Raw genomic sequence first — 115,343 nt, 5'->3', positions numbered from 1 at the left:
CCCAGCGCTCAATAGAATCGATCACTTCATCAATTGTTTTCTGCCCTGTCAATAACTCTCGGGACATGCCAAAGAACTCAGTATCCCCCGTATTCGATCTCCGCTGACTAAGGTTGAATATGGCGAAGTTATATCTTTCAGCCTGTTCAAGTAATTGGGAAATCTTTCGAGGATCTTGCCGCGAGACAAATGCAGACAGGATCAGTGGCCTAAAAGACCTAAAACTGAGCCGCCCCAGTCTGTCGAGCCAACGTTTCTGGGAGTCAATCAACTGATCTGTTTGAGCATAGAAAGGGTTGTGCATGTAGAACCAATATACAATAGACTGCTGAAGGCTCTTCACATAATCAGATATTTCTTCGATCTTAAGTTCATATTCCTCACCCTTGGGATTTGTGATGTTACGAGCGGTAAACTTCTCATCTAGAAGAAATCTTATGTAGTCATCACCTTTTTTTCTGGAGTACTTAAAGTACATCACCCAATGATTCCGAAGGAACAGGCTATCACTAAGCAACACTTCGGGATTCTTGCCTAGATATTCATACATGGATTTCCAAGCATCGTTGATATTTGACCTGAGCTTATCTTTGCCTGTGTTATTCCTAAAAAGCGTAGAGAGATAAATTAAACGGTTTTTCAACAACTCTAGACTAGTAAGTACTTTCCCTCGATTATTCATGGTTTCGAAAGTAACAAATACATCAATCTCATCGCTTATTTCATAAAGATTGAACTTGAATTTCTGGGTCGCCTTTTTATAAAGAGTTGAAATTTCAAGCAATGGAAGCTGAGAAAGTTTTTCAGTGAAGAATTTTTTTGCCTCTATAAGATTTCGTGTGTAAAGGGTCTCCATTTTCTGATTGGATGATGAATGCATACCAAAGATACGAGTTCGCAAAAACTCATCGCTGGGATTATCTTTTTCGTATCCAAAAATGTAACTCTCACGAATACCATCATCAGCTTTAAAGAGTATGAACTTTTTGCGAATATTTTCGATGGACTGCGAAGCCAGCAACTCACTTTCTGGCACTGTTTCGAGAATGGTCTGAATTAGAATCATTGAGGTCGTAATCCGCTGTTGGCCATCTACCACGTAGAAAGCTTATACGCCAAGTCCTCAATTAACCATTGATCATTTTCCCACTTCGACCAAATCTGCTCTGACACAGGCTCTAGGTAATTACGCCAGTATAGTGAACACGATCCGCCTCCAGTTGCACCAGATCCTCCCAAAAGTCTTCTAGGTGATGTGTTGTCCAAGCGTACCCCCGCTGATAATCCGGAATGCGTAAAATTCTTTCTTTGAAAATATTATTAAGACTTTGAAGCTCCATTACTGCCCTCCCGGCTTCTCACCCGTCACTGCCTTAACCTCAGCCAGCAAATCCCCAAACTTCCCATAGTTCACCTTCACGCCATCATCCAGATCCAGGCTGATGCGTTGATCGGCGTAGTGGCGGAGTTTTTCGTCGAATTCGGCGAGTTCGATTTGTTGTTTGTGCAGGGTGGCGACTTCTTTTTCCAGGCGCTTGGTTTCTGCGGTGGAGGTGCTGGCGTCTTTGTCTTGCTCTAGCTTCTCCGCGTAGGCGTTGAGCTTGGCGCTGAGGGGGATGACGTATTCGGTACGCATACGGGCAAGCGTGCTCTCGTTATAGCGGTGCAGGTACACCAGGCACTCGAAAGCCTTTTGTTTGCCGGAGCTGAACAGCCAGTAGATGGGGCGTTTTTTGTAGGTGCGCAGGTGGTCTTTATAGAACTGGGTGCTCAAGTAGCGGCGGATGGTGTCGAGGGCCGACTCGCCACGCTTGGGTTTTATGGCGTGCACGCAGAGGCTTTCGGCGACGAAATCGAGGTTTTCCTGTAGGTGTTCGTCGCCCCACACTACCCGGACAAATTCACGGAAACGGTTAGTGGCATCGTCGGGGAACCACTCCTGATCGGTGAGTGGCACAATGGCATTTTCGTCTGACGCGAAGCTTGGGGATGGAATCTGCTCTAGATAATCTTGGAGTGTTTCGCCTTGGCTGGCGAGGATTAGGCCTGGCTTGTCCAGCGAGTAGCGACCCATCATGCAACCGATGGCATAGCTTACCAGTTCCTTGAAAGTATCACACCGGAGCAAGGTCTCAAGCTCTTCTTCGCTGCGCTTGCCGCCATAGCGATAATGGGGGTTGCAAGTTAGAGTTATTTCATCCATTGGAGTGTTTTGATTCACTACATCCTGAAGGTTATATGCTTCTATAAACAGCCCATCATTTACCTCTTCGATATGATGAAGAGAATTTATAAGATATTTACACCTCCGCTGACTTTCGGCGTAGCTCAACTCAATGGTCTTGCTATGTTCTTTGGAGCTCAGCAATGGATTTTTCGTGAAATGCCATGAGGTCTCAAATGAATCCCAGTCTTCTTTAGCGTTTTCTATAGCCTTTTTTGCATTTTCTTCAATCTCAACTCTTTCTTTAAACTGAATTAATGGAAGGCTAGATATATTTCCTGCTTGAAAGTTAAGAGTAGGATTTAGCGTTTGAAGAAGAACCCCAGTTACCTTTGAGTTTAAGAACGCTAGAACTAGAAAATAGTCCTTATCATCTGGAAAGCAAGCAGACCCTCCCGCATCAAAAAGCTCGCCCCCGGAGCTTGCGCGAGCTGAAAAGCGACTGGACGTTACAGCTCCCCAATTAATGTTTGGCTGGAATATGTATTCCAAATTAAAGTTAGTTGCCCAAACTCTATCTTCAGAGGGATGCCTTGTTGTCTGAAGAAGATACCCATCGTCCTCCCAGTTAATGACATCGTATTTATTACCATACCAACGGCGGAAACCACCTCCTTTCAGGTATGAAAACCATTTTTTCCCACTTTTTTTTGCTTTTTCCCTTGAGCAATAATAATTAAGTCCTGATTTTGAAAGAGAAACCTCATGCCAGTCACGCACATAAAGTGAATTCCGAGCGGTCACCATTCCCTTGCGTGTAGGAGCTAGATCTTCTAACTGCGTGCCGCTTTCAAAAGCTGTTAATTCTCCAGTTAAAGCCCAATACGCCACCGGACTCCCCGGAATCTTCATAAAATCCGCCGCAGAGGCCCGGTAAAAATGCTTCGCCATGTCCTTTGTTTCTTGCTGGCTCATTGTTCTGCTCCTCTGGGCAATGCGGTGCTGTCGATGACATTGTGGTTTGCCAGTCGGTTCAATGTGGGGCTGGCGGCCTTGCCTTTCAGTTTGTGGCTGATCTGGTGTTGGTTCAGGGCGTGGACATTTGTTTGGCCGCTGTGCATCGGTACATTCTTGCTTGGCTCTTGAATAATCATTTGCCTACCTCATTCGCTGCCTGAATGATTTCCAGTGCTCGCGGCCCTTGTTGTGCCGCACCCCGGAAATCGGATAACCGCACGTATCCACCTTTGAAATGAGGGTTATAAGCGTTCTCCAGCGTAAAAGTACAAATGGGAACTGTCGCACCATCGAACCCTGAATATTCCAGCTGTATCAACGATGTGATTGTCTTTTCGGTAATCAGGTGCTTGCGTAACTGCTCATAGCTAGAGATGAACATCCACACGAAAGGCGTCATAAAACCAAGCTGAGCGCCCTCTTTTGACAAGCCCAGGTTCCGGATAATGAATGCTGAAAACAAATCCTTTTCATAACCTTTATAGGCCTCTTTCAGGTATTTTTTTACGGCCGGTGCTTGGTACTTACTGCCCATATACGGTGGGTTGGCAATCACCGCATCGTAGCGCTGAGACAGCACCCAAGCCTGACGAACATAAGGTAACAGTATTCCGGCAGCCGACTTTTGCATAACGTCGCCATTGAGTAACAAACGCTCCAGCTCATCTCGCAATCCTTTGAGGAGCTCAGCTTCTTCTTTCGGAACCTCAATCAAAGAACCAAATGTTTTGGCTTCGTTGAAGCGCTCTAAGGTGCGCTCCAGTAACTGATAGCGTTCATCCGCACTAGCCGCACTCAGATCAGCTTGGTCATTTTCAAACAAACTCTGCGAACTTCCCTGCTGCCAATCCCCACTCAGGTTCAGATCGCGCCAAAGTTGTGGCAGGTCGAGATGGCCAGTTTCTTTCAGCGACAGCACGTTAAGCGTTACATCGCCATCCGCCACACGGCTGAACAGCCGGCGGTCGTCTTCTCGGGCCAGCATCATCAAGGCGAAGCCGGCTAGCTGCCCTGCCCGGTCGTCGATATCCAGGCCAAACAGGTTGTGCTTCAGGATTAGCTGCGGAATATCCCGGCTGCGGTAGCCACGCTCTTCGTAGATGGCTTTGAGCACTTTGTAGACTTCGGTGAGGATGTGTCCGGAGCCACAGGCGGGGTCGAGTACTTTGATGCTTTCTGGGTCAATGCTCGCGGGAATGGTCTCAGTCATTTGCGCCTGCACCTCCGGTGGCTGTTCGCCCGGTTCGATGTAGTACGGCATCTGGTTTCTGAGCGGGCTGTCCGGATAGGTTTGCAGCCACTGGCGACCTACGGAGTTTTGCACCAGGTACTGAACAATCCAGTTGGGGGTGAACAGTTGAGTCGCGGCGGGGATGTCTTCGCTTTTGACCACCTTGCCGATCACCTGGTCTTTCTTCTCACTGATGTAGAACTGGTAAAGCCAGCCGATGATTTCCACATCCTGCCAGTCCTCTTCGGGGATGGCGCTGACCAGCTCACGGATCAGAGAGTCGGTTTTGGTGAGGTTATCGGGCAGCAGCAATTCGGTGGCGTCGTCTACTGCCTCAAACAGGAAGGGCATGGCTTCATGCAGTGCATGGCACTGGGCCAGCAGGAGTTCGCGGTAGAGCTCTTCGTCTTTGGTGCCGTCTAGCTTCAGGTCGGTGACTTTTTGCTTGTCCAAACCTGGCAGGTCTATGTCCAGGCAGTCGTGGAGGATTTGCGGTGTGCCTGCCTCGCCATCGGCAGAGTCGTGTTTTTCACCGCTCAACACCCGTCGGCCATGGTCCAGGTAGCCGTGTACTTCCATATAGCGAATGGCGCACAGGCGGTTAAACCAACTGTAGGCGGCCTGCTCCATCGCTTGAGCAAAACCCAGCTGCTCTACCCGGCGCTCCAGTGCTTTGCGCGGCTGAAAAGCCGACTTGGGAAACGCCTGCTCGCCAATCAGTGCTATATCGCCCCGCTGTTCGATGGGCGTTATGCCTTGGGCAGTTACGCCGTAACGGGCCGCTTGTTTGGTAACGGCGGCGATAAAGGCATTACGCGCTTTTGGGGCGTAGCGTTTGATGTTGGCGGTGTTCATTGGTACAGCTCCATGTTTTCTTGCCTACCTTGGGTGGCCTTTTTTTACACTGCGCTCACTTTTTTTACACTAATGCCGCAATTTGCTATTTTTTCTACACTAAAACTCATCTAGCAGCTGCCCATCATCATTCTGTTGGCAGTATTAGCAGATTTGCTGTATCTGTTTTCTGATTAATTGCCAGATCTTGCGTGCGCCAGGTTAGCGTTAAACAGCTTGCGTCATCAGTGGTGTTGGTGAATTCGGTATTGGTATCACTTTCGCGCTCTCGCCAGTATCCATCACTGGCTAAAATGAGTTTGCTGCCCGTACTAATCCAAAACATATTGGTTTCTGGTTCAGTAAATCGCTTGGCATTGATACTGCGAGTTAGCAAGTGCTGAAAATCCGAAGTAGCAGCCGTTGGTTCACCCAACGCTTTTAACGGGACATCTGCGGTATGGGGGCTATTTATCCATTTCACATCATAATCTTGATGTGCGCTTGCGCCCGCCAGCCCAACGAGGCAGTCACCGGCTGAAAGCACTATTCCTTCACCACTGCATCGGTCAACAACCACCAAACAGTAACTTGCGATTTCATTGAGATAGGAGTGACGCTGGATCTTTTGAGCCTTGCTAAGAATATCCACTATGCCCGTGCTATCTGGATTGAACCCGGTGTTATATGCAGCAGCAACGATAGTTTTTGCCCAGTGGTTTGCAAATGCCTGTGCCTTTTGGCTCTCAGCGGCATCTACCAGGCCCATCACAATTAGGTTTTCAGCCACACAGCAGCAGGCCAAATCGCAATTGTGCGCTCGCTCACGGCCCGTTTGGCTCACCCAATTGATCTGCATTACTCTGGCACCTGCGCTAGGTTTTCCAGCCTTTCAAACAAAATAGCCTCTCGCTCCTGGTCGCCACCTGCCTGACTGTTCACTGCATACTCGAAATTCTGGTCGTTGAGTAACTTGCCAAACTCATCCGCAAGGTAAGACCGGAGTTCACTGGAGATTTCACTAACTTCCCCAATCAAGGACTCTCGCCCATCAATTAGTGTAAGCACATCTTCAATATCATGACTGGAGAGCGCGTCTCCCCTTCCCCGTCCCTTATAGGCTTCCAGCTTTGTCGCCAAAAAGTACGGTGGGGTGACTAATCTTATCGAGAGGTCATCAGAAAGTTGAAAAGGCGTCGCAGTATTAAGCGCTTTGGCGTACCACTGGTTTGCAAACCCTAATACCGCGGCATCGTCTGGCATAAAATCCACACGCAGGTCACCCAGTTTCATTGCACATACAGGGCATCGTCGGCGGGATCAGGTGACACATCTTTGAAGCCTTTTTTACGCAAGGCCTTCTGAAGAGTATAAAAGCCAGTATGTCCTATTACATGAACGATAAGATCGACATCGTCTGTGTGGCGCACCTGCTCAATGACAAACTCATCGGTTAAAAAGAACCCTGTTGTGCACCCACCCACAAATGCGACTTGCTTCAACAGCTCGGGGCCCAGCGCCTCGGCCACTTTGGTTACCATTGTTTTGTGTAATGCAGACATGCTCATACTTTCACTTCCAGGTGTTTCTTCAAAAGCTCTGCCGCCAGATTTGCTTCTCGCGGGTTTCCAATTCGTATAGCGTCAACCAGGGCCAGCAGTGCATAAAGCTCTGGATCTCGCCGAACTGCATGGCCCACGGTTTTGAATAGAGGCTCCACTTCAAGCCCCTTCTTGTTCCCTCGTGCATCTGGCCATACTGGCGATAGCTCACCAGCACTGAAAAGTTGATCCTCTAACACTGGCGCTGCAAATGCAGTCCCTATCCCGCGCGCCAATTTCCCCGATCTGGCAGGAAACACATACTTCACCCCGTAGACAATAAATTCCAGCAGCGCTTTGGTGTTCGCTCTTGGCACGTTTGTTTTTCGATCTTTTTTGGCCAGGCCAACATCAAAACAACGGTGCAGCGCATTACTTATCTGCGACTTACCAATACCGGTTTCAGCTTCCAGATTTCGAACGGTATAAACTGTTGAGCGAAATAATTCAGGAGTGGCTAACCCGCCGTTAAATAATTCCGTCGGGTAGGCCTCTTCCTTCTCCCAGTCTTGCCAATCATGGGGCCAGGCAGCTGTTGCTTTACTGGCAGGGCTAAACGATTCTTGCTTTTGAAGTGAAACAAGCTTTAGCAACAACCCCAGATCTTGACTTCTCAATCCTTTCATATACCGCGCGTCCCGCGTTTTTGGACAAAGGACAAGCCTGTGTTGATAATGTTCAAAATGCAAGCCTTTTACTTCAAGCGGGCCCTTTTTCCAATCGCAATAGCGGCATCCAATTCATTTTTCAGGGCTTCGATAAAGCTATCAACGTCTTTCTGGCTTTCTAAATAGATGCCACTGCCTAGCTTACTGAATATCTTTGCCGCATTCACATCCACAACAGGTTTTGGCATGGCTACCGGTGCGGTTATTGCGGGCGCGTCTGGCGAGGGCTTGTTAGTGTAAGTTTCCGCATCTTCTTGAGCATCTCTTTGGGCCTTGGCTTGTTTTTCAGCCTCAGCACGCATGGCCCGTTCCAGTTCAAGCAGGCTGTCTTCGAGTTTTTCCTGGGCGGTCTGGGATTGCAGCATGAAAATTTGGGCAATGCTGGTTTCGGTTTCCAGATCTTCTTTTATAAGCTGCAACGGCCGTAATAGGCGGTTACTGAGATCTGGGCTGGCAATGCCGCTTTTCAGCATTTCCGCTTGTAACTGCTGAATACGCTCTTCTACTCTTTCAAGCGCGTGGTCCCGTTTTTCTGTGACAACTCGGGTGTTTACGGCCTCTACGGTTTCTATCAGCCCTGCCACTTTGTGCAGCAGGTTGTAAGGCGTGTCGGCTTGATTGATTTTTTTCAGTTCAGTGAGGGCTTTGTGCGCTGTCTCATCTTTATTCAATGCCTGGTGGTTCTTCTCGAACTGATAGAGCGCGGTTTGCAGTTGTTGCCAGCTGTGGAGCTGGTTGCTGAAGAATTCGTGAATATCGCGATAGTCTTCTTCTAAATCCAGGTAGTCGTTTTTGTTGTTGATAACGACTTTGAAAAAGTCAAAGCTCTCGCGGTTAACCAGCAAGCGCTCTAAGGTGAGGATGCCGTCTTCGATGATTTGCTTACCGGGGAATCGCCCCACATCTATCTTGCTTTTATAACTGCGCAGGTTGGTCAGCCACTGGTTCAAGTGGCTCTGGTAGAACTCGAACAGGTCTTTTTCAGTATCCGGGCCCAGAGCGTTAAACAAGTCTCGGGACAGGTTACGAGCCTGCTTAAGAATGGCATCGTCTACCTGGCGCTTCTTCTGTACCGAGATTTCTCTGCGCCTGCGGCTATTGTTGAGGTAATCAAATACCTCATTCAGCGGCATAGACGGGCCAGACGTGTGGAAGGAGATGCGCCCGGAGGCAGCCAGTCTGCCAAGTATCAACAGTATTTCACCATCCGGCCAGCCATAAGGGCGTGCGGCGAATCGGTCGATGATATCACTCACCAACAAGCGGTCGTCACCGCCTGTGCGCAGTGAAACGTATTGCTCTACATCTCTGACGGCCTGCGGGTTGCCCTCTTCGCCATCCAGGGCCATGCCCATCTGGGCGATATCGTCCACGGTAAGCACTGCGCTCAGTTCACGCAATGGCTCTTGCTGCAGTACCTTCAGGAAGCCAAGCTTGGTGTAGGTGTTCTCTAACACGTACTCGCATATCTCATCGAAGCGCACGGTTAGGCTGCTGGTGGAGAGCTGCAAGTGCTGGCCTAACGCATAGCACTCGGCGCGCAGAAGCATGTCTTCCAGAGTGTGGCGTAGGCGCTTGCGACGCTCTTGGTTTTCACGGCCCCGGTCGGCAAGAATGCGGGTGAGATCAGTGTTGCTGCCGTCGTCGTTCATGCGAATGAACTTGTTGGTCTTGAGCCAGGTACGCAACTCCTGAAAGAAAACTTTGTCATCGGGCAGTTTGATCACACCCTGGCCGGTGGCACCTTCGCTGGACTTGTTGATGCAGCCCGCTTCGCTGTATTGCACGTAATCCAGATCGAGTGGCGAAACGATTTCGACTCGTAAATCCGATTCGTAGCGACCATCCAGAGTGTGGCCATCCAAATAACGGCCAATGCTGTAGTCGGTCTTGTTTACGTGGTAACGGTATTTGTTTTTGTCTTTCAGAAGGTCTTTATAGATCAGGCTGGCCAGTTCCTTGTTTTCATCGGTGCTTGCTATGTCTGTGGCTTTGATCTTGCGGGTAATGTCCCGCTCTTCGTTGGTAAGAAAGACAAACTCGTCGCCATTGCGGGTGATCAGGCTTTCTTTCTCAAGCCGTTGCAGAGCTTCCTCGATGCGTCGGCGCAGGCCAAGCTTATCTTCGTCGATTTTCGCTATAGACAGGGTTACCAGGTTGTCCAAAGTGCCCTTGATCAACTCTACGTAGCGGATCATAAATAGGGTACGCAAAATTTGAACATCGAAGGCATCCAGGCTGGGGTTTTCACTGGCCTGGTCAATGGTGCGCTTTACGGCTGTGTCCAAAAAACCTTCTACGGAACGGTAAAAGGCGTGCATGGGAACCAGTGCGCCGATTTGCTCACTGGCCACACTCATGGCTGCCATCTGGAAGGCGTCCAGCATGGAACGTTCACCGTAGGCCAGGTGGGCACCGGTAGCGCCGACTTTGCGAATTTCCTCAAAAACCTTTTGCACCAATTGGAAGTGGTATGGCGCGAATGGGTAGTTGGCCACAAAGCTTTCCGGGCCATCGAAGTTGTTGAGTGTTGGCCCGGAGCGGTCAAAGGTAATCTGGTTGCGGAGTATGTCGCCGCTCTGCTCCCAGGCCGCCCTTAGTTCGGTTTCCGCTTCTGGAGTTTTCCGCAGCAAACGCTTCTGGATGACTTCGTCTGTGTTGGAGCTAGACAGGGACAAGCGAGTTTTGAACCGGCCGGCGATCTTGGAGAAGTCGTTGGCTTTGGATGAAGTGAGGTCACCCAGTACAGCTTCCATGTCTGCCTGCGACGTGACAACAATCCAGGCTCGACCGTTACAAATGGTACCCAGGTTTTCGGTGATGGTTTGCAGGGTGAGCATGAGCTTAGTGTCGGAACCAATAAACTGCCCTACTTCGTCCACCATGAATACCATGCGATGTTCGGGGCCTTGGGCATCCAGATACTCTTTGACCCAATGGCAGAAGTTTTCCACAGAGACCGAGAAGGTTTCTTCAGATTCTTCAAACCATTTGTGTGCAGCGTCGGCAGAGAGGTTCAGCGCCTTGGCGATGGCTCCTTCGATATCGTCCTGATAGAACTGGTAGCCATCCCGCTCGTCTTCCCATTGGGAGTTGGTCGATTCTGCGAACGCGTCTTTGAAAGCCTGATAGACGCCCTTCTGCTCCAGGTGGCGCTCCATGTGTGCAATATGGGGGTGGTCGCCACTGAACCCTTGGTGTTCGTTAAACACCCGCAGAAACACACTGAGAATCGGGTTACCGGCATCGTTGGAGCTGGCCTTGGAATCGATGTTAAAGAGGATGACATCCGCTAGGGTGTTCGCCGCTTTCTGCACATCGGCGCGGATCATGGCATCGCGTAGCTTTTGCTCGTCGAAAAACTCTACCGCGTGCTTGGTATTGCCCTGCTCATCATAGGCCTCTTTGTTTTCGAGCAAGTAAGAAAGGGCTTTGAGGAAGTGCGACTTACCCGAACCGAAGAAGCCGGAGATCCAAATACCAACCCGATTGGAGATAGAGGGGTCTTGCAGGTTGGTTCCGTAGCTCTCAAAAAAGGCTCGAAAGTGCTTTTCCAGCTCGTTGGTAACCACATACTCTTCCAGCTCCTGCCAAACGGTTGCATCGTCGGCCTGGTCGGCTTTAACCACACCGTTGATTGAACGATCCAGGGGCTTGAAGAAGAGGTTTTTAATGGTCATTACGGATCATCCTTGGTTGCGGCTTCTGGTGCTACGAATCAGTTGTGGGGCACTAGCGAGAAGGCCCTATAATAGTTATTGCTGGGTATACGGTTGAACAGGGTCAGGCTTTGGCCGTCGTATTCACCCGGATAAAACAGCACAACGGGTTTGTGGCCTAGCAGCCCGTGCAGCTTGTTCAGCAGACTGTGGGCGCGAAGTACCGGCCACACAGAACCTAGCCCATGTATCAGAATGATGTCCTGTTCCGACGCGTTTGTCTGTTCCATCATGTAAGGGGCAAACTTGTCCATGTGCATGGGGCCAGCGAGTGCCTTCAGCAGGGCTTGGTCGCCCTTTCCTTCCTGCATCTGCACGGCCTTGTCGAGGAATTTTCGCTCCTCTAGGTAATCCCGCATCATTTCCAAAAGATTGATGCTGATCACCTTAAGGTGGCTCTGTTTCTTGGACAGAAAGCCGGTTAGAAATGCTAGATATTCGCGAACCTTCAGCTCTTCTTCGGGCGCGTAGTCGAACACCCAAAAACCAATCTCATTGCCCAGACCCTGGCTTTGCAGAAACGCTTGGGAAAGAATTTTGCCTGGGATCTGGTTTAGCCGGTCTTGTAACGACTGACTCATGCTCGTGCTCCAACATGTAAGCAGGCTTCAATTCGGTCACGGCGGCTGGCTTGCAGTAAAATGTTCACTTCTGGTCTAACCAATATCTGCTGTAATTTTAGGGTGCGGCCTTTCTGTACGAGACCTACTTCGCGCAGCTTCGGAACACAACCAGCCCCATCTCCTTTTTTGTAGACTCCGCCCAGCCCGTTATCGACGAATCCCTATCGGTGCGTTCCTCCAGGAAATCTAACCAGCTATAACGAGCTATCGATTCGGCCTGCAGCAAAAAGGCGTCTCTCACCACGGTTTCCACAAACTCCACCAGCAAGAGGTTGCGCTCCAGAGTGGCAACGAATGCCACTTGCGTTGCGAGCTCGTCGTCGCCATCACGCAATGCTCGCCAGAAAGGCTGATCCAACAGTTCCAAGCGCTGGCGCAATGCTCTGGCCTGGCGCAGTGCGGTTGCAGGGCTTCGCTTTTGCAGGCGGTTATCCAAAATCACAGCCTGTTTCCACTCAGCCTCGCTAGCGTTATCAAGCAGCAATTCGGCGATTATTCGAGACTCTCTAACCAATAGAGATCCCCCGATTAAGTCACTGTTGTAACGGAATTCTTGCATTTGGCAACTGGTTTTCCGTAGCTATTCACGATGGTTTGTATGCTACACGAGTTTTGGGGGCTAGGGGCGTTCAGAGCACCTAACCATCTTTTCTGGTGAGGCTAACCGGAAGGCGGCGACGCCGTGATCATGACATGCCGACTTATGTGCACTGGAAGAACGGCAAATGGAGACTCAAAACACCCGCGAACCTTTTGCGCGATGACAAGCGCACAACGAATGGCTATTTGAGGGCAAAGAAAGCCGTGACTATTAAGGCATGGAATCGAAAAAAATGGGAAAGATCATATACAACTGTATATTATAGGGGGTATACGAGAATTTCACAGACTTGTTCGCAGCTTAGGGGGGGGCTTTTAACTGCCTGTACTCAAAGGAAAAATGGCGGTGGGCCAGGGATTCGAACCCCGGGAAGGCTACAAACCTTCGGCGGTTTTCAAGACCGCTGCATTCGGCCACTCTGCCAGCCCACCGTTTTTCCATTGCTGCCTTGCGACAGCGGTGTGAATCATACCGGAATTGTCTGTGCTGTCAACGCCCTGCGCAAAACTCGATGGCTTTTTGGACATTAACTGCATTTAATGGAATCTAGAGAGCACTTTAATGTCGTAATTGATTGAAAGTTCAGAATTCGACCTTATGATGGAGTGTAATTCTAGGTCATTGGTGTTTCTCAGGCTTTGTGCCTGACACCCGTAACCAAATAAGCTGGATCAAATCGGAGATCAGAATGCAAAACAGACAGTACAATGTTCAGCAGAACCGCAAAGGCATGATTGCCCGTGGATCCGCTACCGCACCTATCAGTGCTTCTGCGACCAAGGTTTTGCGCAACACTTACACTCTGCTTGCAATGACGCTGGTATTCAGTGCGGTCATGGCAAGCGTGTCCATGTCCATTGGCCTTAGCCAAGGCGCAAGCCTTGTATGCAGCTTGGGCGCCCTTGCCCTGATCTGGTTTGTACTGCCGCGCACTGCAAATAGTTCTGCCGGCATTGCCGTAGTGTTTGCCTTCACAGGTCTGCTCGGCCTTTCTCTTGGCCCGATACTTTACCATTACCTGCAGTTCCCCAATGGCGGACAGATCATCATGCAGGCCTTGGGCGGCACAGGCTTGGTATTTTTCGCCCTGTCTGGCTATGTTCTAACCACCAAGAAAGACTTCAGCTTCATGCGTGGCATGCTGGTTGCCGGTCTGGTTGTTGTATTGGTAGCAGCCTTGGGCTCCATGGTTGCGGCAATGTTCGGCGCTGAAATATCGGCATTCAGCCTGGCCATAAGCGCTGCGATCGTGTTCCTGATGTCTGGCTTCATCCTGTATGACACAAGCCGTATTGTGAACGGTGGTGAAACCAACTACATCATGGCTACTACAGGCTTGTACCTGAACATCTACAACCTGTTCGTCAGCCTGCTACACCTGATTGGAGCCTTCTCCAGCGATTAATATGCGGAACGGCCCAAGCGATTCGTAGTTAACAGAAACCCCGGCCTTTGCCGGGGTTTTTGCTATTGGTACACTGGCTTCACTTTTGGCGAGAACTGCAACCATGGCTGCCACCTCTTTGCAAAACTACACGCTGGTAATCACCGGCGCTCCCTACTCTTCCCAGGCTCCGCAAACTGCGTTGCTGTTCGCTCGGGCTGCGATTGCAGCAGGCCATACTCTGGACCGGGTTTTTCTCTATGGTGATGGGGTTCATCTCGCTTCATCGCTCTCAGCACCGCCCTCAGACGAAACCCATTGGGCAAAGGAATGGGCCAGGTTTCTGAAAGATAACGCGGTCCCCGGCGTTGCCTGCATTGCGTCTGCGCTAAGGCGTGGGCTGGTAAACGAGTCGGAAAAAAAGCGCTATGAACTGCCTGCCAGCAATCTTTTGGAGCCTTTTATCATTGCCGGGCTTGGGGAGTGGGTTGAAGGCACTATGGCATCAAGCCGCGTTATCTATTTCCACGCAGGGGGCTGAGCATGAGCACGCTAATTGTGATTGACCAATCTCCTTACGGAACCTGGGAGGGGCGTGAAGCCCTCGATATGACCTTTTCGCTAGCCGCGTTTGATCAGTCCGTATCCCTTCTATTTACGGGTGCCGGGGTTAATTGGCTACGGAAAGCCCAAACAACCAGCAAAATTGAACAAAAATCGGTGGAAAAAAATATTTCTGCAGCGCCCATTTTCGGGGTGAAGGCTATCTACGCAGATGCCAAGGCTTGCGTCCAATACGGTCTTGGGCTGGACAACATGCTGGCAGGTGTTGCTATGGCTGAAAACAGCGCCGAATTGCTGCACGAGCACACACACACCGCCTTTGCCGGTTGATTCCATAGCCACCAAAACAGAGCCAGAGCCCGTTATGATGCCAATCAATACCCTTCACATCCTAAACAAAGCACCTGATCACCCCCGCACAGCACAGTGCAAGCATGCACTCAGGCCTGGAGACGCGCTACTGCTTACTGAGAACGCGGTGCTGGCACTTTCGGTAGCAGGTGGTCATGATGACCCCGCCATTCCTGTTTATGCCCTAGAGCCAGATGCAGTCGCTCGCGGCCTAGGTCGGAGTGGCACCGAGACGACTCTAGTGGATTTCTCTGCCATGGTTAATCTGACGGCCCAGGCTCAAAACGTAATCAGCTGGTGACCCATGACAGACTCCATAATGCCGGCAAGAAACAATGAGGGTTTTCTCGAAAACCCAAACGACTGGTCACCCGAAGTGGCCACGGTCATTGCTAAAGATGACAGCATCAGCCTCAACAAAAAACACTGGGAAATCATTGAGTTTCTGCGCTCTTTTTATAAAGAACATGAAATTTCCCCACCTTCCAATCGGCTGTTTGTAAAATCAGTAAGAGAGGCCCTGGGCGAAGAACGAGGGAACAGTATCTATCTCATGCAGCTGTTTCCGGGCACACCTGCAAAAACAGCGTGCCGGATCGCCGGCCTGCCTCGACCAACAAACTGCCTTTAGGGTTTTCTTCGGCGCTCCAGGTCAGCAGCACTGCCTAGCAAGCTGCTGAGGCCATTCTCAAACAACCCCGAACCGAACTTCAGGAACTGGCGAGTAGATTCTTTTACGGGGCCATCCAAAGCACTTTCAGGTAACTCTCGAAGGTTTCTGCAACACCCTTCTTTACCCCAAGCGCCACTCGCGGTTCAATCTCCTCTGTTGCAGCAACAAGCTCGGCCACTTTTCGATCCAGATAAGGCCGTACCACCACCCCCCAGAAACCCCAGAGAACAAAGAAAACAGCAGCGGCTGTCACGACAAACTGCATAACAAGTAGTGCCCAGGCAGGCATGGCGCGCTCCTCTTGGTCGGTATGATTGGGGTTAAAGCTGAAAATGCATCAGCGCAAAAAATTGAGCTGCTCCAGCCAGGGCGCCGAATATGCCACCCACAAACATAAGCTGAACCTCTTCCTCGCGAAATGCGGGGCGAAGTATGTCCTGAAACTCAGCAGGCTGCAGGGCCCTCATTTGCCCGGCCAAAACTCTCGCGACAACGGGCGCTCGCTCCTTATTAAAGCTCCGATCGCTGAACACATCGTGGGTCGCGAGTATCGCCTGCTCGTTCATTGCCTTTTTCAACTCTGTGTAACCGCTCATTCCAACGGTCACTTGGGCACCGAGCTTCATCAGCGGAGAGTTATCCAGCAATGGCCTCAAGTGCTTTTGTATAATGGCCCGGGTGCGATCGCCCCGGCTACCGTTAATCATGGCATCAGCCACTTTCTCCACGGTAATTAACTCTTCTGCCACCAACTTTGCCCAAATATCGCTAATTTCTGGCTGGCGGCGTAAAAATAGCCCTTGAATCTTCCAGAACAGAAACCGTCGGGGCTTCAGCGGCGAGAAAATAAGGGTAATCGCAAGCCAGTTGGTAACAAAGCCAATTACAAACCCGCCAATCGGCAGAAGCCATGGCGCCGGGTAGACCGACCAGGCAGGGGCGAGAACGCAGCCCAAAATACCGCCAATAATAGCCCCACGATTGATCACAGATCTGAGCTCAACCGAACCCGCCTGTTTGAATATTCGGTTCATCAGATCCGGGTGCTGCCTCAGCTCCCGGCTCAACAGTGCTTTGAGATCAACCAGTTCATCAAGATCGTCTCCAAAATCATCGACCAACCCTTCAATTCGAGCAGGCAATTGCTCCCGAGCCCATTGATAAATCCGTCGACGCAAAAACAGGGGCAGGTTATCCCAGAGCACTGGCTGGATTTCGTACATGGCTTCGTCAATGTACTCGTCAAGCCTGGGCGTTACTTGTGAAATGACCTGCTCAACAATACGTTGGGGCTCCAGTTTTTGATAAACAGCGTTCAGGTCGCCAAACTGCCGAAGGGTCCGATCGATACAGATATGGGCCATTTTCTCCGCTTTGCGCGGAATGACGCCTTGCCAGCCAATAGCGCCAACACCCACGAACTGCACGGGATAGAAAGACATCTGTATGGCAAGCCAGTTGGTGAACCAACCTACCACGGCGGCCATAATGGGTACGGACAGAAGCGCAACGTCAAACAAGTGGAACCCCGGTTGTACAGGTGCAGGTACAGAACCTGCAGGTTATGTCAATTATAGTTGGACGGGCCATGCGCTACCGCCTCTGCTTGTGGACCAAATCATGCGACAGCCAGAATTTTGTAACATTGGCCGAACAGCCATTTTTCCAGAGCATTTAGGGGGAGCAGAAAAGTTCAGGCGGGTTTTGCAGAGTGCTGGCAATGGAGGCGATGAAGAGGATTGGTGTTCCGGAAGCACCTGAAAAATCCTCTGCAAGTGCTTCCAGAATCAAGTAAAACGTTATTTTCTAGTAGTAAGCGTTCTCAGTCTGTGTGTGATCCGTCACATCACGAACCGCGGTTATTTCCGGCACTCTGTCTTTAAGCGTGGTTTCAACACCCTGCTTCAAAGTAATGCTTACCGCTGAACAGCCCTGACAGCCACCACCAAAACGTAAAACCGCAACCGATCCATCAACAATCTCAACCAGCGATACTTCGCCGCCGTGGGAGGCCAGGTTAGGATTGATCTCGGAAGCCAGCACGTAATTTACCCGGTCTGGCAGTGGCGCATTTTCATCAACGCTTGGAACTTTGGCGTTCGGTGCCTTGATTGTTAGCTGGCCACCCATCTGATCTTGGGAATAATCCACGTACGCTTCTTCAAGGAAAGGTACGGAGTTATGATCCAGATACAGCGTGAACCTTTGAAGATCCACCTGCTCATCGGTGGGCACAATTTCGTTAGGCGGGCAATAGGCTAGGCAAGTTTCAGCATTCTTGGTACCCGGCTGAGTTACGAAAATACGCACGCCCATGCCTTCCACATCCTGCTTTTCGATAAGTTGTGCAAGATAATCCCGTGCGGGATCTGTCACAGTAACCAATGCCATATTAGCAACCCGTTAGTAAGTTTAACCTCAGTTTAAGCCAGTTCGCGGCAACTTGAAAGACCAAGTAAATTAGTTGGTCTTTAATCGCATTATGACTTTCCCGTACCACTTGCGCCGCACACCAAACTTGACGCAAGTGAAGAATAACTGCGGAGGGATCTACGACTCGCACCCGCATTTTGCTATGATTCCGCGCCATAGATGCAAATACGCCGTAAATACCGACATCCGGAATACTGATTATGACCGATCGTAGCACTCGCCTGGAACAACTTCACAAAGCCCTGCAGGAGCGCATTGTGATTCTCGACGGCGGCATGGGAACCATGATCCAGAACCTGAAGCTAGATGAGCAAGCGTTCCGGGGCGATCGGTTCGCCGACTACGATCGTGAGGTACAAGGCAATAATGACCTGCTTAACCTCACCCAGCCTGCCCTTCTGCGAAACATACACGCCGACTATCTGGATGCTGGCGCGGATATTATTGAAACCAACACTTTCAATTCAACCCGTGTGTCACAGTCTGACTACGGTTTGGAAGAGTTTTCCAAAGAACTGAACGTGGCTGCCGCAAAGCTGGCACGACAGGTGGCGGACGAGTTTACTGCAAAAACCCCAGACAAACCGAGATTCGTTGCGGGCGCAGTGGGGCCCACTTCCCGAACGGCGTCTTTGTCCCCGGATGTAAACAACCCCGGTTTTCGTAACACCGACTTCCAAAGCCTGGTAGACAACTACTACGAGTCGGTAGGGGGGCTTGTTGAAGGCGGTTGCGACATCATTCTTATCGAGACCATTTTCGATACACTTAACGCAAAAGCGGCGATTTACGCCACTCAGCAATATTTTGAAGACAGTGGCGTCGAGTTGCCGATCATGATTTCCGGCACCATTACCGATGCATCTGGCCGCACACTTTCAGGCCAAACCACCGAGGCCTTCTGGAACTCCATTGCCCATTGCCGCCCTATTTCAGTGGGCCTTAACTGTGCCTTGGGTGCTGATGCGTTACGGCCCTATGTTGAAGAACTGTCAGCCAAAGCAAAAACCTACGTTAGCGCACACCCCAATGCGGGCCTGCCTAACGAATTCGGCGAATACGAGCAAACCCCTGAAGAAATGGCCGAGATCATTGAAGGCTTTGCCCGCGATGGTTTTGTGAACGTTATCGGCGGTTGCTGCGGTTCCCGCCCAGATCATATAGAAGCCATCGCAAAGGCCGTAGCCAAATACCCGCCCAGAAAAATACCGGAGCGCCCGGAAGTACTGCGCCTCTCTGGCCTTGAGCCGTTCACCGGCGATGAGAACACGCTGTTTATTAACGTGGGTGAGCGCACCAACGTAACTGGCTCCAAACGGTTCCTGCGCCTTATCAAGGAAGAGCAGTACGAGGAAGCCCTGAGTGTTGCCCGGGATCAGGTAGAAAACGGCGCTCAGATTATCGACATCAACATGGATGAAGGCATGTTGGATTCCAGGGAGGTGATGGTCACCTTCCTGAACCTGGTTGCCTCGGAGCCGGATATTTCCCGCGTGCCTATCATGCTCGACTCATCCAAATGGGAAGTGATTGAGGCCGGGTTACGCTGCATCCAGGGCAAGGCAGTAGTGAACTCAATCAGCCTGAAAGAAGGCGAAGAAGAGTTCATCAAGCGCGCACGTGATTGCATGCGATACGGCGCTGCAGTTGTGGTTATGGCCTTTGACGAACAGGGCCAGGCAGATACTTATGAGCGCAAAACCGAGATCTGCAAACGGTCCTATGACGTTCTGGTCGGCATTGGTTTCAATCCGGGCGACATTATTTTCGACCCAAACGTGTTCGCCATCGCCACAGGTATCGAAGAGCACAACAACTACGCAGTGGACTATATAAACGCCTGCCGCTGGATTCGGAAGAACCTGCCCTACGCATCTATTTCAGGTGGTGTAAGCAACGTTTCGTTCTCCTTTCGTGGCAACGACATAGTGCGCGAAGCCATCCACTCAGTCTTTCTCTATCATGCAATCAAGGCCGGCATGAACATGGGTATCGTCAACCCCGGCCAGCTGATTATTTACGATGAGATTGAGCCAGAACTGAAAGAGCTGGTTGAGGATGTTGTACTCAACCGCCGCGAAGATTCCACCGACCGCCTTCTGGAAATTGCAGAGCGTTTCAAAGGTAAAGGTGGCAAAACCCAGGAAGAAGATCTCGCGTGGCGTGAGTGGCCGGTGATCAAGCGCCTGGAGCACTCCCTGGTAAAAGGTATTACCAACTTCATCATTGAAGACACGGAAGAGTGTCGCCAGCAAGCAGAGCGCCCGATTCACGTAATTGAAGGTCCGCTCATGGACGGCATGAACGTGGTGGGCGACCTGTTCAGCGACGGCAAGATGTTTTTGCCACAAGTGGTGAAAAGTGCCCGCGTTATGAAACAGGCGGTGGCGCACCTGATCCCCTTTATTGAAGCGGAGAAATCTGAAGACCAGCAGGCTAAAGGTAAAATCCTGATGGCAACCGTAAAGGGCGACGTGCACGACATAGGCAAAAACATCGTAGGCGTGGTGCTGCAGTGCAACAACTACGAAGTAATCGACCTTGGCGTTATGGTGCCCAGCGATAAAATTCTGGCTGCGGCCATAGAGCATAACGTCGATATTATTGGCTTGAGCGGCTCATTACGCCCTCGCTCGATGAAATGGTGCATGTGGCCCGCGAGATGCAGCGACTCGACTTCCACCTTCCGCTAATGATTGGTGGCGCAACCACATCGAAGGCCCATACCGCCGTAAAAATTGAACCCCATTATAAGAACGACATTGCCCTGTATGTGTCTGACGCCTCACGGTGCGTAAACGTTGCATCGCAGTTGCTCAGCAAAACCGCGAAGCCCAAACTGGTAAGTGACGCTCGCGAGGAATACGACAAGATCCGGGAGCGCCGTAAACAACGAGGCGATCGCACCAAGCTGGTTAGCCTGAAAGAAGCGCGTGCGCGGGCCCCAAAAATCAATTTTGAAAACTATGTACCCCCCAAGCCGACCTTTACCGGTATCCGATCATTTGAAGAGTATGATTTAAAAGAGCTGGAGCCATACATAGACTGGACACCCTTCTTCATCTCTTGGGACATTGCCGGAAAATACCCTCAAGTATTTGATGACCCAAAACGTGGCGAAGCGGCCCGCAGCCTGTTTGACGACGCTCAGATTATTCTTCGCAAAATGGTTGATGAAAAGCGCGTAAGCGCTTCTGGCGTCATAGGATTCTGGCCCGCACACCGTCGCGGTGACGACATTGTTGTGTACAAAGACGAAAGCCGTAGCGAAGAGCTGACTATCCTGCACCATTTGCGCCAGCAGGATGACAAAGCTCCTAACAAATCAATGATGACACTGTCCGACTTTGTGGCTGAAGAAGGCACAGAACACTGTGACTATGTTGGCGGCTTTGCGGTAACCACGGGGATTGGCGCGGAAGAAATGTCACTGGAATACAAAAACGCCAACGATGACTACAACGCGATCATGGTAAAGGCCCTGGCAGACCGCTTAGCCGAGGCGTTTGCAGAGCGAATGCATGAGCGAGTTCGCAAGGAATTCTGGGCTTATAACAGAGATGAACAGCTAGGCAGTGAAGACCTGATTAAAGAGCGCTATCACGGTATTCGCCCCGCCCCCGGCTACCCGGCCTGCCCCGACCACACCGAGAAAGCGACCCTGTTCGAACTGCTCGATGCCACCGCACAAACGGGCATCGAGATTACAGAGAGCTTTGCGATGTTCCCAACGGCAGCGGTTTCGGGCTGGTACTTCTCGCACCCTGAGTCGAAATTTTTCGCGGTGGGTAAAATTGGCGTAGATCAGGTTGAAGACTATGCTGAGCGTAAAGGTCTTTCCAAAGCGGAAGCAGAGCGGTGGCTGGCTCCCAGCCTTGCCTACGATCCTGCTGAGTAAAGGCCAAGTCCACATGCATCTAGGATAGATTTTATGACACAAGTGCCTGATTCGGAGAAAAACAAGGACAAAAAACCTCAGGGCCCTGGCGTTCTTAAAGTCATGCAGAGTGTGGCAGCCGGCGCCTTGGGGGTACAGTCCAGCAAGCGCCGCGAGGAAGATTTCTCCGGCCACAGCCCTCTGCCTTATATTATTGGCGGCTTGCTGTTTACCGCCATTTTCATTGGCACCCTCGTTTTGATAGTGCAGGCGGTTCTTTCTGGCCAGTAACTCTACTGGCCAGAAACCCAAAACACAGCGAATCCGACCACAAGAGCGATAATCAGTACCGAAGCTATGGCATCGACCTGGCTGTCTGATTGCATTAGGTTTTTCATTAGTTTTTCCTTTTAGAGTTTAAATCACCAAATTTCGGGAAACGGTCCCACTGGTATCCACCCCTCCCAGTAAAGCAGCAAATTGACATTCGTCCAACCTGCGATGCACTGCCTTATCGCCTGAGTCGATAAACTTATCTTAAAAAAGTCGTTTCTAGAATAAGAGCTGGGTGCTATCCTTCGTTTCAGATATAAGGCCCCGGTTTTCGGGCGCGCCCGTAAGTTCAAAACCAGAATCTTTCGGGTGCATGCCGTTACGACGTTATTATCCAGGACTTTCCTTTATGTACGTATACGACGAGCACGACCGGAAAATGGCCGCCGAACGGGTTGCACAATTCCGGGACCAGACCCAGCGAGCCCTTGCGGGCGAACTGGAGGAAGATGAGTTTTTGCCTCTGCGTCTTCAGAACGGGCTCTATATTCAGCGTCTCGCACCCATGCTGCGTATCTGCGTACCTTACGGCATGCTCCGCTCTGTTCAGCTGCGCCGCCTGGCACGTATTACACGTGATTACGATAAAAACTACGCACACTTCACCACCCGCCAGAACGTGCAACTGAACTGGCCCGCGGTGGAAAATGTTCCCGATATCCTGGCTGAGCTTGCAGAAGTCGAGATGCACGCTAACCAGACCAGCGGCAACTGCATAAGAAACACCACCACAGATCAATTTGCGGGTGTACAAGCCGACGAAATTGCGGATCCCCGCCCTTACTGCGAAATTATTCGCCAGTGGTCGACTTTTCATCCGGAATTCGCATACCTGCCTCGCAAATTTAAAGTAGCTGTAAATGCCTCTGAGAAAACAGACAGGGCAGCCATTCAGGTGCACGACATAGGCCTTCAGATCGTCCGCAATGACGCTGGCGAGCTGGGTTTTCGTGTGCACGTAGGCGGCGGGCTTGGGCGCACACCTATGGTTGCACCCGTAATCCGTGAATTCCTACCGGAACTGGATCTACTCACATACCTCGAAGCTGTTCTCAGGGTGTATAACCGTTACGGGCGCCGTGATAACAAGTTCAAGGCCCGTATTAAGATCCTGGTAAAGGCTCTTACCCCGGAAGGCTTTGCAGAAAAAGTAGAATCCGAGTGGGCGCACATTAAAGATTCCCCTACCCGGCTCACTCCAGAGGCTATCGAGCGCATCCGGAGTTACTTTACAGAACCGGATTATGCAGAGCTGGACAATGCCACTCAGTTGCTTGCTCAACAAAGATTCGAAAACCGTGCATTTGATAAGTGGCTGCAGCACAACATAGACACCCACAAAAAGCCTGGCTACGCCATTGTGTCGCTAACCATGAAAGAGACCGGTACGCCTCCGGGAGATGTCACCGATCAGCAGTTTGAACAAATTGCCGACTTGGCAGACGAATACAGCTTTGGCGAAGCGCGGGTAACACACCATCAAAATGTGGTGTTGGCAGATGTGCGCCAGGATCGTTTGCTGGAGCTTTGGCAGCAGCTTGGCCCCATGGGCTTTGGCACGGCTAACCTACACACGCTAACAGACATTATCTGCTGCCCGGGCGGGGATTTCTGCGCCTTGGCCAACGCCAAGTCCATTCCCGTTGCTGAAGCTATTCAACGCAGGTTTGACGATCTCGATTTTCTGTACGACCTGGGCAACATCGATCTCAATATATCTGGGTGCATGAACGCCTGCGGCCACCACCATGTGGGTAATATTGGTGTTTTAGGCGTCGACAAAAAGGGCCAGGAGTTCTATCAGGTAAGCCTTGGCGGCGCATCACAACACGATGCATCAATCGGGAAAATACTGGGGCCCTCTTTTGCCCAGGATGATATGCCTGATGTGATCGCAAAGATTATTGATGTTTACGTGGATACGCGCACGGAAGAAGAGTCCTTTCTGGATACCTATCGCCGTGTTGGAATTACCCCTTTCAAGGAGCGGGTTTATGCCTGATATTATTTTTCAGGATGGCAGCATCCGGCAGAACCAGTGGGTTGTTGTTTTCCGCCCCGAGAGTGGCGAACCACTGGATATACCTGAGCAGCGGCAGGTGCTGATTCCAGCTGATCTGTGGGTCGCGAATCGTGAGCGGTATGCTGGCAATGAGAATGTCGGCGTGTGGCTCGATAGCCATGATGAGCCTGAGACGTTGGCCAATCATGTAAATGAATTGCCATTAATTGCGGTGAATTTTCCGAAATTTAGTGACGGCCGCGGTTACAGCATTGCCCGGTTGCTGCGGGAGCGTTTCGGCTATAAAAACGAGCTGCGAGCAATTGGCGATGTGCTGCTGGATCAGCTTCAGTTTATGAAGCGCTGTGGCTTTGATACATATGAGCTGCGTCCTGATAAGGATATCCGCAAAGCAGTAAAGTCATTGAACTTCTTCAGCCAAGGGTATCAGGCGGCTACGGATACTGACTTGCCTTTGTTTCGGCGTCGGGCGTCTTAAGAGAACTACTTGGGAGTACGTAGCAAGAAGCAGGCAGGCAATCAAAACACGCTGTGAATACGTCCGTGTACGCTCGGCTACGCCATCCATGGCTCCGCACGGTTTTGATTGCCTGCCTGCTTCTTGCTACTCAGATTTTGGTATTTCAGATCGCGTGATCTAAAACGATTTTTCCAGCCGACTCACCTTCCAGAAATGCTTTGAGTGCACTATCAAGATCAGCGCGACCAATTCGTTTGGCAGATGCTTCAGCCTTCGGGCACTTCCAGTCACCTGCAAATTTATCCCACACGGTTTCTTTCTCCGCCAGCGGGATTTCCACCGAATCCACACCCAGAAGATTCACCCCACGCAGGATAAACGGCAAAACCGTGGTTTGGAGTTGTGGGCCGGCGACCAGGCCGCAGCAGGAAACCGAACCGCCGGGCAGAATCTGCTTTAGCAGTTCGGCCAGAGGTGTGCCACCAACTGTATCTACAGCGTTAGCGAAGGCCGGCTTCAGCATCGGCTTTTTGTCTTCTGCCAGCGCATCACGGCCAACCACTTCAGCTGCGCCCAGGGATTTCAGGCTGTCAGCCGCCTTACCGCTAATAGCGACCACTTCAAAGCCCAGCTTTGCGAGAAGTTCTACGGAAACGCTGCCAACGGCTCCTGATGCCCCTGATACAGCTACCTTGCCCTGCTCTGGCCTTGCCCCATGGTGAGGAGCTTTTGGACGCACAAACCTGCTGTGAGGCCGGCTGTGCCGTAGACCATGGCAGTGCTGGCATTCCAACCTTCGGGCATGGGTACGCACCAGGTGGCAGGTACCCGGATGTATTCGCCAAAACCGCCGTCTGTGTTCATGCCCAAGTCGTAGCCGGTTACGATAACCTGGCTGCCAACGGCTGGGGTACCGGTGGCAGACTCGACCACTTCGCCGGCTGCATCAATGCCGGGGGTGTGAGGGAAAGAGCGGCTTACGCCTTTGTTGCCGGAGGCAGAAAGCGCATCTTTGTAATTCAATGACGAGTGGCTGACTTTAATCAGCACCTCGCCCGCTGGAAGATCAGCCGTGCTAAGGGTCTGTTCAGCACCTTTAAAGTTGCCGTCCTGTTCTTCAACACGCCAGGCTTTGAATTCGATAGTGCTGGTCATGATCTTCTCCGCTTGCGGTTAGCTACTGAATTTTTTGGTTACGGAACGCGCTCAGAACCTTCCACACGGTGTGCTCTAGTGCGGAGCTGGTTGCCAACCCGAGTTTTTCCGGGAGAGTGCGTTTGCGTTGGAACGACACAGAGACTACGTCTGCCCTGTCGCATGCTTCAATAAGATATTCGTCGGAGGTTTTGATCTCGTCGATGAGCTTTACCTCAAGTGCCCGCTTGCCGAACCAAATGTCGCCGGTAGCCACCGCTGCAATATCAAGTTCCGGACGGCGCTCACTTACGTAGTCTTTGAACAGGCCGTGGGTATCTTCCAGATCGTCAAGGAACTTCTGTCGACCTTTGTCGGTGTTCTCACCAAATACTGTCATGGTGCGCTTGTGCTCACCGGCGGTCAGTATTTCAAAATCCACGTTATTCTTTTTGAGCAAGCGGTGAAAATTCGGAAGTTGGGCGACAACACCAATAGAGCCTAGAACCGCAAAAGGCGAGGCAATGATCTTGTCCGCTACGCAGGCCATCATGTACCCGCCACTGGCAGCAACCTTATCGACACAGGCCGTAAGATGTATGCCTTTACTGCGGATACGGTCTAATTGTGCAGCTGCAAGGCCGTAGGAATGCACAAGGCCACCGCCACTTTCGAGGCGAATGACCACTTCATCTTTGCCTGGCTCTGCAACGCTGAGTACTGCCGAGATTGCGCGACGAAGCGGGTCTGTATCACTGGCTTTAATGTCACCATCAAAATCCAGTACGTAGATTCGGCCTGGCGCCTCTTTAACAGCACCGGTATCCGCTTTTTTTGCTTTTCCGGCTTTCTTTTCTGCTTTGTCTTCTTTCTTTTTCGCTTTGCTCCAGGCTTTACGTTCATGTTCAGTCATGAGTCGTGCCTGAATGGTCTCACGAAGTTTGCGGTATTTTTCATTGAGCTTAAAGATTTGCAGCTCACCATCATCTTCATGATCGCCCCGGTCTTTGCGGGCAACAGAGACAATAATGGACACAACAACCACTGCTGCAACGACAAAGGTGATTACTTTGGCTAAAAACAAGCCGTATTCAGTCAAAAACTCCAAAACGCTTCTCCAGGCAGTTAAGCAAGCACGAGAGTGTAGCTTACCGAAACTCTGGTGATAAGCAGATCAAAAATATTAAAACAAGCGTTCGATCGGGCTTGACAGGGGTAACATCTCACCATAAAGTCGATTTGCGAAGTCGGCTCTCCCCGGTTTCAAAGCCAGGCACACAAAGCCGTTATCATCACAAGACAACCATTTAAAAGGGTAAAAAAGATGTCTGTAGATCAAATCTTTGAAAAGCTCGAGAAGAATTTCAACGCAGACGCAGCTCAAGGCCTGGATCTGGTATTCCAGTTCGATATCGAAGATGACAAGACCTACAACCTGGTTATCAAAGACGGCACTTGTAAGCTGAACGAAGGTGCTCACGCTGACCCTTCTGTAACGCTAATCATGAATGCCGAAACTCTGGAAGGCATCGTGTCTGGCGAGACTGACGGCATGCAAGCCTTTATGGCAGGCCAGCTCCGCGCCGAAGGCGACATGATGCTGGCTACCAAGCTGGGTGAGCTATTCAACATGGGCTAACATTGCCCTGAGTTGAGCTCACAAAAAACCCGCGCCTAGCGCGGGTTTTTATTGGCTATAAGTTAACTTGGAAGGTCGTTATTACAGCCCAACATCATCCAGAGACGATTCCGCCAGCCTGAGCAGATCAGCATTGCTCTCCTCCCGCTTACCGATGCTTTCAATATAATATTCAAGAGAGGTGAGAGCATCTGCCAATGCTTCCAGCACCTGGGCTTCAGGCGCTTCGCGGGCATCCAGAAAACGGTCCTGGATAGATGCAGCAACGCGCTCAAGCACATGAGCCGCGCCAGGGTCGTTTACCATCTGCAGCCCACCCCAAATGCTGTGCAAAGTAGCAGGCAAGTTGGCAAGGTGAAGTTTGTCGTAATCCGACTCCACAAAGGCCGTAATGGCACGCTTGGCTAACGTCAGTGCACCACGGGCCTCGTCGGCTACTACGTAAACCGCTTCCTTGAAATAGATAGATTCTTCACGGCTTCGCTCACTGCCTGCCAGTGCGTCTGTTTCTGCTGTGATACCACGGCTGACAATCTGCATAACTGCATCTTCAATACCCAGTACCGAGTCCGCAAGGCGGTAAAGCTCATCCTCACCGGGAAGTCGGGATTCCGCCTCCCATGTACGGAGCCTGGCTGCCTCTTCGCGGGCTATGGTTGCCAGGCGATTGAGGTCCAACATAACCAATGTATTACCCAGTCGCTCCAACGTGTCCGCAATGGAGGAAAGTTCTGCCAAATCTGGCTCAATCCCTCGCTCTATAATATCGAGCTTATCTTTTAGTTGATTGAGCTCATCCTGCAAAGCTTCAGAAAGCGATTCCAACACGTCCGTGCCGGGGCCATACAAACGCCTAGCATGAGCCTCAAGGATGGAATCCGGGAACTCAGCGGGGGTCAACTTGAAAGCAGACAGAACACGGGTCGCTTCAGGGTTGCCCGAACCACTGCGATAAACCAGGTACACCAAGTCTCGAATGAGTGAATCCGGCGCATCCTTGGTCGTAGCCACCTTACCGACGTAAACCACTTCACGGGCATACTTTTCTATGCGTATGAACATGCGCTTACGGGCCTTTGTGAAAGGCATGGTGCGATCTACCATGGTGTCCGCGACAGTGGCGACCAGACACCACATTTGCCCCATGGGTGCTCCCTGGCACAAGCGAACAAAACCTCGCGCGGCACGGCCTATAAGCTTCTGGCTAACGATGGGGTTACGATCTCTGAGCACACCCAGCAGAGCTACCTGAAAGGTAAGCCGCATGCGCCGGGCAACAATCTCGTATTCAGTGTCGGTGCCTTCGAAAGCTTGAATCGACATGCCAGCGCTAAAATCGGGCTGGTCTTTCACGTCAACTTCGAAGAAACAGGATTCCGGGTAGGGTTTTTCGCGGCGAGCTTCTCGCAGTTCGTTGATAACCGGCAGCAGCAGTTCAGGGTGATCCGCACGCTGGTGATGGTAGTACTCTACGTACCGGCGCAGAATAAATAGCGCACTGTTCAGGGTCGTGAGCAGAATGTTCTTGTCGTCGTTTGCGCCAACCGGAACATCATTTGCCATGGCGACAGCTTCTTGGCAGAGCAGCGTACCGCCACGGAGTTCCACCAGGATAAAGATGCCGCGAAGCTGATTCAGGAAATCCAGACAGTTCTGCAGATCCTCCCCACTCTCCCGGTTTTCCTGAAAGCGCTCAAGGTGGATTCTGCCTGCTTGATGGTCTGTTCTATTTCACTTTTGACCAGATCAAACGACTGCGATTTCGTCGCCAGAGACGATTGAACCATAAACGCTTCCTATTAATTTGCGGAGACTACCGCACCGTCTTAGTGAGCTCTGATCTGACAACAATATCTGTCAAACCTTTTTTATTATGGGTCGGGTCACTCCTTCCGACCAAAGTGCGCAAACGAAAAACTGGCGAACTTATCACTACTTATAACATAAAACTCAAGGGCCTCAACAAAGCTGGAATGTAACAATTGGTACAGGCAGACGCAGTTCTCATTCTGCACCTTCAAGCTTGCTCCAAATGGTTTCTCCAGCTTTCTTTTCAAGGGCTGTCATGAACGCCTGATGGCTTCATGTTCGGCCTCGCTTGCCTTCACAATCGCCAGCTCAGGCCGAGCGGAGCTTAATCGGCGAATGCCGCCCGAACTGCCCCCGTTTTCAGACCCGGCATCAAGTGACAGCGCGGTTTGTCCACCCGTGAGCAGTAAGTACACCTCGGCCAGGATTTCCGCATCCAAAAGTGCTCCGTGAAGCTCTCGGTTGCTGTTGTCCACGCCATAGCGTTTGCACAGTGCGTTCAGGTTATTCTTCTGGCCTGGGTGCTTTGCCCGTGCAAGGGCCAGAGAATCCACCACTGCGCAATGGTCGGCGGTTTTGCGTACCGGTTTAACCCGCGCAAACTCTGTGTCCATGAAACCAATATCAAACGCTGCGTTGTGAATAACCAACTCAGCGCCTTTTATAAATTCAAAAAACTCATCGGCGACGGCTGCGAATTTTGGCTTATCCACGAGAAATTCATTGGTAATCCCGTGGATAGTGATGGCTTCTGCTTCAACTTCACGCTCGGGATTGATGTAAACATGATAGTTACGCCCTGTTAGCTGGCGCTCCACCATTTCAACGCAACCAATCTCGATAATCCGGTGACCTTCTGCCGGATCTATACCCGTTGTTTCTGTATCCAGTACAATTTGTCTCATAGTTCCCACACAGGTTTAGTTCAGGGTGCCCTTTAACTACCGATCAGTTCGGCAACACCCTTATTTGCAAGTTCGTCTGCGAGTTCGTTGTCCGGAACGCCTGCGTGCCCTTTAACCCAGTGCCAGTTAACCGCGTGTTTTGCGGTTTCCAAATCAAGCTCGCGCCAAAGGTCATCATTTTTCACAGGTTTTTTCGATGCCGTTTTCCAGCCGTTTCGCTTCCATCCTGAAAGCCACTCGGTAATACCTTTCCGCACATACTGAGAATCCGTATACAACTCGACCTGACAGCCACGATTAAGAGCCTTCAATCCCTGAATCGCTGCCAGCAGCTCCATGCGATTATTCGTGGTCTGGCGCTCTCCGCCATGCAGGGTTTTACAGGCGCCGCCATAGCGGAGCACTACTCCCCAGCCACCAGGCCCAGGGTTGCCTTTGCAGGCTCCATCGGTATACACAATCACCTTTTCGGACATTACGACTCCTGCAACTCTATCGGTACGGTGGCCTAACCGTGGCCAGTTAATCTTCAGGGTGGCTCAGGTTCTGTGGCGGGCAGCCCCTGGATGCGCCTACTGTGCCATTTCCAGTCAAACCCATGACTTTGTTCTGGCGCCATACGTGGCGCTGTGGAATCCGGGCGCAGACCCGTTTTTTCGCAAGGATACAGTAATACGCCCCAACCGGCAGGAATCCGTACCTGGACATTCGCTCGCTGAACCGGCCCGAAACCTTGCCGCTGCCGTGCCGACCACTACGTTGAACAGGCAGGCGAAAGAAGCGTGTCACAGACACCTCAACCTGAAAGTCCAATAAATGCAGCCAGTCTTCCATGCGCCGCCGTAAAAGAAAGCGCCCGCCCCAAGGGCCGGCATGCTGTCGAGAGATAAACCGGCGAAAACCCCAAACGCTGATGGGGTTAAAGCAATAAGAGCAATGGTGCCCTCGCCCCTCAATACCCTCGCGGCCTCTCGCAAAACCTGATGAGGATAATCAGAAAAATCGGCAGTATGATGAAGTACAACCAAATCCATAGAATCCCCAGGGAAAGGCAATTCGTCTGCATCGCACACCACCACACCGTCTGGTATGCCCGTAAAGCATCGGGGCGTAGTCATTATTTTTTGTGAAAAGTCAGTGCCGCTGGTAAGGGGTAGCCGGTGACTCACACTCACCTGAAGTTGCCGTGCCCCCGTAAGGCGCGCTAGCTTGCGATCGAGAAAGCCTCGCTGATCTGCCAGCAAGGCCCGCCCAAGGGACGTCTGGAACCAGTTCTCAAAGCTTTCATTTCGGGACGGATAATCAACGACCTGGCCTTTCTTCACACTGCCTGTACTCCCGCGTTAAAAAGAACCTGCAAGAACGTCACCAATTCAGGGGTTGTTGGGGCTAAGGGTTTAATGCTCTATCATATCAGCCACACTTGCCAAGCACATACGGGGACACCTGATGCTCAACATCTCTGCCATTCCAGCATTCAGTGACAACTACATATGGTGTCTTGCAGACCCAGACACTGGCAAAGCGTTGATTGTGGATCCTGGCCAAGCCGGGCCGGTGCAAGATCACCTTGTTAAACACGGGTTGCAGCTGGACACCATTCTGGCTACCCATCACCACCCAGATCATGTGGGCGGAATAAAAGCACTGATGCAGGTCTATCCGGATTGCCGTGTTGTCGGTCCTGCAGATTCGCCGTTTAAGGGTAGCACCCACTTCGTTCACCCGGGCGATGAAGTTTTGTGGGAGGGTATTACATTTCAGGTAATGAGTGTGCCTGGGCATACCCTGGACCACATTGCGTTCTTTACCGATGTTGAAATTGCCGGCCACCCCGCCCTTTTTTGTGGCGACACACTATTCGTCATTGGCTGTGGCCGATTGTTTGAAGGCACTCCCAGCCAAATGATGGAGTCCCTTAAAGCCCTCAGGGAGCTTCCCGGCAATACGGCCGTCTACTGTGCCCATGAGTATACTTTGGCCAATCTACGTTTCGCCCGGAGCTGGTTGCCAGACGACAGCAAGCTCGAAGCCTTTGAACGCCGGTGCAAGGAACGTCGGGAAGCCGGCGAGCCCACCGTGCCCTCAATACTAGCGGACGAAAAACAGCTCAACCCGTTTTTGCGTTGGGATGACCCCGCCGTCGTAGCGGTGGCAAAACAGTACTGCACAGAGCAAGGCCTGGCCGCAGATTCCGACAGCGCAATCTTCGCTGCCATACGGCACGGCAAAGATAATTTTTAAGCCGGTAACACTTTCTCTCACCACCGTAACGAGAGATCGGTTGACCGCTGGAAAGGCGCTCCCATAGAATCGTTTAACTTTTTGCTCGTAACTTACTAAATATGCCGGGTTTTTGGACACAAGCCCGACATCAAACCAGAGCCGGAAATTGCCTATGTCGGTCAATCGATTACCCCTGCTGATGTTCCTTGGTGCCTTGGCAGGCGGCTGTAGTTCACTTTATTTAACTGCGGAAAAAACGCCCGAGAGCCCTCTTGACTCAGATGAGGTCACTCTTGCAGCTGGCGATGAAGGACTAAAGGAAGCGGTGGCTACTGGCAAGGGCAGCGATACAGTTCGCGACGAGCCGCTGGACGACGCTATCGCTCCTGAACTCAAAGCCGCCGCCAGAGAAGCTCGAGAAAAACTCGATAACCCAGAACAGAAACTTGCGGATGCGGCCTCGGAGCAGGCAGACCTGTGGAATCGTTTGCGGGCCGGGTTCGTCCTTGACCACGATATCGACAACAAGCGCGTGAGAGATCAGTTGAACTGGTATGCGCGACATCCAGGTTATATCAACCGAGTCGTCGAGCGCGGCAGCAGGTATTTGCACCACATCGTCAACGAGACTGAAAAACGTGGTCTGCCCGCCGAATTTGCACTACTGCCGGTCGTGGAGAGTGCTTTCGACCCCTTTGCTTATTCCCACGGTCGAGCCGCGGGCCTTTGGCAGTTTATACCCTCAACCGGTAAATACTTTGGCCTCACCCAGAGCTGGTGGCACGATGACCGTCGCGACGTAATTGCCGCTACAGATGCCGCTCTAACGTATCTTGACCGGCTGACCAAGCGGTTTGATGGCGACTACACTCTCGCTCTTGCCGCATATAACAGTGGTGGTGGCACGGTTTCAAGCGCCATGCGCCGTAACCGGAAAAGCAATAAACCACAGGACTTTTGGTCGTTGCAATTGCCCCAGGAAACCCGGCATTACGTACCCAAGCTCATTGCCCTGGCGAAAATATTCGATGATCCCGAAGCCTATGGCATTGAGCTTCCGGTTCTGATGGACGAGCCGTATTTCGAAGTGGTCGATACCGGTGGGCAGCTGGACCTGGCACAGGCCGCAGAGCTTGCAGGCGTCGATATTGACGAAATATACCTGCTTAACCCGTCCTATAACCGCTGGGCCACATCACCCAAAGGCCCCCACCGCCTGCTGGTTCCGCACCAGAACGCGGAAGCCTTCCGAACAGCTTTGAAGGATATACCTTCGGGAAAGCGTGTCTCCTGGCGCAACTATGTGGTTAAGTCAGGAGATAGCCTGAACACTATTTCCCGAAAATTCTCGACCACGCCGGCCGTGCTTCTGCAGGTGAATAACCTCAACAGTGATCTTATTCGCATTGGCCAGCGGCTGATGATCCCTTCGGCTTCGAAGAACTCCGACGCCTATGCCCTTAGCGCATCCAAGCGACTTGAGCGCAAGCAAGCCAAGAAGCGGGATGGCAACAAACTGCGCTATACCGTGCGTCGTGGGGACACGTTCTGGGATATTGCCCGCGAACATAGGGTTTCTGTGCGCCAGGTTGCCGCGTGGAACGGCATGGCACCCGGAGACCCTCTTATTCCCGGTAAAAAATTGGTAATCTGGTCGAACACGGCACAGCCAACCCTTGCATCTGCCGACAGCACCCGCGGTAAAGCCATGGTGCGCAAGGTGGGGTACCGCGTTCGCAAGGGCGATTCCCTGGCGCTCATTGCGAATCGATTTTCGGTAAACGTGCAAGACATCGCAAGCTGGAACGATCTGAACACCTCGCGTTATCTGCAACCCGGGCAAAGTCTGGTACTCTACGTCGACATCAGGAACAGCCCCTAAGAATCATCGGTTTACGAGAGACCCATGACAATAATACGAACAGTCTCAAGCCTTACAGCGGTTTTTTCACTCTTCGCCTTGCTGGCCGGTTCCGGTATTGTGTCCGCCGCCAGCTCAGCATCTGACGCCCAGGCCCCAACGCCGGGCGCTCAGGCTGTTCACGGTATGGCCATGCACGGGGAGCCAAAATACCCGAAGGGGTTCAGTCACTTCGATTACGTTAACCCCAAGGCTCCCAAGGGTGGCACCCTGAAGATGGCGGTCGTTGCAAACGGCTTTGACTCGTTCAATCCATTCGATATCCGCGGTGTAGCTGCAGCGGGCATCAGCAACTATCTCTACGATACTCTCCTTGAATACTCTGCAGATGAGCCATTTTCCATGTATGGGCTCATTGCAGAGTCGTTGGAAACGCCTGAGGACCGCAGTTATGTGGTTTTCAACCTGAGGGAATCGGCCCGGTTTCAGGATGGCGAACCCATCACCGCAGAAGACGTGAAGTTTTCCTTCGAGATCCTCACCACCAAGGGCCACCCGTTTTACCGGAATTATTATGCCGACGTGAGCAAGGTGACGGTGGAAAACGACCTGCGTATTCGCTTTGACTTTCAGGAAACCAGCAACCGTGAACTGCCTCTGATTCTCGGACAAATACCCATTCTGCCCGCTCACTACTGGGAAAACCGGGAGTTTGGTGAAAATGGCCTTACGCCTCCCGTGGGCAGCGGAGCCTATCGCATAGGCGACTTTGAAGCGGGCCGCTCTGTTGTGTATGAACGGCTAGGGGATTATTGGGCGAAGGACATTGCCGTTCGAAAAGGCAGGTTTAACTTCGACCTAATTCGCTACGATTACTATACCGACGACACAGTTGCGCTGGAGGCATTCAAAGCCGGCAATTTTGATTTCAGAGTAGAAACCTCAGCCAAAAACTGGGCCACGGCCTACACCGGCGATAAGTTCGACGATGGCACCATCATTAAAGAGGCCATCGAGCACCACCGCCCCACTGGCATGCAAGGGTTCGTATTCAACACCCGAAAAGAGGTTTTCAAGGACCCGCGAGTTCGGGAAGCGCTGACCTACGGTTTTGATTTCGAGTGGACGAACAAAAACCTGTTTTATGGCCAGTATTCCCGCACCAACAGTTACTTCGAGAACAGTGAACTGGCTTCTACTGGCCTGCCTTCTGGCCGGGAACTGAGCATACTTGAAAAGTACCGGGATCAGCTGGACGAAGATATTTTCACCAAACCCTTCAAAGCACCCACCACCGACGGCAAGCAAGGCCTTCGTCATAACTTACGAACAGCCATGGGGCTTTTGCGTTCAGCCGGGTACGAGGTTCGCGACGGCAAAATGATTCATACCGAGACCGGCAAACCTCTAAAATTCGAGATTCTGCTGTTCCAGAAAAGCTTTGAAAGAGTTGCGCTACCCTTTAAAAACAACCTGGCCAGGCTTGGCATTGATGTATCCGTGCGCTTGGTAGACAGCAACCAATATGTCCAACGTGTGCGCGAATTCGATTACGACATGATCGCTCAGGTCATCGGCCAGTCCGACTCCCCAGGCAATGAGCAAAGGGAGTACTGGGACTCGTCTACCGTTGATGTAAATGGCTCCCGTAATTACGCCGGGGTGAGTGACCCGGTGGTTGATCAATTGGTGAGATTGGTGATACAGGCCCCAGACCGGGAAGAGCTCGTGCAACGTACCCGCGCCCTCGATAGAGTTTTACTCAATGGCTATTACGTGGTTCCCCATTGGCACCTGGCAAAAGATCGTGTGGCCTACTGGAACTACCTGAAACATCCGAAAACACCACCCAAAAACGGTACCGACCTCGATAACTGGTGGGCTGAGCCCTGAGGAAGCTGCCGCTAAATGGGCATTTATATACTGCGGCGCTTAGCGCTGATAATCCCTACTCTGATCGGCATTCTGCTGCTCAACTTTGTGATCGTACAGGCAGCGCCTGGCGGCCCGGTTGAGCAACTGATTGCAGAAATGGAAGGCCATGGCGGCAGCGCTCTGGCGCGCGCCTCTGGTGGCGACACAGGCGCAGAAGTGTCCAGTGCCTCCAGTGACCGCCGTGGCTCCCGCGGCATTCCTGATGACATGCTGAAAGAAATCGAAGTGATGTATGGCTTCGACAAACCTGCTCACGAGCGTTTCTTCAAAATGCTCAAAGACTACGCCACCTTCAATTTTGGCGACTCGTTTTTTCGCGATAAAAGCGTGACCGAGTTGATCCTCGACAAAATGCCTGTGTCTATCTCTCTGGGCCTCTGGTCCACGTTGGTTATCTACTTTATCTCCATACCTCTGGGTATCCGAAAGGCGGTTTCAGACGGCTCTCGTTTCGATGTATGGAGCAGTTCAGCCATCGTAATCGGCTATGCCATTCCGGGTTTTTTGTTCGCTATTTTGTTGATTGTTCTGTTTGCCGGCGGCAGCTACTTCGATTGGTTTCCACTGCGTGGGCTTACATCTTCCGACTTTGATCAGCTCAACTGGTATCAGAAGGCCGGAGACTATTTTTGGCACCTTGCTTTGCCAGTAACCGCCAACGTGATCGGGGGCTTTGCCACCCTTACTCTGCTTACCAAAAACTCGTTCCTGGACGAAATCGGCAAGCAGTACGTGGTTACAGCAAGAGCCAAAGGCCTAGACGAGAACCAGGTTTTGTACGGCCACGTATTTCGCAACGCCATGCTGATCGTGATTGCCAGTTTACCCGGAGTACTGGTTTCGCTGTTCTTTACGGGTTCATTGTTGATTGAAGTTATTTTCTCCCTGGATGGCCTCGGCCTGTTGGGTTTTGAAGCCGCCTTGAATCGGGATTACCCGGTTATTTTCGGCACTCTCTTCATATTTACCCTGATGGGCTTGGCGCTCAAGCTGATCAGCGACATCACCTACGTGCTGGTGGATCCACGCATCGACTTTGAAAGCCGGGAGGGCGCGTAACGTGAAAGCGCTTACTCCCATTCAACAACGCCGGCTACGAAACTTCCGCAATAACCGCCGCGGCTTCTGGTCGTTGTGGGTGTTCCTGGCCATTTTTGGGCTGACCCTGGTTGCCGAGTTGATCTCCAACGACAAGCCGCTTGTGATTTCCTATCAAGACACGCTGTATTTTCCCGTAGTAGAGAATGTGCCGGAGGAGACCTTTGGCGGCTTTTTGCCTACCAATACGGATTACCGCGACCCATTCATCGCGGACGAAATACTCGCCAATGGCTGGATGATATGGCCGCCCATCCGGTTCAGCTATGACACTATTAACTACGACCTTGATGTGCCCTCGCCTGCACCACCCAGCGCGGAAAACTGGTTGGGCACGGACGATCAGGGCCGAGACGTGGCTGCGCGTGTAATTTACGGCTTCCGTATATCCGTTTTGTTCGGGCTAACCCTTACCATTGCCAGCTGCATCGTTGGGGTGATGGTGGGTGCCATACAGGGCTTTTACGGAGGCAAAATTGATCTGATCGGCCAGCGTTTTATCGAAATCTGGTCGGGCCTGCCGGTTCTATACCTTTTGATTATCCTCTCGGGCATAGTACAGCCGAACTTCTGGTGGCTTCTGGGCATCATGTTGATGTTCAGCTGGATGGGATTAGTGGATGTGGTTCGAGCGGAGTTTTTGAGAGCCCGGAACTTCGAATACGTGAAAGCGGCCCGGGCCCTGGGGCTGGATAACCGGAAGATCATGTTCCGCCACATTCTACCCAACGCCATGGTGGCAACGCTGACCTTTTTGCCATTTATTCTCACTGGCGCCATTACCGCCCTCACCTCCCTGGATTTCCTTGGCTTCGGCTTGCCCACGGGTTCGCCGTCCCTCGGAGAACTGATTGCCCAGGGTAAGGCCAATCTACATGCGCCCTGGTTGGGTATATCGGCATTCGCTTCCCTATCACTGATGCTGACCCTGCTGGTTTTTGTAGGCGAAGCTGTGCGTGATGCCTTCGACCCACGCAAAACCGGATAAGAGAGCTGATATGAGTGAGTTGTTAGAGATAACCAATCTCTCGATCTGCTTCAACCAAGGCCAGAAGGCCGTGGACTCTCTGTCTCTTGCCTTGCAACAGGGCGAAACTCTAGCCCTGGTTGGCGAAAGTGGTTCCGGTAAATCTGTTACCGCGCTCTCTGTATTGCGGCTGTTAGATGAGCGGCATGCCAGCTACCCGGGTGGCGAGATCCGCTACCGTGGAGAAGACCTACTTCAGGCGTCGGAAAAGCGGATGCGTCAGGTGCGCGGGCGGGAAATCAGCATGATTTTCCAAGAGCCCATGACCTCCTTGAATCCGCTGCATAGCGTGGAGAGGCAGATCAGCGAAACTCTGGAGCTTCACAAGGGCATGCGTGGCCCTCAAGCCAGAAAGCGCTGCCTGGAACTGTTGCAACTGGTGGGCATCGAAAACCCGGAAACTCGTCTTGGCGCGTACCCCCACCAACTTTCCGGTGGCCAAAAACAGCGGGTGATGATTGCCATGGCGCTGGCCAACGAGCCAGATTTATTGATCGCTGACGAGCCAACCACGGCCCTGGACGTCACAGTCCAGAAACAGGTATTGGAACTGCTGCAAGATTTGCAGCAGAAACTTGGCATGGCCATTTTGCTCATTACTCACGATCTCACCATCGTGCGCCGCTACGCCAATCGGGTTGCGGTTATGGAACGTGGCAAACTGGTTGAGGAGCAGGAAACGGCTGCCTTATTTGCGTCGCCCAGCCATCCATACACCCGCAAGCTTTTGAATGCAGAGCCGCCCGAAGCCCCTCTAACTCAAGCCAAAAGTGACCAACCATTGCTGAGCGTAAGCAACCTGGATGTGCGGTTTACTACCCGCAAAGGGCTGTTCGGCAAGGTAAAAGAGTATTTTCATGCGGTGAAGCGTGTCAGTTTCACTCTCAATCGCGGCCAAACCCTCGGCATTGTGGGCGAAAGTGGTAGCGGCAAAACCACGATAGGCCACGCGCTCCTCAAACTAACCGCCAGCACTGGCAGTATAGAGTTAGATGGGCAGGAGCTGGCAGGGCTGGATCAAAACGCGTTTCGACCTTGGCGACGCCGGGTTCAGATTGTGTTTCAAGATCCATTTGGTAGCCTAAGCCCACGCATGTCCGTTGCCGAAATTGTTCGGGAAGGGTTGGAAATTCACGATTCTGAAAACCATGAGCAACATGAACAAAAAGTAATTACGGCCCTACTTGATGTGGGCCTGGATCCTGAGGCAAAGCATCGCTACCCGCACGAGTTTTCTGGTGGGCAGCGCCAACGCATCGCCATTGCCCGGGCCTTGGTTCTACAGCCAGATCTTATGATTCTGGATGAGCCCACGTCGGCATTGGATCGCACGGTACAGAAACAGGTAATCGAGCTGCTTCGGGATATTCAGGCACGCTATGGTCTAAGCTATATCTTTATCAGCCACGATCTGGCCGTTGTCCGGGCGCTCAGCCATCAATTACTGGTACTCCAGCAGGGAGAAATTGTGGAATATGGAGAGGCCGCCAAGATCTTCCAGGCGCCGGCTGAACCCTACACACAAGAATTACTTAACGCGGCGTTTTTCTATCATCAGAAAGATGCCACCCTCACTACGACTATTTGAGCGTTACGCCTTCCGGGACACTTCGGGGATAATGCACCAAAATCAGGAACAAAGGGAGAACGACCCATGGGATTACTTACCGGCAAGAAAGCGCTGATTGTTGGCGTAGCCAGCAAACTGTCTATTGCATACGGCATTGCCGACGCCTTTGCCCGCGAAGGCGCGGAACTGGCCTTCACTTACCAGAATGAAAAGCTTCAGCCAAGGGTAGAAAAATTCGCCGCAGGATGGGGTAGCGAACTGACCTTCCCTTGCGACGTGGCCAGTGATGAAGAAATCGAAAACGTATTTAAAGAACTGGGCAAGCACTGGGACAACATCGACATCATCGTTCACGCCGTTGGCTTTGCGCCGGGGCATGAACTAGACGGCAACTATGTGGATGCGACAACCCGCGAAGGCTTCCGGATTGCCCACGATATAAGCTCCTACAGTTTTGTCGCCCTGGCCAAGGGCGCACGGTCTATGATGCATGAGGGCAGCTCTCTGCTCACGCTGAGCTATCTAGGTGCCGAGAAAGTGCTTCAGAACTACAACGTGATGGGTCTTGCCAAAGCCTCGCTGGAATCCAACGTGCGCTACATGGCTGCAAGCCTGGGCCGTGAGGGTATCCGGGTTAACGGTATTTCTGCAGGGCCAATCAGGACCTTAGCGGCTTCTGGCATCAAGAGCTTCCGCAAAATGCTCGCCGAAAACGCCAGGCGCGCTCCGTTACGCCGGAATGTGACCACAGATGAAGTGGGCAACGCGGCCGCCTTCCTGGCGTCTGATATGGCCAGCGGTATTACGGGTGAGATTATGTACGTGGATGCCGGGTTCAATATCACCGGCATGGGCGAACTGGAAGATTAAATTTCGAATATTCAAGCAGCATGCAAAGAGCCAGCATAACGCTGGCTTTTTGCTATCTAACGAACTAATTAGGGGATTTCCATAGCGCTCGCGACAGCGTCCGTCCATTCCACATAGGCCGTCTGATCTGATTCGACGATACTGACTCCTACCAAGTAGTCCTCCTCATCTTGGGAACACCAGACAACCTCCACGGTCAGAACAAACACTTCTGCCTGATGCCCCAACGTAACAGATGCTGGAAACAGAGCACCGATTGCGAGGTATTCCGCAGAAATCAGACAAAGCCCACAGACAGAAATGTCACGTATGCCACACACCAGTGCCCGCCCGGATGAGCTGGGTACGCCTTCAGATGCCGGGTATTCTGCCTCCAGTTGCAACGTGATTCGTGCGCGGGCCGTCAAGCGATACTGCATGCGGCTGTCTTGCCCAACAGCCGGTTCGTCCTTTGTTCCAAACGTGTAGTCAGTGTCTTTCATTATTATTCCTGGCTTCTTGTGTACAGCCGGCTCAGTGTCGTCCGACACGAATACGGCCGACCACTCTACTTAGCGTGTCATCGAACTCAGCAGCGCCACCCAGAACCCGAATCCGCTCCTCCACAAGACCCAACACCAGCTCATCTTCCAGAAATTCCCGGCGGTTGAGCCCCAACCGATCCACAAATATCAGCTTTCGCGAAGCATTGGTTCGAACGGCGAGCTTGAGCCGTGTGGCTTCGCTTTCCGGCCGCTCGGCATTCACCAAAATCCAGCCACCCAGGTTTATCGCGGTTACCTGCTTTTGTGCCAGCAGTGTTTTTTGCGTATACAGCTGTTCCTGCTCCGCTTGTTCATCTGCTAATCGCTGATCTTCTAACTCCTGGCGCTGGCGCTCCAGCAATGCCAACCGCTCAGCTTCCTGTTGCTTGCGTTTGAGCTCGGCGGCCTGATTCTCTTTTCGCAGGGCATCAGCGCGGGCCTTGGCGGCTTCAGCGGCCTTCTCGCGCTGTTTACGCTGCTTCTCGCAGGCCACTGCAAGTACGTGAACGGTTTCTTCAAGCACCTCACCAAAGGGCGTGAGGGCCGGTAGCGGGCGAATGCTCCCCGCATCCCGTGACTGACAGAATGCTTGCCAAGGCTGTAGACCAAGTTTTACACCTGTGCCGTTTGTCCAGAGGATTTCTGCCGTGTCTTCAAGAAACGCACAGAAGAAACGACGCTGCTCAGCTGCGCCCTCACCTTCAACAAACCACTGTTCCTCGTATGGCTTGAATTCTTTGTGCGGGGGCGCCTCAAAACTGAGCCAGGCCGGGTTCCATGGGAAACTGTGATCGTCTGGCAGCGCATCGGTCAATTCAGGGGTTTCGCCACGCAATCTGGACATCATCACGGCCCCAATGCCAGCTAGGGCATTAGGTGTAAGAGGATGTTCGAAAACGCGGCTCCACACATCTACAAGCCTGTCACCTATTTGCTCACCCACATGGTACAAACGATCTCTGTCGTTGTCTGAGAGGGCCGGATCGCCTATCCAAACCAGCCATTCCAGCAACTTGCTGCCATGCCGGCAGGTTTCACCATTAATGCCAGAATCCCAAACTGCCTGCTTGAGCAACCTTTGCCAATGATCAAAAATAAAGTGCAATACGGGTTGTGGCAACTTTCGCCCCTGCAGCGCCCGCCCAATCAGCGCCCTTGAAGTCTGGTCGGAGCGCCGTTGACGTGCTGCGCCCCGCTCGGTTTCCTGCAGCCGTTGGCGAAGCTTTCCGGTTTGGGCATTTCGCCTGGCTGAGTCTTCCTGCCATTGACTACAAAATGCATCTACAGCAGAGCTGGCGCCAGAATTGAAACTTGCAGAAACCGCGACAACCAATGCATCCAGCTGATCGAGCAGTGCTTTGGATGAACGCCCGCCAGAATCACTCCAGCCACGCCACTCCTGAAAGCTGTCCAACCAGTTCAGTAATAGATCGCTGAAGGCCAGGTTGCCCTCAAGATTCATGCGCCACGCCAGATAAAATCGCAACCGGGCAATGCGTAAGGCCAGCGCCGTATGCAGGCCACTGGTTTTGAGGAAGACATCCATAATACGATCGGCCACATAGGCCGCATTAATCTGACGCACAGACCAGTCAAGATGCACAGACCGAAGAACATGGGTTACCCGCTCGTTTCGCTGTTCTGTCCAGCATGAAAACAGCAAAGCTTGCCAATCGTTTGTGGTTTCTGGCGACAGCTTTCCGGCAGGATAAGGAAGGTCGGGGACACGGATACCGGCAAGCACATCATCAATTTTTTCGGCAACCGCCTTCCGCGAGGCCACCTGGTGCGACTTCGGCCTGTTTTGTGACATCCATTCCCCGTGCTCAAGAAGCGTTGAAAAGGCCCAGTAAATAAAGCAGTATAACTAACTCGCCGGGGTTGACCACAACCGGATCCGGCGCTATTCGCGTTAATCTGCGGTCCTGCTGGAATATTGCACAGTACAGCCGGGCGGCAACGAAAAGAATCGGGGAAACAGCAAAACATGTCCGGCAATAAACTTGAAGATCTGAACGTGGCGAGCCAGGAAACACTGATTACCCCTGAAAAGCTCAAACAGGATATGCCGCTCGTTGGCAACGCTGCGCAAACCGTTACGAATGGCCGCCAGGCGATTTACGACATTATTGACGGTAAAGACCACCGCTTGTTCCTGGTGGTAGGCCCTTGCTCTATTCACGATGTTGACGCAGCACGGGATTACGCCTCCCGCCTCAAAAAACTGGCAGACGAAGTCAGCGACACGCTACTCATTGTTATGCGTGTGTATTTTGAAAAGCCGCGAACAACGGTTGGCTGGAAAGGCCTGATCAACGACCCGCACTTGAACGACACTTTTGATATTGAGCGAGGCCTGCATATAGGTCGCCGCCTTCTGCTCGACATCAACGAACTTGGGCTGCCGGTTGCAACCGAGGCTCTGGATCCGATTTCGCCCCAGTATCTTCAGGATTCCATTGCCTGGTCGGCAATTGGTGCCCGCACCACAGAATCCCAGACTCACCGTGAGATGAGCAGCGGCCTTTCAATGGCCATCGGCTTCAAAAATGGTACCGATGGCAGCCTTGATGTTGCCGTGAATGCCATGAAATCTGTTTCTTATTCGCACAACTTCCTGGGCATCGACCAGCAAGGTCAGGTTGCGATCATCCGCACCAAAGGCAACCAATACGGTCATGTGGTTCTGCGCGGAGGCGGAGGCAAACCCAATTACGATTCAGTCAACGTAACGCTTTGCGAACAAGCCCTCGATAAAGCCGGGTTGCGCAAATCCATCATGGTTGACTGCAGCCACGCCAATTCGAGCAAAGACCCTGCCATTCAGCCAATGGTGATGCAGGACGTTAGCCATCAGATTCTTGAAGGCAACACGTCTATCCAGAGCCTGATGATTGAAAGTAATATCAACTGGGGCAACCAGTCTATTCCGGAAAATCTGGCAGATCTGAAGTATGGCGTGTCAGTGACCGATGCCTGCATTGACTGGGACACGACAGAAAAAGCCATCCGTGACATGCGCAATAAGCTGAAAGACGTTCTGCCAAAGCGCACCGCCGTCTAAGCTTTACGATGAATGCGTGTAGTCAGCCCAAGGCCACTACACAAAAAAACGGGGAGCTCTCAAAGCTCCCCGTTTTTGGTTATGTTCTAGCGTGTTCTCAGGCCGACAAGGTTGGCAACCCCCCAACCCAATCTAACCGATCTCGCAGCGAAACCACATGGCCAACAATGACCAATGTTGGCGCCTGCACCTTTTCTTCCTTTACCCGCTGCACAATCGTTTCGAGATTTCCGGTAACCACGTGCTGCTCCCGAGTGGTGCCCTTGGAAATCAGAGCAACCGGCATGTCCGGGGCCATGCCGTGCAACACCAACTGTTCGCAGATAATCGGCAAACCAACCAACCCCATATAAAATACCAGTGTCTGGTTGTTCTGTACAAAGTCTTTCCAGGGCAAGTCGCAGGTATCGTTTTTTAGATGGCCAGTTACAAAGCGCACCGACTGGGCGTAATCACGGTGGGTCAGAGGAATGCCCGCATAGGCCGCACAGCCAGAGGCCGCTGTAATGCCAGGTACAACCTGAAACCGAACACCGGCAGCCGCCAAGGTTTCGATCTCCTCACCACCACGGCCAAATATAAACGGATCTCCACCCTTGAGCCGAACAACCCGATAACCCTCTTTTGCCAGATCGACCAACCTCTGGTTGATCTGATCTTGCGGCACCGCGTGATTAGCTCGCTGTTTACCCACGTGGATCATTTCAGCGGTATCCGGAATGAGCGCAAGAATCTCTGGTGACACCAGCCGGTCGTAGAGCACAACTTCCGCCGACGAAATAAGTCGCCAGGCTTTCAGCGTGAGCAATTCCGGATCCCCGGGCCCTGCGCCCACCAGAGCGACTTCACCGGCGGAACTGTTCGGGTTCGAGGTAACCGGGTTGGCCTTGTAGCGAACCGGAGCAGGCCTTGCGCCTTTTAGTAGGGGCTGGTCTGTCATTGAATGCGCTCAACGCCGCCCATGTAGGGCTTGAGTACTTGAGGTACAAGAATGCTGCCATCAGCTTGCTGATAATTTTCCATAACCGCAATCAGCGCGCGACCTACCGCCAGACCGGAACCGTTCAACGTATGAACTGGCTCAGGCTTACCGGTTTCCGGGTTGCGCCAGCGAGCGTGCATACGCCGAGCCTGGAAATCGCGGGCATTGGAGCAGGATGAAATTTCACGGTACTTGCTCTGTCCCGGCAACCACACTTCAATATCGTAGGTTTTTGCGGCAGAAAAGCCCATGTCGCCGCCGCACAACGCAACCAGCCGATAAGGGAGTTCGAGCAACTGGAGCACTTTTTCCGCATGGCCAGTCAATGCTTCCAGCGCAGCCTCGGAATCTTCCGGGCGAACCACCTGCACCAGCTCAACCTTGTCGAACTGGTGTTGGCGGATCATGCCGCGGGTATCGCGACCGTAGGAGCCAGCTTCACTGCGGAAGCACGGGGTATGACATACCATTTTCAAGGGCAGTTCGGCTGCATCGAGAATCGAATCTGAAACCAGATTGGTAACCGGAACTTCCGCCGTAGGAATCAAGTAAAGCGGATGCTCTCCCTGCATCTTGAACAAATCTGCTTCAAACTTAGGCAGTTGTCCCGTGCCGTAAAGCGCCTGTGCGTTAACCAGGTAAGGCACATAGGTTTCAGAATAACCGTGCTCACCGGTGTGCAGGTTAAGCATAAACTGCGCAAGCGCGCGATGCAGGCGCGCCACTGGCCCGCGCATTACCGCAAACCGGGAGTGGGCAAGCCGCGTCGCGGTTTCGAAATCCAGGCCGCCGAGCTCGTCGCCCAAGGCCACATGATCCTTGGGTTCAAAATCAAAGACTTTTGGTGTGCCCCACGTGCGAACCTCAACGTTGTCTTCTTCGCTGTCGCCGGTGGTGACATCTTCATCCGGAAGGTTCGGAATCCCCGCCAGAAAGCTATTGAGCTCTTCCTGCAAAGTGCGTAACTCTTCCTCGGCTTCGGACTTGCGGGATTTAAGGCTATCTACTTCATCCAGCAAAGGCTGAATGTCTTCGCCTGCCGCCTTGGCTTTGCCGATCAATTTCGACTTTTTGTTTTGCTCGCCCTGCAAGGTCTCCGTACTTACCTGAACGGCCCGGCGGCGCTCTTCAAGTTGCTCAAAGGCGGCCACGTCAAATACGAAATTCTTAATGGCGAGCCGACGGGCGATCTCTTCAGTCTGGTTACGGACGAGTTTGGGGTCGAGCATGGTTATCCTGGATTTTCCGGTTTGCGATGTATGTAGATTGGTTAGCCATTATACCTGTGCCGGCGCTGGTGGCTACCGCCGGCTAAAAAGCTCAGGTATGGCGTTTTCTGGGGCTTTGTTCATTGAGGGCATCAAGCCTCTGGCGTTTTTCGGAAAGTTTGATTTCCAGGCCACGGTTGACTGGCTCATAGTACCTACGGGTGTGGATGGCCTCCGGCAGATAGGATTCGCCTGCGGCGAACGCATCCGGCTCATGGTGGGCATAGCGATAGGATTCGCCGTGCCCCATGCTTTTCAAAAGTTTGGTGGGGGCATTGCGAAGATGCACAGGAACCTCGTAATCCGGATCCTGTTTTATGTCTGCCATACACTGGTTGAATGCCTTGTATACAGCGTCGCTTTTAGGCGAAAGGGCAAGGTAAGTCACCGCCTGTGCCAGCGCCAGCTCCCCTTCCGGGCTCCCCAGGCGCTCTTGGGCGTCCCAGGCATCTTTACTTAGCTGCAAGGCACGGGGATCGGCATTGCCTATATCTTCGCTCGCAATACGCACCAGGCGACGGGCGACATACAAAGGATCGCACCCCCCATCAAGCATTCGGCATAACCAGTACAGCGCGCCATCTGGGTCTGAGCCCCTTACGGATTTGTGCAGTGCTGAAATCTGATCGTAGAAAACGTCTCCGCCCTTATCAAAACGGCGCAAACTGGTTTGCATCACCTGCTCAAGTTGCTCTGCGGTAACCCGGTTTTTGCCATCGCTATCCGGCTCCGCCAAATCAGCAGAAATCTCCAGAATATTCAGGGCACGCCGGGCATCACCGCCGGAGGCCGATGCCATTACGCTTAGCACCTCGTCTGACACCGCGAGCTGACCACTAAAGCCTTCTTCTGAGGCCAGAGCCCGCCCTAACAACCGCAGAATGTCAGGCTCTTCGAGATTTTTCAGGACATAAACACGAGTGCGGGAAAGCAGAGCGCTGTTAAGCTCGAAGGAGGGGTTTTCTGTGGTGGCACCGACGAAGATGAAGGTGCCGTCTTCGATATGGGGAAGAAATGCGTCTTGCTGGCTTTTGTTGAACCGGTGGACTTCGTCCACAAACAAGAGCGTATCCTGGCCTTGGGACAGCTTGCGATTACGAGCTCGCTCAACAATCGCACGGATATCTTTTACGCCGCTAAGCACTGCAGACACAGTTTCAAAACTAAGGTCGCCAACACTCGCCAGCAGCCGTGCGAAGGTGGTTTTGCCAACCCCCGGCGGCCCCCAAAGAATCATGGAGTGCAACTGCCCCTGCTCCACGGCTCTGCGCAGTGGTTTCCCTGGCCCCACAAGGTGCATCTGCCCCACGTAGTCATCCAGGGATTCCGGGCGCATGCGTGCCGCTAGAGGTCGGAACCCGACCTCCTCAGTGAACAGGCTGTTTTGCACTTCAGCTCGCGTCCCGGATTATGTCAACGTCCCCCGGATACTCAAGCGTAAACGCACTCTTGTCGACGGTTTCGTTAAGCTGAATGTGGTCAAAGCTCAGCACGCTGAGCTGCGACAGGGAATCCTGCATACGCATTTCCTGCAGTTCATTCTTGAAAAACTTTAACTGCAAGGATACAAACAGCGAATCTTCGCTTTTGGGCTCAAGGGTGAATTCCCGGACATCGTCGCTGACTTGGCGACTAGACACCCGGTAAGTCTCCTCCAGGTTGCCTACCTCACCACTTAGCAGCAATGCAGGCGTGGACTGAACCCGATCGTCCAGTTTATGTACGGTAACCTGTTCCAGGTCAGGGTCATAAACTTCCACTTTATCTCCATCGCTTACAATAAACTGCGACATGGGCGCGTGGGTTTCCCAGTAAAACAGACCCGGCCTTTTTGCTTTCAGGGAGCCACGGGTTTCCTGCACTTTGCCGCCGTTCTCATTTACCACAATTTGAATAAAGTCGGCCTGGTAGGTTTCATAGCTTGTCAGTACGGAGGCCAGTTCATCCGCCGAACCGTCTTTGTCGGCGGCCATTAATGAGCTGCTAAATAAAAGCGCTACAGCCACTGCGAACATGGGCTTTATGGAAAATTTCTGCATAAAATACAACTCCTAATCTCTCGGTGGGGGCGGCGCCAAAACTTCACGGCCACCGTTGTGGCCAGCCGCACTGACAACACCCGATGCTTCCATGGCCTCAACAATGTTGGCCGCCCGGTTATAACCTATCTTGAATTTTCGTTGTACGGAGGATATCGACACCCGCCGCCCTTCTGTTACAAAGGCTACGGCTTCATCAAACAACGCATCACCCTCGTTATCGCCGCCCTCAGTTAAGGTCGGCACGCCTGGCAGATGCTCACCTTCTGCACCGTTAAGCACATCATCCACATAAACCGGCTCACCCCTGGCCTTCCAGGCACTGACAACGCGGTGAACCTCGTCATCATCGACAAACGCACCATGAACCCGTACAGGGAGCCCAGAGCCAGGCGGCAGATACAACATGTCGCCATGGCCCAGAAGCTGTTCCGCGCCACCCTGATCCAGCACTGTGCGCGAATCAATTTTGGATGACACCTGGAACGACATACGGGTGGGAATGTTGGCTTTGATCAGGCCAGTAATTACATCCACAGAAGGCCGCTGGGTTGCCAGGATCAGGTGAATACCGGCCGCCCTCGCCTTCTGGGCAATTCGCGCGATCAGTTCTTCCACTTTTTTACCGACAATCATCATCATGTCGGCAAATTCATCAATAACGACCACGATGAACGGTAAATGCTCGAGTTCCGGGCGCTCTTGCTCGTCGTTGGCCAGATATTCGTCTGGCTTCCAAAATGGATCGAGAAGCGGCTCGCCGGCCTCTGCCGCGTCTTTAACCTTGCGATTGTAGCCAGCAAGGTTTCGAACACCCAAGGTCGCCAACAAACGGTACCTGCGTTCCATTTCCGCTACGCACCAGCGAAGTGCATTTGCGGCCTCTTTCATATCGGTAACAACCGGTGCCAGCAAGTGCGGAATGCCATCGTAGATACTGAGTTCCAGCATCTTGGGGTCGACCATAATGAAGCGAACTTCGTCTGGCCCTGCCTTCAACAACATGCTGATCAGCATGGCGTTAACACCCACCGACTTACCAGAGCCAGTGGTGCCGGCAACCAGCAGGTGAGGCATTTTCGAGAGATTAGCAACCATGGGGTTGCCGCCGATGTCGTTGCCCAGGGCCATGGTAAGTGCCGAACTGGATTCACTGAATACTCTTGCGCTGAGTACTTCGCTGAGGCGCACGATTTCCCGTTTTTCGTTGGGAATTTCTATACCTACCACAGACTTGCCCGGGATAACCTCCACAACCCTGACGCTAAGCACGGCAAGTGAGCGAGCCAGATCTTTGGCGAGGTTGGAAATCTTGCTGACCTTCACGCCGGCAGCGGGCTTGATCTCGAAACGAGTGATTACCGGGCCCGGATTCACCTCAACCACTTCAACAGACACGCCAAAATCGCCCAGCTTTTCCTCAAGCAGGCGGGACATGTGCTCAAGGGCTTCTTCTGAGTAGCCGCTTTCTTTGTGCTCTTCGGGAGGATCAAGGAGCGAAATAGGCGGAATCGGGCTTTCGATATCCTCAAGCAGAGAAGATTGTGTACTTTTCCCGTTAGTCGCCTGGGGCCTTTGATCATCCTTCTTGAACGGCGATATTTTCAACGATCGTCCGCCCACCGAAGCAGGTTTGGGCTTGTCCGGGGCTGGCGACGGCTTGCTGGTTTTAACCGGCGCTTCATCGCGGGAACTGAAACTTTCCAACCTTGCGGGTTCCGCCTCTTCAGCGGCGGAGAAACCTTCAAGGCCGGGCTCCATCCGCTCACCCACAGATGTTTGTGGGCTGGCTGCCTTGCGCGGACCAAAGCCTGGAATCTTGTGCCACCAACGGGGCCGAGGTTCATCGTGTTCAGCTGGCGCGGGCGGTTTTTTAAAAGATTCGGTTTTCGCCACTGAGGTAGGCGTATTCTCTGGGGTCGACTCTGCTTTGTCAGAGCTCACGAGCTTTTTCAGGGCTTGCCCCAAGCGCAACGTTAACCCACCCAGCTGATCCATGAGCCAGAACCAGGACAGCCCGACCGTAACCGTTAAAGCAAAGAGGAATATCGCTATCAGTAGCAAGGTGGTTGCGGGCAAGTTAAAAAAGCGCACCATGGCATCGGCAACAGCGGTCCCAAGCACCCCGCCAGACGAGGCAGCCAAGCCAAATACTGAATACAGCGAAAGAAGGCTGGTGGCGGAAAGCAGAATCAGCAAAAACCCGCCAAACCGCATCATGAACAAGGGCCAGTGCAAATCCAGAGGTTCGTTTCGGAGGCGGATTAACATAATGGCGTAACCCGCCACCATCATTGGAAACAGATAGGCCACATGACCGAAGAAATCCATTAGCAGGCTTGCCAGCCAGGCGCCAGAACGGCCAGCCGAGTTAAGCACGTTGGTATCATGCCCTATGCTGGCCCAGCCGGGGTCTGCAGGGTTAAACGTTACAAGAGCCATGGACAGGTAAATGCATAGGGCAATGAGCCCGATCACCGCTCCTTCACGCGCACCCTGCGCGGCCAGGCGACGAAAGCGCAGCTGCTTCTCAGACAGTTCTTGTGATGATTTCTTCGCTTTTGCAGATTCGGCCATGAATGCTCAAACGTTAAGTGTTACTTGCGTTCTGAAGCATCTGAAAACCTCTGTATAAATCTGTTTTCAGATCTTCGACTGCTTCTATACCCACCGAGAGGCGTAACAGGTTTTCGGTTATGCCAGCTCTGGACTTGTCTTCCGGGGTCAACCGCCCGTGGGTTGTGGTCGCCGGATGCGTAATGGTGGTTTTTACATCGCCAAGGTTTGCCGTAATTGAAATCATCCGGGTTGCGTCAATAAAGCTCCAGGCTTCTTCACGGCCACCCTTGAGACAAAACGATAGCACCCCACCAAACCCTTTCTGCTGTTTTTTTGCAAGGGCGTGTTGTGGATGGCTTTCAAGCCCTGCGTAATACACATGCTCCACTTCCGGCTGCTGCTCCAGCCACGTTGCCAACTCTAACGCATTGTCGCAGTGAGCTCGCATACGGATTGGTAAGGTTTCCAAGCCTTTATGGAAGACCCAAGCATTAAACGGCTCATGGTGGGCCCTGCGGATCTCAGGAAGCCATATACTTCGTCCATGAGTTTATCAGGGCCAACAACAACACCGCCCACACAACGGCCCTGGCCATCCAGGTATTTGGTAGCCGAATGAATCACCACATCCGCGCCATGCTCCAGAGGGCGCTGTAACACGGGCGTGCAAAAACAGTTGTCCACTACGAACAGAGCGTCATTGCCATGGGCCAGACTTGCCAGCGCCTCCATATCGGCAACCTCACACAGTGGGTTGGATGGCGTCTCGACGAACAGCATGCGGGTCTCCGGACGCAGTGCCGATGCCCATTCTTTGGTGTCTGTAAGGCTTACAAACGTGGTTTCAACACCAAACTTTGCCATGTACTTCTGGAACAACACGTTGGTGGTACCAAACACACCACGGGAACAGATGACATGATCGCCGCTTTTCAGCAGTGCCATACACGTGCTCAGAATGGCAGCCATGCCAGATGAAGTTGCAACAGCGCGATCCCCTCCTTCCATAGCAGCTATTCGGGCCTCAAATGCCTGAACCGTGGGGTTTGTGAAACGGGAATAAATATTGCCTGGCTCTTCGCCACCGAAACGCGCCGCCGCCTGAGCCGCACTACCATAGACAAAACTGGACGTGGGAAAAATCGCATCACTATGTTCCAGCTGAGCAGTCCGGATCTGCCCTGCCCTCACCGCCAGAGTATCCAGAGACATACCCTCAAGATCCGATTCGGGGATCTGTACAGTTTCTTCGCGGTGAAAAGTCATGAGCGTCTCCTGATAAGGCTCGGTAATCAGTCTTCGTCGTTGTGGAGGTCAATGATGCCATTGTCGCCCGAGGTCGCATCGGCGCCTCCCGAGCGAGTAACATCATTACGTGCTTCATCGATGCGATTGAGGTACGCAGCGTCAATATCACCGGTCACATATTCCCCCGTAAACACCGAACACTCCCAGCCATCAATGCTGTCATTCACATCGCTGACACACGTCACAAGATCTTCAAGATCTTGATACAGCAGCCAGTCCGCCCCGATCAAGTCGCGGATTTCATCAACGGTTTTATCGTGGGCAATCAACTCTTTGGCCGATGGCATATCAATGCCATAAACATTGGGATAGCGCACCGGTGGCGCTGCCGACGCAAAGTAAACCCTCCTGGCACCCGCATCACGGGCCATCTGCACAATTTCCTTGCAGGTGGTGCCGCGAACAATGGAATCGTCCACCAGCATTACGTTTTTACCCCGGAATTCAAGATCGATAGGGTTCAGTTTTTGGCGCACAGACTTTTTGCGCATAGTCTGGCCCGGCATGATGAACGTCCGGCCTATATAACGGTTTTTGATGAAGCCTTCGCGGAATTTCAGGCCTAACCGGTGGGCCATTTGCATGGCAGATGTCCGGCTGGTATCGGGAATAGGCATAACAACATCAATATCGTGATCCGGGCGCTCACGCAGCACTTTATCTGCCAGGGTTTCACCCATGCGCAAACGAGCCTTATACACGGAGACTCCATCCATGATGGAGTCTGGACGCGCAAAATAGACATGCTCGAAAATACAAGGGTAAAGGCGAGGATTATGAGCACACTGCTGGGTATACAGTGTGCCGTCGGTTTCAATATAAACGGCTTCCCCGGGGGCAATGTCCCGCACCAACGTGTAACCAGCAGCACTCAGGCAACGCTCTCGGACGCAATCATGTATTCCTTACGGCCAGACTCATCGGTCCGTTCACCGTAACATACTGGGCGGATGCCGTTAGGATCGCGGAAACCAACAATGCCATGCCCCGTAATCATGGCGATAACCGCATAGGCACCGGCACAACGTTGATGAACAGCGCTTACAGCTGAAAAAATATCATCCTTTGTAGGGTCAAGCTTGCCCAACTTTTGCAGTTCGTGGGCAAACACGTTCAGTAGTACTTCCGAATCCGAGTTGGTGTTGATATGGCGCAGGTCGGTACGGAACAGATCGCGGCTCAGTTCGTCGACGTTGGTCAGGTTTCCGTTGTGGGCCAGAGTAATGCCGTACGGGCTGTTCACATAGAAAGGCTGCGACTCTGCAGAGCTGGCACTTCCTGCGGTTGGGTAACGCACATGACCTATGCCTACGTTGCCCACCAACCGGTGCATATGACGCGTGTGAAAAACATCCCGAACCAGACCGTTGTCTTTGCGCAGATAAAAACGTTCATCCTGAAAGGTAACAATGCCCGCCGCGTCCTGGCCTCGGTGCTGAAGTACAGTCAGCGCATCATAAAGCGACTGATTGACGTTGGAAGTACTGACGATGCCGACAATGCCACACATGGATTAGGTAATCTCCGGGCGTTAATATGAATGTTAGCGAGATGCGGACGTGGGTTCCACGGCCTTTTGAGAATCCGTCTCTAGAAAGCGGGCGAACTCATCACCGAATGTTCGCCTGGACCAGTCTTCAACCACCGCTAAGCGGTCAATCATCACCGACGTCCGCCACCAGGTATCCTGGGCCAGAGGCGTGTAACGGATAAACGCAATCGCGACAATAACCACAACAATGCCACGCAGCATCCCAAACCCCATGCCCAGCACTCGGTCGGTGGCTGAAAGCCCGGTGGCGCGAACCAGATGGCCAATCATGTTGTTAATGATCGCGCCAACGATGAGTGTTCCGAAAAAGAGAATGGCAAACGCTGCTATCAATCGTACAAGCGGTGTTTCAACCGTGTTCTCGAGCAGAGCCTGCATCTGGGGGTGAAAGGTTCGGGCAAGTATGAATGCGCCAATCCAAGTAACCAGAGACAGTGCTTCTTTTACGAAACCCCGTTTCAGGCTGATGAGAGTGGAAACTGTAATGAGGGCAATGATGACCCAGTCAATCCAGATCAGCGCGTCCATGGAAATCCCGGTGGAGAAAAGGAAGCGCGAATTCTATCAGGAAACCCGGGCGCGCCAAACCGCCTGAGTGATATAAAGCAGATTAAAAGCGTTATTTGTCGCCAGAAGTGACCAGACTGTTCAGGCTGAACGCTTTATCAAGTGTGCGCTTTGCAGCTTCTGCTTTGGATTTCTCAGCGAAAGGGCCGCTGAAAACTCGCGTAAGGGTGTTATCCCCACGAACGACTTCCTGAAGATGGGAGCTGTAACCTTTCTCACGAACCTTATCCCGCAGGCGCCGAGCATTGTCGCCATTGCCAAAGCTGCCCAACTGCACAACCCAGGCACCTTCCAAAGACCGTGTAAACTCGGCATTTGCTTGTTCAGCACTCTTCGGAGACTCTGTCGTTTGTTGAACGGGCTTGGGTTGCGAGGGTTCAGGCTGGGGGGGTGCCGGTTGAGAGGCAACAGTGTCGGCCACATCAGGGGTGGTATTGTTGCGCGTTTGCTGAACCGGCTGAGCTGCCGGCTCATCGTTCTCGAGAATACGGAAATCCTGGCTGGCTGAATTTGAATTCGACGCTTGGTCTTGCTGGTACGGAGGTGTCGGTGCTATATCCGACTCCGGCGCTTCAACTTCCGGGAAAGGTGGCTCTTCGGGAATGTTGATAGACGTGGAGGTGCGCTCTGAGTGAGGCTCATCGAAGACCATAGGAACAAAGATAACAGCCAGCGAAACCAGCACCAGCGCTCCAATTATTCTCTGTTTCAGTCCATCCACGTTACTTGGCTCCCCATTCATTTTTCTTGCGACATACTAACCGCCCACTCGCAATAACTCAAAGCCCTGAAGCGGGCTATGGACAAAGTTTAAGACGGGGTCTTCGAGCTTAAAAAAACAGCCTGCGCGCTTCCGCAACAGTGAAAAATGAGCCAAATACAATAAGAATGTCATTAGAGGCAGCACCGGCTTTCGCTGCCGCGACAGCATTAGCTACAGAATCATGAACGCTCACCTGCTCCAGATTACAAGGTGCAAGTTTTGCTCTCAATGTTTCTGCGCCCAAACCTCGCGGCACATCAAGCCCGGCCAAATGCCAGGAATCTACAACGGAAGCCATAGCCTGGGCCACGCCTTCCACATCCTTATCCATAAGTGCTGCGTAAACGGCATGAATCTTCCGGCCACCAACTTTCAGCACTTTAAGTCGTGCGGATAGCCAATTGGCAGCATGGGGGTTATGACCCACATCCACATACAGATCGGGGTTCCGCTCGAGGCGCTCAAACCGCCCCGGTACACTTACTTGAACCAGAGTATTTTCCAGAACAGATATGCTCATATCCGGATCAAGTGTCCGCATTGCCATAACCGCAGCGGCCGCACTTTGGACCGGCAACGGCCCAGTGGGTAGCTGATGGCATGGCCCTGGTAATGCAGAGTGCAGAGGCTTCGCCATTGCCTGCTAGCGTTTCACGAATGGTGTAATCCTGCCCTGCTCTGACCAGCGCCACCTTCTGAGCAGCTGCCTGTTGCAGAACGGAGCTTGGCGGATCTATATCGGCGACAATCGCCGGTATACCCGGCCGAAGAATACCAGCCTTTTCAAATCCAATGACTTCACGGTTGTCACCTAGAAACGCCACGTGATCAATATCCACAGAGGTGATAATCGCAAGATCCGCATCTATTACGTTTACTGCATCTAGCCGGCCACCAAGGCCCACTTCAAGAATCCAGTCCTGCACACCAGACTCGCCAAGCGCAACAAACGCCGCAAGAGTGCCAAACTCAAAGTAGGTAAGCGTGACAGAGCCACGAGCTGACTCAACCTTTTCGAACGCCGATATCAGGGTCGCGTCGTCAACATCTTTGCCGTCAATCCGGATGCGTTCGTTGTAGTTCTGAAGGTGCGGTGAGGTATAGGCGCCGGTACGCCGACCCGAGGCCTGCAAAAGAGCCTCGAGGGTGGCAACGGTGCTGCCCTTGCCGTTGGTTCCGGCAACTGTAATCACCCGTGCCGCTGGCTTTTTCCGGAACAGGCGGCGTAACACCACAAGAACCCGGTCAAGCCCAAGATCAATTTCGGTAGGGTGGATAGATTCCAGCCACGACAACCACTGCTGAAGAGTAGCACCAGCCCCCGGTGCGTTTGGGGGCTGTGATTTCGATTTACTCAGCTGGGACATCAACGTCTGGTTTTTCCGTTATCTCAAATTCAATAGGCTCGTCTGTTCCCGGCCGTTCCTGCCCGGCGAACTTGGCCAGCACGTGCGCAATACGTTCGCGCATCTGATGGCGATGAAGAATCATGTCGATTGCCCCGTGCTCCAGCAAAAACTCGCTACGCTGGAAACCTTCGGGTAATTTTTCGCGAACCGTTTGTTCAATTACTCGCGGGCCCGCAAAGCCAATCAGGGCATTCGGTTCGGCAATATTGAGATCCCCAAGCATTGCAAGACTCGCAGATACTCCGCCAAATACCGGATCCGTCATCACCGAGATGTAAGGTATGCCTTCCTGCTTCATGCGCTCAAGCACAGCCGCGGTTTTGGACATCTGCATAAGCGAGAGAATGGCTTCTTGCATCCTGGCGCCACCACTGGCGGAAAAACAGACCAGAGGAATACGCTCTGCAAGTGCAACATTGGCCGCCTGCACAAACTTTTCTCCAACAACCTGTCCCATGGAGCCACCCATAAACCCAAACTCAAAGGAGCAGGCCACCAGCGGAACACCCAACGTTTTGCCTTTCTTGGCAATAAGGGCATCTTTCTCCCCCGTGGTTTTCTGAGCCTGGGCAAGACGATCTTTGTAGCGCTTGGTGTCCTTGAACTTCAGTCTGTCCCAAGCTCCAGGTTTTCGCCGATTTCTTCCCGCCCCTCTTCATCAAGAAAAATGTCGAGACGGCGACGGGCAGCAACCCTCAGGTGATGATTGCATTTGGGGCAAACATCCAGGTTTCTCTCCAATTCCGGCTTGTAGAGAAAGGCGCCACACTTAGGACACTTTTTCCAAAGCCCTTCAGGTACGCCTGTTCTGCGATTGGATTCCGAGCGAATTTTGCCCGGCATTATCTTGTCCAGCCAGTTACTCATGGTTTTATCCTGTCCTTTGATTCCAGTCTGCCTCTACCTTTCGGGTCAGGAAGCCAGGCTGTCCAGTGCTTCACGCATCGGGTTAAGCAGATCCGTCAGTGCCCGTTTAAGCTCTTCGATATCTGCCTGATTTTTGGCTATTGTATCGACTAACACGCTGCCAACAATTACACCATCGGATACCCGTCCCACGGCTGCGGCTGTTTCTGCATCGCGAATACCAAAGCCAACGCCAACGGGCAATGCCGTCAACTCATGGATATGCGCCACTTTGGCGGCTACTTCATCCACGTTTATTTTGGCAGCTCCGGTCACGCCGTTAAATGAAACATAGTACACATATCCCGAAGAGTGATCGGCAATTGCACGAATTCTCTCATCGGTAGTGGTTGGCGCCAGCAAGAAAATGGGATCCAGCCCTTTCTCGGAGAACAGCGGCGCGACCTCATCGGCCTCTTCCGGCGGTAGATCCACCGTAAGAACACCATCGACTCCCGCTGCTACTGCAGCATCTGCAAAGGTTTCGTAGCCCATGGCTTCAATAGGATTAAGATAGCCCATCAAAACCACTGGTGTTGTGTTATTGGTTTCTCTGAACTTGCTTACCATCGCCAGAACCCGGCGCAACGACGTGCCGTGCTTGAGTGCCCTCTCACAGGCCAACTGAATCACCGGGCCATCGGCCATGGGATCAGAGAACGGCACGCCCAGCTCGATGATATCAACCCCGGCATCGACCATAGTGTGCATTAGCCCCACGGTCTCATCTGGGTGAGGATCACCGGCGGTAATAAAGGGAATAAGTGCCTTTCGGCCTTGTCCTTTGAGGGTCTGAAGAACCCCTTCAATTCGGCTCATGCCTGCTCCTGTCAGTTATTCAGATTTCAATACCATCTAACTGTGCAACGGTATGAATGTCTTTATCGCCGCGACCAGATATGTTGATGACGACCATCTGATCTTTATCCATCGTGGCTGCAAGCTTTACGGCGTAAGCGACCGCGTGGGCAGTTTCCAGTGCAGGCATGATACCTTCAACCAAGGTGAGCATGCGAAACGCTTTTAGCGCCTCATCGTCGGTTACCGACACATAGTTAGCCCGCCCGATATCTTTTAACCAACTGTGCTCTGGCCCTACACCGGGATAATCCAGACCTGCACTGACCGAGTGAGTGCTTGAAATCTGGCCGTTTTCATCTTCCATCAAATACGTGCGGTTACCATGAAGCACCCCCGGGCGGCCAGCACACAAAGGCGCCGCATGCTGCCCCGTTTCGATACCAAGCCCACCGGCTTCCACACCGTAAAGTTGTACGGATTCGTCGGTCAGAAACGGATAAAACATACCAATAGCGTTGGATCCTCCGCCTACACAAGCAACCAGGGCGTCTGGTAACTTCCCGGTTTTCTCCAACGACTGACGGCGAGTTTCACGACCGATGACTGACTGAAAATCGCGAACCAGCAGCGGGTACGGATGCGGGCCCGCAACCGTGCCGATAATGTAGAAGGTCTCTTCAACATAAGTGACCCAGTCACGCATGGCGTCGTTCATGGCGTCTTTAAGCGTGCGGCTTCCGCTTTCTACCGGGTGCACCTGGGCACCAAGAAGCTTCATGCGATAAACGTTCAGGGATTGGCGCTGTACGTCTTCAGCTCCCATAAAAACGTGGCACTCAAGCCCCAAGCGCGCACACACCGTTGCGGTAGCAACACCATGCTGTCCGGCGCCGGTTTCAGCGATGATCCGCTTCTTACCTAAAAAGCTAGCCAACAGGGCTTGGCCAATGGTGTTGTTTATCTTGTGTGCACCGGTGTGATTAAGATCTTCGCGCTTCAGCCAGATTTGGGCTCCGCCGGTTTCCCGGGTCAGTCGCTCAGCAAAATACAGCGGACTGGGGCGGCCGACATAATCTGCAAGATCTTTGTCGAAGGTGGCCTGGAACTCAGGATCCTTTTTTAGCCGAAGGTATTCTTTTTCGAGAGTCATCAGGGAATCCATCAACGTCTCGGAAACGAATCGTCCGCCAAAGGCGCCAAAATGCCCCCGCGTATCTGGCAATGCAGCCAGCATTTCTTCAGTCAGTTTTTCAGACACGGTCAACCTCTCTATTAGACACGGTGAGCCTCTCTATTAGGCACGGTGAGCCTCTTTAACAAAGTCAGAAATTTTTTCGATGTCTTTGATGCCTTTAGCTTTTTCAACACCACCGCTAACATCAACAGCCCAGGGCTTCACCTTTTCAACAGCGTCGGCCACATTAGCAGATGACAAACCACCGGCCAATATAAGGGGCAGCGGGCGCTCTGAAGGAATCAAATCCCAGTTGAATGAGTGTCCGGTGCCTCCGTAACGGTCAGGATCCCAAGCATCTATTAAAAGCCCAGAGGCTTGACGGTATTCGCGCATAGCCCGTTCAATCTGCCCGGCTTCGCGAACCCTCACAGCCTTTATCCAGCGCCGGCCAAACCGGTTGCAGAACTCTGCGGTTTCATCGCCGTGAAACTGAAGCAAATCCAGTGGAACCCTATCAAGAACCTCTCTGACGAACGCTTCAGACGGATTCACAAACAGCCCAACAACAGAAACAAACGCAGGCACGTTCCGGGCAAGAACCTTGGCCTGTTCAATGGTAACGGCGCGGGGGCTGGGGTCATAAAACACAAACCCCAGGGCATCGGCCCCCGCATCAACGGCAGCTCCAACATCCCCAATACGGGTTAAGCCACAGATTTTGACGCGTGTACTCATGGCGCTTGTACCGGTTTTTGCTTCAGATGAATATGCGTTGGATACACCGGACTGTTTTCGGCTTTGTTGAACCAGGGTCTTAAAAAGGCCGGGCCACATTCAGCTGCTGGCAAAGGAAAACCTTCCGGATACCCCACATCGACCAAATACAAGCCATGGGGCGGCGCGGTCACTCCGGCTAGCGTTCGATCTTTGGCTAGCAGTATGTCATGAATCCATGATAACGACTTACTTCCAGTGCCTACAGCCATGAGGGCCCCGGCAATATTTCGAACCATGTGGTGCAAAAAAGCGTTAGCCTGCACATCAATTACGACGAAGTGGCCTTTTCGGGTTACGTTTATCTGCTCAAGAAAACGAACCGGTGTTCGGGATTGGCACCCAGCAGCGCGAAATGACGAAAAGTCATGCTCACCAACAAGCGCCTGAGCTGCTTCGTGCATACGCTCTGCGTCCAGCTCGCGAAAGATCCAGCTTACCTGCCCGCGCTGTATGCCGGGCCTTACAGGGCTATTATAGATAACGTAGCGATAACGCCGGTAAATTGCAGAAAACCTGGCATGAAAATCATCACTGCCGTTTCCTGCCCAGTGTACGGCAATGTCAAACGGCAATGCGGTGTTGATGCCCATAACCCATGAACGAAGGCTACGAATGGAAGGCGTCTCAAAGTGTGCGACCTGGTAACTTGCGTGCACCCGAGCATCGGTGCGACCGGCACAAACCAGATCTACTGGATGGTTTGCAACTTTCGCTACGGCTTTCGCCAGCTCTGCCTCTACCGAACGAACTCCGGACTTCTGCAACTGCCAGCCATGAAAGCTGCGACCGTCGTATTCGAAAGCGAGAGCAACTCGCCCACCGCCGATGGCGTTATCCGCTGTGAGTTCCTGAGGGTAGAGAAACAAGTGTGAACCCGAAAAGTATGTTGCTGTAAAAACAAAACGCCGGCTGAGTGCCGGGATAATCCCCGGCGGCCGGCGTTTGCTACCTCGATAATCCGATTATAACGGATCAGGACAGATTTTTAAGCAGATCCTGAGCTTCAGATTTCTGCTCGCCATCTCCTTCGAGAGCGACCTCTTCAAGAATGTCACGGGCACCGTCACTGTCACCCATCTCGATGTAAGCCCTTGCCAAGTCAAGCTTGGTTGCGGCTTCGTCAGTTCCGGCGAGAAAATCGAAATCATCGTCGTCACCCAGATCGTCTTCATCGAGATTGGGAACGGGTGATTTCGGAGCTTCATCCCGAACTTCATCAGAGGCAACCGGAAGCTCTTCATCTACAAGGGCATCATCCGACTCTTCAGTTAAATCCCCAAGGGATTCTATACCTTCGAGATCGTCATCGTTCAGGTCGTCTTCACGGAGGCTATCTTCAAGTTCCAGCTCATCGTCCAGAGACAACTCGTCGCCTTCAAAAACAGCATTGGCGGAATCTGCAGAATCCGAGAACTCCTCCATAAGGGCGAGATCCTCATCGGATACATCAAGCTCCAAATCGTCAAGCGTAGACTCTTCCATTTCGGAACCACCAAGCTCCTCGTCTTCACCCGCAACCTTATCCAGCTCAGCATCCAGCTCGTCCAGGAAAGACTCGTCGAGAGAATCAATCCCCGTGCTTTCGTTGTCCATACCAAACTTCAGCGAATCGTCAAGTGAGTCCTCAAGGGGTTCATCAGCCTCTGGCTCATCCAGATCTATTTCCAAGGAAGAGAAATCACTCTCCTCTTCGGCAACATCTTCTGGCACTTCACCTTTAGCTTCAGCTTCCGGTAGTTCAAGCCTGACAGATCGTATTCGATCAGGCCATCATCCCCGTCTTTCGCTTCCTCTTCATCGGTGTCAGTGTCAGTAGACCGTTCTACGTCATCGGAGGCATCAAGATCGAAATTGGCAAAAGCAGAATCGATTTCACTGAACTCGCTGTCTCTTTGCTCTGGTTCGTCAGCCTCAAATTCATTGGAAGCCTCTGATTCATCGACAAACGACCCGGAGCGAAGCTGTGATTCGAGATCATCAATGCTAGGCATTGATTCAGCTTCTTCAAGCCGGGAACGAAGCTCATTTGCCTGGGCAATCGCTTCATCGTCGTCTAGGGCCTCAACTTCGCCAAACTGCTTCTCAAACGACTGACGGTCCTGATTATCTGCATAGACCCCAAGGAGCTTCAGGCGCAAGTCTGTGCGGCTGGGCTCACGGGAAATAGCAGTCTCCAAAACCTCACCAGCTTGATCGTAACGACCATAAGCAACATAGGCACCAGCTTCTTCAAGCGCGTCGCCGGCTTGACTTTGCTCCGGCTCGTCATCGTCAAGGCTTAGGTCAAAGCTATCGTCTGGCCCATCAGTATCGCTATTCAGTTGCTCATAAAATGCTTTTTCGCGGTTTGCACTGCGCCGCGCAAGCAGCAGTAGAAGCAACAGAAGAAGAATCAGGCCGCCACCTAGCGCAATCTGATACATGGTATTGCCGGTAATCGCATCAATGACGTTACCCGGAAAGCCTTTGTCGACGACAGGCTCTGGCTTCGGCTGAGCCTTGGCCTCAGGAACTTCGGCTTGCGCTGGCTGCTTTGTTTGATCGCCTGCAACCGAAGCTACATCGCTGCGTGCAACGTCACCATCCTGATCAGTACCAGCATCATCAGCAACCGGTTGTGCGTCAGACGCAACTTCCGCCTCGGCAACTTCAGTCTCGCTGGATACGCTTCTTGCTCTGATTCTGAAGGTGCCTCAGAGGCGCCTATGTCGGCAGAGGCGGCGTCATCCGCGGTAGCCGCCACGCCAGAAACTTCCGTCTGACTTGCCTCAACACCCTGCTCCGTGGCATCGGCAACCGTTTCAGCTTGGTCCGTCACGGCACCATCGGCGTCAGCATCGGAGCATCTTGGGCTGCGGCATCACTCACAGCAGCGCCTTGTTGAACCTCTGCTAGCTGGTTGTTCTTGAGCTCGATTAAACGCTGCAGCGTCTTTACCTGATCCTGCAGATCGTCAACCCGGCTATTGAGTTCGTCGTTTTCGCGGCGGGCGCTTTCGAGCTCCTCCATGGCCACGGCTGCACCGGCATCTACGCCGCCTGCAAGCTGGCTATCACCACCTGCCGAACCACCCTCGGTTTCACTCCGGCCACCTTTGTCATCTGCAACCAGGAGCTTTAGCTCATCACCGCTAGCTGCAACCTCTCCTGCACCGCCACCCTCAGGCTGCTGTGCTGGTGTGGCATCAACAGTGCGTTTCGGCTTCTGGAATTCCTGATTCTGCTGCGCAACTATTTGGATTGCCTCAGCGGGACTGCGGCGGCGGATCTGGTTCGCGGTGGGAACACGCAAAACCTGGCCACGCTTTAGCCGATTGATGTTGCTACCGATAAATGCGTCCGGATTCAGATCCTGCAGTGCCAGCATGACTTGCTGCATAGAGAGGCTGTTATCTGGGCGAACCGCGGAGGCAATGGTCCAAAGAGTGTCAGAGGGGCCTGTAGGGCCGAAAGTATCTGACCTGTAACCACTTCCGCTGGACTGTTCTACCTGTGCCTGGCGGCGAACCGACTCAGAGCTGCGAGCGGAAGGTGCGGGGCGAGATTGCGCATTAGATGGCGCCCGTACCGATTCGGAAACACCAGATTCTTCGGCGTAAACCGGTGGATCTACAAGAACAGCGTATTCGCGCATCAACCGACCACTTGGCCAGGTGAGTTCCAGTAGAAAGTTGAGGTACGGCTCTCTCAGAGGTTCACGTGAGGAGACATTCACCACCAGGCTGCCATTGGCGCGGGTCGTTACGTCGAAACGAAGCTTTCCAAGAAATTGGTTCCGCTCCAAGCCCAGTCGCTGGTAAGCCCTTTCTGGGGCTATGTTCACAAACACGTCGCCGGGATCAACACCCTGGCTTTGTGGCAGAACAATTTCGGCGTCCATCGGTTCATTCAGATAGGACTGAAGTTCAATTTCACCCAGCCCGAGGCTTGAGCGACGCCCGAACCGAGCCCTCCCGCCAACGCCAGTGCAACCGCAAGCTTGCGTACCTTCATGCTTTTTCCTTTCCAGTCTCCGTTATCCGCGACTGTTTTTTTAACAGAATCGGACGAGGTGGGGTGACTTCCGTCTGGATTATTCTGGATTAATATGTCGCGTATTTAACTTTCAGCCCGGCAAGTATTGTTGATAAAGCCTCTTTTATCAATCAATCAGCTGCAATCCTTGCACCATTTATTTATCAGTTGCACGGAACTCCCTAGTGCCCCTGAAAATAACAGGGGCGGAGCCTGAAATCAGCCTCCGCCCCCTAACCGGTTTCCTGAAACCGGACACAGTTGGCATTAATTGCCTCTGTGTAACATTTCTTAACGCTCCTGCAAGATTCGTAACATGCGGCGCAAGGGCTCAGCGGCCCCCCACAGCAGTTGATCGCCTACAGTAAACGCAGAAATATACTCCGGCCCCATGGCCAGTTTACGGATGCGTCCGATAGGCACACTCAACGTGCCAGTTACCTTGGCAGGGGTCAGTTCCGCAATGCTCGCATCACGATCATTAGGGATAACCTTAACCCAATCGTTGGCTTTCGCCAGAATGGACTCTATTTCCGCGACCGACAGATCTTTCTTCAGCTTGATGGTCAGCGCCTGGCTGTGGGAGCGCATGGCACCAATTCGCACACAAAGGCCATCAATAGGAATCGGGTTGTCCGAGCGACCAAGAATTTTGTTGGTCTCTACCCCAGCCTTCCACTCTTCCTTGCTCATGCCGTTATCAAGTTGCTTGTCGATAAACGGGATAAGGCTGCCTGCCAGAGGCACCTGGAAGTGCTCGGTAGGAAACTCGCCGGAACGCATGGTTTCGGTTACTTTGCGGTCAATCTCCAGAATCGCAGAAGACGGGCTTTCCAGCTCCTCCCCAACGCTGCGGTTAAGCTCACCCATCTGGTTAAGCAGTTCGCGCATATTCTGAGCGCCGGAGCCAGATGCGGCCTGGTAGGTCATGGGAGACACCCACTCGATCAGGTCCTGTTCCAGCAGACCACCAAGGGCGAGCATCATCAGGCTAACTGTGCAGTTACCACCTACATAGTCTTTCACGCCGCTTTCCAAAGCTGCGTCGATCACGTTGCGGTTAACCGGATCCAGAACAATAACCGAGTGATCCGCCATCCGCAGTGCAGAGGCCGCATCAATCCAGTAACCCTTCCAGCCTGCATCGCGCAGCTTTTGATAAACCGCATTGGTGTAATCGCCGCCCTGACACGTCAGCACCACATCCAGGGTTTTAAGGGTTTCAATATCAAAGGCATCCTGTAAGGGAGGAACCCCCTCTTTGCCCACATCAGGCGCTGGCTGACCAGTCTGCGACGTGGAGAAAAATACCGGATCGATATCGCTAAAATCATTTTCTTCGCGCATGCGCTGCATGAGCACTGAGCCCACCATGCCACGCCAACCTACAAGTCCAACTCGCTTCATGTGCGACCCTTGAACCTCAATTTATGCCCGCCCTCAGCCTTTATCGCTGGCAGGGACAGGATGAATGATCCGCAGCAACCGCGTCGTGTTGCTATCAGGTATTGTCGTAAATTACAGAGCAGCCAGTACCGCATCACCCATTTCACGGGTCGAAACCCGGGTACCGTTTTCCGACATAATATCGGCCGTACGGAGGCCCTGATCCAATACTTTATTTACTGCCGCTTCAATGGCCGCAGCCGCCTTTTCTTCATCAAGGCTGTACCGCAACATCATTGCGGCGCTGATGATCGTAGCCAGCGGATTGGCAATACCTTTACCGGCTATATCGGGCGCTGAACCATGGCAGGGCTCATACATGCCCTGCTTTTCAGAGTTCAACGAAGCCGATGGCAACATACCAATTGAACCAGTAAGCATGGCCGCTTCGTCCGATAGAATATCACCAAACATGTTGCCAGTCACAATCACGTCGAACTGCTTGGGCGCGCGAACCAGCTGCATCGCGGCATTATCAACGTACATATGAGACAACTCTACGTCCGGGTATTCGCTCTGTAGCTCGTTCATGATTTCCCGCCACAAAACGGTTACTTCCAGCACGTTGGCCTTATCCACCGAGCACAATTTTTTGCTGCGCTGCTGCGCGGCTTCGAACGCAACACGGCCAATGCGGCGAATTTCAGACTCTGTATAAGCGTAGGTGTTGTAGCCCTGACGCTCGCCACTTTCCAGCTCACGAACACCCCGTGGCTGACCGAAGTAAATCCCCCCGGTAAGCTCGCGCACAATCATAATATCAAGACCCGAAACCACCTCGGGCTTGAGGGACGATGCCGACGCCAATTGCGGGTAAAGAATAGCAGGGCGCAGGTTAGCGAACAGTTTCAGATTTGAACGCAGGCCAAGGAGCCCCTTCTCAGGCCGCTTTGCCATGGGCAGGCCGTCCCACTTTGGACCACCTACAGCCCCCAGTAAAATAGCATCGGCTTTGCGTGCTTTTTCTAGCGTCTCATCCGGTAACGGATTATCTGTTTCGTCCAGTGCGGCACCGCCCACCAAGCCCGACTCGAAGGTGAGTTTCAGGTCAAATTTTTCATTAATGGCGTGCAGGATTTTTTCAGCTTCCGCAACGATTTCCGGGCCTATGCCGTCACCCGGCAGAAGAAGTACAGTTCTGGACATAATGAACTTCCAAATCTCTGAATGCCGGGCCTCACAGGCCCGACAAGTTAATGGTTGCCAGATAGCGCAAAGCACATCCGGCTTAAACTAGATATCACCTGTACAGCGATGTGCTAAAGGCAAGCTTATTGCCCAGCACCAAACAACCAAGGTGCCGTTTCTCGGCGCTGATCTTCGTAGGATTTGATGCGTTCAGCGTCTTCAAGGGTAACGCCAATGTCATCGAGACCATTGAGCAAGCAGTGACGACGGAAATCATCCACGTCGAAACTGAAAGACTCACCAGACGGTGTAATCACGGTTTTCGCTTGCAAGTCTACCGTCAGCTCATAGCCTTCCGCAGCCTCAGCTTCCTGAAACAGCTTCTCCATAATATTTGCTTCAAGAACAATAGGTAACAACCCATTCTTAAAGCAGTTATTGTAGAAAATATCAGCAAAGCTGGGCGCAATAATCACCCTGAAGCCGTAATCATCAAGAGCCCAGGGCGCGTGTTCGCGGCTAGAGCCACAGCCAAAGTTACTACGGGCCAAGAGTACACTGGCGTTTTTATAACGTGGCTGGTTAAGCACAAAATCCGGGTTCAACGGGCGCTGGGAGCTGTCTTGGTCCGGCTGGCCTTCATCAAGGTAGCGCAGCTCATCAAACAGATTCGGGCCAAAGCCCGTACGCTTGATGGACTTCAAAAACTGCTTGGGAATAATCATGTCCGTATCCACATTGGAACGGTCCATGGGGGCCACAAGGCCCTGGTGTTGCGTAAATGCGCGCATGGTTCAGTTCTCTCCTGTGGCTCAGTTCAGCAGTTCGCGAACATCAACAAAATGGCCGGCTATTGCGGCGGCGGCTGCCATGGCGGGGCTCACTAAGTGAGTACGTCCACCAAAGCCTTGCCGGCCCTCAAAGTTACGGTTAGAGGTAGAGGCACAGTGCTCGCCCTGCCCCAGCTTATCTGCGTTCATGGCCAGGCACATAGAGCAACCGGGATCACGCCACTCAAGGCCTGCTTCAATGAAAATCTGGTCAAGCCCTTCCGCTTCTGCCTGTGCTTTAACCAAACCGGAACCCGGCACAACCATGGCCTGCATGAGACTGTCTGCAACTTTGCGCCCCTTAACCACAACGGCCGCTTCCCGCAGATCTTCAATACGGCTGTTGGTGCAGGAGCCAATAAACACCCTGTCCAGCTTGATGTCTGTAATGGCCTGGTTTGGCTGCAAGCCCATATATTTCAGGGCCCGCTCAATGCCTTCGCGCTTGATCGGATCTTCTTCTTTCGCGGGATCCGGCACGTGGCCGTTAATGCCAACAACCATTTCCGGCGAAGTGCCCCAGCTAACCTGCGGCAGAATATCTGCGGCGTCTAGCTCAACAGTTTTATCAAATACCGCATCCAGATCGCTGTGCAGCGTGCGCCAGTATTTAACGGCAGCGTCCCAGGATTCGCCCTTGGGCGAGAAGGGCCGGCCTTTCACGTATTCGATTGTGGTGCCATCAACAGCAACCATTCCCACACGCGCACCGGCTTCAATGGCCATGTTACAAATGGTCATTCGTCCTTCCATGCTGAGGTTCTGAATAGCCTCACCACCAAACTCGATGGCGTGGCCAGTACCGCCGGCAGTACCGATTTTTGCAATGATCGCCAGTACCACATCTTTGCCGGTAACACCCTTGCCAAGCTGGCCGTCCACTTTAACCAGCATGTTCTTCATCTTTTGCTGAACCAGGCACTGGGTAGCCAGCACATGCTCAACTTCAGACGTACCTATACCGTGGGCAAGACAGCCAAACGCACCGTGAGTAGACGTATGAGAGTCACCGCAAACAATGGTCATGCCCGGCAGGGTTGCGCCCTGCTCTGGCCCGATCACATGCACAATACCCTGGCGCTTATCCATAATCTTGAATTCAAGAATGCCGAACTCGTCGCAGTTCTTGCCCAGAGTTTCGACCTGAATACGGGAAACCGGATCAACAATGCCCTCAATGCCTTTCGCGCGATCAGTTGTGGGAACATTGTGATCTGGCGTGGCCAGGTTGGCATCGATGCGCCAAGGCTTACGGTTGGCCAAGCGCAGCCCCTCAAAAGCTTGAGGCGAGGTTACTTCGTGCAATAATTGACGATCGATGTAAATCAGCGCAGAACCATCGTCCCGCTGCTTTACCAAATGATCGTCCCACAACTTGTCGTATAAGGTCTTGCCCGCCATGATTCTCTCTCACTCTCTGGAGGTCGCTTTTTTGAAGCTCTCTACTGCCGTTTAATGTCTATGATACCGCTGGGCCACAGATAACCGCAATTCATGTTTTTCATTCATCGCATTCCAAACGGTTATACGATAGCCTTTCCTGATAGAACCGAACAGGAAGACTCATCTTGGACTCAAATTCCCTTAAGGCTTTCCTCACCGTTGTCGACCAAGGCTCTTTTTCAGAAGCCGCTGAACAGCTACACCTAACCCAGCCTGCAATCAGCAAACGCCTTGCAGCCCTGGAAAACCAACTCGGGACAACGCTGATCGACCGCAGCCACCGGCAAATCCGCCTAACCGACTCCGGCAACAGACTGCTACCCCATGCCCGCAAGATTCTCGACGAAATCCACAACGCTCGCATTGCGCTTTCGCCGGATTCAAACCTCATAGAAGGCGAGCTACACATCATTGCCAGCCACCACATTGGCCTTCACCACCTGCCCAAATGGCTGCGCCGATTCAAGCGTGAACACCCTCAGGTAACCATAAACCTGCAATTCATGGAATCCGATGCCGCCTACGAGCAAATGCGCAAACGCAACGCAGAACTGGCATTCGTCACCCTAAGCGACAGCATGCTTCCAAACTTTCACGTATATGCACAATGGCCCGACCCTATGGCATTTGTGGTCGCGCCGACCACCCTCTGGCTTCGTTGAAAAAACCAAAGCTCGCCGACTTGGCAAAACACCCGGCCCTTCTACCCGACACATCCACCTCAACCTATCGCGTAGTAAGCCGGCTATTTCTGGAGGCGAACCTACCCTTGCACCCACAAATGCCCACCAACTACTTGGAAACCCTGAAAATGATGACCAACGTTGGCCTCGGCTGGAGTGTCTTGCCACTGCGCATGGTGGATGGAAGCCTGAAAGTACTTAAAGGGGTATTAGCGACAGAAGCTGAAACGGGGCATCCGGTTACGAGGGTCCTCGGCGGGATCGGCCTCACCGGCCGGCAACCAGGTAATGCGGCAAAAGCGCTTTTAAGGATTGTTCAAGAAGAAGAAGCGGAGCACCCCGCTGAAGCCGAGTAGTGAGGCCAATAAACAAAGCTAGCTAGCTTGCTGCTGGCCCGGTCATTCAAAAACGTTGAGCGCCAAGGATGGCGCGATCGAGCCCTACAGGGAAGTATTCACGGGCGTTTTTTTGAATGACCGGGCCAGCAGCAAGCGTCTGCACCCAAACAACCAGGCCTATAGCTGCCCAAGAACAGGCGTTGAAACAGAAACATCCCCATTCTGACCACGATGGCGCAAATAATGATCCATCAGAACAATGGCCATCATGGCCTCTGCAATTGGCGTTGCGCGAATTCCTACACAAGGGTCGTGCCGCCCAGTGGTAATAACCTCCACCGGATTGCCATGCACATCAATACTGCGACCCGGCAAACGCAAACTCGACGTCGGCTTCAAAGCAATACTCGCAAGCAGCGGCTGCCCAGATGAAATACCCCCTAGCACGCCGCCAGCATGATTCGATAAAAAGCCTTCAGGCGTCATCTCATCCCGATGCTGAGTGCCCTTTTGGGTAATGCACCCAAAGCCCGCACCAATCTCAACACCCTTCACCGCATTGATACTCATCAACGCATGAGCCAAGTCTGCATCCAGGCGATCGAAAACCGGCTCACCTAGCCCAGGCGGCACGCCTTCAGCCACAACATTGATGCGTGCCCCAATAGACTCTCCTTCTTTACGCAGCGCATCCATATAAGCCTCCATCTCTGGAACCTTATCGGCGTCGGGGCAGAAAAACGGGTTCTGATGAACCTGCTCCCAGTCCAGTTTTTCCGCACGCACCGGGCCCAGCTCCGACAAATATCCGCGGATACGAATACCCAGGCGCTGCTGCAGAAACTTCCGGGCCACCGCACCAGCCGCTACTCGCATAGCCGTCTCACGTGCAGAAGAACGGCCACCACCACGATAATCGCGCACACCATACTTATGCATGTATGTGTAATCGGCGTGGGCGGGGCGGAACTGCTCTGAAATCTTGGAGTAATCCTTTGAACGCTGATCCGTGTTCTCGATAATCAGCCCAATCGGCGTACCCGTGGTTTTACCCTCAAAAACCCCTGACAGAATCCGCACCTCATCTGCCTCACGGCGCTGGGTCGTGTGCCGGGAGGTGCCCGGTTTACGGCGATCCAGATCTGCCTGCATATCAGCTTCTGAGAGCTCTAACCCGGGCGGGCACCCATCAATAATGCAGCCCAGCGCAGCGCCATGGCTTTCACCAAAGGTGGTAACGGTAAACAGTTTTCCGAAAGAGTTTCCTGACATAATTCAATATCTTGTTAGGGTTTTGTAAGAAATTAGTTTAGCGTTTGTTCTGCCACGTGCGAAGATCCTGCTCAGTAATGGCAAAAACACCGTCACCGCCATTGCTGAACTCCAACCAGGTAAATGGGAGCTCCGGGTAAGCTTCATCCAAAGCCACCCAGCTATTCCCCACCTCGACCACTAGCAAGCCACCCGGCGTAAGGTGCTCCACCGCCCCGGCGATAATCCGGTGCGCAATGTCCAAACCGTCGTCACCGGCCGCTAAACCCAGCGCGGGCTCATGGTGAAACTCATCTGGCATGCCTGCAAGATCTTCCGCGTCGACATAAGGCGGGTTGCTGACAATGATATCGTATTGCCCGCTGATGTTGGCGAACACGTCCGATTGCACGGTGCATACTCTACCCTGGAGCTCGTGGAGATCTATGTTTGACCCGGCAACGGCCAAGGCATCTGCTGATATATCAGACAAGTCCACGCTGGCATCCTCAAACACAAACGCCGCGCCTATGCCAATACAACCGCTCCCGGTGCAAAGATCAAGAATCCGCTCAACCGGTTTATCACCCAGCCAAGGCTGAAACCCGTTTTCAATCAGCTCTCCAATAGGCGAGCGCGGCACTAAAACCCGCTCATCCACATGGAATGGCATGCCCATAAACCAAGCTTCACCCAGGAGATAGGCCAAAGGAACACGCTCATCAATACGACGCCTGATGCGCTCAAGAAGGAGCTGCCGCTCTTCTCGGGTCAGCCGCGCATCCAGAAACAGGGTGTTATCTTCCAGGGGAAGGTGAAGGCTGCGCATCACCAGGTGCACCGCCTCATCCCACACGTTATCCGTGCCATGGCCGAAAAAAACCGGCGAAGCGGCAAACTGCGATGACGCGTAACGAAGGTAATCGCGAACGGTGTGAAGATCTTCAATCGGACTGGTCACAAACGCGGCTTCCTGTAAATTCGGATTCAGCGCGGGATTATACGCTGTTTCAGGACTTTGCTGCAGCCATCGGTTTAAACCTGGCCGAAGCGGCTCAGATAGCCAAGGGCCCGGAGCTGTTCCGGCTTTCCTCAAAACGATCCAAAGCGGCCGCCATACGCTCGCGACCCAGCTGAATCAATTCGGGTGCCTTGTGGTAGTCATAGCTCCGGCACACGTTTTTGGGAATATTCACCAACAAGTCCGGCGGATAACCAGCGATCTTGTACTGCACAAGAGCGCTCTGCATGGTTTCAATGGTCAGGTTCATAACATCAAACTTGCCGATTCCCAGCTTATCCCAGTCAATGGTCTCGTGGTCTTCCTGCACTTTTTTATCGCTGTGCTTATGATGTTCTTTTTTCTGAACCTCTTTTGAAATTCTCTCTTCCGGACTCTCACCCTCGACGGCTCGTTTTGCCCCCAAAGACTTCAGTGTATCCCAGTCGAACCAACGAGATGCTTTATCGCGGAGGGCATCCATCCACACATCCGTGTCGTCTCCTTCGCCGGCGCTGGAAAAAGCTGCATCTGGTATCCTCTGGCGTCGGTCATCCTCACCGCTGAGATTCACCGCTACCACCAGATCCGCATGGGCCGATATAGTGGGAATAATGGGCAGCGGATTTAGCAAAGCCCCGTCTACCAGCACCCGGCCTCCAAGAACCAAGGGCGTTACCACGCTAGGAATGGCAACGGATGCGCGGATTGCGCGGTCCAACGGGCCTTCCTGAAACCAGACTTCCTTGTGAGCCAACAAATCGGTAGCTACGGCGGTGTAGTGCAGTGGTAAGTTCTCGATGCGGATATCACCCAGCATTTCCCGAACGATTGAAAAGATTTTTTCGCCTCGGATAGCCCCAACGGAATTGAAGGTTAAATCCAGCAGTTTGAGCACATCAAACTGACCCAGTCCGGTTACCCAGTCTTTGTAGTCCTGCATTTTACCGGCAGCGTACATTCCCCCAACAAGCGAGCCCATGGAACAGCCAGAAATGGCAATAATGTTATAGCCACGCTCATCCAGGATCTCGATCGCACCTATATGGGCATAACCCCGAGCGCCACCACTACCTAATGTAAGGGCAACTGTTTGGCGCCTAGCCTCTGGGACTTTTTTATCGCTACTGGCATGCGACTCGGTGGTCGATATGTCAGAACTATCCAAAACCTTGGACACATCATTGTCTGGCACTGTACTACCTCTTTAATAACTGCCTCGTTATAGCTATCTCGTTATTACCATCACTTCAACCCGATCACCCTGGCGAGTCAGATCATTGACAACCACCGATGGCCCAACAACCAGTAGCTCTTGCTGCTGCCGAGAAACACCGGTTTTGGTCAACACCTCAGCAAGGGACTCGGTGGCTTCGCGTGCACGCCTCATAGAATCCTCAAATGATTCAGTAGCACCAAGCTCGGAGTAGCCCACAAGAATCACCTTTGCACCCTCACCTCGGGCAAGCTCATTAACTTTCCGGCGATCCGCGGCCTGCCAGTCAAACCTGTAAGTAACACCCCCTGTCCAGGGCACAACCACAGGCCCCACAACTCGGCTATTTACCGCTCCAAGCCCGGGAACGGCAACGCCGGGTGCTACCTTAAAATGCTCCACCCACACGTACTGCCTCAGGTTGCCCCGGGTAACCGTGTACACAGACGTGAGCCAGCGGCTGCCATCATCTGCCACTACGCCGGCCACCAGATAGTCCTGGGTCGCATCGCGTCCGTATAGAACCGCTTGATTGAATATCTGGTTTGCCCACACGTTGCTTCGCCCACAGCGAACGCCCGAGCACTCAAACAAAATCTGGGCGCCACGTTCACGGAGCAGCCCTCGATAGTGCTCCCGAGCCTCCCGGCGGTTAGCATCCCGGGCAATTTGATAAAGCCGCCCTTCACCGGAAACCGGCAAGCGCGCCATGGAGTCTGAGCGTATCTCGTTATTAACTTCCCGCACCGGGCTAAAAAGAACAAGGTGGCCAGATGATTCGATGGCAGTTGTCACCTCAAGGGTTGATTGGGCAAATGCCTTAGGCATAGATTCTGGCAGCGCTGCAACGGCAGCGCCTGAGCTGACCAAAAACAGCGCGGCGGCAAGCAAGCGAAATACAAAAGGCTTGGGCAAGGTATCACTCTTTTTTAAGGAAATTTTTGACAACATCGGCAACTGGGCGGGTGTCTCCATCGAGATGACAGTGATGCCCACCGAGCACCTCTACTCTTTGCATATTCGGGATCGCATTCAACCGATCATCCAGCCCCTTCCGGTTAGCCAACAGGCCTTCTTTTGCGCTCACAAACAAAGTAGGTGCTTGAATTGCCTTGAGAGAAGCCATCACTTGGTCTTCGGTCATCATCAGTGATGATGGGTGTCGCAAACGGGCGTCGGTACGCCAGCTGTAACCGTCGCCTCGGGCTTCAGGTTGCGGGGAATCAGTGCAAGCGCCGCCTCGTGGCTAAGGGGGCTGATCCCGCCTTCGCGAACTTTTGCCGCAGCGGCCATATCAGGATAAACAGCCGAGCGACCGGAGCCGGCAATTCGCTTGTTAATGGATCTGCGAAGTTGGGGAATCGTGTCATCAATAGGACGGCTGAGTGCTCCCAAACTATCGATCATCACAAGTTTGCGCACACGCTCCGGGAAAGCAGCGGCATATAGCGAACCGACAATACCGCCCAGAGAATGCCCGACAATATCCACTTTCGCGCCCTGCTCCGGGCCACAAATGTGCTTTTCAATCAGCTCCGCTATGTCGGCAACGTAATCCATCAGCTGGTAGCTTTGCCCCGGTGGGCGATGTCCAGAATGCCCGTGACCTGCCATATCCACTGCGTGTAACGGTGATATCTGCGCCAGCTCAGGTGCAATTTTTGAGAAAGTAAGACTGTTATCAAGCCAGCCATGAAGCATGATGACAGACGGGTTCGCAGTTTGTGAGGCACCCTCAACCAACCAGCTCAAGCCGGCCAGAGTAATGTGCTGCAATGGCCACTGCGCCTCCCGCAATCCGGTGCTGTTGCCACGGATGTTTGGCGGTATAGCAAGATCATGCATATTTGACGTGAACCTCACATTGTATGAGTCGGGCGATCCGAACTCAGAGAGCCGGCAAGGTAGGCTTCAATCTTGGTTCTGGCACTTTCGTCATCGCCACTAAACTGCACACCAATGCCTGCCGCACGGTTGCCTTGGGCACCCTTGGGGGTGATCCAGATAACCTTGCCCGCAACGGGGAGCTTTTCTGGCTCATCCATGAGGTTTAACAGCAAAAAAACCTCATCACCGAGCTGGTACTGCTTCTGGGTTGGTATAAACAGACCACCCTGGCGAATGTATGGCATGTAAGCGGCGTACAAAACCGCTTTATCTTTGATTGTCAGGGTAAGAATGCCGCTGCGCGCACCAAATCCGGGCCCCATATGTGACACCTTCTAAAATTGATTGTTTTATAGTTGAACAAAACCTGTAGGAATTAATTCCTAGTATGTTCAAATCATAGCAGTTGTGTCGCGCAAAAGCGCATTTAGGACGCCCGGCGCTTCGTGGGCATCAAGTCACGCCAAGCTAAAAGCAAACGGCTAGCCTCCAGCTCCGGGTTGGCGTTATACACACCAGCCGCGCGGCCATCCCGAACCCTGTCCAACAGCTCATGGGCGCGCCACGCAGGATTGATCCCTGCCAAAAACCCAAGCATTTCGCCAGCTTCAGGGTCGTTTGCTTTGCCCCCGGCACTCAGCCTCGCCAAATCCGCGGCCCAACCCTCAAATAGCCAGAGCATATCTTCCAGCCCCAATGCCTTGAAGGCTTTTGCCGCTTCAGCGACCGCAACTTGCCCCTTCATGAATTGTCGAAATTTATCGAACGCCTCATCCCGCAATGCCGGGAACTCACCCGTGGCGTACTCAAGCGCCAGGCGTGGGGCATTGCCTGCCAACACAAGTGACTTGGCCATAAGCTCTGCCGAGGGCTGCTTATCGCTCTCAAGATTGGCTACCTTGCTTGCCAGCCATTGATTGGCCTGCTCCGTTGAAGGAACAGGTATAGACAACACCTGGCACCGAGACCGAATCGTTGGCAATACTGGCCGACCACTTTCCTGCAGCAATAGGAGTACAAAATCTGATACCGGCTCTTCAAGTGTTTTCAGCAGAGCGTTGGCCGAGTTAATATTGAGCTGGTCTGCACGATCAATAACCGCAATCTTTCGGCCTGCCACTTGGGGCGACGACACCGCAAAGGTCGAAAGCGACCGTATCTGGTCTACTTTGATCATTCGGGACTTTTCTGGGGCATACACGCGAACATCCGGGTGGCTGGATGCCGCAAGCAGCTTGCATTGGCGACACTTGCCGCAGGCAACCGGTGCCCCGGCTTGCATATTAACTGGCGCGGCACATAACAACAGGCCTGAAACCGCATCTGCCCAAGCTCGCTTGCCTACGCCACACTCACCCGTAACCAACAGCGCATGAGGAAGCCGGCCTTCAGCAAGGCGATGCTGGATAACCTGCCAGGATTTCTGAAGCCAGGGCATTTCTAGGGCAATATCAGTCACTGTGCTTTCCTGAATATGGGTTGGGCCGGAGCATTCCGGGCCGCTTTTTGCGTGCTCTGTGCAATTGTCGCTTCATGGTAACCAGCAACCTGCGCAAGCGCTTCAAATCTTCGGCATCATCCTGTGGGGATTGCGGTGTCGTTTGAGGCCTATAGTAATGGCTGTTGATCATGCGGGCAAAAAGCCGGGCTGAATCCGCCACTACTGGTTCGGCAACCGCCAGCCTCGCGGCAAGCGCTGCCGGAGTTTCGCCGTGCCTTACCGGCACACCCGCTCGTACACATAGTTGATACCAAGCACCCAGCACGCGTTGGTAGCGACCCCGGCTTAAACCCCAGCGCATTTGCAAAGCCGAGAACAGACCAGCAATCAGCAGCGCGGCGCCAACAATGCCTGCGGTAAAATAACCCAGCTCCCGCATACCAAACCCACCAGGCAAGCGAGACATCAGATTCAGCTGACTTTGACCTTGGTACCCAACAACCCACCGCTGCCATTGATAGTTGATACGATCAAGTTGCAAACTTGCCCATTGGATGATCGCCACGTCCCCGTATTTCTGGGCAGAGCCCCAGCTGTTTTCCAGGAACGAGCCTTCATCGGCCACCGCATCCCGCAAGCCCGATTCAATCCTGTCGGGTGCAATAGCAGCGGTCGGATCAACGCGAATCCAGCCCCTCCCTTCAATCCATGCCTCAACCCAGGCGTGGGCATCATACTGGCGCACAATAAGGTATTCGTCGCCTGCACCGCTTTCACCACCCTGGTACCCCACCACAACCCGAGCGGGTATTCCAGCTGCGCGAAGTACAAACGTTGTCGCACCGGCATAGTGCGCGCAGAACCCACGCTTTTCATCAAAAAGCAGGCTATCTATGCCATCGTTTGGCATTTTTGGCGGCCGCAACGTGTAGTAGTAGGGCTGCTCCCGAAAACGATTTAACAGCGTGCGGATCACGCCTATATCGTTGTTTGAGCGTTTCAAATCAGCTGCTAACGCGCGCGCCTTTCGGTTTCCTGTAGGTGGTAGCTGCAGATAACGATCAGCTTCTCCAGGTCCCAGAGTGGCGTTAGCAGGTGCAGCTGCGCCCCCGCGCGCCAACCTGTAGCGGATCGAGCTATCAGCCGGCCGCCGGAAGCGGAACAGATCGTCTGACTCTTTTATTACATTATCTGACACCGCCACGGAGCCTTCGAGGGCAAACGCCCAGCGCTGGTCTGTGGGCTCCATCAGCACATCGTACTCACGAGGCTGCAGTTCACCAACGCCGCCATCAATATTCACCCGCCCGGGTGAACGAAAGGGGGCGTTTGTGCCCTGGCGCCAGGTTCCATCATCAAGGGTATCCAGTATCAACCCGCGCCAATATCTGTTCCGGTACGCCGGCATGGGGCCACCAAAGGTCACACGGAAGGCCCGCTCACTACTTTGCGCCAAGCTGGATATATCACCGGGGCGCATGGTGTCACTTATACCCGTGCGCGCCTGACCAGACACCAAAGGCACGCTCCACAAGGGCTCCATGCGAGGGAAAAACACGAACAAAAGCACGACCACCGGCAGCACCTTCAGGAGCATGACGCCTAGCCTGCGCCAACCCGCCTTCATTCCGCCGGGAAGCTCTGGAGCGTTTAGTACCTGCAGCCCGATGAGCAATAAGGCGATGGCACTCATGTTAACCAACGCCCAGTGAATTTCCTGATGAAACAAAAAATTAACCGTGGCCAAGTACACCAGAATATAAAACAGCACATAGAAGTCGCGAGCTGTGCGGGTTTCGAGCCACTTCAGCCCTACTGTCAGCACGAAGAACGAAGCGGCCGTATCCACCGTAAAACTGCCCTGCACCCGAACCAGATACACGGCCACCAACACCAACATGATCCCAGTACGCAACCAGCGCCCGGGCAGGCGAACACGGCCCTGCTGCGCAAGCCAGCGCCAGCCTGCTAATGCAACGCAGGTAAAAATAAGCCATAAAGGTAGGCGATCAAGTTGAGGAGTCATCAGTAGCGCAAAGCTGGCAATCAGCCAGAGCAATGCGCGGGAAGGTAAGCTTTTGCTTTGATTGTCAGCCTCATCATTGGAGCGGCTCAAAAAACTCATAACTGCGCCCCCAACGTGGCTTCCTCAGGCTTGTGGATATCCGCGCGCTTACGGGAGCCGTGCTGTGCTGCGGAAGTATCCCGTGGTTTTTCCTCACCCCATACCGCTAGCGCCCTCAGGCAGCGGGTTGCGTGGGCCGGGCCACTATCAGGGTCTATCACCTGCCCGGGGAGATTCAAACCAAATCGCGCCCCACTCTTGCTGCGCTCAAGAACAAGCCAGGACAGATACCCAAGTCGCAATTCATGATCGGTACCGGCAAAGGCATTAAAATCCAGCCAGTGCGGGCTGCCCTTATCTGCCTCCCAATCGGCCACCACCATCTGGCCGCTGCGAGCAAAACGTTTCCACATAACTCGCTGGCTCATATCCCCATCACGCCAGGGACGAAGTTCCGCGTGATCGTTCCCCTCTGGTGAGCGAGAACTGGCCGTTTGTTCCCCATCGTCTACCGCGCTGATTGCCTCCGGCGCGACGATTGGCCGGGGAAACACTACGGCGGAGGCAACCGGCCTCATCCAAGTCCAGGCCTTGAGCAAACCAAAGGGAAATCGGGTTTCAATACGTATGCGATCCGGCCGCAGATATCCCCGAAATACAGAAGGTACGGGCAAGGAGACATCTGCTGACTGGCCAGCCGGCACATGGGCCACGGGCACCTCTCTCTCATCTCCTGAAAGGGTCAGGGCTATGGCGTCATCCTTGCCGGCCGCTACTCGCAGGCGGAAAATAACGTCGTCGCCGGCAAACCCCTCGCCAGCCTGAACCAGAGTTAACTCCAGGCCTGAGAGGTTGCGGTGAGTCTGGTGCATGGCACCCACAAACACTGCGCCAAGTAGAAAGGTGACCAGGTAAATCAGACTATTCTGATAGTTAATGCCGGTAAGCAGCATAATTAGCAACAACAGGCCAAACACCACACCCGCAGCGGTGGGCAAAATGAAAAGGTTTCGCTGGGTGAGCACCTGCACATCGGCCCGCGGAATTCGGCGGTTGATCCAGTTGTTAATCCAGTTCGGAAAACGGCTACGGATTAGTCTACTCATTATGCCCCTAAGGCCGGTTCATTTATTAAAATGATCAACGCACCTAATGCTCACCGCTATGGTACCCCCTCTTCATCAGGCTTTTTGTAACAGTACGACAAATCGAAGATTCTGATCACAAACTAACGGTCACAGGCTTGAAAAACTGTCGGACAACCCGAATACTCCCACTAAGTGAGAAGCGTACTGATTGCTGTAACCTCAGACACGCCTCGTACCTGGGTTTATCGCAGCAAGAGGCCAGATTATGAATCACCCAACCCCGCCAACCGGGCATAACCCCGGCCGGGCTGACTCTACCAAAAGCACGACCCTATTGGCTGCCGCTATTACAGCAACGCTTGCGGCAGCGGCATCAATGCCGGCGACTGCAGGCGTTCAGGCGATGACCTCCGATGAGATGGTCGAAACCTACGTGAAAGATTCAGCGGTTATTGTGGTACCCAGAGAGGGCCGCAAATCGGAAGCCGACCGTCAGCGCATTATCCGTGCCCTGACCATTTCGCCGGGCGAGCCCGTTATCACCGAAGCGGAAGAAGAAGCCTACCGCGAAGCACTGCAGCGATTTACGGACGAAGGCAAATCTGACGCTCTTGCAAATGCTGAGGAAGAGTTTCTTCGCCGGGCATTACTTCTTCCCCAGGAAGAGTTGGCCAGAGCTCAGCCACCCGCAGAGTTCACCCCGAACATTCCGCCGCTGGTTTTCGGGCAGCAGATGCAGATTCCGGATGAACCATTTACCCAGTCATTCCTTAACGATCAGCTGGGTATTGGTTTCGATGGGCAAAACCTGAACTTCTCCATTGGCAACCCGCCGGGCATAGATCAGATTCAGATTCCACAGGGGATTAATGAAGGTCCGATTACCCTCACCCCACGACCGGGTGGTGGGTTTGATCTTTCTATTGCGGTGCCTGATCAGTAGGTAACGTTTAACACACCCTAAGTATCACACTAAACGGCAGCTTTTATTATTAAGCTGTCGTTTTTTATTGCTTGCCCATAAACAAAAAACGCCCCGCACTGCGGGGCGCTTCACCAGGACTGGTGCTCAGATCAGATTAGTGACCGTATACAGCCAGCTTAGTGTCGGTTACAGCCAGGTTGTCGATGGCCAATGAACCGATGGACGTGCCACCGATTTCAACTGCGCCGATGGACATATCCATGAAGACGTTGTTTACGTCGATGCGCAGAACGTCAGTTGCAGTGGATGCACCCAGGCCAGAGCCTTTGTAGATGTCCAGATTCACATTAGCATACTGAGTAAAGATTCCTTGCTCCAGCGGGCTCATGGTAGACAGATCAATACCATTAGCTGCATAGAAGGCTATGTCGTTAGCTTCGGACCCTGCGCCTGTGATCTTCAGATCACGAATGCCAACACCCAGGAAGTCAACATCGAAGTCCATATCTTGAACATCAAATGCCGCCACAAGATTCAACTGATCAGTAGCCGTATCAACCCGGATGTCCAGTTGAGCCAGGTTGCCGTAACCGCTCAAGTTGGAGATCAGTGTTGTGCTATCTGTACCAGTTCCACCGGCTAGCAGCTCCATAGAGCCAACAGTCATACCCCAGTCAATAGGAACAGGTGCACCAGTCGCAGGATCCGTTTGTAGCGAACCGACATGAATGACTGCGTCGCCATCGTCAGCAACGTCGATATCAATTTTCAGCTGATCCAACAGATCGTTATAACCGGCAGTTGCGCCGTCAGCAGTCACACCAGCACCGCCAAGAACGATGTCGTTAACCGCGAAGGAGCCTTCATCCGTGTACTTGAACTGACCGATGCTAACCTTGGTTTCCAGTTCAATGGTGACACCGGCCTGACCGGTTACATCGCCCATTGCGGTGTCGTTCATAGCTTGCATTTCTGCGTGGGCTGCAAAAGGTGCAGCAGCGATAGCTGTTACCAGAGCAATTTTTTTCAGGCCTTTCATTTTTATCTCCTTATAAACTCATTTTGTTGTTGTCTGAGCTTTTTAGTTTTGGGTGTGGAGTTCGTCGCTCCACAAATCCATTTAAGATTGTTTTACAGTCCTAGTCCGTGACTGCATTCACAGTTCTTAACCCAAAACTTACAACACGTAACAAAGAGCGACTGCGTCTCAAATTATTGGGTGCCGCCTTCAACGTCAGGTTTGCTGTCGTAAAAAATTTGAAAAGGCTTTTCGTTGGCCACCGGATCGGCGTACGCCACTTTGTCGTTTTCTACTTGATAAGGAACAACCTTGGTTCCGGAAATGCCCAAGCGATGTTCGAATTCAACCACAAGCGCCTCATCGTCGCTGCCTTCGCTTAGTTTTCCGGTATACAGGATCACAGCCGCATGTATTTTCCCCCTGCGGGCGACAGACTTTAACGCTGCGCGATACATGAGAATCCGAATCTGCGCAGGTGCACCCGCCGCCTGTTCATCCAGATTAATGCGCTTGATGGTAGTGCCATCCTCAAGCAGCATCCATGCAGAAGGCATATTAGGTTTTGAATCTGTCAGAGTGCCGGAATACTCATCAGTCGCCTGCTTGGTCAGATAAAGTATTTGCTGCTGACCGAGGACTGCGTATTTAGACAGCTCTTTTTTAATCGCCATTTCCCGCTCGCTAGATAATTCACCAGAAGGTGCTTCCTCTGCACTTGCCACGGGGGCAACAAAAAACGAAATCAGCAAAAGAGCTTTTAGCAGCGGTTTTCCAAGATAAGGCATCATTCTTGTTCCTGTTGTATTTGCGTTAATGGCTACGCTAAGGCTGGCCAACTCGGCTAGAATGCGATGTTCCGATTCTGGGCTGCCAACTGTCGTTTCTCAGTGTTTTCATTAGACCAGCGGCCCTCTGGATCCGACAATGCCCGTTTTGTGGCCTGAGTATCATTCTACTAATTAACCGGAGTTAATTTGCCAGTTCCTGTTTCCTCCCTGATTAGCCCCGAAGACTATGCACGGCTGCTCAGCCACGCCGCTAACGAGCAGGACTTTGCCTACCTCGGAAGTGTCGGAGCTGGCGCTGGCCGAGGTTCGTTCAGCGGGTTTACGGCCTGTGCGATTGCAACAAAGCGTGTTGATTCAGGGGATGTTGGTGCTCTGAACACGAGCAAGCTGGCTGCAGAGATGGAAACCCTGGTTCAACGCTACGAAGTTCCGATGCAGGAATCGCAGGGCTTTCTAACCGGCGGGTGGATTGGTTTTCTTAGTTACGAATTCGGGTACATGAAAGAAAAGCGCCTTTCAGCACTCTGCCCAGTGCCAGCGACGCCTCTACTCTTTACAGGCTTCTATCTGTGGGCCGCCAGCCACAACCGGGTGACCAATACTTACCACCTTTGGGTTCACCCTGAATGCCCGGAACAGACACGCAAAATTCTGCAGTCCTGGCGCTCCACCACGCCAGCCCGAAAAACAGCCAGCTGGCACATGGTCTCCCCCTTCAAGGCACGACAGCCCGCCAAGGAGTTTATGGCCGGTGTAGACGCGGTTCAGCGCTACATCAACGCCGGCGACTGTTACCAGGCCAACCTTTCCCAGGAATTCCGGGGTAACTATGCAGGAGACCCGTGGCTCGCATTTCAGGCGTTGGCAGAAGCTAACCCAACGCCTTACAGCGCTTTTATTCAAGCCGGGGCGGGTGCAGTGCTATCTATTTCCCCCGAGCGCTTCCTGGAGATCCGTGGCCGTACCGTTAAAACCAGCCCCATTAAAGGCACTCGGCCAAGGGGAAAGACGCCTTCAGAAGATGCGGCCTATGCTGCAGAGCTGGAAGCGTCAGAGAAAGACCGTGCTGAAAACCTGATGATTGTAGACTTGCTGCGCAATGATCTGAGCGTTCACGCAGCGCCAGGGTCGGTAACCGTAGACAGCCTGTTTGCACTTGAGTCGTACCGGAATGTGCACCACTTGGTTAGCCACATTCGCGCCAAATTGGCAGAAGGCGCTTCACCCATGCAGGTACTGTTCGATGCTTTTCCTGGCGGCTCGATAACCGGTGCGCCAAAAATCCGCGCCATGGAGATTATTCGGGAACTGGAGCCTCACTGGCGTGGCCCCTACTGCGGCTCAGTGTTTTATCGCGGGCTGGATGGCACATTGGATAGTAATATCGCTATCCGCACCATGCTGTGTGAGAGTGAAGGGGCTGAGGATATGACCGAAGAACAAGGAACCATTCGCTGCTGGGGCGGCGGCGGCATCGTTGCCGATTCAGATCCGGAAAGCGAATACCAGGAAACCCTCACCAAAGTAAAACCGCTGATGGATTTCCTGGAACATCTGAACTGGAACGATTAGCCGGTGCTGTGAACGGCACTCGCCTTCAGGAACTCCTGCTTCAAATCCTCAAACTCCTGCACAGCCGGGTACTGAGGGAATTCATCGATCACATTCTTGGGCGCATGGAACAGAATGCCAGCTTCCGCTTGCCCGAGCATGGTGGTGTCGTTATAGGAGTCGCCGGCTGCAATAACGCGATAGTTCAAAAGCTGGAAGGCACGTACCGACTGGCGCTTAGGGTCGCGTTGGCGCAGCAGGTAGTCGGTAATCTGGCCGTTCTCTGCCACTTCCAACTTATGGCACAGCAACGCGGGGTATCCCAGCTTTTTCATCAGCGGCATGGCGAATTCGTAGAAGGTGTCAGAGAGAATAACCACCTGAAACCGCTCACGCAGCCAATCCAGAAACTCCCGTGCGCCCGGCAGCGGATCTAGCTCACCGATCACTTCCTGAATCTGTGGCAGGCCGTATCCGTGCTGATCCAACAACTTTAGCCGTTGCGTCATCAGAACATCGTAATCAGGAATGTCGCGGGTAGTCGCCTTGAGTTCTTCAATACCGGTTTTTTCTGCAAACGCGATCCAGATTTCCGGGATCAATACGCCTTCAAGATCAAGACATGCCAGTTCCACAGTGATCTCCTGATTGGTGCTCTAAGTGAGAAGTGTTAAATGAGAGCATGGCCCGCTCCCCGATTATTGACGCGGTATCATAAGAAAAACCGGCGAAGAATGCATTGTACATTGCAACAAAACTGCGAGTTTTTATGCCTCTAAGAAAACATCGAGATATAACCATATAGATTGTCATTCCTTTATGGAATTAGTCGTTTAATGCTAACCTTCACCAAAATCCGCATTAGGTACTGACATTTTATGAGCAATATCCACGAGCTACAGGGCGAGCTGGCCGGCGAAAGCCCAAGAGCGATTCTGAAGGCTGCCTTCAAACGTTATGACAACATCGCTATTTCTTTCAGTGGTGCCGAAGACGTGGTGCTCATCGAAATGGCCCACAAACTAACCGACAATCTGCAGGTGTTCACACTCGATACCGGGCGCCTGCACCCGGAAACCTACGATTTTATCGAACGCGTGCGCAAGCACTACGGAATTAACATAGAGGTGCTGTTTCCGGACACAAAAGAAGTTCAGGAACTGGTTAACAAAAAGGGATTGTTCAGCTTTTACGAAGACGGCCACAGCGAATGCTGCGGTATTCGCAAGGTAAACCCGCTCAAGCGCAAGCTCGCAGATGTGGACGCCTGGATTACGGGGCAACGCAAGGATCAAAGCCCGGGCACCCGCAATGAGGTTCCGGTTGCCCAAGAAGACGCAACCTTCTCTGGCCCAGGTAAAACACTGGTCAAGTTCAACCCATTGGCCAACTGGACATCAAAAGAAGTGTGGGATTATATCCGTATGACAGAAGCCCCCTACAACAAGCTTCACGAAAAGGGGTTTGTCAGTATTGGTTGCCAGCCATGCACTCGCGCGATACTGCCTGGGCAACACGAGCGCGAAGGTCGCTGGTGGTGGGAAGAAGCCACACAAAAAGAGTGTGGCCTGCACGCGGGTAACCTTATCGCCCGCCAGTAAAACTGGCGGGGATTACCTATCTAATAAACCGACCGCTCAGTAGGTAGGCAGCTCTACGCCTTTGAACAAGGCCTCGATCTCGCTGCGGCTGCTCTGGCGCGCAACGGCTTCATCAATGGACTCTTTCGTGAGGTGCGGCGCAAAACGCTGGATGAAGTCGTACATATAACCGCGCAGGAACGTGCCCTTACGAAAGCCAATGCGTGTCACGCTTGGGCTGAACAATTTCTTGGCATCCAATGCCACTAGATCGGTATCGGTTTTGGGGTCAAACGCCATGCTGGCTATGATCCCGACCCCAAGCCCCAGGCGCACATAGGTTTTAATTACGTCGGCATCGGCAGCTGTGAACACCACTTTGGGCGTCAGGCCTTTGGACTGGAACGCCTCATCAAGCTTTGAGCGGCCTGTAAAACCAAATACGTAAGTCACCAGTGGGTGCTCCGCCAAAGCCTCCAGCGTTAACTCAGACAACTGGGCAAGCGGATGGTCTTTAGGCACAACCACCGTTCGGTTCCAGCGATAGCAAGGCATCATAATCAGGTCGTTGAACAGCTCCATAGCCTCTGTGGCAATGGCGAAATCAACAACGCCGTTGGCGGCCATTTCAGAAATCTGCATGGGTGTGCCCTGGTGCATATGCAGGGATACATCAGGATAAGCTTCAATAAACCCACTAATTACCGGCGGCAAGGCATAACGCGCCTGGGTATGAGTTGTGGCAATACTTAGATCACCCTTACGCTGATTGCTGAATTCCTGGGCTATCTTTTTAATGCCCTCTGCACGGCGCAAGATTTCACCAGCTTCGCGCACGATGATTTCACCACCCGGAGTAATACGGGTCAGATGTTTACCGCTGCGGGCAAATATCTCCAAACCCAGCTCATCTTCAAGAAGACGAATCTGTTTGGAAATGCCGGGCTGAGACGTAAAAAGACTCTGGGCAGTTGCCGACACGTTGAGGTCATGGTGCGCAACTTCCCAAATATAGCGCAACTGTTGTAATTTCATTGAATCGGTTGCTCCCTGAGTTTTCTGCCTTCGACGGGCTGCATATAAATGTAGACGGGCCCCATGCGTTCAAGAATACGCATAACACGTCTGTTTTTCATTCTTTATTAGTATAGATAAGCTCTCTGACTCAGTTTAGACCAAAATGGCATTTGCGCAGCTTATATGACGCAGATGTTTGTTTCTCTGGCCCTTGACTTGAACGAGACAAAGCACACAATCCGAGATCATCATTTACCCGGCATTCAGGACATCAATGCTTTTAACCACCAAGTTCCTCAGGCCTGCCTCTGACCCGCGAGCGGTTCGGCGTGAACGCCTTAGCACGCTTCTGGTGCCTGGGCACCCTAAGCGCCTGAACCTTGTGATAGCTCCGGCAGGGTTTGGCAAAACAACTCTGGTAAGCCAATGGTGCGCCCGCACAACTGGCCCTATTGCCTGGCTATCCCTGGATGAGCACGATGATGAACCCCAGCGTTTCTGGCAGTATGTTGCCGGTGCGTTTGAGCATGCAGGTCTAACCGGGCTTGAAGGCTGCTACAAAAGCCTCGCGGGCAATACAGATGACCACCTTAACAGCGCGATCACCGCACTGATCAATACTCTTGCATCCGACGGGGGGCCATGGGCTTTGGTGTTGGACGACTTTCAATTTGCTGCCAACGACCAGATTCAGCGCCAGTTCGGGTACTTTGTGGATTACCTTCCTGCAGGTATCACGGTTACCCTGGTCTCCCGCACCGAACCTCCCTTGCCGCTTGCCCGCTGGCGCGTGCGCCGCTGGCTGCAGGAGATCCACCCTGCATTACTGGCATTTTCCGAGGACGAGTGTCGTGAGTTTTTTCACAGCACCATGGGGCTTACCATTTCGGAGCAGGAAGTACAGGCCATTTGTCACCGAACAGAAGGCTGGGTGGCGGCCATGCAACTCTCCGCGCTGTCAGGGAGTAACAGCGGCCTGGATCAAGACCAGCGTACCTCTGGCTCAGATACGCCACAGGCCTCGCTTAGCATAGATGAACGGCACATTAGCGATTATGTGCTCAGCGAGGTGCTGGATAAGCAGCCGAGCGCTATTGTCGACTTCCTGCTGGATACTGCCTGCTGTCCAAGGCTGTGTGCTTCTATGTGCAACACCATTCGCAACACGGACGACAGCCAGGAAAAACTGGAAACCCTGCTTTCCCAGAACCTGTTTTTAATTCCTCTGGATACTCACAATGAATGGTTCCGCTATCACGATTTATTTCGCGATGCCTTGCTGCAGCGGATTCGCCACGTCGATCCTGAGCGCGCCCACCTGCTCTGGCACCGAACGGCAGAATGGCTTTTAGACCACGGCCAGGTTCAGGAGGCGATTACTCAGATTGTGCAAAAGCAAGATTGGCCATGGTTGGCTGATGTTCTGGCAACCCACGGCAACAACCTGATTCATGGCGGTTACCATCTACCCGTTTTAGCGTGGATTGAGGCGCTGCCAACGGAGCAGATAGACGAAAGCGCACAACTGCAGATGCTGCGCGTATGGAGCCGGTTTTTTGCCAATCGATTTGATCATCTTGAGCCATTACTGACCAACGTTGAGGATTTACTCGACCGCCGCGTTGCAGATTCCGCCCCGGATGCAGAGGGTGCGCTGGGCCTGCAGAGCGAAATATCGCTTATACGCTCCTACCTGGCCCGGTCGCGCAGCGATGATAAAAGTGCCAGTGACCTCACCCGCCAGGTGCTTGCGGATATAGACCACACCCGAATCCCATTAAAGTCAGTGACCTATTACGGCCTGGGGCTGGACGATTACGGTAAAGGAGACCTCACAGGTGCTGAAGATGCGCTGAAGTCTGCGGTCCATTACGGGCAGGTCGAAAGAAAGCCCACCACGGTTCTTTCCAGCGGCGGTTTGCTGGCCTGGATACAATACAACCGCGGCGACATGGATCTCGCACTGGAAACCTGCACCGAGGTGCGTCGCTGGGTTGATCAGCATTACTCGGATCCCAGCCAGCCCCGGCTGATCTCATGCTGCTCAACGCCGCTCTCACCGAAATTCACCGGGAACGTAATCAATTACAGGATGCAGCCGCTCACCTTGCACCTTTGCTGGAGCATGTAGATCAGGGCACAGAACCGGGGCAGCATGTGGTCATTCAACATGTTCGGGGGCATCTGGCTTTTAGCGGTGGCCACTTTCAAACAGCCATAAGCGCTTTGGAAGATGCAGAACAAGTTGGCCGTAAGCGCAGGGAGCATATTGTTTTCGAACCGCCAGCCAGTGCAGCGTTTTTGGCACGGTGTTATCTGGCGGTGGGTCAGGTAGCACAAGCCCGTCAAAGCCTGGAATCACTGAACAGCCAAACCGTTACCAACCCCTTAAGCCGGGAGCAGAACAGCATCTGCTATGCCCGCCTGCTGGTTGCGGAGAACAAGCCTGAGCAGGCCCTGGGCCTTCTTGAAGCGCTTATGGCCGAAACAGAACAAAACGAACACAACCGACACCTAGTGGAAACACTGTTGGTATGCGGTGAAGCGCTTGCGCTGCAGGGAAAGGACAACGAATGCCGAGAGCGACTTGAGCGTGCTTTGAGTGTGGCCGCAGAAGCAGGGTTTATGCGTTTGTTTGTGGAAGAGAGCCTCTGCCTACAAAACCTGTTACTTGGATTGCCCACCTTGCAAAGCGAACGAAGCTGGCAGCGAAACCTGAAGGCCCTGTTGCAGAGCCAAACCATGTTTCAGGGCGAAAAAGCCCCAGCTGCAGAGTTGCGTAAAGAAAGGGAATCTGTACCGGTTAGCCCAGAGAATAACCTTGCAGAGCCTCTTAGCCAACGGGAGCTGGAAGTGCTGGAACTGATCCACGCGGGGCATGCAAACAAAGACATTGCTGTGAAGATGGGAGTAGCGCCAACAACGGTGAAAGCCCACATACGCAATATCTATGGCAAGCTTGGGGTTGGCCGGCGAACGGAAGCCCTTGCCCGGGCACGGGAGCTGAGGATTCTCACGCAGTAGGTTTCGCTGTCTTTTTGGGACGCACATCACGTTCGGCGAGAACTTTTTACCTGCGCTACGCCCTTTGGACGATTCGGCTACGCCCCCTACTCCCCTATTATTGATTCCACGGTAGGGCAAGCCCTCACCATGAATTCTGGAACTTCAGGCCTTCAGACTTCTTGCATTGCGTTGTTTCAACGCCCGGGTTTATCGTAGGACCCCTTGATATAAGCCAGCCTTCGGGCTGGCTCTTTTTTTACCTCTCGCCTTTTACCTTTCAATAATGCGCCGGAACGGTGGTAGTGCATCCAGCAGCAATTGACCATAACGCCGCGACACAATACGGCGATCAAGAATAGTCACCCTGCCAGTATCTTCCTCGGTTCGCAGCAAACGCCCCACAGCCTGTACCAACTTGATAGAAGCGCCCGGAACCGTAATTTCCATAAATGGATTACCACCACGCTGAGTTACCCACTCTGCAAGGCTCGCCTCAATAGGGTCGTCGGGCACCGAAAAAGGTAACCGTGTAATAACCACATGGTGCAAATACTTACCGGGCAAATCTATGCCTTCAGCAAAACTGGCTACACCAAACAGAACGCTCGCTCGCCCTTCGTCAATCCGGCTTCGGTGCTGTCGCAAAACCTCACCCCGGGACATATCATCCTGCGTAATGATCAAATCCGGGTGGTCCGGCGCCAGCGCATCCCGCACCTGGTGCATCTGCCTCCGGGAAGTGAACAGCACAAGCGTGGCGGTCTCACCAGCCCAAACTCCCGGCAAGCGTTTGATTAACTCATCTGCAAAACCGTCGTCGCTGGGCATACAGGCCATCGCAGGCACTTCTACTGTCGCCATTTCGCCGTAACGGAAGGAACTCGGAACCACCAGTAAACGGCTGGCGGCGGGTAAGCCTGCCCGGGATTGGAGGCGATCGAAGGTACCCAGCGCAGTCAGAGTGGCACTGGTGAGAACCGCACCGTAGGCCCGCGACCAAAGCCGTGAGTACAAAAGATTGTCTGCCAGCACGGGCGAGCTGAACAGTGCGATGTCTTCCGCATGATCCCAGCGCTGCCGCACACTCCAGCGCGCCGGCGGGGGGCTTTTGCCTTTGTTCGGGCCATCAACCTGCTCGGTCCAGGCTGTCCAGAGCCGCAACTGATCTTCTGAGCGGCTGTGGAACGCACCAATCACTGGATACCAGGCTTCTGCGGTATCCCGATCAATCTCGTGTTGTTTGCGTTCGTCGAAAGCCCCCTGCAGCTCATCTGCCAATGCGCCAAGGTGCCGCACGAGGTTCGCGGTGGCAATCCGGCTTTCGGAAGCTAGCTCGGCTAATGCTTCTGGTAACTCGCCCTCCGGGTAGCGCCATTGGGCCGAACGGCGCTCGTCGTTGAACTCCCATCCGGTGTTGTGCTCGGCTTCTTCATACACTCGAGACAGCACCAGATCCACATCTCGAGACGCACCACTTATGCGATCAATCGTTTTTGCACCCTGGGTACCCGCTGCCAAATAGGGCTGCATTTTGGCAAGCGCTTGAGACAACTGCTTAAGCCATTGCCGGGTCGAGTTCAGAGGTACTGACGCCGCAAAGTGGTTCAGCGCTTTGTCTGGAAGGTGATGGGCTTCGTCGAAAATAAATAAGGCGTTCTCAGGCTCCGGTAGAATGGCACCACCGCCCAAAGCCAGATCAGCAAGAACGAGGTCGTGATTCGCCACCACAATGTCCACTTCGTCCAGGTCCTTGCGGGCATCAAAAAAGGCGCAGCTGTCGAAGTAGCTGCAGTGTCGGTTGGTACACTGGCGATGATCGGTTGTTACCTGGCGCCACACATCATCTGGAATTTGCTCCGGCCAATGATCTCTGTCGCCATCCCACTTGCGGGAGCCGTAGCTTGCCAGCATTTCCTCAAAGAATGCCCGGGTGCCAGGCTCCTCTGTGCCAGGGCTATCCAGCAAGAACAGCGGCATGGTATCGCTGTCACCGTTGCCTTCATCGTGCAGCCGGCTCTCCAGGCGAGACATGCAAAGGTAACGGCCGCGGCCTTTGGCCAGGGTCCAGGAAAAATTCATCTTGCTGTGTTTTTTCAGATCCGGAAGATCTTTTAGAACAATCTGGTCCTGCAGCGCCACCGTCGCCGTGGATATCACCAGTGTTTTGCCCAGGGCCCTGGCCACGGGAATAGCTGCAATCAAATAGGCCAGGGTTTTACCTGTACCTGTGCCAGCTTCAACCACACAGGCGGCCGGCGGCGATGTGCGCTGGCCGTCGTTTTCGGTTATGTCGCCCATGTAGCGGGCAATCTCAGCAATCATCAGGCGTTGACCATAGCGGGCACGCACGTCTTTGCCGGCCAGAACCTCACGGTAACTTTGCTGGATTTCCTGTTTGATTTCGTCAGATAACGCCATCAGTTCGGGCTCACCCAATCGCGCACAACACCCACTCGAAAATCTCTGCCCTGCTTGCTAAGCACAACGCCATTTTCATTGATCTCTTCTACAGTGATACCAGCGAAGGATTCCCCTCGGCGCAGATAGTGCCCATTGATCATCACCCGGCTGGCATAGGGGTCGGTAGAATAAATATGGCTGTTGAACATCAGGTCCGGAATACTCTTTTGGAATGAAAGGGGCAACTCAACCAGGTGCGGCACTCTTGCTCCAGCGCTGGCTCTGGTCCCGTTCTGAGGCAACGCTTGCCCAAGGCGCTCCTGGCGTACAGACGGCGTGATGATAGTTGGCCGTTCGCGCACGGTTTCTGGTATTGGCTTTGTCTGTGGGGCAACCGTTGTTTCAGTTTCCGGAGGAGCTTTCGCAACTGCGGGTGTGGGCTCTTCAGCAAGCACTTCCGTTGTTTCCGGCTTTGCAAGTTTCTCCAATTCGGCATCGGCCGTTGGCGCGGCGTTCGCCACCGGCAGTTCAGTTTGGGGTTCAGGCCAGAACACAACCGCCAACACTCCAGCATTCACCAGTAACGCCAAAGCCACCCATACCACCGGAGAGGACCGCCGTTTTTTGGGGCGGTGTATCAGTTGCACCTGCTGCCCAAGATCTGGAACTTTGCCCTGGCGGCGCTCAGTTTCCGATTTCCTGAGTGCATCAAGAATGTAGGACATGACTTACCCCTTCCCTGCGCGCTGGTTGTTCTTCAGCCTGGGCACATCTGCATTCAGGTCGTTATTGATCTGGATAACCGTCATGGCACCTGCAATACCATCTTCCGTAAGCCCTCTTAAGGACTGGTACCAACGCACCTGCTCTTCGGCGGACAGGCGCTTGATTCTTGCGTTGTCGGCGTTGGAATCGCCGTGGGCATCTGCAAGCTCCATCATACGGGCTCCTATCCACAACTCTTCACTTGCAGCATCGTTGGCTTGGGGACTGTTGCTGGTGTAATCCGGGCGCTGCCAAAGCACTCGGTACTCACCAAACCAGAACGGCTCCAGGCTGGCAAAAGACACTCGAACTGGCCCTGCAGGCAGGACAATCTCGGCAACGTCGCCTTCGAGGTGGCGCAGCACAACGTAACCACGTTTACCGTTAGCGCTTTGAAGCATCAACATGGCAGGCCGGTCGAGAAACGCGAGGCTACTGCGGTTACCCTGTCGCTCGAGGCAGCCAAGACCAGATGCACGGGCGAAGTCACAGGCAATCGGCGACTCCTGCGAGTTGTATTCAACACCCCACAGGCCAAACAACTCACGGAACGCATCCGGTAGATTCAGGGCTTGCTCTTGCAAGCTAAAAGCGGGACTTTCTGCACGGTCATTTTCGAGGCCTTGAGCCTGCGACTCAGGCTGCGGCACAGCCAACGGTTTTTGCTCTTTTGGCTCGTTTTCACGCTGTATAGTACCTATAGTGCTGACGTGCTCAACAGGCGCGGCATTCACTTCAGCGACGGTTTTTGACCCAGTCCACTGTTGGTACACCCAAAAGGTGCTCACGATGGCCAGCAAAAATGAGGCCGCAAGTACCAACATGCCGGGGACATCGAGTTTGCCCCTGGCCCCGGAAGACTTCGGCCCAAGGTTATTGCTACCCGAGACTTCCTTCGCAGCCTTCGCGATATGCCCAGATGTAACTTCGTGCTCGCCTTCTGCATAGGCGCCCAGTAGCGCACGGTCGCTGATCAAGTTAATCAGCCGAGGTATGCCATTGCTTGAACGGTAAAGTTTTCGTACGGCAGCCGGCGAGAACACATCGCCGCGCATACCTGCAACGCCGAGCCGATAACTGAGGTAGGCAGGTAATTCGCTGCGGTTTATAGCATCCAGGTGATAGCGGGCGGTTACCCGTTGATTGAGCTGGCGCAACTTCGGGAGCGCGAGAATCTGCTGCAGCTCTGGCTGGCCCAGCAACACAATCTGCAGCAACTTCTTTTCTGCGGTCTCAAGATTGGTCAGCAAGCGCAGCTGCTCGAGCACATCCGCAGAGAGGTTTTGCGCTTCGTCTATCATCAAAACCTTGTGCCGCCCCGCCCCGTGGGCTTTAAGCAGATCTCGATTAATCAGGTCGACCATTTGTTTAATGGTGGCGCCAGCGGGATGCGCTATTTCCAGTTCATCGCAAATAGCAGAAAGCAGCTCCCGGGCGGAAAGCCGAGGATTCAGAATAAGCGCAATGTCCACATGGGCCGGAGCATTCTCAATAAAGCATCGGCTTACAGTGGTTTTACCGGTACCAACCTCGCCGGTGATAACGATAAAGCCGCCCTGGCCTTGCACGCCATACATAAGATGAGCGAGCGCCTCTTTGTGACGCTCGCTCAAATAAAGGTAGCGGGGGTCAGGCGCAATAGAGAACGGCGGTTCTCTGAAGCCGAAGAAGTCGTAATACATGGTCGTCCAGTCAATTACTCAAAGTGTTTTTCTGTTTCAGGCGTCGCACGCAACGCTCCAGGGTTTTGGAGATGCGCGCATGAGAACGAATCATGGAGATCTTGGGCCAGGTTGCGCGCTCTCCCGCCAGAATCATTTCACGCACAAATTCGGGTTTAGGGTCGGCAAGCATTCGCCGATAGTCCTTGAAAGTATAGGTAGGCGCAATCGTTACGTCTCCGGAGTACCTCTGCGCCATGATGGTGTACATATGGCCAGAGACCTGCCGGAGCAGTTCAGGGTGAGCCCGTTTACGGAGGTAGTCGAACACCCCCTGCCCGTGAAACTGCATTTCTGATTTCATCAGGTGCCAGGGCAGGCTGGCCATAGAGAGCTTCTCATCCTGGCCACGGGCGTTCAAAAACGGCACAACATGTGGGTTTGCTTGGCTGACGATGGTGAAGTTCACATCGTAAAGGTGCATGAGTCGTTCGATGGGCAGGTCGCTGACTACTGAGCCATCCACAAATTTAAGCCTGGGCATATATGGCAGGGCCTGCCCGTGAATATCTTTTTTCATCAGGGTAACCGGCGGAAAAATGCCTGGCACGGCTGCGCTGGCAAGAGCTGCACTCCAAACCATTAAGTAGGGTGAGGTATAACCCGATAACAACCGGGCCTTCTGATTCGCCTGAACCGGCGACACGCTCATATTGATCGAGCGACCCGTGCGCTGGTACGCCTCTTCAAACGTGTACTCACCAATGTTAGCTCTCAGGCAAGTGCGTAGCTGCTCTTGATCCATCAAACCGTCGCCACGCATGGCGCTGAGCAGGCCACGCCATTTCCAGGCCTTCAGCTCGTGGTTTTCCGGAACCAGCATCTCGGGGATTTCGGCGTCGGTGTGTACGCCCAGCATGCCGGCAATAATGGCACCTACGCTTGATCCGGTCACAACCTGAGGCAGCAGCCCTCTGTCCCAAAGTGCTTTGATAACCCCGAAGTGAAACATGCCGAGGCTGGCCCCGCCACTCAACAGAAGGGTCGGTCGACCATAACTGGTGAGGGTATCGCGGAAAAACTGGAGCTTGTCAGCAACTGGAAAGCCCGGCACTGGATGGTCGCACAGAAAATCCAGGGCTTCGCAGGCTTGCGCAATGTATTCTTCTACAAGATGCTTGGTACCCACCCGGGAATGAGTATAAAGAGCCGGGTTACCCATGTTGCCAAGATCGTGATGAAGGCCCTCACGTAGCGCGCGCTTGAGACGCTCAAAGTCATTCTGCTGGCGATACTGTTTGATATTACTTAAGCGGTCGTAGAGCAGCTCATAATTGTAATGCTCTGAGGCAAAATCCTCTTTCCACTCAGCATTGCCTTCCAGAAAATCCAACTCCAGGGCGGCAGCCTTCCACACCTCATAGTTTGGTGCTTCGGCCAGCATTTTGCGGAACTTATTAATTTTTGGATCTTTGAACACCGTCTATCTCCCTAAACCGGCCGTCGGGATCAAAAATCGTCCAGCATCAAATCTTCATCGTCATCACTGGCGAACGGGTCTCGGGTTACCTTGCCGTCGTTGATCAAAAACTCCCTGCGCTGCATAAAAGCGTTACGAACAAATATATAAACGTCGCCTGAAATGAACCCTTCTGCCGGGATCAGATCTGCCCGTTTGTCTACAATTTGAAGGCCCCGTGCATAGTAGTTTTCGGGGCTTTCTACGTTGTCCCAGAGCGATGGCAATACAAAGCCGTCCATACCCAACCCACCTAATCGCCGCGGGCTGGAAGGCCCAAGAAATGGCAACATCAGATAGGGGCCGGATCCAGCGCCCCAATATCCTAGTGTTTGGCCAAAATCTTCTGGTCTTTCTGGCAAATCAAAAGCCGTTGCAACATCAATCAGACCACCAAGACCAAACACCGTGTTATAGGTAAACCGGCCAACTGCAACAACTGCGGATTCGCCCTTCAGCTGAAAAATACTGTTCGTGAAGTTTCGGATTTCCGACAGGTTGTTGAAAAAGTTGGTAATGGCACGATCGGCAAAATCTGGCATAAACGTTCGGTAGGTTTTTGCCACGGGCCTGAGCGCCCAACGATCCACTGTGTCATTGAAGGTATATACCTTGCGGTTCCAGTTTTCATAGGGATCTTGGGGATTTGTGGGCGTCGAGCCTCAGGAGGAGGTTCCTGAACATTCTGGGCCGTGGCCGAACCTGCTGACAAAAGAATCGCCAACACAGCGACAGGCAGCACGGCAGGCAACCAGCCCCGGGGTGAAAATTTTGTCATACTCAACTCTTGGGTAGTTAGTTATCAGCGACGACGTACAACAACACTGCCAATGGAGTAACCCGCGCCGAATGAGCAGATAACACCTGTATCGCCGGCTTGGAGGTCGTCTTTGTGTTTATGGAACGCAATAATGGAGCCTGCGGAGCTGGTATTGGCGTATTCATCAAGAATCACCGGCGCCTCATCTTCACTTGCGTCCCGGCCAAGTACCCTGCGGGCAATAAGCTGGTTCATGTTCAAGTTAGCCTGATGCAACCACATTCTGCGCAAATCTTCCGGTACCAATGAGAGGCTCTGAAGGTGATTCTGGATGGTTTCTGCAACCAGCGGTGAAACCTCTTTGAATACCTTACGACCCTGCTGGATAAATAGCTTATCCGGTTTGGCAATACCCGACTCGTCAGCCCGATTCAGAAAGCCAAAATTATTCCGGATATTGTTGGAGAAAGTCGTTCTCAAACGGGTACCCAAAATCTCGAACCCCTGCCCTGGCTGAGTATTTTCCTCACGCTCCACCAAAATGGCGGTGCAGGCATCACCAAAAATAAAGTGGCTGTCACGATCACGGAAATTTAAGTGCCCGGAACAAATTTCCGGGCTAACCACCAACACAGCGCGGGCAGAACCATTCTCTACCGAATTAACCGCCGCTTGCAGGCCAAAGGTGGCAGAGCTGCACGCCACGTTCATATCGTAGGCAAAGCCCGCAATGCCCAAGGCCGATTGAACTTCAATCGAAACCGCTGGGTAGGCGCGTTGCAGGTTTGAACATGCAACAATCACCGCATCTACATCGCTTACGGTCTTGCCAGCTTGTTTCAGTGCTTCGTTGCAGGCCACAACAGCCATATCACACTGAACGGACGGTTCATCGTTACCGCGCTCAGGAATGTACGGTGCCATACGCTTGGGATCAACAATGCCCGACTTATTGATCACGTGTCGGCGCTTGATGCCTGATGCTTTCTCTATAAACGCCGAAGACGACGGATTCAGAGCGTCCAGTTCACCGCGCTCAATAGCATCCGTATGTTCTGAGTTGTACATCTCAACAAACTGATTAAAAGCTTCCACCAGTTCATCGTTATCAATGGTCTCCGGCGGTGTATACAGGCCGGTTCCGCTAATGACGGCTTTAATCACGCTAACCCCACGTCATGAATAAGGAAACAGAAGGACAGAAAATAGATCTTTGAGAAATACTAACACAGTCCGGAAGCTTTGCCCGCCCCGCACAATCCCATATTACGGGCGAGGCTCCAATCCAGATTCATCGCCTCAAGCCATCAGACCCGGATAAGTTCCCACTGTTTATCGAGACGCTTTGCAGATACGGTCACGGCTGTGCCTAGTTGCTGAGCAAAAAACGATACCCGGAACTCCTCCAGCATCCATCGATAAAGCACAAGTTCAGGGTCTCGAACACCCTGCTTTTGCTGCTCCTCCCGCTTGCTGGCGTAGCGAGCCCACAGCGGTTCCATAGCGTGCAGAAACTCCCGTTCTCGGCCCATTTCTCTTGGCATTTTTTCGAGCCTTACCAGCGCCGCCTCAAAATAGCGGCCAAATTCTGCCAACCATTGGGACTGCGTTGTAACAAGAAATCCCGGGTAAACAAGATTTTGCAGCTGAAACTTCAAGTCGGCCATACTGTTGGCAAGGGCAAGATTAATCTTTCCTTTAAGCTTTTTCGCGACTTTCTGGTAACCCGTCATGGCTTGGTAAAGGCGCTCATCTGCCTGCTCAAGCGCGGGAATAAAGTCTCCCCGATGGCGATCGAACAATGCATCAAACGCTTCGCGGGTCTCGGGCATGTGGTCGTGTAAAAAGTGTTCCATGGCCGCGGCCAAAAGCAGATCGTCCAAAAGCACTTTGGCCTGGCCTATGGGGGCAAACATCAGGGCGGAATGTTTGAAGCGTGGGAGTTTTCGCTCCAGATCCTCCAGGGTGTTGCCAAACCGATTCAGCACAAGCCGCGCAACCCCCTTGCGGGTTGTGTCTTCTGCTGTAAGGCGATCCAGGCAACGGATCTGCTTTACCCGTTTACCCATATCCTCAAGAGCCGGGTAAACTGTTATTTGCATGCCGCCCTTTTCAGTTTGAACCTGCCTTGGCAGCGTGCCGAACTCCCATTCGGTGTATTCGCTTGCGGGCGGCTCATTCGGGCTCTCGCTAGTTGCGGAGGCAAGAGCTGCCTCGGCTCGCCCTTCAAGCTGATCCTGAAGCTGGCCCGTTTCCCGGCTTTCGGCAATCACTTTACCGTTATCACCGAGCACTCTCAGGTTCATTCTCAGGTGGCGTGGCAACTCATCTCTGGGCCAGGCCTCGGGATCTATACGCACCCCCGTCATACGGCGCAACTGGTCAGCTAACTGCAGGGCCAAAGGCTCGTTGGAAGGCTGAAGATTCGCAATTGCCGCATCCACAAAATCAGGCACCGGCACAAAATTACGCCGCAACGATTTCGGTAGGCCTTTAACCAATGCCACACATTTTTCACGCAGCAGCCCAGGCACCAGCCACTCCAAACGCCGGGATGGAATTTGCCTGAGTGCCATCAGCGGAACCTGAAGCGTCACGCCATCACGCTCACTTGTGGGTTCAAACTCATAGCTGAGCGGGTAACGAACCCCCTCCCACTCCAGAAAGTCCGGGTACAAATCCGCAGCTTGGGCGTCAACCGGTCGCTGAAGCACATCTGCCTCAGTAAGCTCAAGATTACGCAGTTCTTCAGCCGATAGGCTTTTCCACCAGCTTTCAAAGTGCCGGCCGCTGACAATCTCTGCTGGTACGCGCTCATCGTAAAAGCCCACGAGCACTTCATCGTCTACCAGAAGATCCCGGCGACGGGTCTTCTTTTCCAGGTCTTCTACACTTGCCAGCATCTCGCGGTTGCGGCTTATAAACGGCGCCTTTGAGCGGTAGTCACCGTCTACCAGAGCATGGCGTATAAACAGGTTATGGCATTCGACCGGGTCTATTTTACTGAACGCAATAGACCGCTTAGGCACCACATCTAGGCCGTACAGGGTGATTTTTTCATACCCCATAACCTGGGCACGCTTTTGCTCCCAGTGGGGTTCAAAGTAGTGATGCTTCACCACATGCCCGGCCAGGGGCTCTATCCATTCGGGCTGAATGGAGGCGACCATGCGCGCAAACACTCGGCTGGTCTCAACAATTTCTGTGGCAACAATCCACTTTGGCCCAGTTTTGGATACTTTCGAGCCGGGGAAGATCATCACCTTACGATTACGGGTGGCCAGGTATTCCTTCTTTTCAACCTTAACCGCCACCTGCCCTAAAAGCCCGGCCAGAATAGCCTTGTGCATGGCATCGTAGGTTGCAGCCTCTTTATTGAACTGCAGCTTCTGATCGCGACAAATCAGCGTAAGTTGGCGGTGAATGTCGCGCCATTCACGCATACGCATCCAGCTCAGAAAGCTCTTTTGGCACACCTTTTTAAGTTGGTTCTGGGTCAACTCCTGGCGCTGTTCTTCGTAGAAGTTCCAGATATTAAGCAGGGTGACAAAATCCGATTCCTTGTCGTTGAACGGCGCATGGGCCTGATCTGCTGCCTGCTGTTTATCTTGAGGACGCTCTCTGGGGTCTTGAACGGTTAACCCCGCAATAACCACCAGCGTCTCCGCCAAGCTGCTGTGGTCTGCGGCCGTCACCAACATGCGAGCGAGACGCGGATCTAGCGGCAGCTTAGCCATGGTGCGCCCAAGCTGTGTTACCCGGCGCTTACCGTCCACTGCACTCAGTTCTTCCAGCAGCTTGTAACCATCGTTAATCAGGCGTTTGTCTGGCGCTTCCAAAAACGGAAAATGCCGGATCTCGCCAAGGCCAGAGGTAGCCATCTGCAGAATGACGGCGGCCAGATTGGTGCGCAGTATTTCCGGATCTGTGTACTCAGGGCGGTTAAGAAAATCGGCTTCGTCGTACAGGCGAAAACAAATGCCCGGCGCAACCCGGCCGCAACGCCCTGCCCGCTGGTTTGCGCTGGCTTGGGATACTGGCTCAATGGGGAGGCGCTGAATTTTGGACCGAACACTGTACCGGCTAAGCCGCGCAACACCGGCATCAATAACGTAACGAATGCCCGGCACCGTAAGTGAGGTTTCCGCCACGTTGGTAGAAAGCACAATCCTGCGGCCACTGTGGCTCTGAAATACCCGGTTTTGTTCCTGGTTGCTCAGCCGGGAATACAGTGGAAGCACTTCTGTGTGTCTTAGTTCCGCGTGGCGCAGCATTTTGCTCAAGTTACGGATTTCACGCTCACCTGGCAGGAATATAAGCACATCACCAGGGGGTAACTTTTCGCTGCGCTCGTGCTGTTCAATTTCATCCATGACGGCCAGAACGCCGTCGTTCCAACCCTGGTCGCGATCATCCTCATCGCCTGCCAATGGGCGATAGCGAATGTCTACCGGGAAGGTACGGCCACTAACTTCCAATACAGGGGCTTTGTCGAAAAACTCGCTGAATCTGTCCAACTCAATGGTGGCAGAGGTGATGATAACTTTAAGGTCAGGACGCTTGGGCAGCAGCTGCTTCAGGTAACCTAGCAGAAAATCGATGTTCAGACTGCGCTCGTGAGCCTCATCAATAATCAGTGTGTCGTAGCGATCAAGAAAACGATCGTTCTGGACTTCCGCAAGCAAAATCCCGTCGGTCATCACCTTGACCCGGGACTGTTCCGAGGTGTTATCGCTAAAGCGTACCTGGTAGCCAATCTGCTGGCCAACCTGCTCGCCCAGCTCGTCTGCGATACGGGCCGCCACGCTGCGGGCAGCGATACGTCTTGGCTGAGTATGGCCAATAAGGCCGCGTATGCCGCGACCACTGTTCATGCAGATTTTGGGGATTTGGGTGGTTTTACCCGAGCCGGTCTCGCCGGCAATAATCACAACCTGATGGTTTTCGATCGCTTCGCGGATGTCATCCACACGATCAGAAACCGGCAACCCTGCAGGAAAGCTTGCTGGCTTGTGCAAGGCCTGGCGCTTTCGCACTTTTTCCAGGCCACGCTCTAGCCAGTTGGCCATTTTTTCCAGACTTTTCTGGCCAGGCTTTCCCTTAGTTCTCGCCACCAGCTTAACGATGCGGGCAGCTTCCTGCTGGTTGCAGGCATCCAGCTGCTCCATTATCGCCTTGATTGGAGCGCTAGCTGAAAACTGGGAGTCGGATTGCAAAGTCACCGTAATTACTTGTTACCTGGTTCGTCGCGCAGCTCACGGCGCAGGATTTTACCCACGTTGGTTTTCGGCAGCTCATCGCGGAACTCAAAGTAACGAGGCACTTTGTAGGCGGTCAGGCGCTCGCGACAGAACTCTTTAAGTTCGTTTTCGGTGACACCTTCGGCCGTGGCGACAAGGTACACTTTCACGGCTTCGCCGCTTTTAGCATCCGGAATACCCACTGCCGCGCACTCAACCACTTTCGGGTGGCTGGATACCACATCTTCGATCTCGTTGGGATACACGTTAAACCCGGAAACGATGATCATATCCTTCTTACGATCCACAATGCGGATAAACCCGTCTTCCTGGATCACCGCAATGTCACCGGTCTGGATATAGCCGTCCTCAGTGAATGACTTCTGAGTGTCTTCCGGGCGCTGCCAGTAGCCACGCATAACCTGTGGGCCTTTCACGCAAAGTTCGCCCGCTTCACCCAGCGGTGTTTCGTTACCGTCGTCATCGATGGTTTTCACCTTCGTAGACGGCACTGGCAAACCAATCGTGCCCAGCTGAATCGCACTGCGGGGGTTAAAGGTGACCACCGGTGAGGTTTCAGTCATGCCGTAACCTTCAGAAATTGCACAGCCGGTTATACGCTCCCACATCTTGGCGGTATCAGTGGTAAGTGCCATGCCACCGGATGACGTTAGCTTAAGATGACTGAAGTCGAGCTTCTTGAAATCTTCGTTATTACACAGTGCAACGAACAGCGTGTTCAAACCCAGAAAGGCTGTGAACTTGTGGTTCTGCAGCTCTTTCACAAAGCCCGGAATATCTCGCGGGTTTGGGATAAGAACGTTGTGGCCGCCAGCTTCCAGCATAATGCCGCAATTAAGCGTGAACGAATAAATGTGGTACAGGGGTAGAGGCGCAATCACCACTTCCTGACCTTCTACTACGGTGTCTTCCATCATCGGGCGAACCTGCAGCAGGTTCGCAACCAGATTGCCGTGGGTAAGCATGGCACCCTTGGCAACACCGGTTGTGCCGCCAGTGTACTGAAGCACAGCGATATCATCGCGCTTACATTCTACCGGCGTGAATTTTCCCCGGGCACCGGCACTAAGCACTGCAGGCAATTTGTGGGCCTGTGGAATGCTGAACGGTGGCACCATCTTTTTAACATGCTTAACCACCGCGTTCATCAGCGTGCGCTTGATGGGCGAGTGCATGTCGGCAATTTCAGTCACAATGACGTGCTCAATGCTGGTGTGGGGCAAAACCTTTTCAGCGTTTTCCGCCATGTTCGCCAGCACAACCAAAGCTTTGGCACCAGAATCGTTAAATTGATGCTCCATCTCGCGGGTGGTGTACAACGGGTTGGTGTTCACCACAATCAGGCCGGCACGCATGGCACCAAATACCACAACCGGATACTGGGTCAGGTTGGGCATTTGCACAGCAATGCGGTCACCCGGCTTAAGGTCCGTCTTGTTTTGCAACCAAGCCGCAAAATTGCGGGTTTGGGTGTCTAGTTCACGATACGTGAGAGTGGCACCAACAGCACTGAAGGCGGGGCGGTCTGGGTATTTTTTAACCGCCTGCTCAAACACGTCCACCATACTGCTGTACTTGTTCAGATCAACTTCACGGGGAACACTGGCGGGGTATTTGTCTTGATAGAACGTTTCAAAGTCCATCACCATCTCCTGTCTGGCGCTTTTCTTTATAATGATTTACGAATGCCGTGCAGGATAAAAATCAACGCGACATAAGTATCAGGCTCAAAAAGTTGGGAGAGAATAGCAGTTTTGTTAACGATGAGGTAGTTTCAGAGCGTAACCAGAAACGTCATTACTTACACACCCTGCGCACGGAGCACCTGATGAGCGACACCCTTGATACTCTTGAAAATCTCACCTATGACGAACTTCACGAGGGTGACACCGCCACGTTTACTCGATCCCTCTCGGAAAACGAGTTAGTGCTTTTTGCCGCTGTGTCTGGAGACGTTAATCCGGTACACCTGGATCCGGAATTTGCTGCAAGTTCGATGTTCGGTGAACGCATTGCCCACGGAATGTGGAGCGGGTCGTTGATCTCAGCTGCACTGGCCACCGTTATGCCCGGCCCGGGCACTATATATCTGGATCAGAGCCTTTCGTTCAAACGCCCGGTAAAGCTGGATGACACACTCACGGTTAGCCTTACGGTTTTGCGCAAAGAGCCAAAAAACCGAGTGATATTCCAGTGTGTTGTAACCAACCAAAACAATCAGAAGGTTGTCACGGGCGAAGCTAAGGTTATAGCCCCCACGGAGAAGGTTATCCTCTATAAACCCACGCTTCCCAAAATCACGATTGAAGGCTGCGACTGACAACCACTGAAGCTCACTTAGCCGGGAAGGAAATCTATAGGGAACCTTACCTTTCTAGCTTCAACGCTCGCAGCCCCAAAGTTGAAAAGCCGAACCCGCATAGCGATTTTCTGCTCCAGTGCCGGGCTCTCAAGCTCGGAACTGACCACTTTGCATGCTGAGACAGACCCATCTGGCTCAATAACCAGCTCCAGCAATACCTTACCCGCCAGGGTTGGGTCTTTTCGTAGCTCTCGCTGGTAGAGTGAGTAGAGCGCCGTTTTACTCGAATCAAACACCTGTCGGATATTGCTCATGGCGCGCTCACCCACCGAGGGTTTCTGGTTCGACGTAGCTGAGCTCGCCACAGCTGGCTCCGCCTCCTGCGGCGCGTCTACCTGTCTCACCTCGTGCCCCGCAACGTCAACATTCGCCTGGCTGGTAGACTGCACATCCTTTACACCACCACTGCCCTGCAACGCATCTCCGGTGGTTTTGGCCTGGGCTTTAACGCCACTTTCGGCGTCAGATCTATCACCAGTGTTCGCCTGAATAGCAGGAGCAACCTTGGGCGAGGTCTGGCGCATGGAGGCCAAGCGCTCCTTCATCGCTAAAAGCCCCGAGCGAGACGCTTTCTCCCGCGCTTGCTCAACGCTCTGGCTAGCTGGCTTTGGCGCGGGCGTCACCGGGGCTGGCACGGGTTCTGGCTTAATAGCCTGGGGAGTGGGTTTTGGCGCAGGCGGTGCCGTTTCCTCAACAGGTTCCGGGATTGGTTTTTCAACGGGCTTGGGCTTTTCAATCACTTTTGGTTTTTCAATCACCTTTGGTTTCACAATCAGCTTGGCCAGCTGCGGTGGCAATGCTTCTGCCTTTTGGCGCTCAGGGGCTGGAACGTCAAGCATAGGAATCAACAGGGCAAGTGGAACAAAAAACACAAGGGCTACCGCAGTAATAACCGCCAGGCGCAGGCGCTCGCCCTCCTCCCGGCTCCACGACAGTGAAGATAAGCCCGCTCGCACGAGCGGGTTTGTGAGGCTGAATTCGGAGCTGGCAGGCATAGCGTTCATACCCGTCATTGCTGCCCTCCGGCCCGCCCAACAGAACGCTCAACACCGGAGTTTGCAACGCCTAAGTCGCGACGGAACTCCCGGTGGCGTTCAAGTGCCAAGGGATCCAACGGCTGCACAAGTTCGGGAGCAGAGCTCTCCAGTTCCGCTCTTGGCCGACGCGGTAACGTGGGCGCACGCCAAGCAAAATCGTCAGCACTCGTGGTTCATCTTCGCCCACGCTGGCGGAGATACCTTCGATACTCAAACGAACCGGCTTGTCGGTTTGGGCTCCACCTTCAGCGTTACACACAATAGGCGCGAGTAGCAGAAGCAGAAGCAGAAGCAAACAGTGCATAAAAGGAGCTGTTCTCATCATCTAGTTCAACCTCCTTTCCAAATCTGCAATCCATCCCGTTACCTTCTTATCCTCATTGGCAGTCAGGGCTTGATACCTTTGGTAATAGGCAAGCGCTCTGCTCAAATCAAGCAAGTACAGCTCGGAAATAACCGCAAGATTGTAGTGCAACTCCGCAACCTCTGGCGAATGCTCAAGGCCCGCTTCCAGCATTGCAGCGGCGTCTTTAAAACGATGTTTCTGTTTTAACAATAGGGCCAGATTATTGTGAGTAACCGCATCATTCGGGTTCAACTCAACAGCCAGTTGCCAGGCATTGATAGCCGCTGGAATATCTCCCCGCTCATACGCCTTGGTGCCCTCCTGCGCATGCACAAGCGCTTGCTGCGGGTCAGGCTCAACCTGGGTCGACTTTAAAGACTCAGGTTGAGAGCTATCCATCGTCTGACCTGCGCAGCCAAACAATAGAACGGTTGCCATTAGACAACCAAAACGCAGCCATGCCCTTATTTGTGGCAAGTACACGACATTTTGTTCACGCACCATCATTGCCCTCCGCTGTGCCGCTCATCCAACGTAACGACCGGTCGTAACGGCCCGGGTGCAGTTCAGCTAAAACGGTCAGGCTTTTTTCTATCCAGCTATTAAAACCATCAGCGGTAAGTCGCTGGTGGTTTTCCGAATGCAAAGAAATAGCACGCTCTTCAAATGGATAAGCCTCTTCCTCAAGTAGCATCCGGTATTGCATCTGCTCCAACTCGTTGAGCCCGTCGGGCGCTGCGGATGCCATAAGGTCTTTGGCCATAATTCGGTGAAGCTCTGCGCGCCGGAATAAACACTCGGGTAATACGTTAGCTCCTCCCAAAGATTCAGCATTATCGAAATATGTCTGTGCCCTTTCCATGGCGCGCTGCTTTTGATCCAACGATGTCTCAAGCGGAGTGCCCAGCTCAATACCGGCGAACTGTGCGGCTGCTTCAGCCCCCATTGTCAGCGCCCCACGAGCTGCCCAACGCAAGGTTTGTTCCGAATGCCAGCTGCTTTGCAGTTCTGCCGATACCATTTCCTCGCGCCGTCTTGCTGACTGACCTCCCGCTTCTATCAACCTAAAGCGCATGGTTTGTAGCCGGATATGCTCATCCGCATCTGCAGCAACAGGGCTAGCTGAAAGGTAGTTCTCATAGATCGCATTGCGCTGGCCTTGAGCCTCGGCATTGTGGAACAGCTCAGCAGCCCTTAGTCGGTAGCTCCATTCATCGCCTGGCGCTTGCGCCGCCTCTTTGGAGCGGGTATCGGCCATATCCATCAGCTCATTGGCTGCACGTAACGGCTGACTTGATGTGGTATACGCCAACACCAGTTTTTCACTGATTCCGGCAGCAAGCACGTGCGCTGGGTAATCTGTGCGAAAGCGATTAAGCTCGTTGATTGCCGGCTGCCATTCCGATGCTTTGAGCAAGGTATTTGCCGCATCAAAACGACCCTTGATAGCGGTTTCCGAGCCAGGCAGTACCGCTTCAACTCTCTGGAAATGTGCCACAGCTATCGTTGCCTTCCCGGACGCCGCGGCCTGCTCACCCTGTCGATAGATGGCTATTGCCAGCTGTTCATTGAGGCCTGCAACGTCCGCTTTCATTTCGCTGCTCGCAGCGTCTTTGGAGGCCAGCGTTAAGGCTTCTCGCCAGGCTCTTTCGGCAAGGCTGTGCTCTTCAGTGTGCTGTCGCACCTGAGCCGTAACTACCCAACCGGCGTAACGTGTTTCGGGCATCGCCTGTTGGTGAGTGACAGCTTGCTTGGCGTAACGCAGCGCCTGGTCGTTGTTTCCGGCCTCAAGCCAGCGAGTTGCCACATCCGCCAACAGACCTGGGACCCGGCCATCAGAGCCGTAGCGTTCGGTAAACCGATCGGCTTCAGCCGTCAAATCCGCGAGATCCGGTTCAAATCCCGCAGAGACCCTCTCTCCGGTCATGCCTTCGCGCACCAGAACAACCGCCGCCCAGCCGGCATCAACACCCGGCTCGTAACCTTGTGCCTCATACGCCGCCAAACGAAAGTCTTGAAGCGCCGATGTGTATTGCCCAGCCTGCAGTCGCGCATCGCCTGCCAACCGGAAAAGCTCTCCTGCGTGGTCGCTACGGCGAGCCAGCGCTTCGTAATACATGCCTGCAGCGCCATAGTCAGTGGCGACATCGCGCTCTCCCGAGCCGCCTTGCGCGTAGTGATAATCCGCAAGAAAGCGCGTGAACTTACGCCATTTTTGTCGATGCTCCGGCTCCAGAGCTGCATAATCACCCTGCTCATCAAACAGAGCGATGAAATCAGCCATCGCCGCTCGGGCCTGTTCCGGCTCGCCGGCCCTGTTCCAGACATCCACAACCTGCGCCATAAAGCCCGCCCGCTGAGAATGCCCGGGGAAAGTCGTTACGAAGGCCCGATTGGTCGCCACGCTGGCATCTGCATTGCCTTGTACTGCGTACAAATCTGCAAGCCGGTCAAACACCAGCGGTGTCCAGGGCCGCAGCGCTTCAGGCTGCAACCACCCCATCAGTGTGTCTGCGCCGTTGCGGCGGCTGGCCATCAATGCCAGAACCCGCAGGGTGTCATCCACGCTGTCTACGCTGGACTCAGGGACCTGCCCAAGGCTTTCAATGCTTGGCAAAGACTCATCCAACACCGCAACAAATCTACGCCCCGCGCGCTCCCAGGCATGAGGGCCCTGTTTGAACAGGGACCAGCCGAGCATGTAGCGGGCTTTGTTTTTCAGGTCACCAGCATCACTGCTACTATCAACAAGCTCCCGGTACCCAGCCTCGGCTTCCACATAATTACCGGCTACGAACGCTGATTCTGCAATCCGAAACCGGGCTTCCGGAACTAAAGGTGAATCCGGATACAAACCAACGAGTTGCTGCAAGCGTTTTACCGAGGCATGGTTCTGGCCTGTTAAGGCGTGTGCTTTAGCCATTTGGTACAAAAGCTCATCCAGGCGCCCGCCAAACGCACCACGCTCCAGAATGGACTCATAGCTTTCAATCGCCTGCTGATATACCTCAGCTTCTTGCGCCGGCGTAAACCCTATATCTTCACCAGACCGGTCGCGGATATTCGTGAGTCGATTCAGGGCATCCACACGGACAGCAGGTTCATCAGTTGTATTGAATAACCGCTGATAACGCCTGGCCACTTCCGCTGGCGAAATAGCCGGCAGCGGTCGGGTCTCGAACTTCAGGAACACCGGGCGCATATCGGCAATGGTCTCGCCATCCTTCCCCAGCTCTACACGAAACGACTCCTGCGCATGAGCTACGCCAAAGGCCAAACACAGCGGCAATACAACAATGCGCAAACCTCTCATTGTGCCTGCTCCCCGGAATCCAGTTCCTTCAACGCCAGATACTCATAAAGGTGGGCAATCTGTTGCTCGGTTTTATCCAGCGCAAACACCATCTTTTTGTCCTGAGCTGAAACAAACTCCAGTGCCTGGTGATCAAGTAGGGCTTCGGCCTGAACTCGCAGAGACAGCACAGACTCACGGTATGCGAGCGATTGATTGCGCAGCTTTCGGGCTTCAGTGAGCAGCGTCTTGAGATTGGATGATCGGTTAGCTGAGCTGGCGGGAAGCTTTTGGAGTTGCTGGCCCGAATCTGAAAGAGTTGTTTGCAGTATTGTGAACAGAAGACGTTGATCTGGGGTTAACTGTGCGCCGCCTACACGCTCTAACAGAACACTCAAACGCTCTGTTAGTTTCGCGTTTTCGTCTATCAGGGCTTCTGAAGCCTTATTGGAATAACTTGGCGACCCAAGCTGGCCTGCAATAGCCGTGCTAAAAACATCAAGATCCCAGGCCTTGCGCTCCAGATCGGCCATTATTTGCGCCAAGCCCACAACCCGGTCTACCGCCTGCTGAGCAACGGGTTGCTCCATAAAACTGAGCAGATAGGCCATGCGTGGTTGAGCAAGTGTTCGGCTGTCCGCAAGAAACCACTGCACTTTCGCACCAGCCAAGCCAGCTTCACCCGACACTGAACCGCGGGCATTCAGAACAAGCGCCTTGTAGGCACCCTCCTCCTCAATCTGGCCAGCCAGTTTGCGCAGAGTAACCCGTTCACCTTCATAGGCCGCATTAGCTGCCAGATAGGCCTCGCCCGCCTGCCCCAGATAACCAGAAAGATCGTAGCCCCGCCCCATGGCAATCCAGGCATCTGCAACGCCAGGTACGCAAGGGGTATTTTTTTGCTCTGTGCCAGCTTTGCATGGCCGCACGGTGGTTACCCTGCTCTGCCAAGACCAAGCCATGGAAGTAGAGTGCCTGAGGGGTTTTGTGGCTATCGAGTGGTATTTTTTCAAAGAACCCCAAGGCCTTTTCATACTCTGAGCTTTTATACGCCAGATAGCCGGCACGCAATAGAATCCGGCTGCGCAACGCGGCTTTGCGCTCAGCGTCAGCATCCTTATCAGCCATAGCCAGCGCCACTCGCAGAGCGACAAGTGCCCGTGAAGGATTCAAGTCATTGCGGGCATAGTCGCCGGAAAGGTTAAGGTAACCTACGGCCGACCAATACCCCTCGTTCATGCCTGCAAGTATTTTGCCCGCTTCTTCTGAAGACCCACGGGTACGAGCAAGTTCAGCATCGTCATAAAGTTGCTGTTGTCGGGGCTGCTCGGCATAAGCCGAAGCTGCCACCAAGCCACACAGGCACGAAAGGGCAACCATAATCGTGCGAACTCCTGCATTGTTAAGCATGGTCAGCCTCATGACTGATTACTTCCACTCAACAAAAGAAACACGGGGTTCGTAGTCTGGTGCTTTGGCGTCCAGAGCCATCTGCAAACGAAGAGCTCCGGGCCGTTTCTGAAAGCGATGGGTGGATTCCCTGCGCACAAAGCGGTCATTGGCCGCCCGCGCTGTTATCACCGCTTTCAGTTCGTGTGTGCCGTTAGCCAGATTGCCGGTAAAGAGCTGCTGAACACCACCTTGTTGCAACGAGCCCGCCTCCCGAGTGGTATACATGTGGGAAGCGACAGGCTCGCCATCAACGAACAATTCCACTGAATCCAAATCGAGACCGTCTCGATTGGCAAGTGTCAGGAAAACGGCCAGGCGCGTATTAACCGGGTGAAGCACCCGTTGTTCAAGCTGAAACACCTCGCCGGCATGGGCGGAGATTTCGGCTTTCAGCTCAGCGATTTCGTCATCGAGAGGGAGCGCGGTAACCAGGCCACTGCCCAGCATCATCAGAACTGCCACAGCAATTGGGGCAACATCCAATCCTTTACGTTGCCTTCCCCGGCATCTTTTTGTCTTATCTAGGCCAAACATAAGCCTCCTGCTCCTGCCGTCTCTGAACGTGCCGCCTTGAACTCGCTGACTCTGTGAACTCAACAGGGCTCTGCAACAAACCGACAGAAAGAGTAACACTTGGTAACAGCGAAGAACGGTATCCAGATCACCAAATCAGAAACTCAGGGCCCAGGCCAAAAGCACACCGGAGAGACAAAATAGCGTCGGATTATTTGACACAAAGAGACGTCACCACAAGGTAACGAAGACAAGATCTCGCCATAACATATCGCTAACCATATGTGTTTATATGGATTTCTCGTTTTGGCTTTGTATTTGCTATAAACAAAAACGGGGATGTATCTAATACACCCCCGTTTGATATGCCGAGCTTTGCCGATGTCTCAACCGCATCGGCTTTTTTATTTGCTCAAATATTTCATGGCCGATTCCAGGCCTTCCACGGTAAGCGGGTACATGTGGTTATTCACAAGCTGCTTGGTCATACCCAGCGAGCCTCCCGTTCCCCAATAATCCTTGGGTAGCGGGTTGATCCACACCACCTTACGGAAGTGCTCGTTGATGCGCTGAAACCAAGTGGCACCAGCCTCTTCATTCCAGTGTTCGATGGAACCACCCGGATGAGAGATCTCATAGGGAGCCATAGTGGCATCACCCACAAAGATCACTTTGTAGTCTGATGGGTACTTATGGAGGACGTCCCACGTACTGGTCGTCTCATTCATACGCCGGATGTTCTGAGTCCACACGCTCTCATACACAAAGTTATGAAAGTAGAAGTACTCCATGTGCTTAAATTCCATGCGCGCGGCTGAAAACAGCTCTTCGCACACCCGCACGTGGGGATCCATGGAGCCACCCACATCGAAAAAGATCAGAACTTTGGCCGCGTTGTGGCGCTCGGGCACCATCTTCAGATCCAAGTAACCCGCATTACGGGCCGTGGATCGAATGGTGTCGTCCAAATCCAATTTGTCTGCGGCGCCCTGGCGAGCAAACTTACGCAGCCGCCGAAGGGCCACTTTGATGTTGCGTATCCCCAGAGTGACGCTGTCATCCAGGTCTTTGAACTCACGTTTTTCCCAAACTTTAATCGCTCGCCCGTGACGTCCTTTTTTCTGACCAATACGAAAGCCTTCGGGGTTGTAACCATCGGCGCCAAAGGGCGACGTACCACCGGTTCCAATCCACTTGTTACCGCCGGCGTGACGCTCCTTTTGCTCCTCCATTCGCTTCTTGAAGGTTTCAATCAGTTCTTCCAGACCGCCAAGCGAGTCGATCTTGGCTTTTTCCTCGTCGCTCAGATTCTTCTCAAACTCAGCGCGAAGCCACTCATCCGGAATCAGCGCTTCCAACAACTCATCCAGGTGCTCGATCCCATCGAAATAGACTTTGAACGCCCGGTCAAACTTGTCGAAGTGGCGCTCGTCCTTCACCAGACACAAGCGCGCCAAGTAATAGAACTCCTCCATATCCGCAAAGGCAAGCTGCTGTTGCAGCGCCTCCAGCAGATCGAGGAACTCACGCAGGCTGGCAGGCACCTTGGCCCGCCGCACTTCGAGAAAGAAATCAATCAACATAAAACTGCACTCTTGCCGAAATTCAGCCGCGACGGCGGGCCATAAACGCCAGCTTTTGCAGCAGGTGTACGTCCTGCTCGTTTTTCACCAAGGCACCATACAGAGGCGGCAGCGCAGAGCTGCTGTCTTTTTCTTGCAGCATTTTTGCGGACAGCTCGTCAGCCATGAGCAGTTTCAGCCAGTCGATCAGTTCGGAGGTGGAAGGCTTTTTCTTCAGGCCCGGTACCTTGCGCACATCGAAGAACACCTCAAGTGCATCCTTTACAACCTGCTGCTGAAGACCCGGAAAATGAACATCCACGATGTCCTGCATGGTGTTCCGGTCCGGGAAGTTGATGTAGTGGAAAAAGCAACGACGCAAGAAGGCGTCTGGCAGTTCTTTTTCGTTGTTACTGGTAATAACCACGATTGGCCGCTTAGCGGCTTTTACGAACTGCTGGGTTTCGTACACATAAAATTCCATGCGATCCAGTTCAAGCAGCAGATCGTTCGGGAACTCGATATCGGCTTTGTCGATTTCATCAATCAGCAACACAACCTGGTCATCGGCCTCAAAGGCTTCCCAGAGCTTACCTTTAACGATGTAGTTGCTGATGTCATTTACCTTCGCATCTCCCAACTGAGAATCCCGTAAACGGGAGACCGCATCGTACTCATACAAGCCTTGCTGAGCCTTGGTGGTCGATTTGATGTGCCAGGGGATCAGCCGCATACCCAAAGAGCTTGCCATTTCCTCTGCCAGCAAGGTTTTGCCGGTGCCGGGCTCGCCTTTGATCAGCAGTGGGCGTTGCAGCGTAATGGCCGCATTTACGGCCATTTGCAGGTCATCGGTGGCTACATAATTATCGGTACCGGTAAACTTCATCTGTGTCATTCCTATTGGTTACTTTTTCTGCTCATCGTCTGGTTCTTCGCCCGGTTTGGTGTCCGGATCGAGGGTATCGGATGAATCGTACTCGGGTAAATCGTCAAATTCGGACAGATCGAAATCGTCCAGGCCGAATTCTTCTTCATCATCTTGCGCCGGCTCAGTGAGCTCGGGGATGTTTTCTTCCGGCTCTTCTGGCTCTTCTGGCTCTTCTGGCATCAATATCGGAGTTTCAGCCTCAATGTCTGCCATTTCCTGTTGCAAGTCATCCAGGCTTTCGGTTTCTTCACTAGCCGTAGAGACTTCAGCTTGTTCGCTGCGGCGCTTGCGCCTCAACAAGAAAATGATCAGTGCAATAACCAGGAGCAAACCCCCACCCGCTCCAATCATCCAGATTGGCATGGGCAATGCCGACTCATCTTCTTGTGCTTTTTCAGCTATGGGGTCTTTTATTGCTGAGGGCTCTTTTATCGCTGAGGGTTGTTTTATCGCTGAAGGCTCCTCTTCGTTAGAAGGCTCTTCTTCTGGTTCAGCTGCCGGCTGGGGAGCAGGTTCTGCCGCAGGAGTTTGTTCTGCCTGCTCGGCAAAGCTTATATCTATAGGCGCTTCTATCGTCGATTCAGCCAGCCCCACAGGCCCCATGAACTCGGTTGTGGCGGTGAATTTTCGAGCAAAGGTTTTGCCATCCGCGACAATATCAAGCCGGTACAGCCCTTCAGCCGGCAGCTTGTTGATAGTGTCTGTGTACTCACCATCTTCCGGCGGCTGCTCTGGCGAAAGGGCCTTTTTGCCACTATGGCCGTTTTCTGAGGTAAGGCTAAGTTCTACGCTTATTACATCAAGGAAATCCGGGTTTACCACTTTCTCTGTTTTTTCAAAAAAGGCTACGCGAACTTCAACCGGTGATTTGGCTGTAAATGTGGCGGGAACGGGGCCAACAACCATTCGCAGGTCACTAACAACCGTCACGCGGCTGCCCTCACCCAACTCACCTTTTAAGCGCCACTCGCCGGCTTGGGGCTCAGTTATCGTCACCAGATCGTAAGCTTCTTCCCTGGCCCAACGAACGTTGCCGGGTTGAGCTGCCTGGAGAAGCGCTTCTCCATCAGGCCGGATCAGTTGCAAACCTGCCGGCTCTGCCGTCTCGCCGGCTTTAATCTGGTCGCGAAAAATCAGTGCGGTAAATTCCTTAACTCCGCTATCAACCGTAAAGGCATTGCCCTCAATCGGAATCTGTTCTTGGGGGGCCGCGCTATTCAAGGCGTCCAAAAAAGCCAGATTGAGAGATTCTGCGGTGTCCGCGACTCTAAAACTGCCCTGAGACTTCTCAGCAAGAGTCTTCAAAAAACCAGCATCTGCCAAATCGAAGAGTGCGACCGGGTGAAATGTGGCGCCTCTGGCTGCCAAATTCGTCAAAATCTCACCCAGTATTCTCTTTTCTTCAGCCTGATTCACATCGGCGCTGTCGGAGATATCCACGT

Annotated in this window: 91 protein-coding genes, 1 tRNA gene and 12 pseudogenes (1 of these 104 running past the window's edge); 25 read left to right on the top strand and 79 right to left on the bottom strand. The window is 53.1% G+C overall.

Annotated features, from left to right (window positions below):
* The 13 genes from BCA33_RS00495 to BCA33_RS00445 all read right to left on the bottom strand — a co-directional run.
* On the bottom strand, positions 1 to 1,099 hold the 5' portion of the coding sequence (locus BCA33_RS00495; protein WP_302848205.1) for a DUF262 domain-containing protein. Its footprint begins 638 nt before the window's first position; only the first 1,099 of its 1,737 coding nucleotides appear in the window; it begins with the start codon at positions 1,097 to 1,099; its stop codon lies beyond the left edge, outside the window.
* A 79-nt stretch (positions 1,100 to 1,178) separates the two neighbouring features.
* On the bottom strand, positions 1,179 to 1,340 hold the full coding sequence (locus BCA33_RS22615; RefSeq protein WP_217632573.1) for a DUF262 domain-containing protein: 162 nt from the start codon (positions 1,338 to 1,340) through the stop codon (positions 1,179 to 1,181).
* A complete protein-coding gene (gene pglX / locus BCA33_RS00490) occupies positions 1,340 to 3,139 on the bottom strand; it encodes a BREX-1 system adenine-specific DNA-methyltransferase PglX (RefSeq protein ID WP_139172842.1) in 1,800 nt (599 codons plus the stop codon). Before pglX (BCA33_RS00490) ends, BCA33_RS22615 begins: the two co-directional genes overlap by 1 nt.
* The gene (locus BCA33_RS00485; RefSeq protein ID WP_071262846.1) at positions 3,136 to 3,318 is read right to left on the bottom strand and encodes a hypothetical protein; all 183 of its coding nucleotides are present in this window, start codon (positions 3,316 to 3,318) and stop codon (positions 3,136 to 3,138) included. Before BCA33_RS00485 ends, pglX (BCA33_RS00490) begins: the two co-directional genes overlap by 4 nt.
* Positions 3,315 to 5,267: a BREX-1 system adenine-specific DNA-methyltransferase PglX gene (pglX, locus tag BCA33_RS00480; protein WP_071262844.1), complete on the bottom strand. Its 1,953-nt coding sequence runs from the start codon at positions 5,265 to 5,267 to the stop codon at positions 3,315 to 3,317. The genes BCA33_RS00485 and pglX (BCA33_RS00480) overlap by 4 nt, the downstream gene beginning before the upstream one ends.
* A 127-nt stretch (positions 5,268 to 5,394) precedes the next feature.
* A complete protein-coding gene (locus BCA33_RS00475; RefSeq protein ID WP_071262843.1) occupies positions 5,395 to 6,105 on the bottom strand; it encodes a hypothetical protein in 711 nt (236 codons plus the stop codon).
* Positions 6,105 to 6,539: a hypothetical protein gene (locus tag BCA33_RS20990; protein WP_254774056.1), complete on the bottom strand. Its 435-nt coding sequence runs from the start codon at positions 6,537 to 6,539 to the stop codon at positions 6,105 to 6,107. Before BCA33_RS20990 ends, BCA33_RS00475 begins: the two co-directional genes overlap by 1 nt.
* Positions 6,536 to 6,814, bottom strand: a complete 279-nt coding sequence (locus tag BCA33_RS20985) for a hypothetical protein (RefSeq protein WP_254774055.1) — start codon at positions 6,812 to 6,814, stop codon at positions 6,536 to 6,538. The genes BCA33_RS20990 and BCA33_RS20985 overlap by 4 nt, the downstream gene beginning before the upstream one ends.
* On the bottom strand, positions 6,811 to 7,473 hold the full coding sequence (locus BCA33_RS00465; RefSeq protein WP_217632571.1) for a hypothetical protein: 663 nt from the start codon (positions 7,471 to 7,473) through the stop codon (positions 6,811 to 6,813). The genes BCA33_RS20985 and BCA33_RS00465 overlap by 4 nt, the downstream gene beginning before the upstream one ends.
* Before the next feature lie 68 nt (positions 7,474 to 7,541).
* Positions 7,542 to 11,195 carry a BREX system P-loop protein BrxC gene (gene brxC / locus BCA33_RS00460; protein ID WP_071262841.1) on the bottom strand — a complete coding sequence of 1,218 codons (3,654 nt, stop codon included), beginning with the start codon at positions 11,193 to 11,195 and terminating at the stop codon, positions 7,542 to 7,544.
* A 38-nt stretch (positions 11,196 to 11,233) separates the two neighbouring features.
* Entirely contained in the window at positions 11,234 to 11,815 is a 582-nt protein-coding gene (locus tag BCA33_RS00455) for a DUF1788 domain-containing protein (protein WP_071262839.1), read from the bottom strand.
* A gap of 124 nt (positions 11,816 to 11,939) precedes the next feature.
* Entirely contained in the window at positions 11,940 to 12,416 is a 477-nt protein-coding gene (locus BCA33_RS00450; RefSeq protein ID WP_217632569.1) for a DUF1819 family protein, read from the bottom strand.
* Positions 12,417 to 12,798: 382 nt separating this feature from the next.
* Positions 12,799 to 12,889 (bottom strand) — tRNA-Ser (locus BCA33_RS00445).
* Between the two features lie 257 nt (positions 12,890 to 13,146).
* On the opposite strand from BCA33_RS00445, the gene BCA33_RS00440 reads away from it, so the two are divergent.
* From BCA33_RS00440 to BCA33_RS00420, 5 genes are all read left to right on the top strand, one after another.
* Positions 13,147 to 13,863 carry a Bax inhibitor-1/YccA family protein gene (locus BCA33_RS00440; RefSeq protein WP_071262838.1) on the top strand — a complete coding sequence of 239 codons (717 nt, stop codon included), beginning with the start codon at positions 13,147 to 13,149 and terminating at the stop codon, positions 13,861 to 13,863.
* Between the two features lie 103 nt (positions 13,864 to 13,966).
* Positions 13,967 to 14,383 (top strand): sulfurtransferase complex subunit TusD, encoded by a 417-nt coding sequence (tusD, locus tag BCA33_RS00435; RefSeq protein WP_071262836.1) that lies wholly within the window; start codon positions 13,967 to 13,969, stop codon positions 14,381 to 14,383.
* A 2-nt stretch (positions 14,384 to 14,385) separates the two neighbouring features.
* The gene (locus tag BCA33_RS00430; RefSeq protein WP_071262835.1) at positions 14,386 to 14,736 is read left to right on the top strand and encodes a DsrE family protein; all 351 of its coding nucleotides are present in this window, start codon (positions 14,386 to 14,388) and stop codon (positions 14,734 to 14,736) included.
* Positions 14,737 to 14,770: 34 nt separating this feature from the next.
* Positions 14,771 to 15,058: a sulfurtransferase complex subunit TusB gene (gene tusB / locus BCA33_RS00425; RefSeq protein ID WP_083394606.1), complete on the top strand. Its 288-nt coding sequence runs from the start codon at positions 14,771 to 14,773 to the stop codon at positions 15,056 to 15,058.
* A gap of 3 nt (positions 15,059 to 15,061) precedes the next feature.
* Positions 15,062 to 15,388, top strand: a complete 327-nt coding sequence (locus tag BCA33_RS00420; RefSeq protein WP_071262834.1) for a TusE/DsrC/DsvC family sulfur relay protein — start codon at positions 15,062 to 15,064, stop codon at positions 15,386 to 15,388.
* 103 nt (positions 15,389 to 15,491) lie between these two features.
* Here the strand turns inward: BCA33_RS00420 and BCA33_RS00415 are convergent, their stop codons facing one another.
* The 3 genes from BCA33_RS00415 to nfuA form a co-directional block, all read right to left on the bottom strand.
* Positions 15,492 to 15,719: a hypothetical protein gene (locus tag BCA33_RS00415; protein WP_254774054.1), complete on the bottom strand. Its 228-nt coding sequence runs from the start codon at positions 15,717 to 15,719 to the stop codon at positions 15,492 to 15,494.
* A gap of 31 nt (positions 15,720 to 15,750) precedes the next feature.
* Positions 15,751 to 16,950, bottom strand: a complete 1,200-nt coding sequence (locus tag BCA33_RS00410) for a DUF445 domain-containing protein (RefSeq protein WP_217632567.1) — start codon at positions 16,948 to 16,950, stop codon at positions 15,751 to 15,753.
* A gap of 286 nt (positions 16,951 to 17,236) precedes the next feature.
* The gene (gene nfuA, locus BCA33_RS00405; protein ID WP_071262833.1) at positions 17,237 to 17,821 is read right to left on the bottom strand and encodes a Fe-S biogenesis protein NfuA; all 585 of its coding nucleotides are present in this window, start codon (positions 17,819 to 17,821) and stop codon (positions 17,237 to 17,239) included.
* A 242-nt stretch (positions 17,822 to 18,063) separates the two neighbouring features.
* Here nfuA and metH point away from each other — a divergent pair.
* The 4 genes and pseudogenes from metH (at position 18,064) to BCA33_RS00385 (ending at position 24,574) form a co-directional block, all read left to right on the top strand.
* Positions 18,064 to 21,761 (top strand): annotated as a pseudogene (metH, locus tag BCA33_RS00400) (methionine synthase).
* Between the two features lie 33 nt (positions 21,762 to 21,794).
* Positions 21,795 to 22,031: a DUF2970 domain-containing protein gene (locus BCA33_RS00395; protein WP_071262832.1), complete on the top strand. Its 237-nt coding sequence runs from the start codon at positions 21,795 to 21,797 to the stop codon at positions 22,029 to 22,031.
* A gap of 391 nt (positions 22,032 to 22,422) precedes the next feature.
* The gene (locus tag BCA33_RS00390; protein WP_071262831.1) at positions 22,423 to 24,075 is read left to right on the top strand and encodes a nitrite/sulfite reductase; all 1,653 of its coding nucleotides are present in this window, start codon (positions 22,423 to 22,425) and stop codon (positions 24,073 to 24,075) included.
* Complete coding sequence (locus tag BCA33_RS00385) at positions 24,068 to 24,574, top strand: DUF934 domain-containing protein (protein ID WP_071262830.1); 507 nt, start codon at positions 24,068 to 24,070, stop codon at positions 24,572 to 24,574. The genes BCA33_RS00390 and BCA33_RS00385 overlap by 8 nt, the downstream gene beginning before the upstream one ends.
* 145 nt (positions 24,575 to 24,719) lie before the next feature.
* Here the strand turns inward: BCA33_RS00385 and BCA33_RS00380 are convergent.
* A pseudogene (locus BCA33_RS00380) lies at positions 24,720 to 25,711 on the bottom strand (YhdH/YhfP family quinone oxidoreductase).
* A 22-nt stretch (positions 25,712 to 25,733) separates the two neighbouring features.
* On the bottom strand, positions 25,734 to 26,798 hold the full coding sequence (sohB, locus tag BCA33_RS00375) for a protease SohB (protein ID WP_071262829.1): 1,065 nt from the start codon (positions 26,796 to 26,798) through the stop codon (positions 25,734 to 25,736).
* A gap of 216 nt (positions 26,799 to 27,014) precedes the next feature.
* On the opposite strand from sohB, the gene BCA33_RS00370 reads away from it, so the two are divergent.
* Positions 27,015 to 27,329 (top strand): SCP2 sterol-binding domain-containing protein, encoded by a 315-nt coding sequence (locus BCA33_RS00370; RefSeq protein WP_071262828.1) that lies wholly within the window; start codon positions 27,015 to 27,017, stop codon positions 27,327 to 27,329.
* Positions 27,330 to 27,410: 81 nt separating this feature from the next.
* On the opposite strand, the pseudogene BCA33_RS00365 reads toward BCA33_RS00370, so the two are convergent.
* The 4 genes and pseudogenes from BCA33_RS00365 to BCA33_RS00350 form a co-directional block, all read right to left on the bottom strand.
* Positions 27,411 to 29,116 (bottom strand): annotated as a pseudogene (locus BCA33_RS00365) (chemotaxis protein).
* Positions 29,117 to 29,333: 217 nt separating this feature from the next.
* Positions 29,334 to 30,043: pseudogene (dnaQ, locus tag BCA33_RS00360) on the bottom strand (DNA polymerase III subunit epsilon).
* 32 nt (positions 30,044 to 30,075) lie between these two features.
* Positions 30,076 to 30,519 (bottom strand): ribonuclease HI, encoded by a 444-nt coding sequence (gene rnhA / locus BCA33_RS00355; protein WP_071262827.1) that lies wholly within the window; start codon positions 30,517 to 30,519, stop codon positions 30,076 to 30,078.
* A 46-nt stretch (positions 30,520 to 30,565) separates the two neighbouring features.
* Positions 30,566 to 31,368, bottom strand: a pseudogene (locus BCA33_RS00350) (class I SAM-dependent methyltransferase).
* 124 nt (positions 31,369 to 31,492) lie between these two features.
* On the opposite strand from BCA33_RS00350, the gene gloB reads away from it, so the two are divergent.
* The 7 genes from gloB to BCA33_RS00315 all read left to right on the top strand — a co-directional run bounded on the left by gloB (position 31,493) and on the right by BCA33_RS00315 (position 40,630).
* The gene (gene gloB / locus BCA33_RS00345) at positions 31,493 to 32,287 is read left to right on the top strand and encodes a hydroxyacylglutathione hydrolase (protein ID WP_071262826.1); all 795 of its coding nucleotides are present in this window, start codon (positions 31,493 to 31,495) and stop codon (positions 32,285 to 32,287) included.
* 154 nt (positions 32,288 to 32,441) lie between these two features.
* Positions 32,442 to 34,151 (top strand): LysM peptidoglycan-binding domain-containing protein, encoded by a 1,710-nt coding sequence (locus tag BCA33_RS00340; RefSeq protein WP_071262825.1) that lies wholly within the window; start codon positions 32,442 to 32,444, stop codon positions 34,149 to 34,151.
* Positions 34,152 to 34,175: 24 nt separating this feature from the next.
* The gene (locus BCA33_RS00335; RefSeq protein WP_071262824.1) at positions 34,176 to 36,023 is read left to right on the top strand and encodes an extracellular solute-binding protein; all 1,848 of its coding nucleotides are present in this window, start codon (positions 34,176 to 34,178) and stop codon (positions 36,021 to 36,023) included.
* 15 nt (positions 36,024 to 36,038) lie between these two features.
* Positions 36,039 to 37,124 (top strand): microcin C ABC transporter permease YejB, encoded by a 1,086-nt coding sequence (locus BCA33_RS00330; RefSeq protein ID WP_071262823.1) that lies wholly within the window; start codon positions 36,039 to 36,041, stop codon positions 37,122 to 37,124.
* 1 nt (position 37,125) lies between these two features.
* Positions 37,126 to 38,151, top strand: coding sequence for an ABC transporter permease (locus BCA33_RS00325; protein WP_139172841.1), 1,026 nt, complete (start codon positions 37,126 to 37,128; stop codon positions 38,149 to 38,151).
* Between the two features lie 10 nt (positions 38,152 to 38,161).
* Positions 38,162 to 39,778: an ABC transporter ATP-binding protein gene (locus tag BCA33_RS00320; protein WP_071262821.1), complete on the top strand. Its 1,617-nt coding sequence runs from the start codon at positions 38,162 to 38,164 to the stop codon at positions 39,776 to 39,778.
* Positions 39,779 to 39,844: 66 nt separating this feature from the next.
* Complete coding sequence (locus BCA33_RS00315; protein WP_071262819.1) at positions 39,845 to 40,630, top strand: enoyl-ACP reductase; 786 nt, start codon at positions 39,845 to 39,847, stop codon at positions 40,628 to 40,630.
* A gap of 68 nt (positions 40,631 to 40,698) precedes the next feature.
* Here the strand turns inward: BCA33_RS00315 and BCA33_RS00310 are convergent, their stop codons facing one another.
* Together BCA33_RS00310 and BCA33_RS00305 are read right to left on the bottom strand one after the other, a co-directional pair.
* Positions 40,699 to 41,112 (bottom strand): PilZ domain-containing protein, encoded by a 414-nt coding sequence (locus BCA33_RS00310; RefSeq protein ID WP_071262818.1) that lies wholly within the window; start codon positions 41,110 to 41,112, stop codon positions 40,699 to 40,701.
* Between the two features lie 31 nt (positions 41,113 to 41,143).
* On the bottom strand, positions 41,144 to 42,967 hold the full coding sequence (locus BCA33_RS00305; protein WP_071262817.1) for a DUF1631 family protein: 1,824 nt from the start codon (positions 42,965 to 42,967) through the stop codon (positions 41,144 to 41,146).
* Positions 42,968 to 43,141: 174 nt separating this feature from the next.
* Between BCA33_RS00305 and BCA33_RS00300 the strand changes: the two genes are divergently transcribed.
* On the top strand, positions 43,142 to 44,218 hold the full coding sequence (locus tag BCA33_RS00300) for a 3-deoxy-7-phosphoheptulonate synthase (protein ID WP_071262816.1): 1,077 nt from the start codon (positions 43,142 to 43,144) through the stop codon (positions 44,216 to 44,218).
* Between the two features lie 97 nt (positions 44,219 to 44,315).
* On the opposite strand, the pseudogene cobA reads toward BCA33_RS00300, so the two are convergent.
* From cobA to leuC, 23 genes and pseudogenes are all read right to left on the bottom strand, one after another.
* A pseudogene (cobA, locus tag BCA33_RS00295) lies at positions 44,316 to 45,074 on the bottom strand (uroporphyrinogen-III C-methyltransferase); the annotation flags it as partial.
* An 80-nt stretch (positions 45,075 to 45,154) separates the two neighbouring features.
* A complete protein-coding gene (gene serS / locus BCA33_RS00290; RefSeq protein WP_071262814.1) occupies positions 45,155 to 46,429 on the bottom strand; it encodes a serine--tRNA ligase in 1,275 nt (424 codons plus the stop codon).
* A gap of 91 nt (positions 46,430 to 46,520) precedes the next feature.
* A complete protein-coding gene (locus BCA33_RS00285; RefSeq protein WP_071262813.1) occupies positions 46,521 to 47,858 on the bottom strand; it encodes a replication-associated recombination protein A in 1,338 nt (445 codons plus the stop codon).
* A gap of 1 nt (position 47,859) precedes the next feature.
* Complete coding sequence (lolA, locus tag BCA33_RS00280; RefSeq protein WP_071262812.1) at positions 47,860 to 48,507, bottom strand: outer membrane lipoprotein chaperone LolA; 648 nt, start codon at positions 48,505 to 48,507, stop codon at positions 47,860 to 47,862.
* Between the two features lie 12 nt (positions 48,508 to 48,519).
* Positions 48,520 to 51,084 (bottom strand): DNA translocase FtsK, encoded by a 2,565-nt coding sequence (locus BCA33_RS00275; RefSeq protein ID WP_071262811.1) that lies wholly within the window; start codon positions 51,082 to 51,084, stop codon positions 48,520 to 48,522.
* 13 nt (positions 51,085 to 51,097) lie between these two features.
* Positions 51,098 to 52,332, bottom strand: a pseudogene (locus BCA33_RS00270) (O-succinylhomoserine sulfhydrylase).
* 26 nt (positions 52,333 to 52,358) lie between these two features.
* Positions 52,359 to 53,884: pseudogene (gene purF, locus BCA33_RS00265) on the bottom strand (amidophosphoribosyltransferase).
* Between the two features lie 33 nt (positions 53,885 to 53,917).
* Complete coding sequence (locus BCA33_RS00260; protein ID WP_071262810.1) at positions 53,918 to 54,454, bottom strand: CvpA family protein; 537 nt, start codon at positions 54,452 to 54,454, stop codon at positions 53,918 to 53,920.
* Positions 54,455 to 54,545: 91 nt separating this feature from the next.
* Positions 54,546 to 55,214, bottom strand: a complete 669-nt coding sequence (locus BCA33_RS00255) for an SPOR domain-containing protein (protein WP_071263226.1) — start codon at positions 55,212 to 55,214, stop codon at positions 54,546 to 54,548.
* A gap of 109 nt (positions 55,215 to 55,323) precedes the next feature.
* Positions 55,324 to 55,776 carry a hypothetical protein gene (locus tag BCA33_RS20975; protein ID WP_254774051.1) on the bottom strand — a complete coding sequence of 151 codons (453 nt, stop codon included), beginning with the start codon at positions 55,774 to 55,776 and terminating at the stop codon, positions 55,324 to 55,326.
* Between the two features lie 7 nt (positions 55,777 to 55,783).
* Positions 55,784 to 56,623 carry a folylpolyglutamate synthase/dihydrofolate synthase family protein gene (locus BCA33_RS20970; protein ID WP_254774050.1) on the bottom strand — a complete coding sequence of 280 codons (840 nt, stop codon included), beginning with the start codon at positions 56,621 to 56,623 and terminating at the stop codon, positions 55,784 to 55,786.
* Positions 56,607 to 57,532, bottom strand: a pseudogene (accD, locus tag BCA33_RS00245) (acetyl-CoA carboxylase, carboxyltransferase subunit beta). The gene BCA33_RS20970 and the pseudogene accD overlap by 17 nt, the downstream one beginning before the upstream one ends.
* Positions 57,533 to 57,577: 45 nt before the next feature.
* Positions 57,578 to 58,390 carry a tryptophan synthase subunit alpha gene (gene trpA, locus BCA33_RS00240; protein ID WP_071262808.1) on the bottom strand — a complete coding sequence of 271 codons (813 nt, stop codon included), beginning with the start codon at positions 58,388 to 58,390 and terminating at the stop codon, positions 57,578 to 57,580.
* A 19-nt stretch (positions 58,391 to 58,409) separates the two neighbouring features.
* The gene (gene trpB / locus BCA33_RS00235; protein ID WP_175469678.1) at positions 58,410 to 59,606 is read right to left on the bottom strand and encodes a tryptophan synthase subunit beta; all 1,197 of its coding nucleotides are present in this window, start codon (positions 59,604 to 59,606) and stop codon (positions 58,410 to 58,412) included.
* A gap of 60 nt (positions 59,607 to 59,666) precedes the next feature.
* The gene (locus BCA33_RS00230; protein WP_071262805.1) at positions 59,667 to 60,284 is read right to left on the bottom strand and encodes a phosphoribosylanthranilate isomerase; all 618 of its coding nucleotides are present in this window, start codon (positions 60,282 to 60,284) and stop codon (positions 59,667 to 59,669) included.
* Positions 60,281 to 61,192 (bottom strand): tRNA pseudouridine(38-40) synthase TruA, encoded by a 912-nt coding sequence (truA, locus tag BCA33_RS00225; protein WP_071262803.1) that lies wholly within the window; start codon positions 61,190 to 61,192, stop codon positions 60,281 to 60,283. Before truA ends, BCA33_RS00230 begins: the two co-directional genes overlap by 4 nt.
* Before the next feature lie 106 nt (positions 61,193 to 61,298).
* A complete protein-coding gene (locus BCA33_RS20965) occupies positions 61,299 to 61,994 on the bottom strand; it encodes a FimV/HubP family polar landmark protein (protein WP_071262800.1) in 696 nt (231 codons plus the stop codon).
* Positions 61,985 to 62,749, bottom strand: a complete 765-nt coding sequence (locus tag BCA33_RS20960; protein WP_071262798.1) for a FimV family protein — start codon at positions 62,747 to 62,749, stop codon at positions 61,985 to 61,987. Before BCA33_RS20960 ends, BCA33_RS20965 begins: the two co-directional genes overlap by 10 nt.
* A 344-nt stretch (positions 62,750 to 63,093) precedes the next feature.
* A pseudogene (locus BCA33_RS00210) lies at positions 63,094 to 64,318 on the bottom strand (FimV family protein); the annotation flags it as partial.
* A gap of 312 nt (positions 64,319 to 64,630) precedes the next feature.
* Positions 64,631 to 65,746, bottom strand: coding sequence for an aspartate-semialdehyde dehydrogenase (asd, locus tag BCA33_RS00205; protein ID WP_071262796.1), 1,116 nt, complete (start codon positions 65,744 to 65,746; stop codon positions 64,631 to 64,633).
* A 111-nt stretch (positions 65,747 to 65,857) separates the two neighbouring features.
* Positions 65,858 to 66,931 (bottom strand): 3-isopropylmalate dehydrogenase, encoded by a 1,074-nt coding sequence (gene leuB, locus BCA33_RS00200; RefSeq protein ID WP_071262794.1) that lies wholly within the window; start codon positions 66,929 to 66,931, stop codon positions 65,858 to 65,860.
* A gap of 125 nt (positions 66,932 to 67,056) precedes the next feature.
* The gene (gene leuD / locus BCA33_RS00195; protein ID WP_071262792.1) at positions 67,057 to 67,704 is read right to left on the bottom strand and encodes a 3-isopropylmalate dehydratase small subunit; all 648 of its coding nucleotides are present in this window, start codon (positions 67,702 to 67,704) and stop codon (positions 67,057 to 67,059) included.
* A gap of 21 nt (positions 67,705 to 67,725) precedes the next feature.
* A complete protein-coding gene (gene leuC, locus BCA33_RS00190) occupies positions 67,726 to 69,144 on the bottom strand; it encodes a 3-isopropylmalate dehydratase large subunit (RefSeq protein ID WP_071262790.1) in 1,419 nt (472 codons plus the stop codon).
* Positions 69,145 to 69,311: 167 nt separating this feature from the next.
* Here leuC and BCA33_RS00185 point away from each other — a divergent pair.
* Positions 69,312 to 70,225: pseudogene (locus tag BCA33_RS00185) on the top strand (LysR family transcriptional regulator).
* A 159-nt stretch (positions 70,226 to 70,384) separates the two neighbouring features.
* On the opposite strand, the gene aroC reads toward BCA33_RS00185, so the two are convergent.
* From aroC to BCA33_RS00140, 10 genes are all read right to left on the bottom strand, one after another.
* Positions 70,385 to 71,479: a chorismate synthase gene (gene aroC, locus BCA33_RS00180; RefSeq protein ID WP_071262788.1), complete on the bottom strand. Its 1,095-nt coding sequence runs from the start codon at positions 71,477 to 71,479 to the stop codon at positions 70,385 to 70,387.
* Positions 71,480 to 71,516: 37 nt separating this feature from the next.
* Entirely contained in the window at positions 71,517 to 72,419 is a 903-nt protein-coding gene (gene prmB, locus BCA33_RS00175) for a 50S ribosomal protein L3 N(5)-glutamine methyltransferase (protein WP_071262786.1), read from the bottom strand.
* A 94-nt stretch (positions 72,420 to 72,513) separates the two neighbouring features.
* On the bottom strand, positions 72,514 to 73,611 hold the full coding sequence (locus tag BCA33_RS00170) for a patatin-like phospholipase family protein (RefSeq protein WP_254774117.1): 1,098 nt from the start codon (positions 73,609 to 73,611) through the stop codon (positions 72,514 to 72,516).
* Between the two features lie 75 nt (positions 73,612 to 73,686).
* Positions 73,687 to 74,589: a DUF4892 domain-containing protein gene (locus tag BCA33_RS00165; protein ID WP_368087199.1), complete on the bottom strand. Its 903-nt coding sequence runs from the start codon at positions 74,587 to 74,589 to the stop codon at positions 73,687 to 73,689.
* A gap of 4 nt (positions 74,590 to 74,593) precedes the next feature.
* Positions 74,594 to 74,821 carry an alpha/beta fold hydrolase gene (locus tag BCA33_RS20955; protein ID WP_254774049.1) on the bottom strand — a complete coding sequence of 76 codons (228 nt, stop codon included), beginning with the start codon at positions 74,819 to 74,821 and terminating at the stop codon, positions 74,594 to 74,596.
* On the bottom strand, positions 74,821 to 75,519 hold the full coding sequence (locus BCA33_RS00160) for an alpha/beta fold hydrolase (protein ID WP_254774048.1): 699 nt from the start codon (positions 75,517 to 75,519) through the stop codon (positions 74,821 to 74,823). The genes BCA33_RS20955 and BCA33_RS00160 overlap by 1 nt, the downstream gene beginning before the upstream one ends.
* 14 nt (positions 75,520 to 75,533) lie before the next feature.
* The gene (locus BCA33_RS00155; protein ID WP_071262784.1) at positions 75,534 to 75,884 is read right to left on the bottom strand and encodes a PilZ domain-containing protein; all 351 of its coding nucleotides are present in this window, start codon (positions 75,882 to 75,884) and stop codon (positions 75,534 to 75,536) included.
* 104 nt (positions 75,885 to 75,988) lie between these two features.
* Complete coding sequence (gene holB / locus BCA33_RS00150; protein WP_071262782.1) at positions 75,989 to 77,020, bottom strand: DNA polymerase III subunit delta'; 1,032 nt, start codon at positions 77,018 to 77,020, stop codon at positions 75,989 to 75,991.
* Entirely contained in the window at positions 77,013 to 79,127 is a 2,115-nt protein-coding gene (locus tag BCA33_RS00145; protein ID WP_071262780.1) for a transglutaminaseTgpA domain-containing protein, read from the bottom strand. The genes holB and BCA33_RS00145 overlap by 8 nt, the downstream gene beginning before the upstream one ends.
* Complete coding sequence (locus BCA33_RS00140; protein WP_071262778.1) at positions 79,124 to 80,173, bottom strand: DUF58 domain-containing protein; 1,050 nt, start codon at positions 80,171 to 80,173, stop codon at positions 79,124 to 79,126. The genes BCA33_RS00145 and BCA33_RS00140 overlap by 4 nt, the downstream gene beginning before the upstream one ends.
* A 358-nt stretch (positions 80,174 to 80,531) precedes the next feature.
* Between BCA33_RS00140 and BCA33_RS00135 the strand changes: the two genes are divergently transcribed.
* The gene (locus BCA33_RS00135; RefSeq protein ID WP_071263224.1) at positions 80,532 to 81,098 is read left to right on the top strand and encodes a hypothetical protein; all 567 of its coding nucleotides are present in this window, start codon (positions 80,532 to 80,534) and stop codon (positions 81,096 to 81,098) included.
* 136 nt (positions 81,099 to 81,234) lie between these two features.
* Here the strand turns inward: BCA33_RS00135 and BCA33_RS00130 are convergent, their stop codons facing one another.
* Together BCA33_RS00130 and BCA33_RS00125 are read right to left on the bottom strand one after the other, a co-directional pair.
* On the bottom strand, positions 81,235 to 82,119 hold the full coding sequence (locus BCA33_RS00130) for a DUF6160 family protein (RefSeq protein ID WP_071262776.1): 885 nt from the start codon (positions 82,117 to 82,119) through the stop codon (positions 81,235 to 81,237).
* Between the two features lie 173 nt (positions 82,120 to 82,292).
* Positions 82,293 to 82,937 (bottom strand): hypothetical protein, encoded by a 645-nt coding sequence (locus BCA33_RS00125; RefSeq protein ID WP_139172840.1) that lies wholly within the window; start codon positions 82,935 to 82,937, stop codon positions 82,293 to 82,295.
* A 138-nt stretch (positions 82,938 to 83,075) separates the two neighbouring features.
* Between BCA33_RS00125 and pabB the strand changes: the two genes are divergently transcribed.
* The gene (gene pabB / locus BCA33_RS00120; RefSeq protein WP_071262772.1) at positions 83,076 to 84,461 is read left to right on the top strand and encodes an aminodeoxychorismate synthase component I; all 1,386 of its coding nucleotides are present in this window, start codon (positions 83,076 to 83,078) and stop codon (positions 84,459 to 84,461) included.
* Here pabB and thrH read toward each other — a convergent pair.
* Positions 84,458 to 85,075: a bifunctional phosphoserine phosphatase/homoserine phosphotransferase ThrH gene (gene thrH, locus BCA33_RS00115; protein WP_071262771.1), complete on the bottom strand. Its 618-nt coding sequence runs from the start codon at positions 85,073 to 85,075 to the stop codon at positions 84,458 to 84,460. The genes pabB and thrH overlap by 4 nt on opposite strands.
* A 243-nt stretch (positions 85,076 to 85,318) precedes the next feature.
* Between thrH and BCA33_RS00110 the strand changes: the two genes are divergently transcribed.
* On the top strand, positions 85,319 to 86,041 hold the full coding sequence (locus BCA33_RS00110) for a phosphoadenylyl-sulfate reductase (RefSeq protein WP_071262769.1): 723 nt from the start codon (positions 85,319 to 85,321) through the stop codon (positions 86,039 to 86,041).
* A gap of 36 nt (positions 86,042 to 86,077) precedes the next feature.
* Here BCA33_RS00110 and cysB read toward each other — a convergent pair whose 3' ends face one another.
* Positions 86,078 to 87,055 (bottom strand): HTH-type transcriptional regulator CysB, encoded by a 978-nt coding sequence (gene cysB / locus BCA33_RS00105; protein WP_071262768.1) that lies wholly within the window; start codon positions 87,053 to 87,055, stop codon positions 86,078 to 86,080.
* 256 nt (positions 87,056 to 87,311) lie between these two features.
* On the opposite strand from cysB, the gene BCA33_RS00100 reads away from it, so the two are divergent.
* Both BCA33_RS00100 and BCA33_RS22610 read left to right on the top strand, forming a co-directional pair.
* Positions 87,312 to 89,168, top strand: a complete 1,857-nt coding sequence (locus BCA33_RS00100; protein ID WP_368087198.1) for a hypothetical protein — start codon at positions 87,312 to 87,314, stop codon at positions 89,166 to 89,168.
* On the top strand, positions 89,075 to 90,061 hold the full coding sequence (locus tag BCA33_RS22610) for a LuxR C-terminal-related transcriptional regulator (RefSeq protein ID WP_368087197.1): 987 nt from the start codon (positions 89,075 to 89,077) through the stop codon (positions 90,059 to 90,061). The genes BCA33_RS00100 and BCA33_RS22610 overlap by 94 nt, the downstream gene beginning before the upstream one ends.
* Positions 90,062 to 90,313: 252 nt before the next feature.
* On the opposite strand, the gene dinG is transcribed toward BCA33_RS22610, so the two are convergent.
* The 8 genes and pseudogenes from dinG to BCA33_RS00060 form a co-directional block, all read right to left on the bottom strand.
* On the bottom strand, positions 90,314 to 92,461 hold the full coding sequence (gene dinG, locus BCA33_RS00095; protein ID WP_071263223.1) for an ATP-dependent DNA helicase DinG: 2,148 nt from the start codon (positions 92,459 to 92,461) through the stop codon (positions 90,314 to 90,316).
* Positions 92,461 to 93,168 carry a general secretion pathway protein GspB gene (locus tag BCA33_RS00090; RefSeq protein ID WP_071262767.1) on the bottom strand — a complete coding sequence of 236 codons (708 nt, stop codon included), beginning with the start codon at positions 93,166 to 93,168 and terminating at the stop codon, positions 92,461 to 92,463. The genes dinG and BCA33_RS00090 overlap by 1 nt, the downstream gene beginning before the upstream one ends.
* Positions 93,169 to 93,171: 3 nt before the next feature.
* Positions 93,172 to 94,890, bottom strand: a complete 1,719-nt coding sequence (locus tag BCA33_RS00085; RefSeq protein WP_071262765.1) for an ExeA family protein — start codon at positions 94,888 to 94,890, stop codon at positions 93,172 to 93,174.
* Between the two features lie 10 nt (positions 94,891 to 94,900).
* Positions 94,901 to 96,349, bottom strand: a complete 1,449-nt coding sequence (locus BCA33_RS00080) for a DUF3336 domain-containing protein (protein ID WP_071262764.1) — start codon at positions 96,347 to 96,349, stop codon at positions 94,901 to 94,903.
* A gap of 29 nt (positions 96,350 to 96,378) precedes the next feature.
* Positions 96,379 to 97,166: pseudogene (locus tag BCA33_RS00075) on the bottom strand (VacJ family lipoprotein).
* Between the two features lie 24 nt (positions 97,167 to 97,190).
* Complete coding sequence (locus tag BCA33_RS00070) at positions 97,191 to 98,312, bottom strand: beta-ketoacyl-ACP synthase III (protein ID WP_071262762.1); 1,122 nt, start codon at positions 98,310 to 98,312, stop codon at positions 97,191 to 97,193.
* 143 nt (positions 98,313 to 98,455) lie between these two features.
* Positions 98,456 to 102,316 carry an ATP-dependent RNA helicase HrpA gene (hrpA, locus tag BCA33_RS00065; RefSeq protein WP_175469660.1) on the bottom strand — a complete coding sequence of 1,287 codons (3,861 nt, stop codon included), beginning with the start codon at positions 102,314 to 102,316 and terminating at the stop codon, positions 98,456 to 98,458.
* 59 nt (positions 102,317 to 102,375) lie between these two features.
* Positions 102,376 to 104,052, bottom strand: coding sequence for an AMP-binding protein (locus BCA33_RS00060; protein ID WP_071262761.1), 1,677 nt, complete (start codon positions 104,050 to 104,052; stop codon positions 102,376 to 102,378).
* 185 nt (positions 104,053 to 104,237) lie between these two features.
* Here BCA33_RS00060 and BCA33_RS00055 point away from each other — a divergent pair, with 185 nt between their 5' ends.
* Positions 104,238 to 104,729, top strand: coding sequence for a MaoC/PaaZ C-terminal domain-containing protein (locus tag BCA33_RS00055; protein WP_071263221.1), 492 nt, complete (start codon positions 104,238 to 104,240; stop codon positions 104,727 to 104,729).
* 17 nt (positions 104,730 to 104,746) lie between these two features.
* On the opposite strand, the gene BCA33_RS00050 is transcribed toward BCA33_RS00055, so the two are convergent.
* The 10 genes from BCA33_RS00050 to BCA33_RS20395 all read right to left on the bottom strand — a co-directional run.
* Positions 104,747 to 105,784, bottom strand: coding sequence for an AgmX/PglI C-terminal domain-containing protein (locus tag BCA33_RS00050; protein WP_254774046.1), 1,038 nt, complete (start codon positions 105,782 to 105,784; stop codon positions 104,747 to 104,749).
* Positions 105,785 to 105,836: 52 nt separating this feature from the next.
* Positions 105,837 to 106,133 (bottom strand): hypothetical protein, encoded by a 297-nt coding sequence (locus tag BCA33_RS00045; RefSeq protein ID WP_071262760.1) that lies wholly within the window; start codon positions 106,131 to 106,133, stop codon positions 105,837 to 105,839.
* Complete coding sequence (locus BCA33_RS00040; RefSeq protein WP_254774045.1) at positions 106,134 to 106,661, bottom strand: tetratricopeptide repeat protein; 528 nt, start codon at positions 106,659 to 106,661, stop codon at positions 106,134 to 106,136.
* Positions 106,648 to 109,467: a tetratricopeptide repeat protein gene (locus BCA33_RS00035; protein ID WP_071262757.1), complete on the bottom strand. Its 2,820-nt coding sequence runs from the start codon at positions 109,465 to 109,467 to the stop codon at positions 106,648 to 106,650. The genes BCA33_RS00040 and BCA33_RS00035 overlap by 14 nt, the downstream gene beginning before the upstream one ends.
* A complete protein-coding gene (locus tag BCA33_RS00030; RefSeq protein WP_071262755.1) occupies positions 109,464 to 110,300 on the bottom strand; it encodes a hypothetical protein in 837 nt (278 codons plus the stop codon). The genes BCA33_RS00035 and BCA33_RS00030 overlap by 4 nt, the downstream gene beginning before the upstream one ends.
* Positions 110,236 to 110,856, bottom strand: a complete 621-nt coding sequence (locus tag BCA33_RS00025; RefSeq protein ID WP_139172839.1) for a hypothetical protein — start codon at positions 110,854 to 110,856, stop codon at positions 110,236 to 110,238. The genes BCA33_RS00030 and BCA33_RS00025 overlap by 65 nt, the downstream gene beginning before the upstream one ends.
* An 18-nt stretch (positions 110,857 to 110,874) precedes the next feature.
* Complete coding sequence (locus BCA33_RS00020; protein WP_254774044.1) at positions 110,875 to 111,381, bottom strand: AraC family transcriptional regulator; 507 nt, start codon at positions 111,379 to 111,381, stop codon at positions 110,875 to 110,877.
* A gap of 434 nt (positions 111,382 to 111,815) precedes the next feature.
* Positions 111,816 to 112,994, bottom strand: coding sequence for a VWA domain-containing protein (locus BCA33_RS00015; protein ID WP_071262752.1), 1,179 nt, complete (start codon positions 112,992 to 112,994; stop codon positions 111,816 to 111,818).
* A gap of 22 nt (positions 112,995 to 113,016) precedes the next feature.
* A complete protein-coding gene (locus tag BCA33_RS00010) occupies positions 113,017 to 113,859 on the bottom strand; it encodes a MoxR family ATPase (protein WP_071262751.1) in 843 nt (280 codons plus the stop codon).
* A gap of 18 nt (positions 113,860 to 113,877) precedes the next feature.
* Positions 113,878 to 115,343, bottom strand: a 1,466-nt coding sequence (locus tag BCA33_RS20395) for a GGIII-like transmembrane region-containing protein (RefSeq protein ID WP_071262750.1), incomplete at its 5' end; no start/stop codon positions are given.

Source organism: Marinobacter sp. AC-23 (assembly GCF_001858325.1).
Classification (GTDB): Bacteria; Pseudomonadota; Gammaproteobacteria; order Pseudomonadales; family Oleiphilaceae; genus Marinobacter.
Note: the sequence above shows the minus strand (reverse complement) of the source record. Positions and strands in the feature narration are given on the sequence as shown.

What these genes read in the sequence shown, in the direction of transcription:
- BCA33_RS22615 (WP_217632573.1), bottom strand. Translation starts at nt 1,340, where the DNA reads ATGGAGCTTCAAAGTCTTAATAATATTTTCAAAGAAAGAATTTTACGC.
- pglX (WP_139172842.1), bottom strand. Translation starts at nt 3,139, where the DNA reads ATGAGCCAGCAAGAAACAAAGGACATGGCGAAGCATTTTTACCGGGCC.
- BCA33_RS00485 (WP_071262846.1), bottom strand. Translation starts at nt 3,318, where the DNA reads ATGATTATTCAAGAGCCAAGCAAGAATGTACCGATGCACAGCGGCCAA.
- pglX (WP_071262844.1), bottom strand. Translation starts at nt 5,267, where the DNA reads ATGAACACCGCCAACATCAAACGCTACGCCCCAAAAGCGCGTAATGCC.
- BCA33_RS00475 (WP_071262843.1), bottom strand. Translation starts at nt 6,105, where the DNA reads ATGCAGATCAATTGGGTGAGCCAAACGGGCCGTGAGCGAGCGCACAAT.
- BCA33_RS20990 (WP_254774056.1), bottom strand. Translation starts at nt 6,539, where the DNA reads ATGAAACTGGGTGACCTGCGTGTGGATTTTATGCCAGACGATGCCGCG.
- BCA33_RS20985 (WP_254774055.1), bottom strand. Translation starts at nt 6,814, where the DNA reads ATGAGCATGTCTGCATTACACAAAACAATGGTAACCAAAGTGGCCGAG.
- BCA33_RS00465 (WP_217632571.1), bottom strand. Translation starts at nt 7,473, where the DNA reads ATGAAAGGATTGAGAAGTCAAGATCTGGGGTTGTTGCTAAAGCTTGTT.
- brxC (WP_071262841.1), bottom strand. Translation starts at nt 11,195, where the DNA reads ATGACCATTAAAAACCTCTTCTTCAAGCCCCTGGATCGTTCAATCAAC.
- BCA33_RS00455 (WP_071262839.1), bottom strand. Translation starts at nt 11,815, where the DNA reads ATGAGTCAGTCGTTACAAGACCGGCTAAACCAGATCCCAGGCAAAATT.
- BCA33_RS00450 (WP_217632569.1), bottom strand. Translation starts at nt 12,416, where the DNA reads ATGCAAGAATTCCGTTACAACAGTGACTTAATCGGGGGATCTCTATTG.
- BCA33_RS00440 (WP_071262838.1), top strand. Translation starts at nt 13,147, where the DNA reads ATGCAAAACAGACAGTACAATGTTCAGCAGAACCGCAAAGGCATGATT.
- tusD (WP_071262836.1), top strand. Translation starts at nt 13,967, where the DNA reads ATGGCTGCCACCTCTTTGCAAAACTACACGCTGGTAATCACCGGCGCT.
- BCA33_RS00430 (WP_071262835.1), top strand. Translation starts at nt 14,386, where the DNA reads ATGAGCACGCTAATTGTGATTGACCAATCTCCTTACGGAACCTGGGAG.
- tusB (WP_083394606.1), top strand. Translation starts at nt 14,771, where the DNA reads ATGATGCCAATCAATACCCTTCACATCCTAAACAAAGCACCTGATCAC.
- BCA33_RS00420 (WP_071262834.1), top strand. Translation starts at nt 15,062, where the DNA reads ATGACAGACTCCATAATGCCGGCAAGAAACAATGAGGGTTTTCTCGAA.
- BCA33_RS00415 (WP_254774054.1), bottom strand. Translation starts at nt 15,719, where the DNA reads ATGCCTGCCTGGGCACTACTTGTTATGCAGTTTGTCGTGACAGCCGCT.
- nfuA (WP_071262833.1), bottom strand. Translation starts at nt 17,821, where the DNA reads ATGGCATTGGTTACTGTGACAGATCCCGCACGGGATTATCTTGCACAA.
- BCA33_RS00395 (WP_071262832.1), top strand. Translation starts at nt 21,795, where the DNA reads ATGACACAAGTGCCTGATTCGGAGAAAAACAAGGACAAAAAACCTCAG.
- BCA33_RS00390 (WP_071262831.1), top strand. Translation starts at nt 22,423, where the DNA reads ATGTACGTATACGACGAGCACGACCGGAAAATGGCCGCCGAACGGGTT.
- BCA33_RS00385 (WP_071262830.1), top strand. Translation starts at nt 24,068, where the DNA reads ATGCCTGATATTATTTTTCAGGATGGCAGCATCCGGCAGAACCAGTGG.
- BCA33_RS00370 (WP_071262828.1), top strand. Translation starts at nt 27,015, where the DNA reads ATGTCTGTAGATCAAATCTTTGAAAAGCTCGAGAAGAATTTCAACGCA.
- rnhA (WP_071262827.1), bottom strand. Translation starts at nt 30,519, where the DNA reads ATGTCCGAAAAGGTGATTGTGTATACCGATGGAGCCTGCAAAGGCAAC.
- gloB (WP_071262826.1), top strand. Translation starts at nt 31,493, where the DNA reads ATGCTCAACATCTCTGCCATTCCAGCATTCAGTGACAACTACATATGG.
- BCA33_RS00340 (WP_071262825.1), top strand. Translation starts at nt 32,442, where the DNA reads ATGTCGGTCAATCGATTACCCCTGCTGATGTTCCTTGGTGCCTTGGCA.
- BCA33_RS00335 (WP_071262824.1), top strand. Translation starts at nt 34,176, where the DNA reads ATGACAATAATACGAACAGTCTCAAGCCTTACAGCGGTTTTTTCACTC.
- BCA33_RS00330 (WP_071262823.1), top strand. Translation starts at nt 36,039, where the DNA reads ATGGGCATTTATATACTGCGGCGCTTAGCGCTGATAATCCCTACTCTG.
- BCA33_RS00320 (WP_071262821.1), top strand. Translation starts at nt 38,162, where the DNA reads ATGAGTGAGTTGTTAGAGATAACCAATCTCTCGATCTGCTTCAACCAA.
- BCA33_RS00315 (WP_071262819.1), top strand. Translation starts at nt 39,845, where the DNA reads ATGGGATTACTTACCGGCAAGAAAGCGCTGATTGTTGGCGTAGCCAGC.
- BCA33_RS00310 (WP_071262818.1), bottom strand. Translation starts at nt 41,112, where the DNA reads ATGAAAGACACTGACTACACGTTTGGAACAAAGGACGAACCGGCTGTT.
- BCA33_RS00305 (WP_071262817.1), bottom strand. Translation starts at nt 42,967, where the DNA reads ATGTCACAAAACAGGCCGAAGTCGCACCAGGTGGCCTCGCGGAAGGCG.
- BCA33_RS00300 (WP_071262816.1), top strand. Translation starts at nt 43,142, where the DNA reads ATGTCCGGCAATAAACTTGAAGATCTGAACGTGGCGAGCCAGGAAACA.
- serS (WP_071262814.1), bottom strand. Translation starts at nt 46,429, where the DNA reads ATGCTCGACCCCAAACTCGTCCGTAACCAGACTGAAGAGATCGCCCGT.
- lolA (WP_071262812.1), bottom strand. Translation starts at nt 48,507, where the DNA reads ATGCAGAAATTTTCCATAAAGCCCATGTTCGCAGTGGCTGTAGCGCTT.
- BCA33_RS00275 (WP_071262811.1), bottom strand. Translation starts at nt 51,084, where the DNA reads ATGGCCGAATCTGCAAAAGCGAAGAAATCATCACAAGAACTGTCTGAG.
- BCA33_RS00260 (WP_071262810.1), bottom strand. Translation starts at nt 54,454, where the DNA reads ATGGACGCGCTGATCTGGATTGACTGGGTCATCATTGCCCTCATTACA.
- BCA33_RS20975 (WP_254774051.1), bottom strand. Translation starts at nt 55,776, where the DNA reads ATGAGCATATCTGTTCTGGAAAATACTCTGGTTCAAGTAAGTGTACCG.
- BCA33_RS20970 (WP_254774050.1), bottom strand. Translation starts at nt 56,623, where the DNA reads ATGTCCCAGCTGAGTAAATCGAAATCACAGCCCCCAAACGCACCGGGG.
- trpA (WP_071262808.1), bottom strand. Translation starts at nt 58,390, where the DNA reads ATGAGCCGAATTGAAGGGGTTCTTCAGACCCTCAAAGGACAAGGCCGA.
- trpB (WP_175469678.1), bottom strand. Translation starts at nt 59,606, where the DNA reads ATGCTGGCTGCATTGCCAGATACGCGGGGGCATTTTGGCGCCTTTGGC.
- BCA33_RS00230 (WP_071262805.1), bottom strand. Translation starts at nt 60,284, where the DNA reads ATGAGTACACGCGTCAAAATCTGTGGCTTAACCCGTATTGGGGATGTT.
- BCA33_RS20960 (WP_071262798.1), bottom strand. Translation starts at nt 62,749, where the DNA reads ATGTATCAGATTGCGCTAGGTGGCGGCCTGATTCTTCTTCTGTTGCTT.
- asd (WP_071262796.1), bottom strand. Translation starts at nt 65,746, where the DNA reads ATGAAGCGAGTTGGACTTGTAGGTTGGCGTGGCATGGTGGGCTCAGTG.
- leuB (WP_071262794.1), bottom strand. Translation starts at nt 66,931, where the DNA reads ATGTCCAGAACTGTACTTCTTCTGCCGGGTGACGGCATAGGCCCGGAA.
- leuD (WP_071262792.1), bottom strand. Translation starts at nt 67,704, where the DNA reads ATGCGCGCATTTACGCAACACCAGGGCCTTGTGGCCCCCATGGACCGT.
- leuC (WP_071262790.1), bottom strand. Translation starts at nt 69,144, where the DNA reads ATGGCGGGCAAGACCTTATACGACAAGTTGTGGGACGATCATTTGGTA.
- aroC (WP_071262788.1), bottom strand. Translation starts at nt 71,479, where the DNA reads ATGTCAGGAAACTCTTTCGGAAAACTGTTTACCGTTACCACCTTTGGT.
- BCA33_RS20955 (WP_254774049.1), bottom strand. Translation starts at nt 74,821, where the DNA reads ATGATGACCGAAGACCAAGTGATGGCTTCTCTCAAGGCAATTCAAGCA.
- BCA33_RS00160 (WP_254774048.1), bottom strand. Translation starts at nt 75,519, where the DNA reads ATGCATGATCTTGCTATACCGCCAAACATCCGTGGCAACAGCACCGGA.
- BCA33_RS00155 (WP_071262784.1), bottom strand. Translation starts at nt 75,884, where the DNA reads ATGGGGCCCGGATTTGGTGCGCGCAGCGGCATTCTTACCCTGACAATC.
- BCA33_RS00145 (WP_071262780.1), bottom strand. Translation starts at nt 79,127, where the DNA reads ATGAGTTTTTTGAGCCGCTCCAATGATGAGGCTGACAATCAAAGCAAA.
- BCA33_RS00140 (WP_071262778.1), bottom strand. Translation starts at nt 80,173, where the DNA reads ATGAGTAGACTAATCCGTAGCCGTTTTCCGAACTGGATTAACAACTGG.
- BCA33_RS00135 (WP_071263224.1), top strand. Translation starts at nt 80,532, where the DNA reads ATGCCGGCGACTGCAGGCGTTCAGGCGATGACCTCCGATGAGATGGTC.
- BCA33_RS00130 (WP_071262776.1), bottom strand. Translation starts at nt 82,119, where the DNA reads ATGAAAGGCCTGAAAAAAATTGCTCTGGTAACAGCTATCGCTGCTGCA.
- BCA33_RS00110 (WP_071262769.1), top strand. Translation starts at nt 85,319, where the DNA reads ATGAGCAATATCCACGAGCTACAGGGCGAGCTGGCCGGCGAAAGCCCA.
- cysB (WP_071262768.1), bottom strand. Translation starts at nt 87,055, where the DNA reads ATGAAATTACAACAGTTGCGCTATATTTGGGAAGTTGCGCACCATGAC.
- BCA33_RS00100 (WP_368087198.1), top strand. Translation starts at nt 87,312, where the DNA reads ATGCTTTTAACCACCAAGTTCCTCAGGCCTGCCTCTGACCCGCGAGCG.
- BCA33_RS22610 (WP_368087197.1), top strand. Translation starts at nt 89,075, where the DNA reads ATGCTGCTCAACGCCGCTCTCACCGAAATTCACCGGGAACGTAATCAA.
- dinG (WP_071263223.1), bottom strand. Translation starts at nt 92,461, where the DNA reads ATGGCGTTATCTGACGAAATCAAACAGGAAATCCAGCAAAGTTACCGT.
- BCA33_RS00090 (WP_071262767.1), bottom strand. Translation starts at nt 93,168, where the DNA reads ATGTCCTACATTCTTGATGCACTCAGGAAATCGGAAACTGAGCGCCGC.
- BCA33_RS00085 (WP_071262765.1), bottom strand. Translation starts at nt 94,890, where the DNA reads ATGTATTACGACTTCTTCGGCTTCAGAGAACCGCCGTTCTCTATTGCG.
- hrpA (WP_175469660.1), bottom strand. Translation starts at nt 102,316, where the DNA reads ATGGAGCAGCTGGATGCCTGCAACCAGCAGGAAGCTGCCCGCATCGTT.
- BCA33_RS00060 (WP_071262761.1), bottom strand. Translation starts at nt 104,052, where the DNA reads ATGGACTTTGAAACGTTCTATCAAGACAAATACCCCGCCAGTGTTCCC.
- BCA33_RS00055 (WP_071263221.1), top strand. Translation starts at nt 104,238, where the DNA reads ATGAGCGACACCCTTGATACTCTTGAAAATCTCACCTATGACGAACTT.
- BCA33_RS00050 (WP_254774046.1), bottom strand. Translation starts at nt 105,784, where the DNA reads ATGACGGGTATGAACGCTATGCCTGCCAGCTCCGAATTCAGCCTCACA.
- BCA33_RS00045 (WP_071262760.1), bottom strand. Translation starts at nt 106,133, where the DNA reads ATGATGAGAACAGCTCCTTTTATGCACTGTTTGCTTCTGCTTCTGCTT.
- BCA33_RS00040 (WP_254774045.1), bottom strand. Translation starts at nt 106,661, where the DNA reads ATGATGGTGCGTGAACAAAATGTCGTGTACTTGCCACAAATAAGGGCA.
- BCA33_RS00035 (WP_071262757.1), bottom strand. Translation starts at nt 109,467, where the DNA reads ATGAGAGGTTTGCGCATTGTTGTATTGCCGCTGTGTTTGGCCTTTGGC.
- BCA33_RS00030 (WP_071262755.1), bottom strand. Translation starts at nt 110,300, where the DNA reads ATGGGGCGGGGCTACGATCTTTCTGGTTATCTGGGGCAGGCGGGCGAG.
- BCA33_RS00025 (WP_139172839.1), bottom strand. Translation starts at nt 110,856, where the DNA reads ATGCTTAACAATGCAGGAGTTCGCACGATTATGGTTGCCCTTTCGTGC.
- BCA33_RS00015 (WP_071262752.1), bottom strand. Translation starts at nt 112,994, where the DNA reads ATGTTGATTGATTTCTTTCTCGAAGTGCGGCGGGCCAAGGTGCCTGCC.
- BCA33_RS00010 (WP_071262751.1), bottom strand. Translation starts at nt 113,859, where the DNA reads ATGAAGTTTACCGGTACCGATAATTATGTAGCCACCGATGACCTGCAA.